This is a genomic window from Poseidonocella sp. HB161398, assembly GCF_005870025.1.
GTDB lineage: Bacteria > Pseudomonadota > Alphaproteobacteria > Rhodobacterales > Rhodobacteraceae > Mangrovicoccus.
Genome location: NZ_VATA01000011.1, coordinates 56,710 through 161,791 on the forward strand (window position 1 = coordinate 56,710; position 105,082 = coordinate 161,791).

Sequence of the window (105,082 nt, forward strand, 5' to 3'; positions counted from 1 at the left end):
CGGTCAGCGGCACCCGCCAGCGCGCGCCGGGCGGCTCGTTCATCTGGCCGTAGACCAGCACGGTGCGGCCGAGCACGCCGGCGCCGGTCATCTCCATCAGCAGCTCGTGCCCCTCGCGGGAACGCTCGCCGACGCCGGAGAAGACGGAAATGCCCTCGTAGCTGGCGACCATGGCGTGGATCAGCTCCATGACGAGGACGGTCTTGCCGACGCCCGCCCCGCCGAACATCGCCGCCTTGCTGCCCTGCGCGAGCGGCGTCAGCAGGTCGAAGGCCTTGATCCCGGTATGGAAGAGCTCGGCCGCGCCGTCGCGGGCGCGCAAGGGCGGCGGCGGGCGGTGGATCGGCCGCCGCGGCACGCCGGCGGGCAGGGGCTCTCCGCCATCGCCGATGCGCCCGGCGACATCCAGAAGCCGGCCCAGCACCGCCTCGCCGACCGGCACCTCTAGCGGACCGCCCGCCGGGTCGGCCCGCGCCCCCCGGCGCAGTCCGGTGGTGTCCTGCAGGGCGATCCCGCGCACCGTCGCGGCATCCAGATGCGCCTGCACCTCGACGGTCACATCGGTTCCGGCCTCGCGCCGGACCAGCACCGCCTCGCCGATGCCCGGCAGGGCGCCGACGGCAAAGCGCAGGTCCAGCACCGCGCCGCGGATTGCCGTCACCTGTCCGGACGGGCCGATGTCGCCAGCTCCCATGCCCCCTCTCCAGCAACGATCATCTTGCCGCAGCCTAGGGGGATTCGCGGGCCGCAACCTTGCGCAAAATCAAGGTCCGGCTCCGCGGAGGGCCATGCGCGCCGATCCTGAGGCTGCGATCCGGCCGCGCGCCAGGGCGCTGCCCGCGCGGCCCGGCGGCCCGGATGCTTCGGACCGGTGCCGGTGCAGACGCCGCTGGCAGGAGGCGATGCCCCTGCCTCTGGCGTGGTCCGAAACCTTGTTTGCCATTGGCCGTGCCGGGACCCAGAAGCGGTCCGTCGCGGATGCGAATGTCCGGGGCCCGGTGACTCGGGCGGCCCTCCGGCGACGGGTGCGAGGCGCGGCCTGTCTGCCTCGCGCCTGATCCGGGGCGGGCCGCTGCGCCCGGGCCGTCTGGCTGGCCGCGGGGAGCGGGCCGAATGCCGTTTCCGTCCGCGAGCGGCCCCGGGCCTTGCCGTTCGGGGGCCGGACACGGATCGTCGTCTGCGGTCTGCGGTCTGCGGTCTGCGGTCTGCAAAGCGTGGCGCCGTGCGGCAATGGCGTATCCTCCTTGCCTTCGCGAGGAGCGCCGTCTCCAGTCGCCGGCGTGGGGGCGGACCTGAAGACACCCTTGGCAATGCGCCGCAATGAAGTGGTCGCGCCGGAAATTGCGTGCAGCCGTCCCGGCTTGCCGGCTATCGGCGCGCGCCAGGCCAGCTGGGGCCCGCGCCGCCTGGCAGGGTGCTTTGAAAGTCCACTCCGGCACGGCTCTTGCTGGAAAAGCCGGGAAAATGCTTCTGAAGGCGGCAAGGCTTGCTCAAGTCCGGGCGCATCCGGGTCAAACCCGCGAACATGTCCTCTACGACGACGCTCTGGACCCCTCTTGCGGGTGTCCGGTCGGCGGAGCCGCAGCGGGCAGGCTCTGGGTCGCGGGCGCAGCTGCGTCGCCCGCCGGAGCCCCGGTGTCTCCGGGAAGCGGAGAGGTCCAGGGGAGCGCGGCCGGTTTCCGGGGCGGGGGCGGATGGCGTCCGCGAGGCAGGCGGGGGCGGGATGCCCGGCCTGCGCCGCGGATGCGCCGGAATTGCGAAGTTGTGGTATGCTACCCTAGGTTGTGGTCCGCGAGCGATGCGGACGCGACGAAAGGGGAGGAGACTGTCATGACGATACGGCTTTCCGTTCACCGAGCTGCCGTTGCCTGCGCGCTGGCGGCGGTACTTGCGCTGCCCGCGACGGGCGATGACATGCCCGCCGATGTCGAGGCGCTCTCGGCCGCCTGGGATGCGGCCTTCAACCAGGGCGACGCCGATGCGGTCGCGGCGATGTATGCCGAGGACGCCCGCGTGGTCGCCGGCGACGGCACGGTCAGGGACGGGCGCGCGGAGATCAGGGCGCTGTTCCAGGGCTTCATGGATAGCGGCTTCGGCCAGCACGCCATCGCCGTGTCGCAGGTCAAGGGCACGGACGACCTGGTCTTCATGACCGGGGACTGGTCCGGGGTCGGCGGCGACGGCAACGCCTATGGCGGCAAGATCGTGACGATCCACCAGCGTCAGGCCGACGGCTCCTGGGCGACAGTGCTGCATATGTGGAACTGAGCCCGCCTGCGGCGCGGCGGGGACGGACTGCCGCGCCGGAGGTTGCCGGGCGATGGGGCGCCGCAGGGGAAGTGGCTGAAATTTCGCGTCCTGCGGCGGGCGTGCGCCCTGGCCGTGCAAGGCTGCTGCGCCGACGGAGCAAGGGGCGCGGAGATGCGTTTGCGGGCCGGGTCGCGGCTCCGCGCGCGGCAGGAGGCCTCCGGTGCGACCGGGCCGACGCGCTGCGCTGGCGGCCCGCAGCGGACTGGGCGCGAGATTCGGGAATGAAGGACAGAATTTGCGGGCGCGTCCGTCTGAGGTGCGCTGATGCCACCAGGTCAAGCCGCTGGGGGTGGTATCCGGGCGGATCGGGACCGGAACTCTGTCCACCCGGGATGGCGCTGCCGCGCCGGGGTCGAAGCGGGCCTTCCCCCGGGTCGACACCGGTCTTCCGGGTCGACACCGGTCTTTGCCGCGCTCGGCTGCGGAGACGCGTGGGGCTTCTCGGGAATGCTGTCCCGGGCCGGCGGCGGCGCGCGGGAAGATGTCGGGACATTGCGGGAGGGCGCCTGGACGGGCGGCTGATGCAGTCGACGGCCGCCCCGGCGGAGCGGAGGCAGGCCAGTGCCAATGCCAGTGCCTGGGGACGGGATCGGGAAAGCCGGGCGGCCGGCGGGGCCGCCCGCGGAGGTCACTCGGCGGCGTTCAGGCAGTCCTTCTCCAGCGCGGCGGCGGCCGGGGCGGGGACGAGGAAGCGGAAGTCGCAGCCCGCCTCGGCCTGCAGGATCTCCTGGTGGTAGAGCCGGTCATAGCCGCGGCGCTCCACCTGGGGGGCGGGGGGCCGGGCGGCGCGGCGGCTGGCTAGCTCCTCCTCGGAGACGAGAAGCTCCAGCCGCCGCTCTGCCACGCTCATGCGGATGCGGTCGCCGTCGCGCACCAGCCCGATCGCGCCGCCCGAGGCCGCGTCCGGCGAGACATGCAGCACGATCGTGCCATAGGCGGTGCCCGACATGCGCGCATCCGACATGCGGATCATGTCGGTCACGCCGGCCTGGGCCAGCTTCTTCGGGATCGGCAGGTAGCCCGCCTCGGGCATCGAGGCCTCGCTGGCCGGCCCGGCATTCTGCAGCACCAGGATGTCGTCCGCGGTCACGTCGAGATCGGGATCGTCGATCCGCTCGGCCAGATCGGCGAGCGAGCTGAAGACCACCGCGCGGGCCTCGGACTCGAAGAGGGTTTCATCCGCCGCCGAGCGCTTCAGGATCGCGCCGTTGGGCGCGAGATTGCCGTAGAGCGCGACCAGCCCGCCATTGGCGCGCACCGGCGCCCTGCCCTCGTGGATGACGTTTCGGTCGACCCAGGGGTCGGCCGCCTCGATCCGGTCGCCGACGGTCTCGCCGGTGATCGTCACCGCGTCGAGATGCAGAAGGTCGCGCAGCTCGCGCATCACCGCCGGGATGCCGCCCGCGTAATGCAGGTCCTCCATGTAGAAGCTGCCCGTCGGCTTCAGGTCCACCAGGACCGGCGTGCGGTCGGAGATCTCGTTCAGCCGGTGCAGATCCAGCGACAGCCCCGCCCGCCCGGCGATGGCGGCGAGATGCAGCACCGCATTCGTGGAGCCGCCGAGCGCCAGAAGGACGGTGACGGCATTCTCCAGCGCCTCGCGGGTCAGGATCGCCTTGGGCGTGCGGTCCGAGCCGATGAGGTCGACCGCCAGCTTGCCGGTCGCCTCGGCCATGCGCAGCCGGTCGGCGCTGACTGCCGGGATGGCGGCGCCCATGGCGGGCATCATGCCCATCGCCTCGGTCAGGCTGGCCATGGTCGAGGCCGTGCCCATCACCGCGCAGGTCCCGGCGGTGGAGGCGAGCTTCTGCTCGATGGTGTCGATTTCCTGGTCGTCGATCCTGCCGGCGCGGTACTGCTGCCAGAAGCGGCGGCAATCAGTGCAGGCGCCCAGGCGGTGCTCCTTGTGGCGCCCCGTCGACATCGGACCGGCGACCAGCTGCACGGCCGGCAGGTCCGCCGAAACCGCGCCCATCAGCTGCGCGGGAACGGTCTTGTCGCAGCCGCCCAGCAGCACGACCGAGTCCATCGGCTGGGCGCGGACCATCTCCTCGACATCCATCGACATCAGGTTGCGGAATTTCAGCGAGGTCGGCGACAGGAAGACCTCGCCGAGCGAGATCGTCGGGAACTCGATCGGCAGGGCGCCCGCGGCCAGCACGCCGCGCTTCACCGCCTCGATCAGCTCGGGGAAATGCCGGTGGCAGTTGTTGAAGCCCGAGGCCGAATGGGCGATGCCGACGATCGGCTTGTCCAGCATCTCGCGGCTGTAGCCCATGGACGAGGCGAAGCTGCGGCGCAGGTATTTCGAGAATTTCGCGTCGCCGTAATTGGTCAGGCCGCGGGCGATCCCCTGGGGCTTGTCTTTGGTCATTCTGGTCTCCTGCTCAGGCAAGCCGCTGCTTGACGTATTTGGGGTCGAGATAGTCGAGGATGCCGAGCTGTCCGCCCTCGCGTCCCGAACCGCTGTCCTTGATGCCGCCGAAGGGCGCCTCGGCGGTGGCCAGCAGCATGTCGTTGATGCCGATCATCCCGGCCTCGAGCGCGCTGGCGGCCCGGTCCGCGGTCGCCATCGAGCCGGTGAAGACATAGGCCGCCAGCCCGAAGGGCAGGGCATTGGCCCGCGCGATCGCCTCGTCGAACCCCGCGAAGGGCATGACCGGGGCGACCGGGCCGAAGGGCTCCTCGGACAGGATGCGGGCGTCTTCGGGGACATGGCCCAGCACAGTCGGCTCGACATAGAAGCCGCGGTTGCTTTCGGGCGGCACGCCGCCCCCGGCCAGAAGCTCGGCGCCGCGGCCGCGGGCATCCTCGATCAGCTCCAGCACGCGGTCGCGGCCGCGGGCATTGGCCATCGGGCCGAATTCGACGCCCTCGTCCAGCCCGCGGCCGATCTTCAGCGATTTCGCCGTGCGCGCCATCGCCTCGGCGAAGGGCTGGTAGATGTCCTCATGGACGTAGAACCGGCTGGGCGAGATGCAGACCTGGCCGGCATTGCGGAACTTGGTGCGGGCGCAGAGCGTGCCCGCGGCCTCCGGATCGGCATCGGGGAAGACCAGCACCGGGGCATGGCCGCCGAGCTCCATCGAGACCTTCTTCAGGTGGCGCCCCGCGAGTTCCGAGATCAGCCGCCCGACCGGGACGGAGCCGGTCAGCGAGACCTTGCGGATCACCGGGGAGGCGACGAGATGGGCGGAGATCTCCGCCGGATCGCCGGTCACGACGTTCAGCACGCCTGCCGGAAGCCCCGCGGCGGCGGCGCAGTCGGCGATGCGGAACATGGCCGAGGGCGCCTCCTCCGAGGGCTTGATCACCACCGGGCAGCCCGCCGCCAGCGCCGCGGCCACCTTGCGCGCAGGCAGGAGCGCCGGGAAGTTCCAGGCGGTGAAGGCGGCGACCGGGCCCACGGGCTCGTAGCGGACATCGAGGCGCAGCCCCGGCTCGCGGCCGGGCAGGCTGTGGCCCCAGATGCGCCGCGCCTCGTCGGCCATCCAGTCGAACTGGTCGCAGGCGGCCTGCCACTCGCCCTTCGCCTCGGCCAGCGGCTTGCCGGTCTCGGCGCTCATCTCGGTCGCCGCCTCCCCGGCGCAGGCCGCCATGGCGGCGGCGGTGGCGCGCAGGATGCGCGAGCGCTCCCAGCCGGAGGTTTCGCGCCATGGGGCCGCGGCGGCCGCGACGGCGGCCAGCGCGCGGTCCAGATCCGCCGGACCGGCGCGGGCGATGCGGCCGAGCCGGTCCTCGGTGGCCGGGTCGATCACGTCCAGCGCGGGCCCCGCGGCCACGGGCTGCCATGCGCCGCCGATGAAGAGGCCGAAACGGTCGTAATGGGTCATGTCCTGTCCTTTCCTGGGGCAGTGCGGCGGATCACAGATGTTCGGGCAGGGCGCGCTTCGAGAGGCCGCTGTGCTCGTCGCGCCCGGCCAGGCTGTCGCGCAGCTCGCGCAGGGCGCGGGTCAGCCCGGCAAGGCTGTAGACCGCCATCACCGCGCCCGCGAAGGGGATCGCGCCGTAGTAGAAGGCCATGTCGATCTGCATGAAGGCGGTGACCTCGCGGCTCATCAGCGTGAAGGCGAGCCCCACCTTGAGCAGCATGAAGGCGAAGGCGAGCATCAGGAGCTGCACCAGAAGCTCGGCCGGGCGGCCGAAGCCGGGGAAGGCCGCGGTGATGACATCGACGCGGTAGAGCGCCCCCTCGCGCCAGAGCGCGATCGCCCCCGAGATGGTCAGCCAGACGGTCGCCAGCTCGACGATCTCGTCATAGGCGGCGAAGGGAATGCCGGTGGTGCGTGCCGCGACGCGCGCCAGCAGCAGCAGGAACAGCACGGCGAGGCAGAGCACGACGCCCCAGCGCGACAGGCGGGCGACCAGGCGGTCGGCGCCGGAGAGAAGGGATTTGAGCGTTTCCATGGTCAGAACCCGAAGAGTGCGGGGACCCACATGACGAGGCCCGGGATGAAAGTGACGGCAAGCAGCACGACGACGAGGCCGACGAGGTAGATCCAGACCTCGCGGATGATCGACAGCAGGTCGATATTGGCCACTTGCGAGACGGTGTAGAGGCAGAGCCCCACCGGCGGGGTGATCAGCCCGATCATCAGGTTGAGGACGACGATCACGCCGAAATGCACCGGGTCGACGCCCAGCTGCTGGGTGACGGGCAAGAGCATCGGCATGCAGATCACCATGACCGCGATGCCCTCGATGAACATGCCGAGGATCAAGAGGATCGCGTTGATCATCAGGAGCACGGCCCAGGGCTCGTGGCTGACGGAAAGCAGCGCCTCGACCACCGCATTCGGCACCTGCTGCTGCACCAGCACCCAGGAAAACGGCGCGGCCAGCGCCATGATGAACAGCACCTGCGCCGCCTGCCGGCCCGAGGTCCAGAGCACGTCGGGCAGGTCCGAGACCTTCAGCTCGCCATAGACGACGATGCCGATGAAGGCGGCATAGGCGGCGGCCAGCACGGCGGCCTCGGTCGGCGTCACCCAGCCCAGCAGCAGCCCGCCGACGACGAAGAGCGGCATGGCGAGCGCGGGCAGCGCCTCGGCGATGGTCGCCAGGCTCTCGCGCAGGCCCGGGCGCTCGGCGAGCTTCGGCAGGCCCTTGGCGCGGGCGGTCAGCGCGATCACCGCCATCATCGACAGGCCCATCAGCAGCCCCGGCATGATGCCCGCCAGGAACAGCGCGCCGACCGAGACATTGGCCAGGCTGCCGTAGATCACGAAGGGGATCGAGGGCGGCACCACCGGGCCGATGGTGGAGGAGGCCGCGGTGATCGCGGCGGCATAGGCCGGATCGTAGCCCGCGTCCCTCATCGCCTTGACCTCGACCACGCCGAGCCCGGCGCTGTCGGCCACGGCCGAGCCCGACATGCCGGAGAACAGCATCGAGCCGACCACGTTGACATGGCCGAGCCCGCCGCGGACGCGGCCGACGAAGACCTGCGCGGTGTGGAAGATCCGGTGGGTCATGCCGCCGGTATTCATCAGGTTCCCCGCCAGGATGAAGAACGGGATGGCCAGCAGCGAGAAGGAGGTCATCCCGGTGTAGAAGCGCTGGATGAAGATCACCAGCAGGTCGGGCCCGGCGGCCCAGACCATGGTTCCCGCGGCCATGGCGCCAAGCGCCACCGCGATGGGCAGCCCGAAGACGATCAGGGCCACGAGGCTTGACATGATGACGAAGACGCTCATCGGTCTCGAACTTTCTCTCTGGCCCGCCGGTCCGCCCGGTGCCGCGGCCGGAATGGCCGCGGCAGGGTGGCAGGCAATTGCGTCAGGCGGTGCGGGCGGCCTCGACGAAGCCCATCCACGTGTCCCAGGTCTCCTTGCCGATGCGCTCGCGCATGACGTCCCAGGCGGGCTCCATCATCGCGCGGAAGGGCGCCGGGTCGGGCCGGGTGATCTGCACCCCGTCATCGTCCATCGCCGAGAGCATCTCCTCCTCGCCGTCCATCGTCGCCTGCTGCGCCCAGGTGCCGGCCTTGACCGCCTCCTCGGAGATCACCGCCTGCACGTCCGGCGAGAGCCGCTTCCAGGTCGCGGGCGAGCCGACCAGCATGAAGGAGGTGTAGATGTGCCGCGTGGTGGCGATGTGCTTCTGCACCTCGTAGAACTTGTTGGCGTAATCGACCGAGATCGGGTTGTCCTGGCCGTCGACCACGCCGCTGGACAGCGCGAGGTAGAGCTCGTCGAAGGCGATGGTCTGGGTGACGGCGCCGAGCGCGTCGAAGGTCGCCTTGATCGACAGTTCCGGCGGCACGCGCAGCTTCAGGCCCTTGACGTCCTCGGGGGTGTTGACCGGCCGCTTGCTGTTCGACAGCGCGCGGAAGCCGTATTCGAAATTCGCGATCCAGGTCAGCTTGTTGCGGTCGAAGAATTCCATCAGCCAGGGCTTGGCCGTGCCGCCCAGCACGCGGTGGGCATGCTCGTAGCCGTCGAACTGGTAGGGGATCTGGATGACGTTGGCGGTGCGGTCCTGGCTCTCGATATTCGGCGGGTTGAACATCACCAGGTCGAGCGCGCCGAGCTGGGCCTGCTTGACCATGTCGGGCGGCGAGCCGAGCGAGGCATTGGGAAAGACGTTGATCTCCACCTCGCCACTGGTGCGCTCGGCGATGGCCGCGGCCATCTTCTCCACCGCCTGGTAGGAGGGGTGCGTCGCGCCGAGCTGGTGGCCGAGCCGCAGGCTGACGCCCGCGCGGGCCCGTCCGGGCCGCAGTCCCATCCCCGAGGCGAGCGCGCCCGCGCCCGCTGCCTGCAGGAGCTTCCGCCGGCTGATGATCATTCTGGTCATGTCTTTCCTCCCTGTTTTCCCCGGGACGCGCAGCTGCGCGCCCCTTGTCTTCCGCGGACCGGCCGGGCGGGCTCCTCAACCCCTCCCGCCGGTCCCGCGCCGCGCCCGTCAGGCCGCGGAAAGTTCCTCTGCCTCCGAGAGCAGCCGGCGGATGTCGCGCAGGCAGTCGTCGAGCACCTGCGCCGCGCCGCGGCTGTCGGCGGCGAACCAGTGGCTCTCGTGCTCGATCGAGACGGGCCCGCGGTAGCCGCCCGCGATCAGCGCTTGCAGCATCGCTGCCAGGTCGATCTCGCCCTGGCCGATCGGCACGAAGCGGAAGGTCTCCGGCGTGCCGGTCACGTCCTTGAGATGCATGTGCACGACATGCGGCGCCAGCTTGCGCGCGGCCTCGGTCACGTCGTCGCCCATCGGTTTCAGGTGCGAGGCGTCGAAATTGATCTTCAGTCCCGGCGCCGCGGCGATGGCGCCGAGCGCGCCCTCCGCCGTGCCGATCTGGCGCCCGACGATCGGCTCGAGCGCCAGCTCCAGCCCGCGCGCCTCTGCCGCCTCCACGGCCGCCCGCAGCGAATGGTGCAGCGACGGCAGCGAGGTGTCCTCGCCGGGGATCACATGCACTACGCGGATGCCCAGATCGGGGGCGCGCTCCATCATCGCGGCGGTCCAGGCCAGCGCGGCGTCGCGGCGGTCGTCGTCCTTCGAGCCGAAATCGCGGTGGTGCAGGCAGAGCGCCGAATAGGGCCCGAGCCGCGCCAGCTCGGCCAGCACATGGCCGGGCGTGCCGATGCCCAGATGCGCAGGGCCCCAGGGCAGGATCTCGGCATTCAGCTCGGCCATGTCGTAGCCGTGGCCGCGGATGGTCCGGACCGCCTCCGCCACGGGCAGGCCGGCCAGGAAGCCGGTATGGAATGAGGTGGGCAGCATCATGGTCCTGTCCTCTCGCTGGTTGCGGCGGGCGCGCCGGGCGCCCGCCCTTGGAGCGGGCTCAGCCGAAGAGCTTCAGCGCCTCGGTGCCGATATCGGTATCGCCGGTCCAGTGGCCGCCCGAGCAGCCGATGGCGCCCGCGACCTGGCCGTCGATCACGATCGGCTGGCCGCCGCCGAAGACCACCAGGCGGTGGACGCCCGAGGGCGCGCCGATCCGCAGCGGCTCGTCCGACTGCATGATCTCCTGCCACTTGTGGGTGGCGATATGCGAGACCGCGGCGGTATAGGCCTTGTCGATGGCGATCTGCGCCGAGGCCGGGTTGGCGGTGTCCATCCGCGCGAAGGCCATCAGGAAGCCGCCATCATCGACCACCGCGACCGAGACGTTCTTGCCGATCTTCTCGGCATGCTCCATCGCGCGGGCGACCAGTGCCTCGGCCGCGGCCCGGGTGACGACCGGCTTCGAGCGGGTCAGGCTCATCGGGCTCATGTCCTCGGCCATCTCAGGCGCTCCTTTTCGCGAGTTCGGGCCCGGGCGCGTAGGTATCGGCGGAATAGTCGATCCGCTCCTGCATCGCGGCCTTCATGATCTGGCTGGAAAGCGCGGTCAGCGGCAGCTCGATGCCCTTGTCGCGGGCGACCAGAACCGAGTTGAAGAGGTCCTTGTCGAACATGCGGAACAGATCCTCGGTCCCGGCCAGCGGGTGGGTGTGCAGCAGCCGGTCGTAATTGCCCCACATCTGCGCGACCCAGCTGTCGGCGGTGGTGTCGGTGGCGAATTTCGCCAGGGTCTGCTCGTCGAGGCCGAGCGAGCGGGCCAGCCGCATCGACTCGATCGCCGCCATCCAGTTGCCGAAGGTCATCATCTGGATCGACAGCTTCGCCCCGGCGCCCGCGCCGCGCGGCCCCATGTGCTGGGTGATGCGCGAGATCGCGTCGAAATAGTCGCGGTTGGCCTCGATATCCGCCGGGTCGCCGCCGCACATGATGGCCAGGTCGCCCTCGCGCGCCCTCAGGTCGCCGCCCGAGACCTGCGCGTCGACCAGCTTCAGCCCGCGCTTGTCGGTCTCCTCGCCGAGGGCCAGGATGGTCTCCGGCAGGACGGTCGAATGGACGATCAGCGTCGTGCCGGGGCGGCAGACATCGAGAAGCCCGCCCTCGGAGCGGAAGAGCCCGTTGAGCTGCTTGTCGTTGACGACCGCGACGCCGATCCGGGTGCATTCCGCGGCGAGCTGCTCGTTCGTCTCGGCAAAGCGCGCGCCTGCCGCGAGGCATTCCGCCGCCTGGTCCCGGCGCAGGTCGCGCACCAGGACGTCGAGCCCCTCGCGCCGCATCGACAGCACCATCGGCGTCCCGATATTCCCGACGCCCACATAGCCTATGGTCGTGCCTGTCATTGGTCTTTCCTCCAAGTGTCGCGGTGCCTCCCCGGCCCGCCGTGTTCCTGATCCGATGCGCGTCAGAGCGACTGGCGCATCCAGCGGCCCTGGACGTCCTCGACCCAGTTGCCGACATTCCACGATCCCCAGCTGCCCATGCCGCCGCGGGGGTCCTCGCCCGAATAGACCGGGACATGCAGGACGCTGAGCCCGTCATGGGCATGGCCTTCGGCCAGCGCGGCCCGCAGGTCCTCCGCCGTGCCCGCGACGCGGCGGGCGAAGACGCCGGCCACCGATCCGGCCATGGCCGCGTAATCCACCGGCACGCCGTCATTGGTGCGGAAATCGGTGCCGTACTGCGCCATCTGCAGGCTGCTGATAGCCGCCATCCGGCGGTTGTCGAAGATCGCCACCATGCCCTTCAGCCCGTGCTCGACCGCGTCGATCAGCACCTGCGGGTTCATCATGAAGGACCCGTCGCCGGTGAAGGCGATGACGTAGTCCGGGCGGTCCGCCAGCGCCGAGGCGAGGATGCCCGAAGAGGCGAAGCCCATGTAGCTGGCCCCGGTCTCGGTATAGGTCTGGCCGGAGCGGTCGTCGGCGACGATCTGGAAGCCGTTGGCCTGCACGTCGCCCGCATCGAAGTACTTCACCGCGCCGTGTTCGCGGGCGAAGGCGTCGACGATGCCGATGGCGGCGGGCTGGGCCAGCACCTCGGTGCCCCAGACCGCGTCGCGGACCGGCGGCAGGGTCAGCCGCTCGGCGCGGAACCCGGCCCAGGCGCGCTTCTTCGCGGCACAGGCGGCCAGCCAGTCCGCCTTGCCCGGCGCGGCCTCGCAGCTTTCCAGCGCCGCGGCCAGCCGCTTCGCCACTGCGCCCAGATCGCCCAGCAGCGACAGCGTGCGGTTGTAGTGCAGCGCATCCGCCCAGTCGGCATTGAGGTTCACCACATGGCGCACCTTGGGATAGCCGGTGCCCGAGCAATCCGCCTGGCAGACCGCGCGGGAACCCGCGACGATCAGCAGCTCGGCCTCCTCCATCGCGAAATTGCCGCTGAGCGAGCCCTTCGAGCCGCCGACATGCATGTTCTGCGGATCGGCATCGGCCATCACGCCCGTGGAGCCGGGCGAGAGCACCACCGCCGCGCCCGCTGCGCGGGCCAGGGCCCGGATCTCGGTGTCGAAGCCGCGCGTGCCGCCCCCGGCCTTGAGGACCACCCGGCCGGTCTGCGCGATCAGCCGCGCCGCCGCCTCGATGCTGTCATTGGTCTCGGGCGACAGCGGCTCGGCCGCGGGCCGCTCGGGCAGGGCGTCGAGATTGAACAGCGCCCGCGCCGGCTGGGTGTTGATCGGCAGGTGCAGGTAGAAGGGACCGGCCTTGACCGGGTCATGCACCCGGCGCGAGCCGCGCCGCATCGCCTCGCGCAGCGCTTCGGGCGTGTGCAGCATGTAGCTCTGCCCCATCAGCGCGCTCATCCTGGCATAGAGCTCCTGCTCGGGCTTCGGGATCTGCTGCATGTTGTAGCCTTCGCCGAAGGTCGTCTCGTCGCCGTAGATGTGCCAGACGCCCACCCCGTTCGAGGCCGCTGCCAGCGAGCCCGCCATCGCCTGCAGCGCGCCCGGGCCGATCGAGGTGATCAGCGCCGGCGTCTCGCCGTACTGCCAGGCCAGCGCCGTGGCGGCATGGGCCATCTCGACCTCGTTGCGGAAGTTGAAGGTCCGCGTCACCCCGGCGCCGTCGTAGATCCGCAGCACCTCGCCCAGATCGGTGGAGCCGTGGCCGAAGATCGCCAGGTACTTCCGCGTCCCCTGCTTCAGCAGCGCCAGTACCAGCGCCTCGGAGAGCGTCAGTTCCAGCAATTCCGGCAGCAGCCCCCGCGCGCGGGCCGCGGCGAGCCCCCCGGCCTCGGCAATTGCGCGGGCGCGGGCGGCCATGCCCTGCGGGCCCCTCTGGCGCACGGGCGCCGCGGTGTCTTGAACATTCATGAGCTGGGTACCTCGGACATGTCGAGAGAGGTCAGGGAAAGCTTGCGCCCCGCGGCCATCACCTCGCGCCGGACAAGGCCGAGATGCGCCTCGGTCGCGCGGTTGATCGGGGTGGAGACGCTGAGCGAGGCGATGATGCGCCCCGCCGGATCGCGCACGGCGGCGCCGGTGCAGACGACATAGAGCTGGAATTCCTCGCGGTCCTCGGAGAAGCCGCGGGCGCGGTCCTGCTCCAGCTCCGCCAGCAGCGCCTCGGGATCGGTGCAGGTGTTGACGGTGAAGCGCGCCATGCCGTGCAGCGTGCAGAGGCGGCGGACCTCCTCCTCGGACATGCCCGAGAGCAGCACCTTGCCGGTCGCCGTGGCATGCATCGCCCGCGACTTGCCGATCGAGCCGCTATCGACCTTCAGCGCGTGGCGCGCCTCGCGCTTGACCAGGGTGATCATCTCGTCGCGGTCGAAGACGGCGAGGTGCACGGCCTCCTCGGTGACGCGGTTCAGCTCGTCCATCACCGGCTTGGCGCGGCCGGGCAGCTCCGCCTTGACGTTGACCGCCTCGGCCAGCATGACGATCTGCGATCCCAGCATGTAGCGGCCGCGCGCCGTGCCGGGACGGACATAGTTGCGCGCCATCAGCGTGCGCAGGATGTGGTGGCAGGTGGAGGCGTTCAGCTCCAGATCCTCGCAGATCTGCTGGAGCGTCACCTCGCCCCGCCGCCGGGCGATGGTCTCGAGCACGCTGAGCGCGCGGTCGACGGACTGGATCGTCCTGTCCGCCTGGGGCGGACTGGCCTCTGCTTCGATCTGTGTCATGGGCTCCTCCTGCCCAGGACTCTGCCGCCAGTGACCTCTCGTTATCCATTAATTTTTCACATTGTCGGACCGATTTCATGATGTGAAATCCGCGCTGCGCTGCAGAAAGCCCTGTCCTGCCTAGGTGAGTCTCATTGTATATATAAATCAATGCGGTGCCGGAAAATTCCGGGAGCTGCGCCGATCGGCGCGAGAGACGCTGTATCTGCGGAGGATGATTCGCGCTGCGGTAGAGTTCCCGGCGCGGGGGGCTGTTCTGCGGCGGCGGGCCCGGGGGCCCGTCGCGGGGACAGGCCTCAGGCCGGGGCGGGCACGGATCTGGCCTCGACCGCGCGGGCGAATTCGGCATAGGAGCCGAAGCCGAATTCCGCGCCCAGCGTCTCCTGCCAGCGTGCCTCGAAGGCTGCGCGCAGCGCTTCGGGGAGCTCCGCCGTACCCGGGCCGCGCCCGCCGGCGGCCACCTTGGTGGCAGTGCCGCCCGCTGGCACGCCGCAGGCCGCGTCGCGGCGGGCGCGCAGCAGGTGGTCGTCGAACTGCCGCTCGTGGCGCTTCATGAAGTCGAAGCTCGCCTGCCGCGCCGCGATCTCCCGCGCCTCCGGGCCGATCTCGGGGTCGATGAAGTCTGCCACTCGGTCGACGGCGCCCGGCAGGTCGGCCTTCATCCCGCCGAAGGTCAGCAGAAGCACGTCCGCCCGGTCGCGCTGCCGCCACCAGGAGGCGGCATGGCCCCACCAGCCCGGACCCTGCGCCAGCACGGCAGCGGCATACTCGGCCAGCGGGATGCTGCCCGGCTCGAAGAGCCAGCCCTCGAGGAAGCGGTGCATCGAGGCGACGGCCTCCAGCGGGTCGCGGAACACCACGATATAGCGCCCGCCCTTCGGCACCATGTCCCAGGGCAGATGGGTCTTGAAGGCGCGGGGCGCGAAGGGCTGCGGCGCCTCGAGATCCAGCGACATGTCATGGGCCAGCTCGATCCAGGGCACGACCTCGAGGATCTCGCCGAACTCCATCGAGCCGCCGCTGCGCAGCCCATGCACGATCTGCTGCATCCAGGTGGTGCCGCATTTCACGTAGGGCGCGACGATGATGTCGGTGGCGCCGGGCTGGAAGGCGAGGCCGCGCTTGAAGCCCTCCTGGCTGCAAAGCCGGCCGAAGACCGCCTTCAGCTCGTCCATGCTGCGCGGCCGCGCTGCGGCCTCCGTGGCGGTCTGTCGTGTCTCGGTCATGCAGGATGATCCTCCGTTCGGGATGGAAGGGGGACGGGCGCGGCGGTCACTCCGCCGCGGCGCGCGCAGGGTGCCGCCCGCGGGGCACCATCATCGGCGTGCCGGTCACCGGATCGGGAACGATCAGGCAGGGCAGGCCGAAGACCTGGTCCACCAGCTCCGCCGTCAGGACCCGCGCGGGCGGACCTTCGGCGACGATCCGGCCCTCGGCCATCACCACCAGCCGGTCGGCATAGCGGCAGGCGAGGTTGAGATCGTGGAGCACGGCGACGATGCTGACCCCGCGCTCGCGGTTCAGCGCGGCGAAGAGGTCGAGCAGGTCGATCTGGTGGGCGATATCTAGATAGGTGGTCGGCTCGTCGAGCAGCAGCCAGCCGGTATCCTGCGCCAGCGCCATGGCCACCCAGACCCGCTGCCGCTGCCCGCCCGAGAGCGTGTCGACCGCGCTTTCGGCCATCTCCGCGACCCCGGTCGCATCCAGCGCATGGGCGACGGCCTCGGCATCGGCGGCGCTCCAGCCGCCGAAGGCGCGGCGGTGCGGGTGACGCCCGCGGGCGACCAGGTCGGCGACGGTGATGCCCGGGGGCGCGGTGCTCGACTGCGGCAGCATCGCCAGGCGCTGCGCCAGCAGGCGGGTCGGCATGCGGTGGATGTCCTCGCCCTCGAGCCGCACCTCGCCGGCGGCCGGGGCGATCAGGCGGCAGAGCCCGCGCAGCAGCGTGGACTTGCCGCAGCCATTCGGCCCGACGATCACGGTCACCTCGCCCTTCGGCAGCGCCAGGTCGAGATCGCGGCAGATGGTCCGGCCCTCGTATCCCAGGGTCAGGCCCCGGGCGGTCAGCCCGTCGCGCATGGCGGTTTCTCCTTGGACAGGCCGCGCGCCGGGGGCGGGCGGCGATGGGAAGACGGCCGGGCTCATCGCGGCCGCGTGGCCAGCAGGCCGAGCAGGTAGAGCCCGCCGAGAATGCCGGCGATCTGGCCGATCGGCAGGTTGACGGCGGGCGCCGCCGCCTGGGTGACGAGATCGCCGCCGAGGACCAGCGCCGCGCCGGTCAGCCCCGCGCCCAGCACCGGCACCTGGCCCGACCCGCCCAGCCGCCGCGCGATCTGGGGCGCGGCCAGCGCGATGAAGGGGATCGGCCCCGCCGCGCCGGTGGCGATCGCCGCCAGCGCCACAGCGGCGGCGGCCATCGCCACGCGCGTCGCCTCCACCCGGATGCCGAGCGCGCGGGCGGTGTCGTCGCCCATCTCGATCAGGCTCAGCGACCGCGCGCCCCAGAGCAGCGGCGGCGCCAGGCAGAGCACGCCGATCGCCACCGGCGCGGCATGCATCCAGCTCCGCGCTGCCAGCGACCCGGCCAGCCAGAGCGCCGCGCTCATTGCCTCGTCGAGCGCGCCCTGCACCAGCATCAGCCCGTTGAGCGCCGCCAGCACCGCGCCGGTGCCGACCCCGGCCAGGACCAGGCGCGCGCTGCCCACCACCCCGTCGCGCCGTGCCAGCAGGTAGACGAGGCCGGCCGTGGCCAGCCCGCCGCCGATCGCGGCCAGCGAGGTGCCGAGGGCGCTTGGCCCCTGCAGCAGGATCTGCACGAGCGCGCCGGTCGCGGCGCCGGTGGTCAGGCCGACGATATCGGGCGAGCCCAGCGGGTTGCGCGCCACCGACTGGATCACCGCGCCCGAGATGCCGAGCGCCGCGCCGGCCGCCGCCGCCGTGACCATGCGCGGCAGGCGGATGCCGCCGAGGACCCGCGCCTGCGGCGTGTTCTCGCCCGCGATCAGCGCCAGCAGGTCGGCGGGGCCGATTTCCATCCGTCCGAGGCTCAGCGCCCAGAGCGCCAGCGCCAGGCACAGCAGCGCCAGCGCGGCATTCGCCAGCGCCACCCGTCCGGGCAGGCGCGGCGGCAGGGAGAAGGCGGCCGTGTTCATAGCGCCAGGATCCGGCGGCGGCGCACCAGCGCCACGAAGACCGGCCCGCCGATCAGCGCGGCCATCACCCCGACCGGCACCTGCGCGGGCCAGATCACCAGCCGGCCGGCGACATCCGCGGCCATGACCAGCGCCGCCGCCAGGAAGGCGGTCGCGGGGATCAGCGCGGCATGGTTCGGCCCGACCGCGGCCCGCGCCAGATGCGGCGCGACGAGGCCGACGAAGGCGACCGGACCGGCTGCTGCCGTGGCTGCGCCCGAGAGGCAGACGATGACCGCCGCGCCGCCGAGCCAGACCCGCTCCGGCGCGGCGCCGAGCGACCGGCCGATCTCGGCGCCGAGGGCCATCGCGTCGAGCCCGCGCGCCAGCGCCGCGGCCCCGGCCAGCCCGGCGAAGGTCAGCGCCGCCACCGGCTGCACCACATCCGCGCCGCGCCCCTGCAGCGACCCCACCGCCCAGTGGCGGAAGCGGTCGAAGACGGCCATGTCGCTGTTGACGATCACCACATGGGTCAGCGACAGCAGCATCACCGAGAGCGCGGCGCCCGCCAGCACCGCGCGCACCGGCTCGCGGCCGGTCGCCATGCCGCCCAGCACGAAGACCGCCGCGCTGCCCGCCGCGGCGCCGAGGAGGCCGAACCACATGTAGCCCGTCGGGCTCTCGATCCCGAAGGCGGCGATGGCCGCGACGATGGCGAAGGTCGCGCCGGCATTCACCCCGAGGATCCCCGGATCGGCCAGCGGATTGCGCGACAGCGCCTGCATCACCACGCCGGAGACGCCGAGCCCGGCGCCGACCAGCGCCGCCAGCAGGGTCCGCGGCAGCCTCAGCTCGCGCAGGATCAGCTGCTCGGTCGAGGCCGGGTCGAAGGCGAAGAGCGCGTCGTAGAGATCGCGCGGCGCGATCATGTGCGTGCCGACCGACAGGCTGGCCAGGGCCAGCGCCGCCAGCAGCAGCCCCGCCGCGAGCGGCCGCCTCACCGGTCCCGCCCGTAGGCGTCGCGCACCACCGCCAGCACGTCGCGCGCGCTGTAGGGGTCGATGCGGAAGGAGGTCGGGCCGAGCCCGGTCACCCGTCCCGCCTTGACCGAGGGCAGCGCCGCCAGCAGCGGGTCGCCGAGAAATTCCGCGGCGCGCTCCGGCCCGGCGGCGAGGAGGAAGGTCGTGCCCGCCTGCAGCCCGGTCAGATGCTCGTATTCGGCGCGGACGTAATGCCCGATCATGCCGCCCGGGCCCGCCCAGGCCGGATCCGGCGCCTCGATCTCGAAGCCGAGCGCGGCGAGAAGCTGCGCCTGCGGGCTGTCCGGGGTGGAGATCGGATTGGGCGCGCCGCGGCCGTTGTAGCTGACGATATTGGCGCCGCCCGGCGGAACCTCGATGGCGTCGCGGGTCGCGGCCAGCTCTTCGGCGAAGCTCTGCAGGGTGGCCTCCGCGCCGGCCTCGGTGCCGGTCGCGACGCCGAGCTTCCGCGTCACCTCCTGCCAGGGCTGGTCGCTGTAGTCGAGCACGACGACCGGGGCCACCGCCTCGAGCTGCGCCCGCTGTGCCAGCGCCGAATCCGCGCCGCTCGAGGCGATGACGATCAGGTCGGGCGCGATCGCCCAGGCGGCCTCCAGATCGACCGCACCGGCGGGCCAGAGCGGCTCCACCCCGCGCGCGGCCGCCACCTCCTGCCATTGCGAGAAATAGCCGCCATGCGGGGTGGCGCCGCTGGCCACGACCGGCGCGCCGATCGCCAGCAGCGTGCCGGTCAGCGTCACCGAGCCCGACAGGATCCGCTCGGGCGGGGCGGCGATCTCGGTGCTGGTGCCGTCGTCATTGGCGAAGACCCGCGGCCAGCCCTCGGCGGCCGGGACCGGAAGCGGGGCGGCGGCAAGAGAGGCCGTCATCAGGAAAAGCACGTCGCGTCTCAGCATCGCATCCTCGGAGAATTGGTCTGAGGCTGGCAGGATGCTGGCGGAAGTCGGCGCGACCATAGACCAGATGTTCCGCCGAGGCCAGCGGCGGCGGCGCGATGGCAGGCTGCTTGCAGGAGCTTCGCTTCGATCCGCCGCGGACGCGCGCGGCTGGTCCGGACGGTGCGATGCCCGACGGCTGGTCTGCCCCCTGAAAGCCGGCCCTCCCTGAAGCAGGCGTCCGCGCCAGATGGAGGATTGGAGCAAGGGACAGATCGCAGCCGGTTGGGGATTGATCCGGCGGAGGGCGCAAGCCCGGGGAGATCGTCGCGTCGCTCCGTCAGGCGGAGGTGGGCGTGCCGCAGGGCCGGTCGGCGGCCGAGGCGGGGCGTTCCGCAGTTCGCTTAGGGCCGGTGGCGCAGGGAACGGGCCATTGAGCGCCAGCGGTCCCGGCGACGGCTGGCGATGCCTGTGGGGCCGCCAGGGGCGTTGCCGATGGCAGGCAGCCCTGCATCGCGCCCCGCATGTGGCGAAGACAGCGCGGTTCCGTGCGATCGGCGGGCGGGCCGCCCGGAACGCGGGCCATGCTCTGTCACAGCGGCACCGCATCGAGGCGCTATCCTGCCGGTCCAGGACGGTCGGGCGGGCGGCACAGACGGTCCATTCCGGCGTCGCGCGGGTGCGATCCCGCTTCGCCCTCCCATCCTTCGCCCTCCCATCGGCGGCGGCAGATCCCGCCCGCTTGCCGCGGCTGCTGGAGGATTGAGGGCGGAGACCGCTGTCCAGGATGCCTGGTGCCGGGAAAAGCCGGATCGTTGCAGCGCACTGGCCCCGACGGAGGAAAATGGCCCCGACGGAGGAAGACGTTCCGCCCAATCGGCTATTCCAGCACCCTGGCAGCCCGCCGCGCCGGCGCGGGCGGCCAGGCCGCGGCATCTGAGGAAATCCCCTCAGAATCGCGCTGCGTTTTCCGTGCCGGCGCGGCTAGGCTCTTCGGTGGAGGAGTTCCGGCTCGGAGAGACGGCAGGGAGGAGACTATTCCGGCATCTGCCGGGCCGCATCCGCAGGAGACCCGATTGCCCCGCCGCCGCATTCCGCGGAGGATGGCGGCTGCGCCCTGGCTGCCTGGCGGCCGTTTCCGCTCTTCCGCGCGTTCCGCCTGCCCGTCCGGTCCCGTGCCGCGGGGGAGGCGCTGTCACGAGGCCAGAAACGGAAGACACGGCATGCTGCAGACGACGATGACCACCGACACCCTTGCGCCGCAGGAGGAGGGCGACCACGTCCGGCGCCTGAACCTGATCACCGTGATCGCCTGCCTCGGCGGGCTGCTCTTCGGCTATGACACCGGCGTCATCAACGGCGCGCTGGAGCCGATGGCCGCCGATCTGGGGCTGACGCCGGCGATCGAGGGGCTGGTCGTCTCGATCCTGATCTTCGCCGCCGCGATCGGCGCGGTTCTGGGCGGCAAGCTGGCCGATCTGCATGGCCGCCGCCACAACATCATCCTGCTCTCGGTGCTCTTCGGCGCGGGCACGCTGGGCTGCGTGCTGGCACCCTCCTGGCAGGTGCTGGCGGCCTTCCGCGCGGTGCTGGGCCTGGCGGTCGGCGGCGCCTCGGCGATCGTGCCGATCTACCTGGCCGAGGTCTCCCCGCACGAGCGCCGCGGCAGCCTCGTGACCCGCAACGAGGTGATGATCGTCAGCGGCCAGTTCGCCGCCTTCGTCATCAATGCGGCGATCTACGCGCTCTGGGGCGAGAACGAGGTGGTCTGGCGCTACATGCTGGCCGTCGCCATCCTGCCCGCGGTGGCGCTGCTGATCGGCATGCTGCGGATGCCCGAGAGCCCGCGCTGGCTGTCGATGCAGAACCGCGACGACGAGGCGCTCGAGGTGCTGCGCCAGGTCCGCAGCCCCGAGCGCGCGCTGCAGGAAATGGAGGAGGTCCGCCGCATGGCCGAGGCCGACCGCCAGGAGCAGACCGCGCTGATGGCCGATCTGGGCGTGCCCTGGATCAAGCGGCTGATCTGGATCGGCATCGGGCTGGGCATCTTCATGCAGCTCACCGGCATCAACTCGATCATGTACTACGGCACCCAGCTCCTGCAGAGCGCGGGCTTCTCCTCCAAGGGCGCGGTGATCGCCAACACGCTCTACGGCCTGGCGAGCCTCACCGGCATCTGGGCGGGGATCATGCTGATCAACCGGCTCGACCGGCGCACGATGCTGATGGGCGGCTTCGCGCTGACCACGCTCTTTCACCTGCTGGTCGGGCTCTCGGCCTTCTTCGTCCCGGATATCGGCATCAAGCCCTGGCTGATCCTCGGCTTCACCGTGGCCTTCGTCTTCTCCATGCAGGGCACGATCGGGCCGCTGGTCTGGCTGCTCCTGGCCGAGATGTTCCCGCTGCGGGTCCGCAGCTTCGCCATGGGGATCAGCGTCTTCATGCTGTGGATCGCCAATGCCGCGGTGGCCTTCGCCTTCCCGCCGCTGGTGGCCGCCGTGGGGATCGGCGCGACCTTCTTCTTCTTCGCGCTGGTCGGGCTCGCGGCGCTGGTCTTCATCTACAGGGCCGTGCCCGAGACCCGCGGCAAGACCCTCGAAGCGCTCGAGGCGGAGATGCAGCGGCGCTTCGCCTGACCGTCCCTGCCGCTTGAGTTGCCCCCACGGCAATGCTAGCAGGCTGCGGCAGGGGCGCTCCGGCGTCCCGTCGCGGGGGAGGGCGCGATGGCGAGGAAACCCAATGCCAGGGATGTGGCCCGCGAGGCCGGCGTCTCGGTCTCGACCGTGGACCGGGTGCTGAACAGCCGCGGCGGCGTCACCGAGGACAAGGAGCGCCGCGTCCTGGAGGCGGCGCGGCGGCTCCGGCTCGACCGGATGCTCGACCAGCGCCCGGCGCGCACGATCCGCGTGGCGGTGATGCTGCAGCCCCCGGCCAATCCCTTCCATGCCGAGCTGCAGGCGGCCTTCCACGCGGTGCGCCATACCCATGCCGCGCTGAACATGGAGTTCCGCGTCCATCACCTGGTGCCGACCGATCCGGCGCGGGTGGCGGCGCAGATCGGCAGCCTCGGTGCGACCCATGACGGCTTCGTGGTCTGCGCGCTGAACGATCCCTGCATCGCCGCCGCGCTCGACCGGCAGATCGCGCTCGGCAAGCCGGTGCTGACGCTCGGCACGGATATCAGCACCGAGGGGCCGCATATCTATGTCGGCTCCGACAACCTGCGCTCGGGCCGGGTGGCGGGCGACCTGATGGCGCGCTTTCTCGGCCCCGGCGGCGGCGACGTGATGGTGGTGGCGGGGCTCTTGCGCATGACCGGCCACGGCCAGCGCGAGCAGGGCTTCCGCGCGGTGCTGGCCGAGCGCCATCCCGCCTGCCGCCTGGCGGCGGTGGTGGAGAGCCAGGAGGAGGCCAGCCGCGCGGGCGAGCTGGTCTTCCGCGCGCTGATGGACAATCCCCGGCTGCGCGGCATCTACAACGCCTCCGCCGGGGCGCAGGCGATCGCCGACGCGATCCGCGCGGCCGGGCGCGCGGGCGAGGTGGTCGTCATCACCCACGAGCTGACCCCGAACCGGCGGCGGCTCTTGCGCGAGGGACGCATCGACGTGGTGATCGACCAGGACCCGGTGCGCGAGGTCCGCACAGCGGTCGAGGCGCTGGCCTGCCGCTTCGGCCGCCTGCCCGAGGGGCCGGAGACGACCCTGACCCCGGTTCAGCTCCACACGATCGAGACCTGCTGATGGTCCCGACCCGGACACGGCGCCTGCCGGTGGCGCAGATGCGCGCGGATCTCCGCGCCGCCCGGGCAGGGGGGCGGGGTTCCGGACCCATGGCCAAGGGATGACGGTGGCCGAGAGAGCTATCGTCGGCAGAAGGACGGGCGGGCACCGGCCGTGCCGGGAGGCGGCCGGACGCCAGTGCCGGAGACGGCCGGGCATGCATCCGATCCGGTCACGGCGCCTGCACCGTCTCCTGTCATGGGGGATCACGACCTTCCGGCGCTTCCGGCACGGGAGGCGCGCCCGGATATCTCGCATAGTCAGCAGGTTGCGGATCCAGTCGGCGTTCGTCATTTCGCTTGGACCGATGGCGCGGCCCGGCTCACGACCCGCGGCCGGCAATCCGCCGCTCGGCCTTCGGCAGCGAGGCCGGCCGGAATGCCGCCCCCTTGTCGCCGCTCGCCCGCTGCCCGGCAGGGCGTGGCAATGTCCCGGGAGGGTGGCCGGCAGGCGGACGCTGATAGGGCGCCCCAGGCGGCTGGTGACGGCATGCAGTTCCGAGGTCCTGCCGCCCGTCTCCCGGGCGCCCCCCGGCTCGTTTCCCGATCCTCGAACCTGGCCCGATCAGCCGCCCGCGCCCCCGTTCGCCAGGAAATCGATCCACAGCAGCGATTGCCATTCCGCCTCATTCAGGCGGAGGCTGGACGCCGCCCGGTGGCGTCGAGAAAGGTCGCATCGATCATGACGGTCTGCGTGTCCCGGCCTGGGGAGGCTGAACCGTCCGTCATCCGGGCAATCACCCCCGTTCGGCTCCAGCGGAGCCAACGGGTAAGGAGCGCCTTGCAGTGCCCCTTCTCGGCCGGCGCCTCCCTACATCGCAGGCCGTTGCGATTGATGAAGATACTGCCAATGAGCACGCGGCGGCCATCGACTCCCGGCCGTCCATGGGGCTTCGGGACGCTGGAGGATCGGAAAACAGCCCGGGTGATGGTTTGCCCGACAGGCGGACGGTCCCGGTCCATCTGGTTCGGCGGGCATTTGTTCCTCCGGATCAAATGCCGATCCGCCTCTCTCAGCCAGCCGGAACAGGTCTGTCATCATGCCCCACCAGAGGAGGATCCGGACCACGCGTCTCCACAGGGAACACGGGCTCCCGGCCCGAGCGGGCCGCTGAAAACGGAGTCCAGGGCGGGGTCGCGGAGGACGTCCTTCCGGAGCGGGTCGGACCTGCCCCCTGAATCGAGCAAGTCTAACCGCCCTCGGGACCATTTCCCGGGCTTGCCCCCAAGCCCCGCGGCCGAACTCACATTCCCGGCAGCCTGCCAGGGCCAGCGGGTGCGGGTCCCTCCGCAGGGCGGTTATGCGTCATGCTGCGGCATGCCCTTGCCCCGTTCCCTGTCGGCGATCGCCGTCCGGCGACGGGCACTGCTGCAGCCCGTGCAGCCGCTGCCCGCCGCGAGGCCTCAGGGCGCTGTCATGTCCCGGCCTGCGCATCGCTCGCGGGTGCGCGCAGCTGTCGCTGGCACGGGCATCGCCAGGGTGGCGCCGGGATGCAGGTCCGGACCGCGTCGTTCCGGGCATCGCCAGCCTTCCGCGCACCCTGCCGGACCGCCGTGGCCGCGCGCCTCCCTGCGGCGTCAAGAGGCGGCGGATGGCCGCCCGGGCCGGGGAGGGGTTGAACCGGGGCATCCGGGCAGGTATTTCCCTTGCAGGCGGGCGGAAACCGTGGCCCGCCGGATCCCTTGTTCAGATCGATGCGCCCGGGACGGACCGGCGCCAGACTGGCGGGCCCTCGCGGCCCGGGAGCCCGGAATGCTTGTCCTAGAGCCGCGCCTGCGGCGCCTCGTCTATGTCCTCGCCTTCGAAACGCTGGCGATCCTTCTCTCCACGCTGCTGCTCTCTGCGCTCAGCGGCGGCCCGGCGGGCGAGTCCCTGCCGCTGGCCGGGGCGGCCTGCGGCATCGCGGTGCTGTGGAACTACCTCTTCAACACGCTCTTCGAAGCCGCCGAGCGCACTTTCCGCCTGCGCCGCGGCCTCGGGCTGCGGATGCTGCATGCGGCCGGGTTCGAGACCGGGCTCGTGCTGGCGATGGTGCCGCTCTACATGGCCTGGTACGGCGTCGGGCTGGTGACGGCGGCGATGATGGAGGCGGCGCTTCTCGGCTTCTTCCTCGTCTACACTTTCGCCTTCACCTGGGCCTTCGACGCGGTGGTCGCGCTGCCCCGGCCCGCTGCCGGGCCGCGCTGAGGCCGCGGAGGCGCCGCCCGATCAGGCAGGTGCCACGGCCGGTCCGATCGCGCAGAACCGTCTTGCGTCGAGATGGCCTGCCGCCCGTGCCGTTCGGGGACGGGCGCCGCATCTGCGGTCCTGTCCCGGGCGCGGCCCGGGCGGCGGCCGCCTCTGCCCGGAGCCGTGACGGCCAGCCAAGGGCGGCGATCCCGGTTTCCCGCGGGTGCATGCTCGGCGACCGGAGGTCCGCAGCAGGGCCCGCCGCTCCGGGGAGGGCCGAAGGAACTGCCGTCCCCGGCATCCAAGGGCGGACCGGCGCGGCTCAGGCCGCGATCCGCGCGGCGGGCCGGAGCCGTTCGCCATCCTCGCCGAAGAGATGCGCCGCCTCCGGCCGGGGGGCCAGCGCGATCCGCTGTCCGGTGGCCAGCGGCAGCGTGCCGGGCAGCTTGGCGACCAGGGGAGCGGCGCCGTCCGCGGCCTCCAGATAGGCGAGCTGCACCTCGCCGAGCTGCTCGATCAGCGAGATGCGGCCCGTGACGGCCGCCGCCTCGCCGGGCGCGGCGGGGCGCAGATCCTCGGGGCGGATGCCGTATTGCAGCGCTGTGCCGGGGGCGATCTCGAAGGGCGCCTCGGCCAGGCCGCCGTCCGGAAGCCGCAGCCGCGTGCCGCCCTGCGCCTCGGCCGCGAGCACGTTCATCGCCGGCGAGCCGATGAAGCGGGCGACGAAGAGGTTCGCGGGCCGGCGGTAGAGCTCCACCGGGCTGCCCACCTGCTCGATCCGGCCGTCGCGCAGCACCACGATCCGGTCGGCGAGGGTCATCGCCTCGGTCTGGTCATGGGTGACGTAGATCATCGTCGTGCCGGGCATGGCCTGCTTCAGCCGGGCGATCTCGATCCGCGTCGCCACCCGCAGCGCGGCGTCGAGATTCGACAGCGGCTCGTCGAAGAGGAAGACCCTGGGATTGCGCACGATGGCGCGGCCGATGGCGACGCGCTGGCGCTGCCCGCCCGACAGCGCCTTGGGGAAGCGGTCGAGATAGGGGGAGAGCTGCAGGCTCTCGGCGGCCCGCTCGATCCGCGCGCGGATCTCGCGCCGCGGCAGCCCGGCGATCTTCAGCCCGAAGGCCATGTTGTCGTAGACCGTCATGTGCGGGTAGAGCGCGTAGCTCTGGAACACCATGGCGATGCCGCGCTGCGCCGGTGCCACCCGGTTCATCAGCGCGCCGTCGAGGCGGAATTCGCCCGAGGAGATCTCCTCCAGCCCGGCGATGGTGCGCAGCAGGGTGGATTTCCCGCAGCCGGAGGGGCCGACGAAGACCACGAACTCGCCCGAGGGGATGTCGAGATCGATGCCGTGCAGCACCTCCATGTAGCCATAGGTCTTCCTGACGTCGCGCAGCGTGAGATGTGCCATTCGCGGTCGCTCCTTCTGCTCACTGGCCGGGTTTCAGCTCGGAGATCGCGCGCACCAGCCGCGAGGGGCGGCGGTTGGCGATCTCCAGGTCGTTGCGGCGGCGGATCGCGCCGCGCACCAGCCGCGCGCCGAGATAGCGCAGCGGTTCGGGCGGCAGCTTGGCGCGCCCTGCGAGGCCGACAAGGCCGCTGCGGCTCCAGCGGTCGTCGCGGCCGAGGACCAGGCTTGCGAGGATGCGCGCCCCCACCGGGGTCTGGGCGATGCCGGTGCCGTTGAAGCCCGTGCCGTAGAAGAGCCCGGGGATCTGCGCGCTCTCGCCGAAGACCGGCAGGTGGGCGGCGGTGCAGTCGATCGGGCCGGACCAGTCATGCGTGACCTCGAGCCCGGCGAGCGGCGGATAGACCCGGGCCAGCTCGCGCCGGTTGTCGCGGCCGCGCTCCGGGTTCCGGTTGAAGCTGGCGCCGATGCGGTTGGCATAGGCGACATGGCCGCTGCCGCGTCCGAAGATCACCCGCCCGTCCCGGCTGCGCTGGTAGTAGAGCACATTGGCCTGGGCGTCGCAGATCGACTTGCCGTCGGTCCAGCCGAGCGCGTCCAGGGCGTCGCCCGCGGGCGCAGTGGCGATCACCTGGCTTTCGACGACATACATGTAGGGGGCGAGCTCGGGCAGGGTGGCGGCCCAGGCATTGGTGGCCAGCACGACCTTCGGCGCCGTCATGCTGCCCGCGGCGGTCTTCACCGTCAGCGGCGCGCCGGGGGCGATGGCGGTGACCGGGCTCGCCTCGTGGATCGCGATCCCGCGGGAGAGGGCGAGATCGCGCAGCCCCAGCGCCAGCCGCCCGGGATGGACCGTGCCGGCCCGGGTCTCGGCGATCCCCTGATAGGAGACGTCCGAGCCGGTTTCGCGCGCGATCCGCGCCGCGTCGAGCGTCTCGAAGGGCATCAGGCCGGCCTTGCGGCAGCCGTCCATCGCGGCGTCCCACGCGCCTTCCTGCGCGGTCGAGCTTGCCGTCCAGTACCAGCCGTCGAGCCGCAGATGCATGTCGATCGCGCCCGAGGATTGCAGCGCCTCCAGCTCGCCGATCGCCTCGGCAGTGGCCTGGCAGAGGGCCAGCGCCTCTTCGGCGCCGACCAGGCGCTCCAGCAGGTCGATCTCGGCGAACCAGCTATGGACCTGGCCGCCATTGCGCCCCGAGGCGCCCGCGCCGCAATGGCCGGCCTCGATCACGGCGATGCGCAGCGCGGGATCGGCCTCGCGCAGGCGCAGCGCGGTCCAGAGCCCGCAGAAGCCGCCGCCGATGATGGCGACATCGGCCTCGGCCGCGCCGGAGAGCGGCGGGGTGGCCGGCGCGGCCCCGGCCTCTTCGAGCCAGTAGGACCGGGTGCCGGGGGCGGCGGGAACGGGGAGTTGCAGTCGAAGTTCGGTCATGCGGGATCTGCCGTGGGAATATGGTCGGAATACTTGCGGAGCAGCCAGTCCGGAACCGGGTGGAGCGGCTGCGGGAAGCCGCCGGGATGCAGGCAGGTGGCCGCGGCTGCCTGCGTGGCGCGGGCCAGTGCCGCGCCGGGGGCGGCGCCGCCGAGGACCCGCGCGGCCAGGAAGGCGGCGATGAAGCTGTCGCCCGCCCCGCAGGTGTCGACCACCTCGATCCGCTCGGCCGGGGCATGGTGCAGCGCCTCTCCGTCATGGAACCAGGCGCCACCGGCGCCGCAGGTCACGACCGCCTGGCGCGCGCCCTTCGCGAGGAGCCGGGCGATCTGGTCCGCGGGCGGTGCGCTGCTGCCCGATCCGGCGGCAAAGGCCAGCGCGGCGCCCGCCAGGTCCTGCTCGTCATGGCGGGTGGAGAGATCGACGCTGAACGGGATGCCGCGCTCGGCCAGCAGGGCCAGAAGCGCGGGGCTGCTATTGGTGCCCAGATGCACCCAGGCGGCGGCGCCGAGCCGGGCGAGCCGGGCCGCGTCGGGGACATAGCCGAGCCCCGCGCCCAGATCCTCGAGCAGGAACTCGCGGTCGCCCGCGCTCTCGAGCAGGAGCGTCACCGCGGTGGCGCCCGTGCCGGTTTCCAGATCGGCGGGGTCGAGCCCGTTGCGGGCCAGCTCGGCGGCGATCATCTCGGCCTCGCCATCCCGGCCGACCCGGCCGAAATAGCAGGCCGGCAGCCCGGCGCGGCGCCATTGCACGGCGACGTTCAGCGCGTTGCCGCCCACCGCCATATGGCCGTGCGAGAGGAAGACATCGAGGCAGTTGTCGCCGACCGCGATCAGCGGGGAGGGGGGATGGTCCGCCGTCATGCGGGCTCCTTTGCGGTATCGGTCCAGGGCGCGAACCCCGCGAGGTTCTGCGCCCAGGCGGCTACGGGGTCGCTTGCGTAGCGCCCGTCGCCGAAGGGTTCGAAGGCGAAGCTGCCGGCATAGCCGGCCGCCGCCAGCGCGCCGAGATGGCGCCCGAGGGGCAGCGTGCCGTCGCCCCAGGCGAGATGGCCCGCGGGCGTGCCGTCGGCGATATGGACATGGGCGAGGCGCGGGCCGAAGTGCGCGGTGTAATCCGCCACCGTGTCGCCGGCCGCTTCCATGGCGACGAGGTCGAGCACGGCGTCGATGCCGGGATGGCCGATCGCGGCGAGCATCGCGCCAAGCTCCGCGGCGGTGTTGACGATATTGCTCTCGCGCCGCTGCAGCGGTTCCAAGAGGAGGCGCAGCCCCAGCCCGTCGGCGTGCCCGGCAAGATCGCGGAGCTCTGCGGCGGCGCGGGCGGCGGCCTCTTCCGGGGGCGCGGTCTCGTCGCCGCGCCCGCAGGTGGCGAAGAGGTTGCGCGCGCCCAGATCGGCGGCGATCCGGGCCGCCTTGCGGAAATGCGCCCGGCTGGCGGCGCGCAGATCCGGGTCGGGCGAGGCAGGATTGACCGGATAGGCGACCTGTTCGGGCGTCAGGCAGTGGAGCGACAGCCCCGCCGCCTCCAGCTCGCGGGCCAGCCGGGCGATCCGGGCGGGGCCCGCCCGCTCGATATCCAGATGCGGCGCGATCCCCCAGAGCTCGATCCGCGCGATGCCGCTTGCCGCCATCGTGTCGAGGAAGAGCCCGAAGGGCACGTGCTGGAAGCCGAAATTCGACCCCAGCAGCCGGTCCGGCGCGAAGCCGGTCATTTGCCGATCCCCTCGGTCAGGCCGCGGATGAAGTAGCGCTGGGTCAGGAAGAACACGATCACGATGGGCAGGGCCGAGATCGTCATCGCGGCGAAGACCTGGGCGAAATCCGTGCCGTGCTTCGACATCAGCGAGGTCAGCCCCACGGGCAGAGTCCGGGTCTCGGGCGAGTTGGTGAAGATCATCGCGAAGAGGTACTCGTTCCACGCGAAGAGCACGTGCAGGATCACGCAGGAGACCAGGATCGGCCGGCAGAGCGGAAGGATGATCTTGCGGAAGATCTGCCCCTCGCTGGCGCCGTCCATCCGTGCCGCCTCGTCGAGATCGCGCGGCAGATCCAGCATGTAGGCGCGGATCAGGAAGGTCGTGAAGGGCACGCGGAAGGCGGTGTAGAGCAGGATCAGCGCCCAATGCGTGTTGTAGAGGCCGAAGTCCTGCATCATCCGCACCAGCGGCACCAGCGCCACGGTCGGGCTGAGCATCATGCCGCCCAGGATGAAGCCGACGACTAGCGGCTGGCCGGGGATCGTGGTGCGGGTCAGCCCGTAGGCCGCCCAGGCGCTGATGAAGACCGTGGTGACGATCGAGACGCCGGTGACGACCAGGCTCGAGAGCACGAACTGGCTGACGCCGTTCTGCCAGGCGGCGGCATAGGCGGCGAAGGACCAGTGCGCGGGCAGGGCGAAGGGGCTGTTGAAGATCTCGGCATTGCTGCGGAACCCGTTCATCGCCATCCAGATCAGCGGATAGAGCACCAGCGCCGCGATCGCGACGAGGAGCGCCTGAAGCATGGCCCGGCCGAGCAGCGCCCAGGGCGCGCGCGCGGGCACTGCGTCATCGGCGGCGGCCGGCATGTGGGAGATATCGGTCATGCGGCGACCCTCCGGCGGCGGGTGTACCAGAGCTGCGCCAGCCCGCAGGCCATGGTCACGGCGAAGATCAGCGAGCCGATGGCGGCGGCATAGCCCATCTCGTTCTGGCTGAAGCCCATCTGGTAGAGCCAGGTGCCCAGCACCTGCGAGGAATTGTTCGGCCCGCCCGCGGTCATCACCATGACCTCGTTGAAGACCTGGAAGGCGCCGGTGATGGTGACGATGATCATCATCCCGGTCATCTCGCGGGTCATCGGCAGGGTGATCGACCACAGCTGGCGCAGCGGCCCCGCCCCGTCCATCCGCGCCGCGTCGTAGAGATCGCGCGGGATCTTCTGGATCGCGATGGTGAAGAGCAGCGTGGAATAGCCGAAGCCCTGCCACTGGCTCATGGCGATGATGGCGTAGATCGCGGTGGAGGCGTCGCCCAGCCAGGCGCGCGACCAGTGGCCGAGCCCGAGCGCCGTCAGCAGCCCGTCGAGGATGCCGATATCGGGCTGGTAGATGAAGTAGAAGAGCAGGCCGGTGACCGTGGTCGAGATCGCCGAGGGGATGAAGTAGACCGCCCGCCAGATGTTGCGCATCCGCCGCGTGGCGATGTCCTCGATGATCGAGGCCAGCACGAAGGCGCCGAAGACCTGGAAGACGATGGACAGCACCGCATAGGCGAGGTTGTTCGCCAGCGCGCCCAGCACCACCGGATCCTCCGCCAGGCGGCGGTAGTTCTCCAGCCCGACATTGCGCACCTCGCCGGTGAAGATGTCGCTCGAGGTCATGCTGACGCGGAAATTGTCGAAGATCGGGTAGTAGACGAACCACCCGACAATCAGGACGGCGAGGGCCACCCACCGCCAGGCAAGGAAGCGCCGGGCCGCCGGGGACAGCCGGAGCCCGGAGAGGACGGAGCCGTTGCCGGCGGCTCCGTCGATCGGCAGGGAGAGCGTCCGTGCCATGCGGGTCAGTTCGAGACCGACATGGCGGCCTTGCGGACGGCGGCCATCACCTCCTCGGCCGAGGAGGTCCCGCCGGCGAAGCCCTGGAATTCCGACAGCCAGGCGGCGGCGACGCGCGGATGGTTCACCGTGTCGAGCCAGGGCACCAGGTAGGAGGCCTCGGCGATGGCGTCGAGCCCGGCGACCACGGAGGGGTTCATGCTCTCGGGATCGCTGCCGCCGATCACCGCGCTCGGCTGGCCGTAGGGCGGCGCCGAGAGGGTGCGGCCATTGGCCTGGCTGGTGGCGAATTTCATGAAGTCGACGGCCAGGGGGATGTTCTTCGAGGCCGAGGAGATCATGTAGCCCTCGGGCGCGCCCTCGAGCGCCATCGGATCGCCCGCGGCGCCCTCCGGGGCGGGCAGCGGGAAGAAGCCGAACTCCTCCGGCGTCAGCGCGGTATCGGGCCGCGCGGCGCTGTCGAATTCGATGATCTCCTGGTAGTACATCGCCGATTTGCCGTCGCTGAGCTGCTGGATCGCGGTCTGGTAGGAGATGCCGTTGACATCCGGCCCGGCGGTGCAGTGCTCTTCGAATTCGGCGAACTGCCCCAGCGCGGCCAGGTAGCCCGGGTTGTCGTAGCTGGCGGTGGCGGGATCGAAATCCGCCTCCAGCACGTCGCGGGGGACGTTGTAGGCCAGGAGCTGGCCGAGATAGTGCAGCCCCGCCCAGGGCTCCTTGTTGCCGAAGGAGACCGGCAGGTAGCCCGCCGCGCGGATCGCGTCGCAGGCCGAGAGCAGCGCGCCGAAGGTCTCGGGCACCTCGACCCCGGCCTCGGCGAAGACCGGCTTCGAATAGCCCATGAACTTGGCGTCGAGATAGAGCGGGATGCCGTAGTACTTGCCGTCATAGACGAAGGCGTCGACCGCGGCCGGGGCGAAGGTCTTCCCCCAGTCGGTACCGGGGCCGATGATGTCGGTGAGGTCCGCGGCGCGCTTGCCGCGGACGAAGTTCCCGCCCCAGGTCCCGGTCCAGGAGAAGAAGATGTCGGGGATCGCATTCGACGCCACCAGCGTGCTGGTCTTGCCCTTGATGCTGTCGTCATCCTCCTGGATCAGCTCGATCGTCACATCGGGATGCATCGCCTCGTATTCCGCCGCGAGATCGGTGAAATAGGGCTGCAGCCGCTGCATGCCGAACTTGGTGAGGATGCTCAGCGTGCCGGAATAGTCGACCTCCTGCGCCGGGGCGGTGCAGGGCGCCAGGGCCGTTCCAGCTGCGAGAAGGGCCGCTATCGTCGTGATCCTAGTCATCTTCTGTCTCCTGTTGGGAAAGGGCGCGGTCTTGTCGGTTTTTTCTCAGTATTCGACGCGCTTGTAGTACCGGCGGGTGGTCAGCGGATGGTCGCGCAGCACCTCCAGATGGGCGCTGAGCCGCTCCAGCAACGTCGCCAGGACGACCGGCGAGACCAGGGCGCGGACCTCGTCGGAAATCCCGGGCAGCGCAACATCGGCGCTGTCGAGGACGCGCAGCTTGTCGGTATAGCGCCGGGCGAAGGCCTCGACCCGGTCGCCGAGCGGGCGGCAGGCATCCTCGCCCTTGAAGAGGAAGACGCTGACCCCGGGCTCGACCAGCTCCAGCGTGCCGTGGAAGAAATCGGCGGCATGCACGGGGCGGGTGCGGATCCACTGCATCTCCTCGAGGATGCACATCCCGTAGTAATGCGCCTCCGGCCAGACCGCGCCCGCACCGGTGAAAATGTGGTAGTCCTCGTCCTTGATCTCGGCGGCCAGCCGCGCGGCCTCGGGCTCGTAGGCGGCCTTGGCGGCGACCAGCAGTGCCGGCAGCGTCGCCAGCTCGGCCGTGATCGCGTCGTAGTTCGAGATCGCGCCGGTCTCCTGCAGCAGCGCCAGCATCAGGATCGCGGTCTGCAGGTAGAAGCTCTCCGACGAGGTGTCGTCCTCGGCGAAATTGGTGAAGGTCTCGTCGGCATCCTGCCCCAGCGGGGTGTCGGCATGGCCGGTCAGGCTGAGCGTCTTGACGCCGCGCGCCTTGAGGAACGCGAGCAGCGCGACGCTTTCCTTCGTGGTGCCCGAGAGCGAGGGCAGGATGGCCAGCGCCTTGCCGTCGAGCCCGGCGGGCGGGGCCAGCACGGCCTGGGCGGGGAAGCAGGCGGAGACCGGGAAGGCGGAGTGGCGCTGCGCCAGCTCGATCGCGGGCAGGGTCAGGAGCTGCACGCCGCCGGTGCCCATGAAGAAGATGCGCTCCACCCCGGCCTCGAGGAAGCCGCGGATCATCGGGCGGGCGGTCGCGGCCAGCGCCACCGCGCCGCTCTGGATCCGGACGAAGCGCTCCTCGTCGAAATTCAGCATGTTGTCGTCCAGCATCGGGACAGGTCCTTGTTCTTGGCATGCAGGCTCCGGCACCCGTGCCGGAAGGGCACGTGCGGAGGCCGCAAACGCTGTCGGTTCGTCAGTCTGAGACCGGTCTCACATCGGGCCGGAAGAAACGGCGCAAGCGCCGCTCCGGCTCGGACTGAGACCGGTCTCACATGCAGTCTAAGGCAGAGAGCCCGCGATCTGGCAAGCGCTTTCTTCGGGGGGCGGGGCGGCCGGGATCAGCTGCCGCGGGGCCGCGAAACCGAGCCGCGGATGGTCAGCTGGGTGGGGAACTGGACATGCCGGGCCGGCGCGCGGCTGCCCTGGATGCGGGCCATCACCATCTCGACAGCCAGCGGTCCGATCTTCTTAATCGGCTGGGAAACAACGGTAATCTGCGGATCCGAGAAGGTCGCCATGTCGAAGTCGTCGAAGCCCGCCAGCGACACGTCATGCGGCATGGAGAGCCCCAGAGAGCGGAAGGCCAGCATCGCCCCCTGGGTGATCAGGCTGTCGACGGTGAAAAGCGCGGTCGGCGGGTTCTGCCTGCGAAACAGCCGTATCGTGGCGTCGATCGCATGCGACACGGTCGAGGGTGATTCGATGATCAGCGACTCGTCGGCCGGCAGTCCGTGCGCCTCCAGCGCCTCGCGGTAGCCGGCCAGCCGGTCGCGGGCGGTGCCGATGCGGCTGTCGTCATGGATCAGCGCGATGCGGCGGTGGCCCTGGCGGATCAGGTACTCCACCGCGCCGCGGGCGCCCTTGCGGTTGTCGACGGTGATCTGGTCGCAGTCGAGCCCCTCGGGGACGCGGTCGATCAGCACCATCGGATAGCCCTCGCGGTGCATCTCCTCGAGCTGCGGATTGCGGTCGGAGGAGGCCGGGGCGATGATCAGCCCGCGCACCGCCAGCGCGCGCAGGCTGTCGATTACCTGCCGCTCCTGCGCCGGATCCTCCTGGCTGGCCGCGATCAGCAGGTTGTGGCGGCTGCCGCGCAGCGCCATGTCGAGGTCATGGGCGATCTGCGAGAAGAACGGGTTGAGGATGTCGCCGGGGATGAAGCCGACCAGCGGCAGCTCGCCCTGGCGCAGCGCCTGGGCGATGCGGTTGCCGCGATAGCCCAGCTCGCGCGCAACGCGGCGCACCCGCTCGGCCGCCTCGCCGCCGACATAGCCATAGCCGTTCAGCGCCCGCGCCGCCGTCGCCCGCGAGACATTCGCCGCTGCCGCGACATCCTTGATCGTGACCGCCTTGGGCTTCATCGGTTGCGCGGGCCCGGAGTTGCTGCCTGGTCCCGACCTCCTAGCCCATGCCGGGGGAGGCCGCAAAGTGTTCCGCGCGGCGGCGGCGTCCCGGCCCGTGTTTATCCGGTATGGCGTATATTTTCTGATTATACGCTCTAGCGGATATTGCCATTTTATGCGGCCTGGCGTATATCATCACCCATGTCGGACCTCGCCCGCACCCCCCGCCAGATCGGCACCCTCATCCAGCGCGCCCGCAAGCAGCGCGGCTGGAGCCAGGGCGTCCTGGCCGAGCGCGCCGGGCTGCGCCAGGCGACGATCTCGGCGATCGAGGCCGGGGAGCGTCCGGCGCGGCTCGACTCGCTGCTATCCGTGCTTGCCGCGCTCGACCTGGAATTCCGCATCGGCGCCCGCACAAGGGCGGAGCCCGGCGATATCGAGGATCTGTTCTGATGGGGCGCCGTCCGGCGCATCCGCCGCTGCGGGTCTACCTGAACAACCGCCGGGTGGGCACGCTGACGCGCGATGCCGGGGGGGCGGTCGCCTTCGCCTACCATCCCGACTGGCTCGGCTGGGCGCCGGCGCTGCCGGTCTCGCTGTCGATGCCGCTGCGCGAGACGCCCTATCGCGGCGCTCCGGTGCTGGCCGTGCTGGAGAACCTGCTGCCCGATTCCGACCCGCTGCGCCGCCGCGTGGCGGAGCGGGTGGGCGCGCCGGGCACCGATGCCTACAGCCTGCTCTCCGTGATCGGCCATGACTGCGTCGGCGCGCTGCAATTCGTGGCGGGCGAGGCGCCGGCGCCCGACAGCACCGCGCGGCTCGAGGGCGAACGGGTGGACGAGGCGGGGATCGAGGCGCTGCTGACCGGGCTCGGCCAGGCGCCGCTTGGCCTGCGCGGCGAGGATGCCTTCCGCATCTCGGTGGCTGGGGCGCAGGAGAAGACCGCGCTGCTCTTCCACGAAGGCGGCTGGATCCGCCCGCATGGCGCCACCCCCACCACCCATATCCTGAAGACCCGGATCGGCCGTTTGCCCGGCGGGCTCGACCTGTCGGACAGCGTCGAGAACGAGTTCCTCTGCCTGGCGCTGGCCGCGGCCTTCGGGCTGGAGACCGCCCGCGCCCGCATGCTGCGCTTCGGGGACACGGCGGCGCTGGCGGTGGAGCGCTTCGACCGGCGCTGGACCCGCGACGGGCGGCTCCTGCGGCTGCCGCAGGAGGATTGCTGCCAGGCGCTCGCCGTGCCGCCGACGCTGAAATACCAGAGCGACGGCGGGCCGGGCATGGCCGATCTGCTGCGCCTTCTCGAGGGCAGCGACCGCCCCGCCGAGGACCGCGCGGCCTTCCTCAAGGCGCAGGCGGTGTTCTGGCTCCTCGGGGCGACCGACGGGCATGCCAAGAATTTCAGCCTCTTCCTCGGCCCTGGCGGCAGCTACCGGCTGACGCCTCTCTATGACATCCTGACCGCGCAGCCCGCGCTGGAGTCGCGCGGGATCGAGCGCAAGCAGATGCGGCTGGCCATGTCCGCGGGCGAGCGCGGGCATTACCGCATCGACAAGCTCCATGGCCGCCATTTCGTCCAGACGGCGCAGAAGGCCGGCATGTCGCGCCGCGGCGCCGCCGCGCTGGTCGAGGAGCTGGCCGAGGCGGTGCCGGGCGCGGTGGAGGCCGCCCTCGACGGGCTTCCGGCGGGCTTCCCGGAGGCGCTGGCCGCGACGGTCGCGCGCGGGATCGCGGCGCGCCGCGACGGGCTGCGCCTAGGGGGAACGGGCGGGATCTGAGGCGGCGCGCCGCCGCCAGGTTCCGTTAACTTCTTGTTGAATGTGTAGAATATTCTCCGCTTTCGGGCGGCGTTCGCCGTGCAATCCGCTGGCCGTGGCAAAGGTGGATTAACTTCGCGGGTCTAGACCGGGGCGAGTCCCGCCGGTCTGCGCAAGTGAGGAGGGTTGCCGTTGGACGATGCCGTTCTGTCAGGATCCGCCGATATCCGGTCCTGCGCCGCCTGGCGCGATCAGCTCTGCGCTGCACTGGAGCAGCGGGCCGAAGAGGTCGCGATCGATGCCGCGGCCGCGCCCGACATGGCGGCGCTTCAGCTCGTGGTCTCGGCCGTGGCCGCGGCCCGCGCCGAGGGCCGCACGCTGCGCATCGCCATGGAGGAGGGATCGCCCGCCGCGCTGCTCTGGGCGCGGCTGGCCTTCGACGCCCTGCCCGAAACCTGCCTCCGCCCACCCGCCGCCCGTCCCGCAACTCCGGCCCTGGCCGGTCCCTGAGCAGGAGCCTGAATGCAAAAGACAATCCTCGTCGTCGACGACTCGCCCTCCGTGCGCCGCATGGTCTCCATGACGCTCAAGGGCGCGGGCTTCGCCGTGGTGGAGGCCGATGACGGCCGCGCCGCGCTGGCCGCAGCCGAGCGCAGCCTCCCCGACATCATCATCACCGACCAGAACATGCCCAATCTCGACGGGATCGGCTTCATCAAGGCTTTCCGCGCCCTGCCGCAGAGCGCGGGCGTGCCGGTCATCTTCCTGTCGACCGAGACCGAGGACGCGATCAAGGCGCAGGCCCGCGCGGTGGGCGCGATCGGCTGGATGACCAAGCCCTTCAATGACGAGAAGCTGCTCTCGGTGGTCAAGCGGGTGGCCGGATGATCGACGATCCCGAAGGCCAGGCGCTGTTCGAGGCCGAGGCGCGGCAACTGACCGAGAGCCTGGAGGCCGGGCTGCTGGCATTGCGCTCCGCCACCGGCGACCGGGCTCTGATCGACGGCGTGTTCCGCGACCTGCACACGCTCAAGGGCACCGGCGGGATGTTCGGCCATGCCGCGCTGGCCGCCTTCCTGCATGATTTCGAGACCGCCTTCGAGGCGGTGCGAGACGGCTCGCTGGAGGTCTCCGGCCCGCTGATCGAGCTGTCGCTGAAGGCGCATGACCATGTGCTGTCGCTGCTCGCCGGGGGCAGTCCCGAACCGGGCGAGCAGCTGCTGGCCGATCTCGGCGCGCTGCGCCGGGCGGGGACGGCCGCGGCGGAGGGAGCCGCGCCGCGGCGCATCCGCATCCGCTTCGCGCCCGACACGCTGTCGCTGGGCGGGGTGCCGGGGATCGTGCTGGACGGGCTGCGGGAGCTCGGCGCCACCGCGATCCGGCCGCTGATCGGCGACCTGCCGCCGCCTGCGGCGCTCGATCCGGCGGAGCTGCATATCGCCTGGGAGGCGGAGCTGCCCGCCGGGATCGGCGATGCCGAGCTGGCCGAGGTGTTCCTGTTCCACGAGGAGGCGCTCGAGATCCTCGCCGATCCCGCGCCCGGGGCCGCACAGCCGCCGGCGGAGGAGACCGGGGCCGCCCCGCCATCCGCGGCCGAGGCGGCGGCCGGTCCGCCGCGGCCGCGCGACGGCGCGATGATGCGGGTCTCCGCGGAGCGGCTCGACGAGATGATGGACCGGGTGGGCGAGCTGGTCATCGCCGAGGCGCGGCTGGCCGATCTGGCGGCGCGCTCCGGCGATCCGCAGCTCGTCGCCGTGGCAGAGGAGATCCAGCGCCTGGCGACGGGCATGCGCGACACCACCATGTCGATCCGCATGACGCCGATCGCCTCGATCATCGGCCGGTTCCGGCGGCTGGTCCACGATCTCAGCCAGGCGCTCGGCAAGGAGATCGAGCTGCGCGTCGAGGGCGAGGAGACCGAGCTCGACAAGACGGTGATCGAGATGCTCGCCGACCCGATCATGCACCTGATGCGCAACGCTGCCGATCACGGGCTGGAATCCGCGGAGGAGCGGCGCGCCATGGGCAAGCCCGGCACCGGCACGATCACGGTGCGCGCGCAGTATTCCGGCGCCGAGGTGCTGATCTCGCTGATCGATGACGGCCGCGGGCTCGACGCCGCGCGGATCCGCGCCCGCGGGATCGAGCGCGGGCTGATCGGCCCGGAGGAGGAGCTGGCCCAGGGCGACCTGCTGAAGCTGATCCTGGAGCCCGGATTCTCCACCGCCGCCCAGGTCACGGAGCTGTCCGGCCGCGGCGTCGGCATGGATGTCGTCAAGCGCACGATCGAGCAGCTGCGCGGCAGCATCGAGATTTCCAGCGAGCCCGGCCATGGCGCGGCGATCCATCTGCGCCTGCCGCTGACGCTGGCGATCATCGACGGCCTGCTGGTCGAAGTGGCCGGAGAGCGCTACACGATCCCGCTGGCGGCGGTCGAGCATATCATCGAGCTGCCCGCCGAGAAGGCCGAAGCCGGGGCGGCGCCGCAGCTTCTCAACATCCGCGGCAAGCTGGTGCCCTTCCTGCGGCTGCGCCAGCTCTTCCGCTCGGACGGGGCGGCGGGGCCGCACCAGAAGGTCGTGGTGGTGATGTCGGGCGAGCTGCGCGTCGGGCTGACCGTCGACCAGATCATCGGCTCCAGCCAGACCGTCATCAAGCAGCTCTCGCCGCTCCATGCCACGCAGAAGACCTTCTCGGGGGCGACCATCCTCGGCGACGGCACCGTGGCGCTGATCCTCGACGTGCCGCAGCTCGTCGCCTTCGGCCAGGCGCGCGAGGAAAGGGAGGCGGCATGACCGGACTCTCCTCCTCGGCCCGGCCGACCGCAGATGCGGCAGGCGGCCGGGACATGGTCACCTTCCGCCTCGGCGGCGAGCTCCTGGCCCTCCCGACCGGCATCCTGCGCGAGATCCTCGAGCCCGTGCGCACCACGCGGGTGCCGAACGCGCCCGATTTCGCCCCGGGGCTGATCAATGTCCGCGGCGCGGTGGTGCCGCTCGCCGATCTGCGCGTGCCGCTGCGCATGCCGCGGCCCCCGGCGGACGAGCACACCCGGATCATGGTGGTCGAGCTGGTGCTGAACGAGATCCCCTCGGTCGTCGGCATCCTCGCGGAGCGGGTGCACGAGGTCACCTCGATCGACGATGCCGCGCTCGAGGACCTGCCCGGCGTCGGCACCACCTGGCCGCCGCAATTCGTCATCGGCATCGGGAGGTGGCAGGACAGCTTCGTCATGCTGCCGGATCTCGACGCCATCTTCTCTGCCCATCTCGCCGGTGAGTCCGGTGCCCAGCCGACTTCCGGAAAGGACTGCCTGCCATGAGACTGACCCTGAAACTGAAGCTCATCGTCACGCTTGCGCTGCTGATCGGGGCGTCGAGCCTCGCCAGTTTCATGGCGCTCGACAGGCTTGCGGGCATGCAGCAGCGGATGGAGGACGTGGTCCATGTGCAGGCGGAGCGCGTGCGCCTGACCGAGGAGCTGGGCAAGGAGCAGCTGCGCGTGCAGCGCGATGTGCGCGAATACATCCTGGCGGAAGCCGCGGCCACCCGGGCCGAGGTGCGCAGTTCCATGGCCGCCTCGAATACCTATCACGACGAGACTTTCAGCCAGCTGCGCGCCATTGCCAGCGAAGCGGGGCGCGCGGAGATGGAGCGCTACCAGCAGGTTCTCGACGAGATCCGCAGCACGAATGACCGCGCGATGACGATGGCGGACCGGAACGACGCCCTCGGCGCCTTCCGCTTGGTCAATGGCGAGGGCAAGAGCCACTGGCAGGACATGGAAAGCGGCCTCGATGCCATTCTGGCGCGCAATGTCGAGATGCTCTCGGCGGCGGCGGAAAGCGCCGCCCGGAGCTACGCCTCGTCCCGCAATCTGACGATTGCCATCATGATCGGCATCGCCGCGGTCGGCGCCTGCGCCGGGCTCTGGATCGTCATGACGATTTCAAGCGGGCTCAGCCGCGGCATCCAGCTGGCGCGCAAGGTCTCCGGGGGAGATCTGACGGAGACGGTCGATGTGCGCTCCAATGACGAGGTTGCCGATCTGCTGCGCGCGCTCAACGAGATGGTGACGCAGCTGCGCCGCGTGGTCGGCGAGGTGGCCGGCGGCTCGGCCCAGGTCGCCTCCGGGTCGGGCGAGATGGCCGCGACGGCCGAACAGCTCAGCCAGGGCGCGACCGAGCAGGCCTCCTCGACCGAGGAGGCGTCGAGCTCGATGGAGCAGATGGCCGCCAATATCAAGCAGACCGCCGACAATGCCGCCGAGACCGAGACGATGGCGGCGAAATCGGCGCAGGACGCGCGCGACAGCGGCGTCGCCGTGGCCGAGGCGGTGCGGGCGATGAAGACCATTTCCGAGCGGATCCTCGTCGTCCAGGAGATCGCCCGCCAGACCGACCTGCTGGCGCTGAACGCCGCGGTGGAGGCCGCCCGCGCGGGCGAGCATGGCCGCGGCTTCGCGGTCGTCGCCTCCGAGGTGCGCAAGCTCGCGGAGCGCAGCCAGACCGCCGCGGGCGAGATCAGCGGCCTGTCGGGCACCACGGTCCAGGCGGCCGAGGATGCCGGCAAGATGCTGGAGAGCCTGGTGCCCGATATCGAGCAGACCGCGGGGCTGGTCGCGCAGATCTCCTCGGCCAGCCAGGAGCTGGCCACCGGGGCGGGCCAGGTCAACCTGGCGATCCAGCAGCTCGACAAGGTCACGCAGGAGAACACCTCGGCCTCCGAGCAGCTCTCCTCCACCGCCGAGGAGCTGTCTGCCCAGGCCGAGGGGCTGCGCAACGCGATGTCCTTCTTCCGCCTCGACGACCGGCCGCGCAATGCCGCGGGCCAGCCGCCCGAGCGGCGCAAGGCGGCGCGGCCGAATGCCGGTCCGGCCCGCGGCCGCGAGCTGCAGGGCGGCGGCTTCGATTTCGACCTCGGCACCGGCGAGGACGCGCTTGACGCCGCCTTCACCCGCCATGCCGAGGGACGCCGCCAGAGCCCGGCCGCGTGAGTGCCATGCAGCGGGCCGAGACCGTCGTCACCTTCGCGCTGGAGCGGACCATTTTCGCCATCGAGGTGCGCAACGTTCAGGAGATCCTGTCGCATGTGCCCGCGACCCGCCTGCCGCGGGCGCCCGCGCATCTGCTCGGGCTGATCGACGTGCGGGGCCGCTCGGTGCCGCTTGTCGACCTGCGGCTGCTCCTTGGCGAGACGCCGCGCGAAGAGGATGACCAGACCCGGGTGATCCTGCTCTGGGTCGGCCAGGGCGGGAGCCGCTACCTGGTGGCGCTGCGTGTCGACCGGGTGATCGAGGTGGCGCTGCTCGACGAGGACGGCCGGGTCTCGGCGCTGGAGGAAAGCGCGCTCTTCGACTGGGACGAGCGCATGGTGGAGGGAATCGGCCGCCGCGACGGGCAGTTCGTCATCCTGCTCAGGCTGGCGGCGATGTTCGATCCGGCGGTGGCGGCAGCGGCGAAGGCCAATGCGCCGCCCTCGGCGGCATGAGCCTTGCCATGGCGGAACCTGCTCTCAGGCGGCGGCTGCGCGACATGCTCCTGGAGACGACCGGGATCAAGATCCCGGACAGCAAGACGCCGATGATGGAATCGCGCCTGCGCCGGCGCATCACCCATTGCGGCGCCTCCGGGCTGGACGACTACCTGGCCTATGTCTTCCAGGGCGGCGGGCTCAGCGAGGAATGGCCGCATGTGGTGGACGCGATGACCACCAACAAGACCGATTTCTTCCGCGAGCCCGCGCATTTCGACATGATGGCGCATCGCGTCCTGCCCGAGGCGCTGGCCGGGACGCGGCCCGGCACGCACCGCCGTTTCCGGCTGTGGAGCGCGGCCGCCTCGACCGGGGCGGAGGCCTATTCGCTGGCGATGCTGCTGGCCGAGGCCGCGCTGGCTGCGCCGCAGCTCGACTGGGCGATCCTGGGCACCGACATCTCGCCCTCGGTCCTGGCCAAGGCGCGCCGCGCGATCTATCCGGTGGCCGAGCTGGCCCCGGTCTCGCCGCCGCGCCGCGCCCGCTTCGTGATGAGCGGCACCTGCCCCGACGGCCAGGCCTCCGGACGGATCGTGCCAGAGCTGCGCCGCCGGGTCCGCTTCGCCGAGCTTAACCTCATGGAGATGCCCTACCCGGTAGACACGGAGCTGGACGCGATCTTCCTGAGGAATGTCCTCATCTACTTCACACCGGACACCCAGGCCGCGGTGATTGCGGCGCTGGTGCCGCATCTCAGACAAGGAGGCTACCTGTTTGTCGGACATGCCGAATCCATGGTGGTCGATCACCCCGAGCTGGTCCAGCTCGCGCCCGCGGCCTTCGTCAAGCGGCGCCGGAACTGAACGGGGAGCGCGGGCATGCCGACCGTGAATGTCCTGATCGTCGATGACAGCGCCGCCGCGCGGGCGGGGCTGAAACGGCTCCTGGACGCCGATCCCGGCATTTCCGTGATCGGCATGGCGGGCGACGCCTTCGACGCGGCGCAGCAGATGCGCCGCCGCCTGCCGGACGTGATGATCCTCGATCTGGCGCTGCCGAAGATGGACGGGCTGACTTTCCTGGGAAAGATCATGGCGCAGCATCCGATGCCCGTGCTGATCTGCTCGAGCCATGCAGGCTCGGGTTCCGACCAGGCCTTCCGCGCGCTGGAGCTGGGCGCGGCCGGGGTGATCGCCAAGCCGCGGATCGCCAGCCAGCAGGACCGGGACGAGGCGCAGGTCGCGCTCTGCGACGCGGTGCGCGCCGCGGCGGCCACGGCGTCAGGCCGGACCGCGCGCGCGCGGCCGGCCCCGCCCGCCGCGGCGCGGCCCGGGCCGAAGCTGACCGCCGATGCCGTGCTGCCGCCTGCGCGGCCGGTCGCGGGCCATGCGGTGCGCGGCGGCCCGCTCGTGGCGATTGGCGCCTCGACCGGCGGGACCGAGGCGCTGCTCGCGCTCCTGCGCGCGCTGCCGCCCGCCGCGCCGCCGATCGCCATCGTCCAGCACATGCCGGAGAATTTTACCGCCGCCTTCGCCCGCCGTCTCGACGGGCTCTGCGCGATCGAGGTGCGCGAGGCGCAGACCGGCGACCATGTGGCGCCCGGCCAGGCCCTGATCGCCCCGGGCAACCGGCACATGGCGCTCCTGCGCCAGGGCACCGGCTACCGGGTCAACATCCTCGAGGGCCCCTATGTCGCGCGCCACCGCCCCTCGGTCGACGTGCTCTTCCGCTCGGCGGCGCAGCAGGCCGGGCAGGGCGCGCTCGGCGTGCTGATGACCGGGATGGGCGATGACGGCGCGCGCGGGCTGCGCGAGATGCGCGATTTCGGCGCCCAGACTTTCGTCCAGGACGAGGCGAGCTGCGTGGTCTTCGGCATGCCGAAGGAGGCGCTGGCGATGGGCGGTGCCGCCCGGTCGGTGCCGCTCCAGCGGATCGCGGGCGAGATCATGCGCTGGTCCGGGGGGCAGGTCGTGGCATGACGGCAGGATCCCGCGGAACCGGCGGCGCGGCGCCCTGGCGCGAGGCGGAGGAGCTCCGCCGCCGCATCGAGCCGGTCTTCGACCAGGCGCTGGAGCAGATCTTCGACCTCTTCGGGCGGCTCGATACCGGCCGCGACATGCTCTCGGCCCTGGCCGAGAAGGTCGGCGGCGAAACCATGGGCGAGGTTGCCGAGATCTCGCGCCTGCTCGACGGTGCGGTCCGCCAGCTCCACGAGGAGGCGGTGTCGCGCCGCGCCGCGACCGAACGGGTCTCGCCGCTGGTGCGCCGCATCCGCGGTCACCTCGACGCGCTGCGGCGCAAGGCGCGGATGGCCTCTATGGTGGCGATGAACGCGCAGGTGGCCAGCGCCTCGGTCGGCCGCGACGAGGGCTCGCTCGACATTTTCGCGACCGAGATGCGCAGCCTGCTTGGCGGGCTCGACGGCACGATCGGCAAGATCGACGCGGCGATCTCGAAGAGCCTCGACCAGATCATGGCGGAGCGCGAGGCCGCGGCCGCGACCGAGCGGCAGACGCTGCGCGCCGTGCTGCCCGCCATCCGCCGGATTTCCGCGCGCGCCACGGACCTGTCGCAGGATGCGCGGCTGGGCCAGGCGGCCGGGCTGCTCGGGACCCAGGTCGCGGGGTTCCGCCGCACGCTCGGCACGATCATGAACGACCTGCAATGCGGCGACGAGCTGCGCCAGCGGCTGGAGCATGTCGCCGCCATCCTCGGCGACGGCCGCGGCCTGCCGCGCGCGACCGCAGAGCTACTTGCGCTGCGGCTGCTGGAGGCGGCGGTCGCGGATTGCGGCGCGCGCCTCGCCGCCGCGCTGGCGGCGCTGCGCGGTCTGGGCGCGGACGGCTCGGCCGAGACAGGCCGCGAGATCCGCGCCATCGGCGACAGCCTGGAGGAGATCGACGGGCTGGCGGGCCAGGCCGCCGAGCTGCAGCAGCTTCTCTCGGCCCTGCGCGAGCGCATCCCCCAGCCCGGGCGCGGCGGCGGTGCGGCGACCTTCCAGGTGCTCGATGCCGCGGCCGAAAGCATCGCCGATGTCGGCGAGCTCGACAAGCGCCTGACTGTCGTCGGGATCAACGCCATCCTGGTGTCGGCGCGGCTCGGCGACCGCGGCAGGGCGATGAGCGCCATCGCGGTGCAGCTCAACCAGATCACCGCCGAGATCACCACCGAGATGGCGGAACTGCGCCGGACCGTGGCGGAGCTGCGCGGACTCGGCCGCGACTCCAGCCGGCTCGGCTCCTCCATCGTCGAGGTGGCAGAGGGGGCGGTGGCGACGCTGCAGGCGCGGACGTCGGATCTGGCGGCGGGCATGAACGGCAGCAGCGCGGCGCTGGCCTCGCTTGATGCCGGTGGGATGGCGCCGATGGCCGGACGGCTTGCCGCGCTGGCGGGCGATCTGCAGCGTCTGGGAGCGCTGGCAGCCGCGGCGGCCGTTCCGGCGCCGGTCCCGCCGGGCGATCCGGACAGCTGGGCGGCGCTGCGCGCGATCTACACGATGGCGCCCGAGCGGGCGGTGCATGACGCCATCCAGGCGGCCCTGACCCCGGCGCCGAGGGAGGAGTCCCTGGCCGGCTAGCCCCCTGAGCCGGGGGCGGGTCGGCCACGCAGGCAGCGCGGTAAGGCGGCCGGAAGTTGTGCCGTGCCGTGCCTCGCCCACAGGGGGGGTTCGGAGCGCAACCGGCAGCACGCCGTGTCTGCATGCTGCCGAGATCCGGAGTGCCGGGTGACAACCGTCCGGGCCAGTCCGGCGCGGTGATTGCCTTGGGCGATGAACTCCAGCGGGCTGCAAAGGGTGCGCGGGCAAGGCGATCAACGCGGCCGAGCCGGAGCTTCAGACGATGGGAATTCTTGCCATGCTTGCGGCCAATGTCGGTGTCCTTAACCGGCGGGCAACCGGAATGGAGACGCGGCGGCCGACTGAAAGCGCGCCGGCTGCCTGTGGAGAGGCCGGCCGGACCGGGAGCCGGCGTGCGGCGTATGTCCTGCCTGCGAACCTGCGAAGACCCTGTTTCACGGGGCGGCCGGGTTTCCTTGCCGTGGCACGGGGCTGCCCATGGCGTCCCTGGAGCGAGTGCCGGGTGCCGCGCGACCGCTCGATTTGCGGCGCGAACCTGAAGATCGAAGCCCCCTGTTTTCCAAAGCGGCGGGGCGTCCTTCCCGCCGTCCGTCTTCGTTCATGGCGTCGCGTGAATGGGTGCCGCGGAACCGCGAATGACGGTGGCGCCGGGTCCTGCGGCCCTGGTCCGGCGGCTCCATCCTGAGCAGCCAGTCGCTGGAGGAAAGCCGCCCCGGACCCTCTCCTGAACCGTATCGCGGCCCGGCCGCGGGCGTGGTCGCGGCGCCAATTCCGCAGGTTCCTCCGGCGGGTGGATGCGAAGGTCCGGGACCGTTGCACCGGATCGCGCCTGTCCCGCCTCTCGGGCGGTTTCGAGGGGCGGGAGGGCTATCGCCGCGTGTCCATAGCGCGTCCAGCGGGCGCTATCGGCGGAGTAGCTGCCGGTCTTCTGATCCGGTGCGAGCTGGCCGAGCCGTTCCGGGGGCATGGACGCATCGCCAATGTCGCGGCCGGGGAACTCCGACGCCCGGGGGCTGGTGCGCTTTCGTCATTGCCGGGCTGGACCTGGCGCCGGACCCGGCCTCAGGAGCCGCCACGCTCGACCGCTTTCCGCGCGCCGGCGCCCTCGATGCCGACTTCCAGCAGATGCGGTAGCCGCTCCGGCCCGCGAAAGGGATGGCTGCGGGGGACCTCCTGCGTGCGGGACCGCGTGCCGGCCGTCGGCGCAGATCTGTGCGGGCTGTTCAGGCGCAGGAGGCTCCGGAAGTTCCCTGCCGCCTGCCGGACCGCCAGGCCGCGACGCACTTCGGCCGTCGGGCAGTCCGGTTTGCGGTGCCGCTTTCGCCGGTCTGCGGGGCGCGGCCTGTCCGGCCGTCGATGCCCTTTCGGGGACCGCGCCAGAGCGTCCGCGCGCCGAGCCGGTCCGCCCGGGCCCGTCGGCGATCACGCCGGGACCTCGCGGTGCCACCCTTTTCCGCGTCTGCGCGGCAGGGCTGCCGGGACGGCGGCGGGCTTGCCTTCTGCCGGATCCTGCAGTTATAGGGGTGTTATAGTATAACATTAATCAGGAGCGCCGCCCAGCCATGCCCCTCTTCGCCCCCCGCCTTTCCGTCGCCCAGGTCGAGGAAGGTACCGACCTCGCCCCGAAATTCGACGCCGAGGGCCTGATCCCGGTGGTTGCGACCGATGCCGGAAGCGGCGAGGTGCTGATGATGGGCGTGATGACGGCCGAGGCGCTGCGCCTGAGCATCGAGACCGGCGAGGCGCATTACTGGAGCCGGTCGCGGGGCTGCCTCTGGCGCAAGGGGGCAACCAGCGGGCTGGTGCAGAAGATCGCCGAGCTGCGCATCGACGACGACCAGGACGCGGTCTGGCTCCGGGTCCGTATCGCGGGCGGGGCGAGCTGCCATGTCGGCTACCGCTCCTGCTTCTACCGCAGCGTGCCGCTGGGCCGTGCGGCGCGGCCGGAGCTGGCCTTTGCCGAGGCGGAGAAGGTCTTCGACCCGGAGGCGGTCTATGGCGATGCGCCCAATCCCACCCGGCTCTGATCCGGACGGCGCCTGGATGGCGCGGGCGCTGGAGCGGGCGGCGGCGGTGCGGGGGCGGGTCTGGCCGAACCCGCCGGTCGGCTGCGTGATCGTCGGGCAGGGCGCCGGGATCGCGGCCGGGGCCACCTGCCCGGGCGGGCGGCCCCATGCCGAGCGCGTGGCGCTGGAGCGGGCGGGGCCGCGGGCGCGGGGCGCGACGCTCTACGTGACGCTGGAGCCCTGCTGCCACTGGGGGCGCACGCCGCCCTGCGCCGATGCGATCATCGCGGCCGGCGTGGCGCGGGTGGTCGCGGCGATGCAGGATCCCGATCCGCGGGTCGATGGCGGCGGCTTCGCGCGGCTGCGCGCCGCGGGGATCGCAGTCACGGTGGGGCCGGGCCGGGCGCGTGCGGAAGAGATCATGGCTGGCTTCCTCTGGCGGCTGCGCACCGGCCGGCCGCTTCTTGTCGCGCCCGGAACGCCGGGGGCCGATGCCGCGCTCCGCTGGGAGGCGGCGGGGCCGGTGCTGGCTTTCGCCGACGGAAGCCGCGAGCGGGCCGGGGTGCTCGGGGCGAGGTTTCTCGACGGGCTCGGGCGCCGCGGGCTGACCAGCCTCGCCCTCGATGCCGCCGATCCGCGCCTTGCGGCCCTGAGGGCGAGTTGACAGCGCCCGGCCGCGCTGCACAGTAGCCGCCATGATCGGCTTCCGCGACATCGAGATCATCCGCGAGGTGGTCCGCCAGGGCAGCTTCCGCGGCGCGGCCGAGAGCCTCGGCATCGCGCAATCGGCCATTTCCAAGCGGATCCGCCATCTCGAGGACCGGCTGAAGATCACCATTTTCGAACGGGTCGGCCGCGGCGTGCGGCTGAGCGCGGTGGGGCGCAGGCTCTACGAGGAGGCCGAGATCCTCGCCGCGCAGCGCGACCGGATCATCGGCGAGCTGACCCATGACGTGATCGCCGGGACGGTGCGGCTGGGCGTGGCCGAGACGATGACCCACAGCTTCCTGACCGGGCTGCTGACGCCGCTGCATGCCGCGCATCCGCAGCTGCGCTTCGAGATCTCGATCGACACCTCGGACCGGATGGCGCAGGCGCTGGCCGAGGACCAGCTCGATTTCATCGTCGTGCTGCGCGACCAGGCGCCGCCCGGGATGCAGGCGGTGCCGCTGATGGCGGTGCATCTGGGCTGGTACGTCTCGCCCGCGCATTTCCGCCTGCCCGACCCGGCCGGGATCGCCGACCTGGCGCCGCATCCGGTGGTCTCCTTCTCGAAGACGACCATGCCCCACCGGCGGGTGCTGGAGATGCTCGCGCTGCAGCGCCAGCGCGCGGTGCCGGTGCATGGCTCGGCCTCGCTGGCGACGATGATGCATCTCGTGTCCCAGGGCTTCGGCCTCGGCACGCTGCCCAGGATGCTGGTGGCGCACTGGCCGCAATTCGGGCTGGAGGAAATCGCGGTCGCCGAAGAGGCGCGTCTGCCCGACCTGCAATTCGTCCTGTGCTATGACGCGGAAAAGAATGCGAAAATCGGCCGGGAGCTCAGCCGGTTCGCGCGGGCGGCGGCGGATGAAATGATCACTTCAGGTGATCGGTTTTGCAGTAAAATGAACTATTGATCGATCGGTTTCTTGCGGGGAATAAATCTTCCCCATAACTGCAAGGACACCGATCGTGACCAGCCCGCTTCTCGATGACCCACGGCACCTGCGCGCGGAAATCCGCGCCGGGCGCTTCGACCGCTCGACCACCGGCGTCGGCGGCAATGCGCTCCAGGCCAATCTCGCCATCCTGCCCGAGGCGGAGGCGGCGGAGTTCCTGCGCTTCTGCCAGAAGAACCCGCAGCCCTGCCCGCTGATCGCCGTGGGCGAGCCGGGCGACCCGTCGCTGCCGACGCTGGGCGAGGGGATCGACCTGCGCTTCGACGTGCCCCGCTACCACATCTGGCAGGACGGGGTGATGGTGGGCGAGGTCGCCGATCTCGCCGACCACTGGCGCGACGACCTCGTCTCCTTCGCCATCGGCTGCTCCTTCAGCTTCGAGGCCGCGCTGGCCGAGGCGGGCATTCCGCTGCGCCACCAGGAGAACGGCACCGTCGTGCCGATGTACCGCTCGGGGCTGCAGACCCGTCCCGCCGGGCGCTTCCACGGCCCCGTCGTGGTCTCGATGCGGCCGATGCCGGTGCGCGACGCGATCGAGGCGGTGAAGATCTGCGACCGCTTCCCGCTGGCCCATGGCGCGCCGGTCCATATCGGCGATCCGGCGGAGATCGGCATCGCCGACGTGATGCGCCCAGATTACGGCGACGCCCCCGAGATCCGCGCGGGCGAGGTGCCGGTCTTCTGGGCCTGCGGCGTCACCCCCCAGGCGGCCATCGCCCAGGCGAAGCCCGGCTTCGCGATTTCCCATGCGCCCGGCCACATGCTGGTGACCGACATTCCCGCCCCGCAGGCGGAACGGCGCATCGCGGCCGTCTGACCGGCCGCCGCACGCCTCCCCAACAAGAAAACACCCCGACAGGAGACACAGAATGACCGCAATGACCCTCCGCCTCTCGCTGCTGCTCGGCGCCTCGGCGCTGGCCATGCCCGCCCAGGCCGAAGAGCACCTGACCGCCATCGGCACTTGGAGCAGCGTCTACATCTACCAGGACTTCGAGAAGCCCTTCTGGGAGGGCACGCTCTCCGAGCTGACGGACGGCGCGTTCTCCGGCGAGATCAGCAGCCTCGACCAGATGGGCGTGGCGGGACCGGATGTCTACCGGATGCTGGGCGACGGCGTCTTCGACATCGGCACCACGATTGCAGACTACGCCGTGGGCGACGCGCCCGAGCTGGAGGGGCTCGACGTGCCGCTCCTGGCGATGACCCCGTCCGAGGCGCATGCGATGGTCGATGCCGCGCGGCCGATGGTGGCGGACATCTTCGCCGAGCGCTTCTATTCCCACGCGCTCGGCATGCTGCCCCACGCGCCGCAGGTGATGTTCTGCCGCGACGAGGTGGCCTCGCTCGACGACCTGCAGGGCAAGAAGGTCCGCGGCTCGGGCCGGATGACCACCAAGTTCCTCGAGGCGCTCGGCGCCGAGGGCGTCAATATCGCCTTCTCCGAAGTGCCCGGCGCGCTGGAGCGCGGCGTGATCGACTGCGCCATCACCGGCGCGGGCTCGGGGCTGTCCGCGGGCTGGTGGGAAGTCACGGACTACCTGGTGACGCTGCCGCTCGGCGGCTGGGACACGGCCGTCGTGGCGATCAACCAGGACCGCTGGGACGGGCTTTCCCCGGAGCAGCAGGAGGCGCTGCAGGCGGCGGTGACCACCGGGCTCGAGGACAGGGTCTGGGCCGCCGCCGATGGCGGGCTGGAGCAGGACCTGGCCTGCCTCTCGGGCGCGGAGGCCTGCGAGGACCCGGTCGGCGCGGAGATGGCGCTGGTCGATTTCTCCGAGGCCGATCTGGAGAAGGTGCGCAGTGTCCTGACCGGCACGGTGCTGCCCGACTGGGCAGAGCGCGCCGGGGCGGACTGGGTCGCGCGCTGGAACGGCAGCGTCGGCAAGGTCACCGGCGTCGCGATCGCGCAATGACCGGCGGGCGGGGACTGACACCCATGTGGGACGCAGTTCACGGCGCGCTCCGGCGCGCCAACCGCCTCGTCGCGCTGCTCCTCGGGGCGGCGCTGATGGCGGTCACCGTCTTCATCCTCTTCGAAGTGGCGGCCCGGAAGCTCGGCACCGGCACGATCGGCGGCTCCGAGGAGATCTCCGCCTACGTGATGGCGGCGCTCTCCAGCTGGGGCCTGGCCTGCGCGCTGGCCGAGCGCGCCCATGTGCGGATCGACTACATCCGCCAGAAGCTGGCCGAGCCGGGCCGCGTGCTGATGGACCTCTTCGCGATGGTCGTCACCAACGCCACCGTGATCCTGATCGCGGTGAAATGCTGGCCGGTGCTGGAGAAGACGCTGAAGCGCGGCTCTACCGCCAATACCGTGCTGGAGACGCCGATGTGGATCCCGCAGGGCATCTGGTTCGCCGGCTGGATCTGGTTCGCGGCGACCGCGACGCTGGTCACGCTGGCCGGGATCGCCTTCTTCCTCGACGGACGCCGCGACGCGCTGGACCGCGCGATCGGCATGGGATCGGAGCTTGACCAATGATCTGGACCATCGGAGCCGCGCTCCTGGGGCTGATGGCCCTGTCGATCCCGGTGGGGATCGTGCTCTTCCTCCTCGGCATCGGCGCCGGGCAGGTCTTCTCCTCCTTCCCGCTCCTTCGGGCGCTCGGGCAGATGGTCTGGTCCTCCTCGGCCAGCTCGACGCTGATCGCGATCCCGCTCTTCGTGCTGCTGGGCGAGATCCTGGTGCGCGGCGGGGTGGCGGCGCGGACCTATGCCGCGCTCGACCGCTGGATGAGCTGGCTGCCCGGCGGGCTGGTGCATGCCAATATCGCCACCGCGACGATGTTCTCGGCGACCTCCGGCTCCTCGGTCGCGACCGCCGCAACCGTGGCCACCGTCGCCATGCCCCAGGGCGAGAAGCTGGGCTACGACCCGCGGCTGTTCTCCGGGGCGATCGCGGCGGGCGGCACGCTCGGCATCCTGATCCCGCCCTCGATCAACCTGATCGTCTACGGCTTCCTGACCGAGACCTCGATCCCCTCGCTCTTCGTCGCGGGGCTGGTGCCGGGGGTGCTGATGGCGCTCGGCTTCATCCTGGTGACGCTTGTGCTCTGCCGCGCGCGGCCGTCGCTGGGCGGGCCCTCGATCCGCTACAGCCGGGCCGAGCGGCTCGCGAGCCTGTGGAACCTGGTGCCGATCCTGGCGCTCTTCGCGGTGGTCATCGGCTCGATCTACGCGGGCTGGGCGACGCCGACGGAATCCGCGGCGATCGGCGTGGCCATGGCGGCGGTCATCGCGGCCTGCGGCGACGGGCTGAAGCTGTCCGCGCTGGCCGATGCGCTGATCGGGACGGTGAAGATCTCGGCGATGATCATGCTGGTCATCACCGGCGCCTTCTTCCTGAACTTCGCGATGAATGCCGGCGGCATGGGGCGGCAGATCGGCGAGATGATCGAGGGCGCGGGGCTGACCCCGTTCTCGACGCTGCTCCTCGTGATCGCGCTCTATATCGTGCTGGGCTTCTTCATCGAGACGCTGTCGCTGATGGTCGCGACGATCCCGATCATCGTGCCGATCATGGCCGGGATGGGCTTCGACAAGATCTGGTTCGGCGTGCTCCTGATCATCCTGATCGAGATGGCGCTGATCACCCCGCCGGTGGGGCTGAACCTCTTCGTCGTGCAGGCGGCGCGGCGGACCGGCTCGATGAACCAGGTGATGGCCGGGGCGCTGCCCTATGTCGGCGTCATGCTGGCGATGCTGGTCCTGCTGATCGGCCTGCCGGGGATGGCGCTGTGGCTGCCCTCGATCCTGTGACCTGACCACTGGCAGGCGGCCGCGGCCCATGGGCGCGGCCGCTTCCCGGCCCTTTCCCTCTCTGCTAGACGTGACCGACATGATCTCCGTTTCCGACCTGACCCCCGAAGCGCTGCCCGCAGGGGCCGACGGCGTTCTCCTGCGCTTCGCGCTGAAGCCCGGCCCGGCCGCGATGGCCGCGATGCAGAGCCTGGCCGCAGAGCTGGCCGAGACCCCGCCCGCGGGCATGGCGGAGATCAGCCCGGCGCTGGTCTCGGTGCTGGTGCGCTATGACCGCGCCGCCACCAGCCGCGAGGCGCTGGCCGCCGACCTGATGGCCCGCGCCGAGCGGATCGCGGCCGAGCGCCGTCCGGCGCCGGCGCCCGCGCGGCTCTGGCGCATCCCGGTCGCCTTCGGCGGCGACCACGGCCCGCAGCTGGCCGAGGTCGCCGGGCTGATGGACCTTTCCGAGGAAGCGGCCGTGGCCGGGATCTGCGCCGCCGAGCTCAGGGTGCTGGCGATCGGCTTCGCCCCCGGCCAGCCCTATATCGGCCTCCTGCCCGAGAGCTGGAACTTCCCGCGCATGTCGGCGCTGAACCCGGCCGTGCCGCAGGGCGCGGTGACGGTCGCGGTGCGCCAGATCGTGATGTTCACCGCCGACGGCACCACCGGCTGGCGCCAGGTCGGGCGCAGCGGGCTGCGGAACTTCCTGCCCGGGCGCGAGCCGCCCATCGCCTTCCGTCCCGGCGACGCGGTCCGCTACGAGCCCGTCCCGGCGGTGGAATTCGACGCGCTGCGCGACGCGGCCGACGGCTATGGCGGCGCGAAGCTGGAGCTGCGGGCATGACCGGGCTCGCGATCCGCCGCGCCGACGGGCTCATGACCGTGCAGGATGCCGGGCGTCCGGGCCACATGGCCGAGGGGCTGTCGCGGGGCGGCGCCATGGACCTGCTGGCGCTCTGCGAGGCGGCCGCGCTTCTCGGGCTGCGCCAGGTGCCTGCCGGGATCGAGATGGCCGGGGCGGGCGGCAGCTTCGCGGTGACCAAGCCCACCCGGCTGGCGCTGACCGGCGCGCCGATGGCCGCCACGCTCGACGGTGCGCCCCTGCGCTGGAACTGCGCCCATCTGGTCGAGCCGGGGCAGGAGCTGCGCATCGCCGGCACCCAGGCGGGGCTCTACGGCTATCTCGTGCCCGCGGGCGGCATCGCGACCGAGCCCTGGCTCGGCAGCCGCGCGGCGCATCTGGGCATCGGCATCGGCTGGCTCCTGCAATCGGGCACCGAGCTGCCCTGCGGCGCGGATCCCGACCCGCTGCGCCCGGCCCGCACGATCCGCGCCGACGAGCGCTTCGAGGGCGGCCGGGTGCGGGTCATGGACGGGCCGCAGACCGGGCTCTTCGAACCCGAGGTGCTGGACGCTTTCTTTGCCACGGAATTCACGCGCGCCCCGCGGGGCAACCGCCAGGGGGTGCAGCTCGACGCGCCCGCGCGCTTCACCTCGGAGCATGCCGCCGGGCTGGCCTCGGACGTGATCATGCCGGGCGACCTGCAGATGACCGGCGAGGGGCTGCCCTATGTGCTGATGGCCGAATGCCAGACCATGGGCGGCTATCCGCGGATCGGCACGGTGGTCCCGGCCGACCTGCCGCGGATCGCCCAGGCGGCGCCCGGCGCGTCCATCCGCTTCGAGCGGGTCGCGCTGGAGGAGGCCGACCGGCTCTGGCGCGATGCCGGGCTCTGGATCGCCGAAGCCGCGGCGCGCTGTTCTGCGCTGGTGCGCGATCCGGCGACGATCCCCGACCTTCTGTCCTACCAGCTGATCAGCGGCGTGACCGCCGGCGACGACCTGGACCTGACCGCCTGAGCCCCGAAGGAGACCACGGATGGCGAAGACCCTCGATCTGAACTGCGACATGGGCGAGAGCTTCGGCGCCTGGACGATGGGCGAGGACGCGGCGATGCTCGATCTCGCCAGCACGGCCAATGTCGCCTGCGGCTTCCATGCAGGCGACCCGTCGGTGATGCGCCGCACGATCGCGATGGCAAAGGCGAAGGGGGTGCGGGTCGGCGCGCATCCGGGCTTCGCCGATCTCTACGGCTTCGGCCGCCGCCGCATCTCGGGCGAGCGCCCGGAGGACCTGGAGGCGCAGCTGATCTACCAGATCGTCGCGATGCAGGGCATGTGCGCGGTCGAGGGCCATGCCATGACCCATGTGAAATTCCACGGCGCGCTGTCGAACATGGCCTCCGAGGATGCCGGTCTGGCGGCGCTCTGCGCCCGCGCGATCAAGGCGGTCGACCCGCAGCTGATCTTCGTCACCATGCCCTATTCCGAGCTGGAGCGCGCCGCAGAGGCGGCCGGGCTGCCGCAGGTCTCGGAGGTCTTCGCCGACCGCAGCTACACGCCCCAGGGGCGGCTGACGCCGCGCAGCCAGCCGGGCGCGGTGATCCACGCCCCCGAGGTCTCGGCGGGGCAGGTGCTGGAAATGGCGGTGGGCGGGCGCATCCCCTGCACCGATGGCAGCTTCCTGCCGGTGCAGGCCGACACGCTGTGCATCCATGGCGACACCAGGGGCGCGGTCGAGATCGCCCGCACGCTGCGCAGCCGGCTCGAGGCCGAAGGCGTCGCTATCGCCGCCTTCGCCTGAGCATCGCGGACAGGCCCGGGTTCGCGCCCGGGCCGTGCGCTCAATGGGCGAAGAGCCCTTCGAAATCGGCGAAGCCCTTGATCTCGATCGGGTTGCCCGAGGGATCGAAGAAGAACATCGTGCGCTGTTCGCCCGGCTCGCCCTCGAAGCGGATGACCGGCGGAATGTCGAAGGCGATGCCCGCGGCCTGCAGCCGGTCCGACAGCGCCATCCAGTCCGGCAGCGCCAGGACCGCGCCCATATGGGGCATCATCACCATGTGATCGCCGACCTTGCCGGTGCGCGTGACCGGGAAGGGCTCGCCCAGATGGCAGGACAGCTGGTGGCCGAAGAAGTCGAAATCCACCCAGGTCTCGGTGGAGCGGCCTTCCTCGCAGCCCAGAACGTCGCGGTAGAAGACCCGCGTCGCCTCGAGGTCGGTGACATGGAGGGCCAGATGGAAAAGCGATTTCATAGGGGTCTCCTTGATCCTGTTGCGCCCCTGCTAGCGGAAAGCTAGGAAAAGGAAAAACATGTTATTCTGGCGCTGAGAGAAAGAAAAGCCGATGGACATCCGCTTCCTCGACAGCCTGCTCTCGGTGGTGGCCGAGGGCTCCATCGTCGCCGCGGCGCGGGCGCAGGGGCTGACCCCGGCCGCGGTCAGCCAGCGCATCCAGGCGCTGGAGCGCGAGCTGGGCGTCGCGCTGCTCGACCGCGGCGCCAACCGGGCGGAGCCGACGCGGGTCTGCCGCGACCTGATGGAGGACATGGACCGGATCGTGGCGCTGTCGCGCGCGCTGAAGGCGCGGGCGGCGCCCGGCGAGGCGGCGGGGAAGATGCGGCTGGGGGCGATCTCGACCATGCTGACCGGTCTGGTGCCGCCGCTCCTGCGGGCGCTCGGGGAAAGCGCGCCGGGCATCACGCTGCAGATCGAGCCGGGCAGCTCCGCCCAGCTCTGCGAGGCGCTGCTTGAGGGGCGGCTCGACGCGGCGCTGATCGTGGCGCCGCCGGGCGAGGCGCCGGAGCGGCTGGAGCTGCATCCGCTGCGCAGAGAACCGCTGATGCTGCTGGCGCCGCCGGGCTCGGGGACGATGCCGCTCGAGGCGCTGTTCCGGCGCTATCCGCTGATCGCCTATGACCCGGCCTCCTGGGGCGGGCGGATCGCGGCACGTTATCTCGCCGAGCGGGGACTGGCGCCGCGGCTGCTCTGCGCGCTCGACGGGCTCGAGGCGATCTCGGCATTGGTCAAGGGCGGGGCGGGGGTGTCGCTGGTGCCGCGCTGGCCGGGGCTCGAAGGCGCGCGGCCGCTGCCCGGGGGCGATCTCTATTCGCGGCGGATCGTGGCGGCGCTGCCGCGCGCGCCCGAGCGTCCGGCCTGCCAGCAGGCGCTGGTGGCGGCGCTGAGGCAGGCGGCGGGGTGACCCGCCGCCCGGTTTCGGGGATCAGACCGCGAAGAGCTGGCCCAGGTCGCGGAACGCCTTCAGCTCGACCGCATTGCCCGCCGGATCGGCGAAGAACATGGTCGCCTGCTCGCCCGGCTCGCCCTTGAAGCGGACATAGGGAGCGATGATGAACTCGACCCCGGCCGCGGTCAGGCGGTCGGCGGTCTCCTGCCAGGTCTCCATGTCCATCACCAAGCCGAAATGGCGGCAGGGCACGCCATGGCCGTCGACCGCGTTGGTCTTCGCCTCGCCCAGCTCCTCGGGCGCGAGATGGGCGACGATCTGGTGGCCGTGGAAGTCGAAATCGACCCATTTCTCCGAGGAGCGGCCCTCGCCGCAGCCAAGCAGGCCCTTGTAGAAGCCGCGCGCCGCTTCGAGGTCGTCGACCGGGAAGGCCAGGTGGAACGGGCGGATGGATTGGTCGGTCATCTGTCTCTCCATGAGGTTTCCCTCCGGATACGGATTTCCAATCGCGATGGAAAACGGTAAATAATCGCGCTGAGCAACGCGGAATCTGATGAATGCTGACGGAGCTGAAGACCTTCCTGGCGGTGGCGCGCCATGGCACTTTCGCGGCGGCGGGCGACCGGGTCGGGCTGACCCAGTCGGCGGTCAGCGGCCAGATGCGGCGGCTGGAAGAGAAGCTGGGCAAGCCGCTCTTCGCCCGTACCGGGCGCAGCGCCGAGCTCAATGCCGACGGGCGGCTGCTGCTGTCGCGGGCCGGGGCGCTGCTGGAGATGGCAGAGGGGCTGCTGGCGCCCGGGGAGCCGGGCAGCCAGACCGGCAGCCTGGCGGTCGGGGCGATCGCCTCGGTGCATCTGGCGCTCTTGCGGCAGGTGCTGCCGGGCTTCCTGGCGGAGTTCCCGGCGATGCGGGTGCGGGCGGTTCCGGGCACCTCGATGGAGCTGCTCGACCGGCTCGACGGCGGCGAACTAGACCTGGCGCTGGTGATCCGGCCGGGCTTCGGCCTGCCGCCGGGGCTGGGCTGGCGCCCGCTCCTGCGCGAGCGCTTCGTGCTGGTCTCGCCGCCCGGCTGGCCGCCGGAAAGCCAGGCGGAGATGCTCGCCGCGCGGCCCTTCCTGCGCTACAACCGCATGTCCTTCGGCGGGCGGCAGGTGGAGCGCTTCCTCGAGGCCGGGCGGATCGCGGTGCGCGACTGGGCGGAGCTCGACGACATCCCGACGATCCTGGCGCTGGTCGCCGACGGGCGCGGCGTGTCGATCGTGCCCGAGGCGGCTGCCTACCGCGCCGAGCTGGCGCAGGTGCGGGTGACGGCGCTGGCGCCGCCCGCGCCGGTGCGCGAGATCGGCATCATCCATCCCGCGCTGCCGCCCGGCGCCGGGGCCGCGCCGGACGGGCGCTTCATGGCCCTCTGTGCGGCGGCGGCGGCGGAACTGCCGGGCGGCGGGCTCAGCAGCGGGTGATGCCGCGGGGCAGGGAGGAGAGCACGTCGATGCCGGTTTCGGTGACGATCACCGTTTCCGAGGCGCCGACCGTGAAGGCGCCGTAGCGGCGCAGCGTGGCAGGCAGGTGGAAGACCATGCCGGGCTCCAGCGGGCGCGCCACCCCGGTGAAGAGCGACAGGATCGCGCCCTCGCCCCAGTCCGGCGCGAAGGCCGCGCCCATGGAATAGCCGATCCGCTTGCGGAAGGCCGCCGTGTGCCCGGCCGCGTCGATCACCGCCTGCGCGGCGTCATGCGCAGCCGAACAGGGCCGGCCCGGCGCCATCGCGGCCAGCGCGGCATCGAGCGCGCGCTCGGCGCAGTCCTGCATCTGCTGCACATCGGCGGGCACCTCGCCGACCCAGGCGGCGCGCATCAGCGCGGCGTGATAGCGGTCATGGCTGCCCGCAAGTTCCAGGAAGACGCCGTCCCCCTCGGCCAGCACCCGGCGGCGCCAGGTGGCATGCGGGATGCCGCAGCGCGGACCCGAGGAGACCAGCGGCTCCATCGCCATCGCCTCGGAGCCCGAGCGGATCGCGGCGGCCATCATCGCGGCGGTGATCTCGTTCTCGTCGGCGCCCGCGCGGCAGGTGGCGAGCGCGGCGCGGATCCCGGCCTCGGCATGGCCGGCGGCCAGGCGGATGCGGTCGAGCTCGGCCGGGGACTTCACCGCCCGCAGCCCCTCGGCCAGGCCCGAGCCGTCGACCAGCGCCACGCCGCCCAAGGCGGTTTCCAGCCGGGCGGACATCTCGGGGCTGACGAACCAGCCCTGGCGTTCCACTGCCAGCGTCTTCAGGCCGAGCCGGCCGACCAGCGCGGCCAGCGCCGCGGCCGGATCCTCGCCGTCCTGGTAGGCATGGATGTTCTCCAGCCAGGTATTCGCCGCCGCGCCGGTGGTCTCCAGCTGGCGGACCAGAAGATGCGGCGCGCCCGAGGCGGGGACGAGCAGCGCCTGGAAGGCGAAATAGCCGGCGGTCTGGCGGCCGGTGGCCCAGAAGATGTTCTCGGGTCCGGTCAGCAGCAGCGCATCGGCGCCCGCGGGCAGGGCGCGGCAGAGCGCGGCGATCCGGGTCTCGAATTCGGCGGCGGGGAACACCGCCTCGGCGCCGCGGAGCCCGGGGACTGCGGAGGTGGGGGTCAGGTCTTGCATCGGATCGTCCTTCCGCCCGGGTCTAGCGCCCGAGCCAGCCCAGGAAACGGGCACGTACATTGTCGAAATGCGCTGCCATGGCAGCGGCGGCGGCGGCGCTGTCGCCCGCGCGGATCGCGTCGATCACAGCGAGATGCTCGCATGCCTGCTCGGCGAACCGGTCATGGGTGCGGGTGATGGTGCAGCGCCGGGCGATGACGCGCTGCTCGGCGAGGATCTCGGGCAAGAGCTCCAGCCCGGCGGCGCGCGCGACCGCATCGTGGAACCGGTCGTCGACCTCCCAGAACCGGTCGAAGGCGGTGCTGGCGCCTTCGGCATAGGGGCGGGTCTCGGCCTCGGAGGCGTCGAGCTCGGGCGAGGGGCCGCGCCCGGCCGCGCGGGCGGCGGCGGCGCTTTCCAGCGCCCGGCGCAGCGCGACGATCTCCAGCAGGTGCTCGACCGAGACCGGCCGCACCACCAGCGCGCCATTGGCCATCCGCCCGATCACCCCCTCGCGTTCCAGCCGCGACAGCGCGGAGCGCAGCGGCGTGCGCGACACGCCGGTCTGCTCGGCCAGCTGGCGTTCGCTCAGCACGTCCTCGGGCGCGATCCGCGCCTCGAGGATCGCCTGCTTGATCTCGCGATAGGCCCGCTGGGCCAGGGTCTCTCCTCCCGTTGCCGTGCTCATGGCGCGTCCGCCTCCGCGGGCTGCGGCGCCGGGGCGGGGCCCGACAGCACGGCGGCCTTCAGCGTCTCCACCGCGCGGACGAGATCGGCGGGGTCCATGCCCTCCTCGGGGCAGTGGCTGCCATCCCAGTTGCGCACGAAGATCATCACCGACTCCCAGCCCGCCGCGGCGAAGGCCGCCGCGTCATGGCCGCCGCCCGAGAGCATCCGGCGCGGCGCGGCGCCGAGGCTGGCGGCGCCGGCTTCCAGCCAGTCGCCCAGCCGCGGCGAGAGCCGCATCGGCTGCGAACGGCTCTGCGCGCCGAGCTCGAAGCGGATGCCGGGCCGGGCGGCCTCGATCGCCGCGATGCGCGATTTCAGCATGGCATCCATCCGGTCGAGCACGGCGTTGTCCTCGGAGCGCAGGTCGAGGCAGAATTCCAGCTCTCCGGGCACCTTGGCCATGGCATGGAGCGGTCCGGCGGCATCGACGCGGCCGAAGGTGACGGCCAGATCCTCGCCGCCGTCGAGCAGCTCGGCCCAGTCGGCATCGAGCGCCTGCACCAGATCGGCGAAGGCGAAGACCGCATCGGCGCGGCTGTCGCGCGGGGCGCCGCCCGAATGCGCCCAGACGCCGTGGATCTGCGCGTTGCGGTAGCGCAGCCCGCCGCGCACGCCCGAGACGATGGCATGGCTCTCGCCCGCCTCGTCGAGCACCGGCCCCTGCTCGATATGGACTTCGACGAAGGTGGCGGGGGCGCGGGGCGGCGCCTGCAGCGCGGCCTCGGGGTCAAGCCCCTGGGCGGCCATATGCGCGGCCAGCGTCTCGCCGGTATCGCTGCGGCGGACCTCAAGATCGGCGCGGGTCAGCCGGCCGGTGGCGCCGCGAGAGCCCAGGTAGGAGGCGGGAAACCAGACGCTTTCCTCGGCGCGGGTGACGGTGACGACGATATCGGTCTGCGGCGTGGCACCCTCTTCGCGCAGCCCGGCGACAAGCGCCAGCCCGGCGGCGACGCCCGCCTGGCCGTCATAGGCGCCGCCCTGGCCCACGGTGTCGAGATGCGAGCCGACATGGAGCGCGGGCGCGCTGCGGTCGGCACCGGGCATCCGGGCGAAGAGGTTCCCCGCCGCATCCGTGGTGATCTCCAGCCCGAGCGCGGCCGCCTCGTCGCGGATCACGTCATGGGCGCGGCTTTCGAGATCGGAATAGGACGGCCGGGTCCAGCCGGGCCCGTCCTGGCCGAGGGCGTTGACGCGGGCCAGCACCCGATCGACGGTGTCGCGGATCGCGCTCATGCCCCGGCTGCCTTCGCGCCCAGCTGGTCCGCATTCACGCAGGTCGCGGGCAGCCCGCCCTTCAGCGCGGTGACGACATTGGCGGCCGCGCCGCGGGCGACGCGGATCAGCGCCTCTTCTGTGGTGGCGCCCAGATGCGGGGTGAAGATCACCTGCGGGAAGGCGGCGAGCGGCCCCTCGGGCGCGCCATGCTCGTAGACGTCGAGCCCGGCCGCCGCGACCTGCCCCGAGGCCAGCGCACCGGCCAGCGCCGCCTCGTCGAGGATGCCCTGGCGCGCGGTGTTGACGAGGATCGCCCCGGGCTTCATGGCGGCGAAGCGGGCGGCATTCATCATGTGGCGGGTCTCGGGGCGCATCGGCGTGTGCAGCGAAACCAGATCGGCGCGGCCGAGCCCCTCTTCCAGCGTGGCGACGCGCTCGTAGCCGCCGGTTTCGGCCGCGCGGGGCGAATAGACCAGCACGGTCATGCCGAAGGCCAGATCCAGCATCGCGGCAAGCTGGCGGCCGATATTGCCCCAGCCGGCGATCAGCGCGGTCTTGCCCTGCAGCTCGATGAAGGAGGCGCTTTCGCGGAAGCCCTTCTGCCCTGCGCGCTCGGCGCGGTCGCCCCCGGCAATGCCGCGCGCCGCGGCCAGCGCCAGGCCGAGCGCCAGTTCGGCCACGGAGCGGGAATTGGCGCCGGGCATGTTGCAGACCGGGATGCCGCGGGCCGAGGCCGCGTCCTTGTCGACCGCGTCATGGCCGCTGCCATGGACCGAGATCACCCGCAGGCAGCCCGCGGCGGCGATCGCCTCGGGCGAGAGCCCGGCATCGCGGGTGATGACGGCGTCGCAATCGCCGATCAGCCCGGCGACGGTCGCCATGTCGGCGGCGGGGCAGCGGACCGGCTCGATCCCCTCGGCGCGCAGCAGCGCATGGCCTTCCTCGTGGATCGGCTGGATGATGAGACATTTCATGGGCGGCGGGCCTTCTGGTCTTCGAGCGCGTCGAGCCGTCCCAGGACGGCATCGCGGGCATGGGTCAAATGGTCGGTCATCAGCCGGGCGGCAGTGTCGCCGTCGCCCCGGCCGAGAGCGTCGAGGATGTCGAGATGCTCCTCGAAGCCCCTGAGATAGCGGTCGGGCACCTGCGAGCGGTCGAACATGCAGGTGCGGCGGCGCAGCCCGGCGACGACGCCGATCACCGCGCGGTTGGCCTGCGCGTCGAGCATCATCGCGTGGAACGCGTCGTCGAGCTGCCACTGGCCGATGCTGGCATCCCCGGCGATGAAGGCGCGGGTGCGCGCGGCCATCTCCTCGATCCGCGCGGGTGCAAGGGCCGTGGCAGCGGCGCGGGTGGCCTCGGGCTCGAGCTGCAGGCGGAGGAAGAAGATCTCCTCGATCTCGGCGCGCGGCAGGCGGCGGACCTTGAGGAAGCGGCCCTCCTGCACGGCGAGCCCCTCGCTCTCGATTCGCTTGATCGCCTCGCGCACCGGCGTGCGGGACATGCCCAGCTCCTGGCCGAGCGCGGCCTCCTGCAGCCGGGCGCCCGCGGGCAGGCGGCCCTCGAGGATCATGCCGATGATCCGGCGATGGGCCTCGGCGGCAAGCCCCTGTCCGGAGGCGGTCAGCTCTGCCATACGACCTCCTCGGGCGGCCAGATGCCGCCGACCAGGTCGCAGGACAGCAGGTAGGCGGAGCTGAGCGCGCCCTCGGGCTTCGGCCGCAGCGCCTCGAGCCGGGCGCGCAGGCGGCGGCGGCTGTCGATCCAGATCTCCTCGGCCGCGTCGCGGTCGACGGGGACGAAGCGGAACCGGCTGCCGGTCGGCAGCTGCGCCAGGCGGGGCAGGTCGGCGCCGATCACGGTGGCGATCTTGGGATAGCCGCCGGTGGTCTGCGCCTCGGCCATCAGGACCAGCGGCCGGCCCGAGCCCGGCACCTGGATGGAGCCCGGCACCGTCCCGTCGGAGACGATGTCATGTCCGCCCTCGGCCGCCAGGACCGGGCCGTCGAGCACCATCGCCATGCGGTCGCGCTGCGGCGTGACGGTGAACTCCTCCGCGGCGAAGCGCGCGAGGGTCGCGGCGGAGAAGCGGTCGTCCTGCGGGCCCGGAACGACGCGGATCTCGGCCGGGCCGTCCCTGTCCTCGGGCGCGGAGACCGCCGGGGCGAGGCAGGGATCGAACGGGTCGAACGCGCCGAGCGGCAGCACGTCGCCGGCCTGCAGCGCCCGGCCGTCGAGGCCGCCGAGCCCGCTGCGCAGATGGGTCGCGCGCGATCCCAGCGCCGGGGCGATGGCGATGCCGCCCGAGACGGCGAGATAGCCCCAGGTCGCGCCGCCGACGGCGCCGATCCGGACCTCTTCGCCCGCGCGCAGCCGGTAGGCCTGGCCCGCGACGCCCTTCTGCCCGGGCAGGGCGAGGTCGATCCGCCCGCCGGTGACGGCGATGCGGCAGTCGGTCTCGGCGCGGAAGCTGCCGCCGAACCCGGCGAATTCGATCGCCGCCGCGGCCGGGTCGTTCCCGGCCAGCGCATTGGCCAGCATCATCGCGGGGGCGTCCATCGGCCCGGCGGCCGAGACGCCCTGGTGGCGCAGCCCGCCGCGCCCGGCATCCTGCACGGTGGCCAGGGGGCCGGGGGAAAGAACGGTCAGGCTCATGCGGCCTCCTCCGGCGCGATCAGGGCGGAGCCGGCCTCGGCCTCGGCGGAGAGCCGGGCGAAGGCGGCGGCGTCGACGGGCTCGAAGCGGACGCGGTCGCCGGCCTCCAGCAGGAAGGGATCGGCGCGGCGCGGGTCGAAGAGCCGGACCGGCGTCGCCCCGAGGAAGCGCCAGCCCGAGGGGCCCGCCACCGAGTTGATGTTGCCCTGCTTGCCGCCGATGCCGATGGCCCCCGCGGGGACCAGCTGCCGCGGCTGCGGCAGGCGCGGGGCGTGCAGGATCCCGGGCAGGCCGCCGAGATAGGCGAAGCCCGGGGCGAAGCCGATCATGTAGACGCGGTACTCGGCCCCCGAATGCAGCGCGACCAGCTCGTCGGGGGTCATGCCCTTCTCTGCGGCGAGGCTCTCGAGATCGAGCGCGGCCGGGCCGCCGTAATGCACCGGCACGCGCCAGAGCCGCCCGGTCTCCGCCCTGGCCTCGAGCCCGGCATGGAGCGCCAGCAGCGCCTCGCCGAGGGCCGCGCCGCGGATCCGTTCGGGGTCGTAGCGCACCAGCAGCGAGCGGTAGGTCGGCACGCGCTCGGTCACGCCCGCGATCTCTCCGGCGGCGATGGCGCGGTCGAGCGCCGCGGCCAGCGCGATGATGCGGCGGTTGGCGCCCTCGTCCACGGCCTCGGAGATCTGGAAGGTCAGCGCCTGCTCGCCCGAGGGCAGCAGGCGCGGGGTGTAGTCCTCGCCCTGCATCAGCGGTTCGCCATCATGTTCGGCACCACGTCGACAATGCCCGGCGCCACGGCGATCAGCACGACGAAGCCCGCGAGGATCAGGAAGAACGGCAGGGTCGCGCGGGTGATCTTGCCGATCGAGTCGCCGGTGATCCGCTGGATCACGGTCAGGTTGAAGCCCACGGGCGGGGAAATCTGCGCCATCTCGATCACGACCACCAGGAAAATGCCGAACCAGACCTTGGAATAGCCGGCTGCTTCGATGAGCGGCAGGGTGATCGGCAGCGTCATCACGATGCAGCCCAGACCCTCCATCACCGTGCCGAGGATCACGTAGAAGACCAGCAGCATCAGGATCAGCGCCAGCGGCGACAGGCCCCAGCCCTCGATCGTGCCGGCGATGTAGCGCGGCAGGCCGAGATAGCCGATGGCGGTGGAGAGGAACATCGCGCCGATCATGATCAGCCCGATCATCGCGCAGCTGTCGGCGGCGGCGCGGCAGGAGGCCAGGAGCCCGCGCAGGTTCAGCGTCCGCTGGGCGATGCCGATGGCGATGGCGCCGAAGACGCCGACGGCGGCGGCCTCGGTCGGCGAGGCGAAGCCGGCATACATCGAGCCGATGACGATGAAGATCAGCACCATGAGCGGCCCCAGATCCTTCAGCGCGCGCAGCTTCTCGACGAAGCTCGTGGGCGCGGGCGGGGTGCCGACGAGGGACGGGTTCATCACCGCGCGCAGGCCCAGATAGCCCATGTAGGCGGCGGCGATCATCAGCCCCGGCAGGATGCCCGCGATGAAGAGGCGCAGGACGGATTCCTCGGCCATCACGCCGTAGATGATCATGATGGTCGAGGGCGGGATCAGGAAGCCCAGCGTGCCTGCGCCCGCGAGCGAGCCGGTGACCAGCCCGCGGTCGTAGCCGCGGTCGAGAAGCTGCTTGGCGGTGATCCGGCCCACGGTCGCGGTGGTGGCGGCCGACGAGCCGCAGACCGAGGCGAACATGGTGCAGCCCAGCACGGTCAGGTGGCTCAGCCGCCCCGGAACGCGGCGCAGCCAGGGCGAAAGCCCGGTGAAGAGCGCCTCGGAGATCTTCGTGCGGAAGAGCAGTTCCGCCATCAGGATGAAGAGCGGCAGCGCCAGCAGTTCGGCCGACGAGAGCACGTTGAAGGCCTGCTGCGCGATCAGCTTGGCGACCGGCATGTTCGGCTTGAAGATCGCGAGCATGCCCGCGCCGCTGCCGATCAGGCCGAGGCCGATCCAGACGCCGGAGCCGAGCAGCAGGACGAGGAGCCCGAGGAGGGTGAAGGAAATCTTGGCCATGGGATCACTCCAGTCCGGTGCCGGCGGGAAGGCCTTCGCCGCGGATCAGCCGCAGGAGCTGGGCGACGAGCTGAAGGCAGAGCAGGATGGCGCCGAAGGCCAGCACCGATTGCGGCCAGACCAGCGGGATGCGCACCACCGAGGCCGAGGTCGAGCCGCGCTGGAAGCTGAGCCAGGCCATCTGGCCGATCGCCCAGGCCAGCAGCGCGGCGGCGAAGAGCCCGGCGAGGCAGGCGAAGATGTCGAGCGCGCGGGCGGCGCGCGGCGGCAGGATCTCGGCCAGGCCGGTGACGCGCACATGGCTGCCCGATTTCAGCGCGCTGGCGCAGGAGAGCATGAAGCAGGACCCCATGAGGTAGGCGGCGACATCCCAGGAGAAGGAGATCGAGGTATTGGCGAGGTTGCGCGCCAGCACTTCGGCGCCGACCAGCCCGAAGATGGCCAGCAGGCACAGCGCGGCGGCGATATTGGCCAGATCGGCCAGCCGGTCGGCGGGCGCGATGATCCGGGCGAAGCGGCCGGAGGCGGGGGCTGGGGGCTGCGAGGTCTGCATGCGGTCTCCGTGGCTAGGAGGGGGAAAAGGGGCGCTGCCCCCCGGGAGGAGGGAGCAGGGGGCAGCGCTGCCCGGCCGGGAGGGGCATCCGGCCGGGCCGGACCGCCGCAGGGAGAAACGGCGGCCGGGATCAGGCGCGGCGGGTCAGTCGCGCGCGGCCAGGTAGGCGTCGATCACCGGCGCGGCATCCGGCACGCGCTCCTTGAAGGCGTCCCACAGCGGCAGCGCCTTCTCCAGCAGCTCCGCCTTCAGCTCGGCCGAGGGGGCGGTGACGGTCATGCCGTGCTCTTCGAGCGTGGCGATCTTGCTGGCATCCTCGGCGCGGGAATTCAGCCAGAACTGGCCCTCGAGCCCGGCCGCCGCCGCTTCGATCGCCTTCTGGTCCTCGTCCGACAGGTCGTTCCACGCGTCGAGATTGACGGTCACGATGTTGGAGGAGGCCTGCCAGTTGAAGGTGCTCATGTTGTCCATGAACTCCCAGAAGGCGCCGTCGACGCCCGAGGAGGAGGAGGTCGTCACGCCTTCGATCGTGCCGGCGGCCAGCGACGGGATCACTTCGCCCCAGGGCATCTGCACCGGCGCGGCGCCGAGCGCCTCGAAGAAGTCATGGCCATTCGCGTCGACGACGCGGATCTTCAGGCCCGACAGGTCGGCCAGCGTGTTGATCGGCTCGGGCGAATAGACCGCCTGGCCCGGCCAGGGGGTCATGTAGAGCAGCTTCTGGTTCATCTCGCCGGCGATCTTCTCGATCAGCGGGCGGTAGAACTTGTGCAGCAGCGCCAGGTCCTGGCTGGTCGGCGCCAGGAAGGGCAGTGTCTCGACGCCGAGCGCCGGGTTCTCGCCGACCTGCTGGCTCATCAGGATGTCGGCGATCGGCACGATGCCGTCGCGCACGGCCGCCATGCCCTCGGGACCCTTGATGCCGAGCGCGCCGCCGGAATGGACGGTGATGTTCACCTCGCCGCCGGTGACCTCTTTCACCTTTTCGGCGAAGGTCATCGCATTCTGGGTGTGGAAGTTGCCTTCCGGCCAGACCACGGACATGTCCCAGTCGGTCTCGGCCAGGGCCGGAGCTGCGGCAGCCATCGCCACGAGCGCGGCAAATGCCACGTTAAGTCCCTGTTTCATAGTATTTTTCCTTGTTCAGTAAGGCGTCGGTCCAGCCATTCGAGGCTTGCCATTTCAGTATACCAGCAGTATTCCCGAAGGAACGCCCGCGGCGTGTTACACTGGATCGGCACCTAGATGTGCATAAACTTTGTGCATAGAAATCCAGTCACGCCGCTAAAACATGCAACACAGGGATGACAATGACCCGGACCATCGATCTCAACTGCGACATGGGCGAGAGCTTCGGCGCCTGGACCATCGGCGATGACGCCGCCATGCTCGACCTTGTTTCCACAGCGAATATTGCCTGCGGCTTCCATGCCGGCGACCCGGTGGTGATGCGCCGGACGATTCGCCTGGCCAGGGAGAAGGGCGTGGCCGTCGGCGCGCATCCCTCTTTCGCCGATCTCTACGGATTCGGCCGCCGCCGCATCTCGGGCGAGCGCCCCGAGGATCTCGAGGCGCAGCTGATCTACCAGATCGCCGCGATGAAGGGCATGGCCGAGATCGAGGGCCATCCGATGACCCATGTGAAGACCCATGGCGCGCTCGGCAACATGGCGGCCGTCGATGCCGATCTCGCCGCGCTCTGCGTGCGCGCGGTCAAGACCGTCGATCCGTCGCTGACCTATGTCTCGCTGCCCTATTCGGAAACCTATGCCGCCGCCGAGAAGGCCGGGCTGACGGTCGCCTGCGAGATCTATGCCGACCGCAGCTATACCGACCAGGGCGAGCTGACCCCGCGCAGCCAGCCCGGCGCCGTGATCCACGACCCGCAGGAAAGCCTCGAGCAGGTGCTCGAGATGGTGGTGAACGGCCATATCCCGACCACCGGCGGCAAGCGCCTGCCGGTCGAGCCGGCCACGCTCTGCGTCCATGGCGACACGCCCGGCGCCGTGGAAATGGCCCGCACCCTGCGCGCGGCGCTGGCCGAGAACGGCATCGGCATCGCGCCCTTCGCCCGCCCCTGATCCCCCGACACCCTCCTCCCTCAGACTGACCCGAGACCTCCCCATGACCCGTATCGTCTATCTCAACGGCGCCTGGCTGCCCGAAACCGAAGCCAAGGTGTCGATCTTCGACCGCGGCTTCACCATGGCCGACGCCATCTACGAAGTGACCTGCGTGCTGGACGGCATGCTGATCGACTACGCCCCCCATGCCGCGCGGCTGAAGCGCTCGGCCGCAGCACTCGGCATTCCCGTGCCGCTCTCCGACGAGGATCTGCTCGAGGCGCATCGCCAGATCGTCGCGATGAACAAGCTGGAGCAGGGCATGGTCTACCTGCAGCTCACCCGCGGCGAGCAGGACCGCGACTTCGTCTATCCGCCCGAGGACACGCCCCCGACCCTGGTGATGTTCACCCAGGCGAAGAACGCGCTGAAGAACCCCGCGGCCGAGCGCGGCATCAAGGTGGCCACCGTGCCCGACCTGCGCTGGGGCCGCCGCGACATCAAGACGGTGCAGCTGCTCTATCCCTCCATGGCGAAGATGGAAGCCAAGGCGCGCGGCTGCGACGATGCCTGGCTGGTCGAGGACGGCGTCGTGACCGAGGCGTCCTCGGCGACCGCGCATATCGTCACCGGCGGCAAGCTGGTCACGCGCGAGCTGTCCCACGCGCTGCTGCCGGGCGTCACCCGCGCGGGCGTGCTGGAGCTGGCCCGCCGCCACGGGCTGGAGATCGAGGAGCGCGCCTTCTCCGTCGCCGAGGCCCGTGCCGCCGACGAGGCCTTCATCACCTCCGCGACCAATTTCGTCCTGCCGGTGGTCTCGATCGACGGCGGCGCGATCGGCAGCGGCCGGCCCGGCCCGGTCGCCCGCGACCTGCGCCAGCTCTATATCGACACCCGCCGCGAAGCCGCGATCTGAGGCGCGCCATGACCCGACTGATCGACCGCCGGACCTCCGGCGTCTACATCATCGCCGCCACCCCCTTCGCCGCGGATGGCAGCGTCGACTATGCCAGCATCGACACGCTGGTCGAATTCTACCGCAGCCACGGCGTCACCGGCATGACCGTGCTCGGCATGATGGGCGAGGCCGACAAGCTGACCCAGGAGGAGCGGCGCGCCGTGCTCGACCGCTTCCTCTACCGCGCGGGCGACATGCCCGTGGTGGTCGGCGTCTCGGATGCCGGGCTGGGCAATCTCGCCGATCTGGGCCGCTACGCGATGGAGAAGGGTGCCGCGGGTGTCATGGTCGCGCCGAACCGCGGCCCCGCGCGCGAGGACCGGGTGGAGGGCTATTTCCACGCGGTCGCCGACGCGCTGGGGCCGGAAGTCCCGCTCTGCTTCCAGGACTTCCCGCTCTCGACCGGCGTGCCGGTCTCGGCGGCGCTGATCCGGCGGCTCTCCACCGAGCTGCCGCAGATGGTGATGCTGAAGCACGAGGACTGGCCGGGCCTGACCAAGATCACCGCACTGCGCGGCCACGAGGCCGATGCCGGCGTGCCGCGGCTCTCGATCCTCTGCGGCAATGGCGGGCTCTACCTGCCGCAGGAGCTTGCCCGCGGTGCCGATGGCGCGATGACCGGCTTCGCCTATCCCGAGGCGCTGGTGAAATGCGTCGACCTTTTCCGGGCGGGAAAGGCCGACGAGGCCGAGGATCTTTTCGACGCCTATATCCCGATCCTGCGCCACGAGCAGCAGCCGGGCTGGGGCCTGGCGCTGCGCAAGCATGTGCTGATGAAGCGCGGTGCCATCGCCCATTCCGCGACCCGGGCGCCGGGGCCGAAACTGACCGCAACCGATATTGCCGAACTTGAACGGCTGATGCAGCGCACGGCGCGCCGGCTGGAAGGAGACTGACCGATGGATCTTGGACTGGACGGAAAACGCGCGCTGGTGCTGTCCTCTTCGCGCGGGCTGGGGCTGGGCGTCGCCCGGGCGCTGGCGGCCGAAGGGGCGAAGGTCCTGCTGACCGGCCGGGACGCGGCCGCGCTCGAAGCGGCGGCGGCGGAGATCGGCGCTGACTGGGTCGCGGCGGATCTCGCCGATCCGGATTTCGCGCGGAAGCTGGCGGCGGCTGCGGCCGAGCGGCTGGGCGGCGTCGATATCCTGGTCAACAATACCGGCGGACCCAAGCCCGGCACCTCGGCGGAGATGAGTGCCGACGCGATGATCGACGCGGCGCGCATGATGGTCGCGCCGGTGATCGCGCTGACCACGGCGCTCCTGCCCGCGATGCGGGCGGCGGGCTGGGGCCGGGTGCTGACGCTTGCCTCCTCCGGCGTCGAGCAGCCGATCCCCAATCTGGCGCTGTCGAACACGCTGCGCGCCGCTTTGGCGGGCTGGTCGAAGACGCTCGCGACCGAGGTCGCCGCGGATGGCGTGACCTGCAACCTGCTGCTGCCGGGGCGGATCCATACCGACCGGGTCGACCAGCTCGACGCCGCCGCGGCAGTTCGCCAGGGCAAGGAGATCGACGCGGTCCGCGCGGCCTCCCGCGCGACGATCCCCGCGGGCCGCTATGGCCGGGTCGAGGAATTCGCCGCCGTGGCGGCCTTCCTCTGCTCGGCACCGGCCTCCTATGTCACCGGCAGCATGCTGCGCTGCGACGGCGGCATGATCCGCGGGCTCTGATCCCTTTCCTCCGGGCCCGTTCCGCGGGCCCGGGGTCATCCCCCGTGGGCGAAGGTGAAGCTGTCGGCATAGATGTGGTTCGCCGAGGCCCCCGCCGCGAGGAAGAGCCGCCGCGCCTGGGCCACCATATTGGCGTTGCCGCAGAGATAGAGCGCATGCTCGGCGAGATCGGGCAGATCCTCCAGCACCGCCTGCTGGACATGGCCGTGCCGTCCCTGCCAGTCCGGCCCCGGCCGAGACAGCACCGGCACCAGCTCGAACCCGTCGATCCCGGCCCCGAGCGCGGCAAGCTCCTCGAGCAGGTAGAGTTCGCCCTCCTCGCGCATTCCCCAGTAGACCGAGACCGGCGGCGCCTCCTCGGGTTCCTGCGCCAGCTCGGCCAGCAATGCGGCGACCGGGGCGATGCCGGTGCCGGTGGCGGCGAAGACGACCGGGCGGAAGTCCTCCGGGTGGAGATGGAAGATCCCCTGCGGCATCTCCAGCGACAGGCGGTCACCGGGGACGAGCGCGGGCAGGCGCCCCTCGGTGAAGCGCCCGCCGGGAATGCCGCGGATCTGCAGCTCGATCTCGTTCCGTCCGGGCAGCGTGGCGATGGAGAAGGGCCGTTTCGCGCCATCCTCCATCAGGATGTTCACGTACTGACCGGGGCGGAACGCCGCCGCGCCGGGCAGCGACAGCCAGAGCCGGGTCAGTCCGGGTGCCGGCGTCTCGCGGCGCAGCACGACGGCCTCGCAGATCGCGGGCTCCGGCAGGTCGAAGGGCAGCAGCTCCGCCTCGATCGACAGCCGCGTCAGCGCCCGCGCCTGGCAGCCGAGCGCGAAGCCGCAGAGCCGCTCCTCCTCCGCCAGCCCGGGCAGATCCTCGGGATGGAAGACCTCGCCCTCGACCACGCGCAGCCGGCAGGCGCCGCAGAAGCCGGACTTGCAGTCGGCCGGCAGCCGCAGTCCCGCGCGCAGGGCCGCGGCCAGCAGCGTCTCGCCCGGCTCGACCTCGAAGCCCTGGCCGGTCTCGACCACCGAGACATGGGTGAAGCCCGGCGCGTCGCTGCGCGGTTCCAACCGGTGAATGGCGCGGATCGCGGTCATGGCCTACCTCTTGATATCGGCGGCGACCAGCACCTCGTGGCCGGTGCCGGAAAGATGGTCGGCCAGCGCCTGCAGCGCGGCGACGCCCGCGGCGGTGTCCTGCTCGCCATTGCCGCCCGACAGTCCGACGCCGCCGACCACCTCGCCATTGACCACGATCGGGAAGCCGCCGACGAAGACGGCGAAGCGCCCCTCGAAGCTCAGCTGGATGCCGAAGGCCTCGTTGCCGGGCAGGGCGGGTCCGTTCGGCGCCTTGTTGAAGAGATGGGTGGAACGCTTGTGCGTGGCGGCGGTGAAGGCCTTGTTCCAGGAGATCTGCGGCCCGGTCACCCGCGCGCCCTCCATCCGCTCGATGACCAAGGGGAAGCCGCCCTCGTCTGCTATACAGACGGTTTCGAGGACGCCGATCTCCTTCGACTTGGCAATGGCGGCATCCACCATCAGGCGGGCTTCTTCCGGCTGGAGCTTGAGAGCGGTCTTCATGCGCTTTCCCTGTCGCGATATGTTTCCTGTATGGCCGGTATGTATACCATGATGGCGTTCCGCAACCTGAAACCATGAATTCTGTCTAAAATAGTATACCAAAAATCCGTGCTGCCGGAAATTTCAGCGCGCTGCCGCAGCACGTGCTGCGGCTAGGCACGCGAGGCCGCGCTGTGGCGGCCGGACCGCAAGGGGCCTGTTGCCCCTAGGCAAGCTCTTGCAAGATGGTATACAATAGGCGTATGCGGCCAGCGATGCCGCAGGATCGGAGCAAGCAGGATGAACAAGGCCCTCGGAGCGACCCATGCGCCGCTGACCAAGGTGGTGAAGGACGCGCTGCGCGAGCAGATCCTGGGCGGGCAGTACGCCTCGGGCGCGCGCCTGGTGGAGAAGCGGATCTCCGAGGAGCTCGGCGTGTCGCGGATGCCGGTGCGCGAGGCGCTGCGCGAGCTGGCGGCCGAGGGGCTGGTCAAGATCGAGCCGCGGCGCGGCGCGTCGGTGTCGCTGCTGTCGGACGAGCAGAAGCAGGAGCTGATCGAGGTGCGCGCGACGCTCGAGGCGCTCAACGCCAAGCTCGCCGCCCGCCGCCAGGATCCCGAGCAGCTCGCCGAGCTGCGCGCGGTGCTGGAATCGGGCGAGAAGATGATCGAGCAGGGCGACATGGAGGCGGTGTTCCACCGCAATGACGCCTTCCACGAAGCGCTGGCGCGGGCGGGCGGCAATTCGGTGCTGCAGGAGATCATGCAGTCGCTGCGCGACAAGACCTCGATGCTTTTCGCGGGCAACGACATCGAGGCGGTGCGCCGGTCCTGGCAGGAGCATGCCGAGATCCTGCGCGCGGTGATCGCCGGGGATGGCGAGCTGGCGGCGCTTTTGGCCTCCCGCCATGTCCATAACGCCGGCAGCGGCCTGCCGGGCAGCTAGCGCGACGCCGCCGGGAATGGCCAGGCGCCGAACTCCCCGAGGCCCGTTGGCGCAGGGCTGCCCCTACGACATTCTGGCCTTCCAGACCGCCGCCGCGGTGGCGATGTCGAGAAGGCCTATCCCCACCGATTTGAAAATTGCCAGGTCTTCGGGGGTCTCGCGTCCGGGGACGGTGCCCGCGACGATGTCCTTCAGGTCGGCCATTCTCGGATGGGCGAGCGCCCCGGGATCGGCCAGCACCACGTCGCCCGCCTCGCGGCTGGTTTGCGGGATCCAGTCAAGCGCCAGCACCGCCGCGCGGCGCAGCACCTCGTCGTCGAGCTCGCGGGTATGGGGCAGGCTAGATCCGATCGCCGCAATGAACTGGCCAGTGCCCAGATCGCGCCCGGAAAGCACCGGCTCCGCGCTGCGGGTGGCGGTGACGATCATGTCCGCCTCCGCGGCCGCCTCGGCGGCGGTGGCGCAGCGCACCGCGATCCCGGTCTCCTCCGCCAGCTGCTCCGCCAGCGCGGGATCGGGACGGCGGGAGACGATCATCGCCTCCTCGAGCGCAAAGGCGCGGGCGAGGTGGCGCAGATGCGACAGGCCCTGCACGCCGGTGCCGAAGACGGCCAGGCGGCGGCTGCCGGGACGCGCCAGGTGGCGCGCGGCCAGCGCAGTGCAGGCGGGCGAGCGGATCGCGGTGATCGCATTCGCCTCCATCGTCGCCAGCGGCGCGCCGGTCGCGGCGCTGAACAGCAGGATCACGAAGCTGAACTGCCCGGCGATGGTGGTATAGACCTTGGCGCCCACGACCCCGGCCGAGGGCAGCACCGCCCCCATGGTCGAAAGCTTCACGTCCGCCGCCTCGGTACGCACCCGCGGCTGCACCGCGGCGCGGTCCTCGCCGAAGGCGCGGTAGGCCTCCGCAAGGCAGGCTTCGGCCTCGGCCGGGGAGAGCGTCCCGGCAATGTCGTTATCGGTGAAATGCAGCATGTCGGTCACAGGAGGGCGCGCAGCAGCAGCCCGGCAGCGCTGAGGCCGGAAAGGCCCAGCAAAAGATGGCGGATGGCGCCGCGCGGCACATGGCGCGCCAGCGGCGTGGAGACGCGGAAACCCAGATAGAGCGCGGGGAAGAGCAGCAGGCCCAGCATCAGCTGCGGCAGGCCGAACCGCCCGATCCAGGCCAGCAGGATCAGCGAGGAGGTCGCGCCGAAGAGGAAGGCGGTGTTCAGCGTCGCGCGCATCACCGCGGGCGGCGCGTTCTGCATGACGATGGCATAGGGCGGCGCGCCCGAAGAGGTGATCGTCCCCATGATCCCCGACATCACGCCCGCAGCCCCGAGATTGCGCCAGTTCGCCTCGACCCGCCAGCCGCTATAGCTGAGCCCGACACCGATCAGGATCATCACGCCGAAGAGCACGTTGAACATCGCCGCGCTGAGCGAAGCGAGGAGCGCCACGGCGGCGAAATTGCCAAGGAGCCGCCCCGAGATCATCGAGCCGACCGAGCGGAAGTCGATCGAGGAGCGCTCGCGCAGGAGCACCATGGTCGAGACGCAGCCGCCCAGAACCAGGAGCACCCCCGGCGCCAGTTCCGGGAAGAACAGCGCCGAGAGCGGGGCGGAGAACATCGCGAAGCCGAGCCCGCCGACGCCCTGCAGGATGGCGGCGACGAAGACCATTGCCGCCATCGCCAGGACGCGCGGATCGTGCACCGTGCCCGCCAGTGTGGAGATCGCGTCCATTCAGGCCCCGAGATAGACCGTCTTGATGCGGCTGTAGAAATCCATGACGTTCGCGCCGCCCTGTTCCTTGGCGCTCTGGTTCGAGGAATGCTTGAAGCCGCCGAAGGGCGCGTTCAGCGCCACGCCGGTCGTGGGCGAGTTGACCTTGACGATGCCGTGCTGGGTCTCGGCCGCGATCTTCATCACCGAGGGCAGGTGGTCGGAGACGACCGAGATTGCCAGCCCGTATTCGGTGTCGTCGGCGATGGCGAGGGCCTCTTCGAGCGTGTCGAAGGGGCAGAGCGCCACGATCGGGGCGAAGATCTCGTCGCGCAGGAGCGGGCTTCCCGGCTGCACGCCGGCGATCACCGTCGGGCGGATCCAGTGGCCCTCGGGCAGGTCGGCGGTGTCGGGCAGGCCGCCTGTGACGATCTCGGCGCCTTCGCGGCGGGCGATCTCCAGATAGGCGGTGGCCTTCTCCAGCTGTGCTGCGGTGGCCAAGGGCCCCATCGTCACGCCGTCGCCATCCCCCGGGCCGATCACGACGGTCTCTGCCGCGCGGACCAGTTCGGCCAGCAGTGCGTCATGCAGCTTCCGGGCCACCAGCACGCGGCTGGTGCCGGTGCAGGCCTGGCCGGTCAGGCCGAAGGCGCCGCGCTTGATGATCGCTGCCGCCTTGGCGATATCGGCATCCTCCAGCACGACGGTGGCGTTCTTGCCGCCCATCTCCAGCTGGCAGCGCGTGTCGGTGCCCAGGCTCGCCTGGATCTGCGCGCCCACCGCATAGGAGCCGGTGAAGGTCAGCGCGTCGATGCCCGGCGCGGAGGTCAGCGCCTTGCCGACCGTCGGGCCCTTGCCGTGGACCAGCGCGATCAGCCCGGCCGGAAGCCCGGCATCGAGCAGCACCTCGACCAGGCGCTGGCCCATCAGCGGCGCCATTTCCGAGGGCTTGAAGACGACGGCATTGCCCGCGGCCAGGGCCGGGGCGATCTTGCGCGCGGCCATCGACAGCGGGAAGTTCCAGGGCGTGATCACAGCAACCGTGCCGACCGGCTGGCGCAGGCTCATCGCCATCTGGCCGCCGGGCACCGGGTAGGTCTCGCCCTTCAGCCGCAGCGCCTCGCCGGCATAGAAGCGGAAATTGGCGGCGATGCGGCTGGTCTCGCCGGTCGCCTCGGCCAGGGTCTTGCCCTCTTCGCGGGTCAGCTCCGCGGCGATCTCCGCGGTCCGGCCCGAGATGATCTCGGCCGCGCGGTAGAGCATGTCGGCGCGTGTCTCGGGGCTTGCCGCGGCCCAGGCGGCCTGCGCGGCGGAGACGCCGGCCACGGCCGCGGCCACGTCCTCGGCGCCGGAATCGGGGAAAAGGCCGATCAGGTCGGAGAGATCGGCCGGGTTGCGGTTCTCGAAGCAGCCGCCCTGCGCGGCCGCCTGCCAGGCGCCGCCGATGAAATTCCGGTACTGCGGCGCGGGGCCGCTTTCGGTGCCAGGCGCCTCGGGCGCCAGCTCGGTTGCAACAGTCATGTCAGGTCTTTCGTTCTCAGTCGCCCCAGGTGACTTTCACATCGCCGGTCACGAAGGTCTGGCAGGCCATGCGGTAGCCCTGGCCGAATTCCTCCTCCGAGAGATGCTTGCGTTCCTTGGGCTTGATCTTGTCGGTATTCTCGACGCCTTCGGAGATCCGGCAGCGGCAAGTGCCGCAGAGCCCGCCGCCGCACTTGAAGGGAATGCCCCCCTTCTCGCGAATCGACATGCGCAGGAGGTTGCTGTCCCTCGGCGCCGTCACGGCCTTGTTTCCGTTGGTGACGAAGGTGATCGTCAGCGTGCTGTCCGCGCCATCCATCCCGGCTCTCCCTTACGACGCTGCGCGCAGCTCGATTTCCATGCTGCCGTAATGGGTCAGCGTGTTCAGCTCGGCGCGCGCCTCTTCGAGCGTGCCGAAGGACTCGAAGAGCTTCGAGGGCACCTTGTTGACGATCTGCGGCGGGGCATCCTCGACGATCGTGATGCGCGGCGTGCCGTCGATCTTTGCGATGGTGAAATTCGCGCGTTTGCGGCCGTAGAAGATGTAGTCCCAGGACTCCACCTGAGTGACCCCTTCGGTCATCTCGGTGCGGAACTCTCCGGGCTTGGTGGTCAGAATGACGTACATTGGCGGTCCTCGTGGCGGTTCGCTCGGCCGGGCTCAGGCGTCCTGGGCCAGCTCGATATCCTCGTTGATCCAGAGCTGGCAGGCGAGGCGGTAGCCCTCCTCCAGCTTGTCGCCGAGCTGGCGCTTCTCCTTCCAGTTCGGCGCCTCCAGATGCTCGGCGCCGGCCAGGATGCGGCAGCTGCAGGTCGCGCATTTGCCCATCCCGCACTTGTAGGCGAGGTTGGGATAGGGAAACTTGCGGATGCCCGCGCGCACGACGAGGTTGGTATTGGGGTCGACCTCGTCCTCGTAGATCGCGCCGGCCTTGTGCAGAATGACCTTTGGCATGGCCTCTCCTTCGCTTGGGCGGGCAGGGCGCCCGCCCGGGTCGCGGCTCAGGCGGCGAGGCCCAGCTCTTCCAGCGGCACTTCTGCGCCGACATAGTCGTTGTAGAGCGCGGTGGTGTAGAGCAGCCGCATCTGGGCGCCGATCTCGCAGATCTTCAGGCATTTCTGCTGCATCTCGACGGTGCGGGCATGCTCCAGCACGATCTGGTAGCCGCGCTCGCCGTGGATCTCGTCCGAGACGATATGCAGGTCGAAGAACTCGACTTCCTCGTCGGTGAAGCCGTACTTGTCGCGCAGCGTTGGCGTCTGCTTGCGGTAGATCGAGGGCACCTGGCTTTCCAGGCCGACGACGAGCCCGGCAATGGCGACGATCGGATCCTCGCGCATGGCGACGGCATAGCACCAGCTCTGCAGCGCGCGGGTGGTCGGGCTCATGTTGTCGGGGTCGGTGACGCGCTCGCGGGTGGTGCCGCAGGCCTCGGCGAAGCGGATCAGCAGGTCGGTATGCCGGTCGCCGCCGATTTCCTCTTCGTACATGTTCTGCAGCATGAAGTCCTTCGCCTCGACATAGTGCTCGGGCAGGCGGGCGTAGACATAGGCCAGGTAGTCGGCGAAGGGCCCGACATAGTGGTAGTGGTTCTCGGCCCAGCGGGACAGGTGATCGCGGCTCAGCTTGCCGCTGGCCCAGGCGAGGCTGAAGGGCGAGGCATTGGCGCTTTTCCCCTTGATGGCCTGTTCCAGGGCGGTGCGCAGTTCGTCGGGATTCATGAGCTCGGTCACAGTCGCGTTCCTTTCGTGAAGAGACCTGTCCGGGGCTGTCCGTGTCGGACGCTGCCGGGCTTGCGATTCACCATATTGTATACCGTCAGACCTGTCCAATGGAAATGCAGGCGGAGATGCATGAAAAAATAGGCTTTATAATAACGGTAATGGCGTGGATCGCGGGGTGGCGGAATGCTTTGCAACCGCAGAATAGTATGGAGTATACAGATAATCGCGACTCAGGAAATGCGGTCAGCCAGAGGGGACCCCGCCATGCACCATGCAGCCATCGGCACGCTTGCCGCCCGCGAGATGGCGGTCGCCGCCGGCCATCCTGCCGCGACCCGGGCGGCGATGGAGGCGCTCGGACGCGGCGGCTCGGCGATCGACGCCGCGATTGCCGCCGATGCCGTGATGGGGGTGGTCGAGCCGATGGCGACCGGGCTCGGCGGCGATCTCTCGGCGATGCTGCTGCCGCCCGGGGAGGCGCCGCTGACCTATAACGGCACCGGCCGGGCGCCCGCGGCGCTCAGCGAGGCGATGGTCGCAGCGCTGCCCGGCGGCCGCATCCCCGAGCGCCATCCGCTCTCGGTCACCGTGCCGGGCGCGGTCCGCGGCTGGCTCGACCTCCATGCCCGTTTCGGCCGGCTCGACTTCGCCGGACTCCTCGCCCCGGCAATCCGGATCGCGCGCGAGGGCTTCGCGGTCGGGCCGGTCTGCGCGCGGGAATGGGCGCTCTTCGCCGATGTGGTCCGCGGCGATCCCGGCTCGCGCGCGATCTACCGCGGCGACGCCATCCCGCAGGCGGGGACGCAGTTCTCCAATCCCGCCCTGGCCGATCTGCTGGAGCGGATCGCGGCCGAGGGGGCGGAGGCCTTCTATCGCGGCACGGCGGCCGCGGCGATTGCCCGGGCGGCGGCACGGGCCGGGGCGCTGCTTTGCGAGGGCGATCTGGCCGCGCATGAGGGCAATTACGACATCCCGCTGCGCCAGGGCTTCCACGGGCTCGAGATCCTCGAATGCCCGCCGAATACCCACGGCATGGGGGTGCTCGACGCGCTGCGGCGGCTGGAGGGCGAGGTGCTGCCGATGGAGGACCCGGAGACGACGGTGAAGATCGTCGAGGCGACCCGCGACGGCATGAAAGAGGCGCGCCGCGTCGTCGCCGATCCCTCGGGCAACACCGTCTGCACCGCGATCATCGACCGCGACGGCTTTGCCGTGACGATGATGTCGAGCATCTTCAAGCGCTTCGGCTCCGGCATCGGCGTGCCCGAGCTGGGCATCTGCCTGCAGAACCGCGGCTTCGGCTTCTCGGAGCCCGGCCATGTCAACGGCCCCGCGCCGGGCAAGCGGCCCTATCACACGGTGATCCCCGCGGCGGCGCTGAAGGACGGGCGGACGCATGCGGTCTTCGGCGTGGTCGGCGGGCTGATGCAGCCGCAGGGCCATGTGCAGCTGGTCACGCGGATCGCCGCCTGGGGCCAGGGCGTGCAGGAGGCGATCGACGCGCCGCGCTGGCGGCTGGAGCGGGATGACGCGGTCGCGCTGGAAGAGGGCGCCGCGCCGGGGGTGGCCGAGGCGCTGGCCCGCGCCGGGTTCCGCGACGGGGCCGGGGCGGGGGACATGGCGGGCCGGAACGATTTCGGCGGCGCCCAGATGGTGATGCGCGGCCCCGATGGCGGCCTTCTGGCGGGCAGCGACCGGCGCAAGGACGGCGAGGCGCGCGGGCGCTAGGCGCCCGCCCGGGGCGCCGGCAGTCCCGCGCGCCCGGGTCATGCTTCCCAGCAGGCGACCCAGCGGTCGCGGCCGCGCCGCGACATGACCGGGGCCTCGGCACGGCAGCGTTCGGTCGCCTTCGCGCAGCCCTTGGAGTAGCGGCAGGCGCCGCCCTCCATCACCAGCTCGCCGATCCGCGGCGCGGGCGGCGGCGCGGTGGGCGTGCCGCGGCGATGGCGCGGATCGGGCTCCGGCACGGCCTTTAGGAGCGTCGCGGTATAGGGATGCGCCGGGCGGTCGTAGATCGCGTCGCAGCCGGCCATCTCCACCATGCGCCCGCGATGCAGGATCGCGATCCGGTCCGAGATATGCCGCACGATGCTGAGGTCATGGGCGACGAAGAGATAGCTGATCCCCAGCTCCGCCTGCAGATCCTGCATCAGGTTCACCACCTGCGCGCGCACCGAGACATCGAGCGCCGAGACCGGCTCGTCGGCGATGATCAGCTTCGGGCGCAGCGCCAGCGCCCGGGCAATGCCGATCCGCTGCCGCTGCCCGCCCGAGAAGCCGTGCGGGAAGCGGTCGATATTCTCCACCGGCAGGTTCACCAGCCGCAGGAGCTCGGCGACGCGGTCGCGCGCCTCCTCGGCGCTCTCGACGATGCCGTGGACGATCAGCGGCTCGGCGATCAGGTCCAGCACCTTCATCCGTGGATTGAGGCTGGTATAGGGGTCCTGGAACACCATCTGGATGTCGCGCGACAGCGCCCGGCGGCCGGCCAGCGGCAGATGGGTGATGTCCTTGCCGTCGAAGACGATGCGCCCGTCGGCGATCGGCAGCCGCCGCAGCACCGCGCGGCCAAGGGTCGACTTGCCCGAGCCGCTTTCGCCGACCAGGCCCAGCGTCTCGCCGCGGGCGAGGTCGAAGGAGATGTCCTCCAGCACGCGGATCTTCGAGGGCGGACCCCAGATCTTCTTCCGCGGGCCGTCGAAATCCACCGCGAGCCCGCGCACGGAGAGGAGCGGCGCCGCGCCGGAGGCGGGGGTGCCGGCAGAGAGGGGGCCGGGGAAATGGGTCATGCGAAGCTCGCTTTCGGGCCGGGGGCGGCCTCCGGCCAGGCGGAGGGAGTGCTGTTCCAGCAGGCGAAGGCGCCCTGGCGTCCCGGCTCCGCGGCAAGGGCGGGGCGGGCGCGGCAGCGCTCGGAGGATTGCGGGCAGCGCGGCTCGAAGGCGCAGCCCGCAGGCGGATGCAAGAGCCCCGGCGGCGCGCCGTCGATCGAGACCAGCCGCTCGGACCGGTCGGTCAGCCGCGGGGTGGAGCGGATCAGCCCCTGGGTATAGGGATGGCGCGCCCGGTCGAAGATGTCGTCGGCGGCGCCGGTCTCGACGATCTCGCCGGCATACATCACCGCCACCTGCTCGCAGAGCCCGGCCACCACGCCGAGATCATGGGTGATGAGCAGGATCGACAGGCCCATGTCGCGCTGCAGGTCCGACAGCAGGTCCAGGACCTGCGCCTGGATGGTGACGTCGAGCGCGGTGGTCGGCTCGTCGGCGATCAAGAGCTCCGGCTCGCAGGCGATGGCCAGTGCGATCATCACCCGCTGGCGCATCCCGCCCGACAGCTCGTGCGGGAACTGTCCCATCCGCCGATGGGGCTCGGTGATGCCGACCGCGTCGAGCAGCTCGGCGCCGCGGGCGGCGGCCGCGCGGCGCGACAGGCCCATGTGGCGGCGCTGCACCTCGACCAGATGGCTGCCGATCGACATCAGCGGGTTGAGCGAGGTCATCGGGTCCTGGAAGACCATCGACATCTCGCGCCCGCGCAGGCGGCGGGCGCGGCGCTCTCCGGCGCGGCCGAGCAGGCTTTGGCCCTTCCACAGGATCTCGCCGCCGGTCACGGCGCCGGGCAGCTGGATCAGCCCCATGATCGCCGAGGCGGTGACGCTCTTGCCCGAGCCGCTCTCGCCGACCAGGGCCAGGGTCTCGCCGCGGCGGATGGCGAAGCTGACGCCGCGCAGCCCGTGGACCGTGCCGGCGCGGGTGTCGAACTCGACCTCCAGGTTGCGGAGCTCGAGGATCGGGGCGGTGTCGTCTGCGGTCATTGCGGGGTCATCCATTGGCGGCCGCCTTCCGGCGCAGCAGCCGCAGCCGCCCGCGCGCATGGCGCTTCTCGCGCTCGGCCGGGTCGGTGGTGACGCGCAGCCAGTTGGCGAAGAGGTTGATGGAAAGCACGGTCAGCGCGATGGCGAGGCCGGGGAAGGTGATCGGCCACCAGGCGAGCAGCATGTAGTTCTTGCCATTGGCGATATCGAGCCCCCAGCTGGTGCCGGGCGGCTGCACCCCGAGCCCGAGGAAGCTCAGCGCCGCCTCGGCCAGCAGGATGTTGGTGAATTCCAGGATGGCCAGGGTCAGCAGCGGCGGCACCAGGTTCGGCAGGACATGGACCTGCAGGATCCGCCGCGGACCGCAGCCCAGCACCTCGGCCGCCTCGATGAAGGGGGTGGTGCGCATCGACATGACGATGCCGCGCACGAGCCGCGTGTAGATCATCCAGTTGGAGAAGGCGAGAACGACGATCATCGTCGGTGTCGAGGGGCCGATCATCGCCACGAGGAGCAGCGTCAAAAGGAGCCCCGGGAAGGCGACGAAGACATCGACGACGCGCATGATGACAGTGTCCGTGCGCCCGCCGCGATAGCCCGAGACGAGGCCGAGAAGCACCCCGAAGGAGCCCGCGAGCAGCACGACGGAGGTGCCGACAAGGAGCGAGGCGCGCGCCCCGTAGAGCAGCCGCGAGAGCACGTCGCGGCCCAGCATGTCGGTGCCGAGCAGATGCTCGGCGCTGCCGCGCGCGGTCCAGGCCGGCGGCTTCAGCCGGGCCAGCACCGATTGCGCGGCGGGATCGTGCGGCGCGAGGAGCGGCGCGAAGACGGCTGCGAGGACGACGAGGACGAGGAAGAGGAAGCCCGCGAAGGCGGCCTTGTCCTTCGACAGCTCCGCGAGGAAGCCGCCGGCGGCGCGGAAGACGGCGGGCCGGGGGCGTTGGGCGGGAATGGTGGCGAGATGTGTGGCGGTCATGGGATCAGGCGAGGTCGATGCGCGGGTCGATGAGCTTGTAGAGGGCGTCGAGCAGGATGCTGACGAGGACGATGCCGACGGCGACGACGAAGACGATCGCTTGCAGCAGGAACATGTCGGAATGGTTGATCGCGTTCATCGCGGTCATGCCGAGCCCGGGCCAGGCGAAGACCGTCTCGACCACCACCGTGTAGCCGGCCCAGGCGCTGATGACCTCCCAGCCGGTCAGGGTCAGGACCGGCACCAGGATGTTGCGCATGGTGTGGCCGAAGAGGATGCGCCGGAAGGGCAGGCCGCGGGCGCGGGCGGTGCGGACATACTGCTGGTTCAGCTCGGCGATCACCGAGGAGCGGGTCAGCATCATGATCCGCGCCATCGACGGGATCCCGAGCGTGACCGCGGGCAGGACGATATGCGCCAGGCTGCCGCTGCCGGAGGTGGGGAAGAGCCCCAGATTGACCGCGAAGACCATGACCAGGATCAGCCCCAGCCAGAATTGCGGCACCGAGAGGCCGATCAGGCTGACGCTGACGATGATCCGGTCGAGAAGCCCGTCGGGGCGCACAGCGGCGAGCGCGCCGAGCGGAATGCCGAAGGCGACCGCGAAGCCGAAGCCCGCCGCGATCAGCTGCAGCGTCTTCGGCAGCTTGGCCAGCACGATATCCAGCGCCGGGCGGCGCTGCCACAGGCTGTCGCCGAAATCGAAGCGCAGCAGGTCGGCGGCGAAGCTCAGGAACTGGGTGCCGATCGGCTGGTCCAGCCCCAGCTCCTGCGAGAAGGCGGCGCGCTGCTCGGCCGAGGCCGAGAGCGGCAGCATCATCTGCACCGGATCGCCGACCAGTCGGGTTGCCACGAAGACCACCAGCGTCACGCCGAGGATGACGAGCATCCCCTGGACGAGGCGGTTCACCAGGAATTTTGCCATGCGGCCGGGTCCTCTATCTGTCGGGGTTCCGGAGCCGCGGGCGCGGCTCCGGACCTGGATGCGTCGGTTCGGGCTCCGCTCACTCGGAGACGGACATTTCCTTGACCAGGAGCTTGGCGTCGATCCTGGGCGTCCAGCTCAGGCGGTCGCTCATCGCGTAGATGTCCTCCTGGTTCAGCAGCGGCACCAGGTAGGAGAGGTCGTGCCCCTTGCGGGTGATCTCGGCATAGAGCGCCTTGCGCGCCTCGACATCGGTCTCGGCCCGGGCGGCCTGGATCTGGGCGGCCATCTCCTCGTCGGCATTCGAGGCATAGGAGGCGCCGTATTCCATCGCGGCGGTCAGCGGACGGTCGGCGTCGAGCAGCTCGTCGGAGTTCACCACGAAGATCGAGTCCGGACGGTGGTCCTTGTCGAAGAGCTGGTTCAGGTACTCGCCGAATTCCTCGATATGGATCTCGACATTCAGCCCGGCCTCCTGCCAGTAGGCGCCCACCGCCTCGATCAGCTCGCGGTCCTTCAGCCAGCGCCCGGCCTCGCCGACCAGGGTGACGGTCTTGCCGGTCGCGCCCGCTTCCTCGATCAGCGCCTTGGCGCGGTCGGGATCGTAGTCATAGGCGCGGATCTCGGGGTTGAAGCCGAAGGATTTCGGGTTGACCAGCTGGCCATGGGCGGGCTCCGCCAGCCCGGCGAACAGCGCCTCGGCCAGGGCCTCGCGGTCGATGGCGATGTTCATCGCCTCGCGCACTTTCGGATCGGAGACGACCGGGTTCTCGGTCGAGAGCACGATGACCGAGGTCTCGAGCCCGGGAACGGCGGTCGAGTTCGGCACCGCGCCGAGGAATTCCGGGTAGAGGTTGCGGATCAGGTCGAGCTCGCCGGCCATCAGACCGGCCACGCGCGTCCCGCCCTCGGCGATGAAGCGGTAGCTGACGCCCTCGATCTGCGGCGCGTCGCCCCAGTAGTCCGGATAGGCGGCCAGCTCGATATCCTCGCCATGGTTCCAGGCGGCCATCTGGTAGGGGCCGGTGCCGACCGGCGCCTGGGCGAAGGCGGGGTCGGAGGAATAGGCGGCCGGGACCATCTTCATCCAGTACATCCGCGCGGGCAGCACCGGATCGGGCGCCTTGGTGGTGATCCGCACGGTCAGGTCGTCGACCTTCTCGGCGCCCGCGATGGTCGCCAGATAGGCCATCTGCTCGGAGGCATAGGCGGGATCGATGATCCGCTCGACCGAGGTGACGACGGAATCGGCGTTGAAGGGCTCGCCATTGTGGAAGGTCACGCCCTCGCGCAGCTTGAACTCCCAGGTCAGGTCGTCGATCTGCTCGGGCATGGCCGCGGCCAGGCCCGGCACCAGCGTCCCGTCCGGCTGGCGCGCCAGCAGCGTCTCGAAGATGTTGTCGGTCACCGCGCGTTCGGCGCCGTCATCGCGCTGCTGCGGGTCGAGCGTCGAGGGCTCGGACCCGATGGCGATGGTGATATTGGCGGCGAGCACTGGAGAGGCGACCGCAATGGCCGCGCCGAGAAGCGCTGCCTTGAGCATGGTATCTGGTTTCATCATCCGTCCCGTTGGCTGGGTGGCGCCGTCGCGGCGCTTCTGAAGACGGACGTCCGCATTCCCTGCCCGGAATCTGGGGAGCAGCGGCCGGTCCTGTCAACGCGCGGACGGGGCGGAGCGGGCGGATTGGCAATGGGATATCCAAGATGCCTGTTTTTCGACCGCGAAACCTCTGCAATCGGAAGGCGATGCCGCATTTGAGGGCAACGCCTGCGCTCCGGCATGCGCCCGGGAACGTCCAGATTGTATGCAATGATCCGTTTTCGCCGACCCTGCCCGACCCCGCTGCGGGCGTGATTCATCTCGGCCTGGAGCGCGGGCATTGTCCGGTCTTGCGAAAATCACGCAGGCGCGAAAAGATAGTGTAAGAAGGGCAGGGCTGCGGATTCGGACCGTTTCGGGCTTGCGTTTGGGCCGTCGTAGGCGGAAAATCGGCGCAGAAGCCTCTTGCCCGAGAAAAAAGTATACCGTATACCGATCAGCGGACGGATGCATTCCCGAGCTTCCTTCTGACTGCCTGCATTGCGGGGCGGCGCCCCGGCCCTGCCTCCGGCAAAACCGAAAGACCCGAATGACCAATTCTCCTTCGCGCAGCGTGCTGATCACGGGGGCGGCCAGCGGCATTGGCGCGGCCCTCGCGCGCAAGATCGCCGCTCCCGGCGTGTCGCTGCTCCTGCATACCGGCCGCAATGCCGAGGCGCTCGCGGCGGTGGCGGACGAGTGCCGCGCCCTCGGCGCCGCGGCCGAAACCGAAACCGGCGACCTGGCCCTCGAGGACACCTGCACCCGGCTTGTCGCTTCCGCCCGCAGCCATTTCGGCCGCATCGACCAGATCGTCGCCAATGCCGGCAAGGCGCGGAAATCCTCCTTCGGCGCGTTCAGCTATGACGACCTGATGGCGGATTTCGCGATCATGCCCGGGGCGCTGGTGCGCATCGTCACCGAAGCGCTGCCCGATCTGCAGGGCTCGGACTGGGGCCGGGTCGTGGCGGTCTCCTCCTTCGTGGCGCATGTCCATGGCAAGGCGGGGCATTCCTTCCCGACCACCTCCGCCGCCAAGGCGGCGATCGAGGCGCTGATGGACGCGCTGGCGCTGGAGCTGGCCCCGCATGGCGCCACCGCCAACTGCGTCGTGCCGGGCTTTACCCGCAAGCAGGGCGGCGGCCATGCGGCGATCGGCGGGGACACCCATGACGCGGTGCGCGCCGCAGTGCCCACCGGACGGATGACCGAGCCCGGGGAGGTCGCCACGGCGATCGCTTTCCTGCTCGGCCGCGAGGCGGGGCAGATCACCGGCTCGCGCCTGCAGGTGGACGGCGGCCTGCGCCTCTGGTGACGGCGGGGCTGGCCTGGCGCGTGCTTGGCCGGACCGGGATATGGCGGATCGCAGATGGCCACTTTGATACTATCTAGTATCAAAACGGGACATCCTGTACGGATCATGCCAGTCCTTCCCGATTCCGGTCCGAACCAAGCGAGATCACCATGCCCATTCCTCCCAAGGCGGCCGCTGCGGCTGCCACGATCCTGTGGGGCTTCACCTACATCCTCACCACCACCATGCTGCCGCATAACCCCTGGTTCATTGCGGCGGTGCGCGCGCTCGGGGGCGGTCTGCCGCTCCTGCTCTTCGCGTGCGACCTGCCGCCGACGGCCTGGTGGGGCAGGCTGGTCGTGCTCGGCACGCTGAATAACGGCCTGTTCTTCGGCCTGCTCTTCGTCGCCGCGATCCGCCTGCCCGGCGGGGTGGCGGCCACCTTCCAGGCGCTCGGCCCGCTCTTCATGGTGCTGCTGGCGCTGCCGCTTCTCGGCGCGGTGCCCTCGAAGGGCAAGCTCGCGGCGGTGGCCGCAGGCGCTGTCGGCGTCGCGATGGTGGTGCTCAAGGGCGGCGCCGCGCTCGACCTGATCGGCGTGCTGGCAGCGCTCGGCGCGGCGTTCTCGGTCGCGCTCGGCGGCACGCTCATCCACAAATGGGGGCGGCCCTCCTCGGTGATCAGCCTGACCGCCTGGCAGATGATCCTAGCCGGGATCGAGCTTGCCGCCGTCGCGGCCGTGCTGGGCGATGTGCCGCCCGCGCTCGATGCGACGAACATCCTCGGCCTTGCCATCCTCGCCATCCTGATCACCGCCGTGCCCTTCGTGCTGTGGTTCACCGGCATCCAGGCGGCGGGTCCGGCCGCGGTGGCGCCCTTCCTGCTGCTGACGCCGGTCACCGCCTTCGTGCTCGACGCGCTCTTCCGCGGCATGGTGCCGACACCGGTGCAGGCGGCCGGGGTCGCAGTGGTGATCGGCTCGCTCTTGTACGGGCAGCATGTCGACCGTAAGGCTTTCCGTGTCGCCCATCACCACGCCCCCGCCCCGGGGCAGGCCAATGCAAGAAAGGCGCCATGACCGGACAGCGCAGCCTGACATCCCGCGGCCGGGCCCGCCAGCAGGCGCTGGTCGCCGCGGCCGCCGACCTCTTCCTGGCAAAGGGCTTCGCCGCCGTCACCGTGGACGAGATCGTCGCCGCGGCGGGCGGGTCGAAGACCAATGTCTACCGCCAGTTCGGCGGCAAGGAGGGGCTCTTCATCGAGGTGGTCGAGGTGCTCAGCGCCGAATTCCTCTCGCCGCTGGTGCAGCTCGATCTCGGCCGCACCGGCCGCGCGGCGGGGCTCGAGATCCTCGGCCGCACGCTGCTGCGCCAGCTGCTCGAGCCGCGCCATATCGCCTTCCAGCGGATGATCCTGGCCAGTTCCGACCTTTTCCCCGGGCTGATGGCGCGCTGGCTGGAGACCGGCCCGCGCCAGAGCCAGGCGATCATCTCCCGCTTCCTCGGGCCCGGCGCCGAGAGCGGGCGGCTGGCCCTGTTCTTCCACGACATGATCGTCACCGATCCGGTGCTGCGCGCCATGATGGGCGAGACGCCCCCCTGGGACGAGATCGAGGCGCAGATCGATGCCGCCGCGGCGATGGTGGCGCGGCTTCTGCCGCAGGACTAGCCCGGCCGGTTAATTGCGAACGATACGAAGACAATTATTCGCCAAAATCTTCATTTCATGGACGCGCCGCGGGGCGTAGATCCGGGTCCAGACACGCCGCGGCAGTCGCGGCAGGACAAGGACGAGACCCATGAAAATCGCAGTTATCGGCAAGGGCAATATCGGTTCGGGGCTGGAGCAGGCGCTGAAAGCGGCCGGGCACGCGGCAGAGGCCTTCGGCCGCGATGCCGATCTGGGCGCCGCCGTCGCAGCGGCAGAGGCCGTGATCCTCGCCACCCCCTATGGCGCCGCCGCCGAGATCGCCCGCGCCGCGGATTTCTCCGGCAAGCTGGTCATCGACCTGTCGAACCCGGTGAGCGCGGACTTCTCCGGCCTGGCGGTCAGCGGCGACAGCTCTGCCGCCGAGGAGATCGCCAAGCTGATGCCGGGCGCCACCGTCGCCAAGGCCTTCAACACCATCTTCGCCCAGCATTACGCATCGGGGCTGAAGATCGGCGGTGCGCCGATCCAGACCTTCGTCGCCGCCGATGACGAGGGCGCCCGCGCAACGGTCAAGGCGCTGGCGGAGAGCCTCGGGCTCGAGCCGGTCGATGCCGGTCCGCTGAAGAACGCCCGCTACCTGGAGGCGATGGGCTTCCTCAACATCCAGTTCGGCTACATGCTGGGCCTGGGGCTGGACATCGCGCCGCGCTGGCAGGCCGCCTGACATCTGCGCGCCGCCCCCCGCCGGGCGGCGCCCCTGACACGGGAGAGAGACCATGATGACCGAAACCAGCCTTGCCGCGCTGCGCGACCGCCTTGCCCCCTCCGAGCGGATGCCGCTTGTCTTCCTGGGCCATGGCAGCCCGATGAACGCGATCGAGGACACCGCCTATAGCCGCGCCTGGACCGAACTCGGCCGCGCGCTGCCACGGCCCGCGGCGATCCTGGTCGTCTCGGCCCACTGGATGACCCGCGGCACGACGCTGGTCGATGTCTCGGCCATGCCGAAGACCATCCACGACTTCTACGGCTTCCCCGAGGCGCTCTATGCCCAGCAATACCCGGCCAAGGGCGATCCCGCGCTGGCGCGCCAGGTCGTGTCGCTCCTGGCCAGCCATCATGCGGCGGAGGACGACACCTGGGGGCTCGACCATGGCGCCTGGAGCGTGCTGAAATTCCTCTATCCGGAGGCCGATCTGCCGGTCTTCCAGGTCTCGGTCGACATGGGCCGCGGGCTGGCCCACCAGCTGGAGATCGGCCGCCTGCTCTCCGAGCTGCGCGACCGCGGCGTGCTGATCCTGGGCTCCGGCAATGTCGTGCACAACCTGCGCGCCATGCGACCCGGCGGCCGTCCGCAGGATTTCGCGCTGGAATTCGACCAGCTCTTCGCCGAGCGGCTGGAGGCGCGGGACTTCGCGTCGCTGGCCGACCGCGAGGGGCTGGGGAGCCTCCTGCAGATGGCGCATCCCTCGGTCGACCACTACCTGCCGGCGCTGACCGTGGCCGGGGCCTCCGACGGCCGCGACACGCTGAGCTTCATGACCGACGCGATCGACCTGGGCTCGGTCTCGATGCGCTCCTTCGTGTTCCACGCCTGAGGCGGCGCGGCGCGGGGGCTCAGCCGAAGACCGACCAGCCGGTCTCCCGCGCCAGCCGTTCGGCGGCATAGCTGCCCATCTGGGAATTGCCGTAGCCATTGAGCCCGGGCGACCAGATCGCCACAGAGGCGCGCCCGGGCGCCACCAGCAGGATGCCGCCGCCCACCCCCGATTTCGCCGGCAGTCCCACGCGGAAGGCGAAATCGCCCGAGCCGTCGTAATGGCCGCACATCATCATCAGCGCGTTGATCCGCCGTGCCTTCAGCGGCGTCAGCATCTGCGGCGCGCAGCTGAGCCCGGCGATCACCCGCCCGGCGCGGGCAAGCTGGACGCAGCTCATCTCGATCGCGCATTGGTGGAAATAGGTGCCCAGGGTGATCTCCGGGGCGTTGCGCAGGTTGCCGAAGGATTTCAGGTAGTTCGCCAGCGCGACATTGCGGTATCCGGTCTCCGTCTCCGAGCGGGCCACGGCGCGGTCGATATGGATCTCCTCGTCCTCGGCGGCGATGCGCAGGAAGGCGAGGATCTCGGCTAGCGCCTCCTTCGGCGCGCGCCCGGTGACCAGCTCGTCGGTGGTGACAAGCGCGCCGGCATTGATGAAGGGATTGCGCGGCCGCCCGCCATCCTCCTCCAGCGACAGGATCGAGTCGAAGCGCCGCCCCGAGGGCTCGCGCCCGACCCGGGTCCAGATCTGCTCGCCGATGCGGCCGAGCACGCAGGCCAGCGAGAACACCTTGGAGACCGACTGGATCGAGAACCGCTTCTCCGCCTGGCCCGCGGTGACGATGCGGTTGCCGGGCAGGGCGACGGCGATGCCGAATTGCGCCGGGTCGATGCGGGCAAGTTCGGGGATGTAGTCGGCGACCTGGCCCCAGTCCTGCCGGTCGCGGATCTCTGCATCGAGGTCGCGGAGGAACCGCGCGAGCGTGTCTGGCACCCGGATCTCCCTTTGCCGCCCCCGCCGATCCATACCCGGCAGCGGCGCGCAGTCAACGGGCAGTGTTCCGCTCAGCCCTGCGGGCCGCCGCCGCCGATATCCGAGGGCGCGACCGAGACGGTCTTCAGGATCGCGTGCACCTCCGTCCCCGGCGCCAGTTCCAGCGCCGCGGCCGAGCGGCGGGTGATCCGCGCCAGCAGTCGCCCCGCCCGGGTTTCCAGCGCGACGATGGTGCCGGGCCCGTCGCCTGGGCGCAGCTCGCGCACCGTGCCGGGCAGGATGTTCAGCGCCGAGAGCCCCTCGGGCCGGGCACGCGACAGGATCACGTCGTGGGCGGCGATGCGGATGCGCAGACGGCTGCCCGGCGCCTGGCCCACCCGCGGCAGGAAAAGCGGCAGCCCGCTGGCGTCGATCTCGGTCAGCCCGTCCTCGTGGTGCCGCGCGATCACCGCAGAGATCACCGCCCCCGCCTCCCGTGCGCCGGTCGGCAGCACCGCCGGATCGCCCAGCACCTCGGCCGCCGGGCCCTGCGCCACCACCCGCCCGGCATCGAGCGCGACGACCGTCGTCGCCAGCCGCGCCACCTCCGAGGCGGAATGGCTGACGAAGAGGATGGGGATGTTCACCTCGTCGCGCAGCCGTTCGAAATAGGGCAGGATCTCGGCCTTGCGGGCCTCGTCGAGCGCGGCGAGCGGCTCGTCGGCCAGGATCAGCCGCGGCGCGGAAAGCAGCGCCCGGCCGATCGCCACCCGCTGCTTCTCGCCGCCCGAGAGCGCGCCGGGGCGGCGCTCGAGCAGGGGACCGATACCCAAGAGCTCCACGATCCGGCCGAATTCGCCGCGGGGCGCGTCCTTCGGCGCGAACCAGCCGCCGTAATTCAGGTTCTGCCGGACGGTCAGATGCGGAAACAGCCGTCCCTCCTGGAAGATGTAGCCCAGCCGCCGCCGGTGCGGGCGCAGCCGCAGCCCCGCGGCGGTGTCGAGCAGCACCCAGCCATCCGAGGCGATCCGCCCTTCGTCCGGCATCAGGAGCCCGGCGACGGCATTGACGATCGTCGTCTTGCCGGAGCCCGAGCGGCCGAACAGCACCGTCACCCCCGGCGGCGCCGAGAATTGCGCGTCGAGGGCGAAGCCGGGAAAGTTGTGGCGGATCGCGATCTCCAGCATCACCTGCCTCCGACCCGGGCGGCCACGCGCCGCGCGGCGTATTCCGACAGGAGGAGCGCGCCCATCGCCACCGCGACGGAGACGAGGACCAGCTTCATCGCCGAGCCCTCGCCGCCGGGCACCTGCAGGAAGGCGTAGATCGCCGAGGGGATGGTGCGGGTCTGGCCGGGGATGTTCGACACGAAGGTGATCGTGGCGCCGAATTCGCCCATCGCCTTGGCGAAGGCCAGGATCGCGCCCGCGATGATGCCCGGCAGCGCCATCGGCAGCGTCACGGTCAGGAAGACCCAGGGCGGCGGCGCGCCAAGCGTCGCGCTGGCCTCCTCCAGCTTGGGGTCGACCGCCTCGATCGACAGCCGGATCGCGCGGACCATCAGCGGAAAGGCCATGACCCCCGCCGCCAGTGCCGCGCCGGTCCAGCGGAAGGCGAATACGATGCCGATCTCGGCGAGCAGGCTGCCGACCGGGCCTTTCGTGCCCATGGTCAGGAGCAGCAGGTAGCCGGTCACGACCGGCGGCAGGATCAGCGGCAGATGCACCAGCCCGTTGAGGATCTGCTTGCCCGGGAAGTCCTTCCGGGCGAGCAGGTAGGCGGTCAGGATGCCCAGCGGAAGGCTGGCCAGCGTCGCCCAGAGCGAGACCTGCAGCGACAGCGCGACCGCCTGCCATTCCTCCGGTCCGAGCCAGCCCATGCGGCCGCCTCAGCCGCCGGTGACGACGAAGCCCTGGCGCTCGAAGGCGGCGCGGGCTTCGGGGCCGCGGAGATAGTCGAGGAACTCCGCTGCTGCGGGGCTGTCGCTGGCGGCGATTTGCGCGGCCGGGTAGACGATGGGCGGATGGCTGCCTGCCGGGAAGGTGCCGGTCACGGTGACGCCGTCCTCGGCCACCGCGTCGGTGGCGTAGACGATGCCGTAGGGGGCTTCGCCGGTCGCCACCAGCGCCAGCGCAGCGCGGACATTGTCCGCCTGCGCGACGCTGGCCGCAACCCCTTCCCAGAGCCCGAGGCTTTCCAGAGAGGCCTTGCCGTAGATGCCCGCCGGCACGGAATCGACCAGCGCCATGGCCAGCCGCCCGCCATCGAGCAGCGCGGCCAGATCCATGTCCGGGCCGATCGCCACCGGTGCCGCGCCGCTGCCATGGGCGATCAGCACGATGGAATTCTCGAGCAGGTCGAAGCGCGTGTCCGGCGCGAGCAGCCCGTCCTTCTCCAGCGTGTCCATCCAGCCGGGATTGGCCGAGATGAAGACATCCGCCGGGGCGCCCTGCTGGATCTGGCGCGCCAGCGCCGATGATCCCGCCAGCGAGACCGACAGCTCGTGCCCGGTCTCCGCCTCGAACTTGTCCTCGATCTCGGCCATCGCGTTGGTCATGCTGGCCGCGGCAAAGACGGTGATCTGGTCGGCCGCCGCCAGGGCGGGGGCCAAGAGCACGGCGACGGCGGCAAGGGCGGCAGAGCGGAAACGGACGGAAACGGGCACGGCGCAATCCTGGGTTTGATATGTTTCTTCGGACATATCGCAAGCCCTCCCCTGCTGATCAAGCGTTATTTTTCCCCGGGAATATCCCGCAGCATGGACTGGATCGCGCTGATCCGCGCGGCGCCTGCCTCGGCCATGATCTCCTCGAGCTTGCGGTAATGCGCCAGGACCGCCGCGCCGGTCTCGGTCAGGCTGGCGCCGCCGCCCTTCGCGCCGCCGCGCGCGGATTCGACCAGCGGCTCCTTGAAGGCCTTGTTCATGGTCTCCACCAGCATCCAGGCGCGCTTGTAGCTCATCGACATCGCGCGCCCCGCAGCGGAAATCGAGCCGGTCTCGCGGATATGCTCCAGCAGGTCGGCCTTGCCGGGGCCGATCATCGCGGCGTCGCCGAAGACGATCCGGATGCGCAGGCTGGGGCTCTCGGCGGTGTCGGGAAAAGGGTCGCTCATGCTCTGGCTTATGCCAAAGCGGCGGCGGCGCGCGCAAGATCTATCACCGGTTGCACGCGGCCGCCGCGGCAAGGGCTTGAGCCGCGGCGCAGCGGATGGGATATTTCCGTACGAATATATCGAATCGCCCCGGACCGGGCGGCAGCAGCGGAGAACGGCACGTATGGACGGGGCAGAGGGACAGGAGGGCGGCCGCGCGGCGGCGCCCTGGAACCGGATGCGCGCAGGCGAGACCGCCGGGCCGGTGCCGCCGCAAAGCGATGCCGGGATCTGGTTCATCGGGCGGCTGCGCACGCCCTGGAGCGACCCGTGCGCCTGTCCGCGGCGCGGCGATGCCGCGGCGGGCCCCCTCTGCCGGATCGAGCTCGACCCGCTCTGGGCCGAGGCGCTCGACGGGCTCCGGCCCGGCCCGGTGCAGCTGCTCTACTGGATGCATCTCGGCCGCCGCGACCTGCGCCGCCAGTCGCCGAAGGATGACGGGACCACGCGCGGCACCTTCGCGCTGCGCTCGCCGATGCGGCCCAACCCGATCGCCTCCTCCGAGGTCGCGTTCCTCGGGCTCGACGGCGCCGACCTGCTGGTGCGCGGGCTCGACTGCACCGACGGCACGCCGCTGCTCGACATCAAGCCGGTCCATGGGAGCCTGAAATGACCCGTCTGCCGATGCCCCGCCGCCTGGCCGCCGCCGCGATCCTCCTCTGGGCGGCGCTTGCCGCGGCCGCCGCTGCGCGCGAGATCACCGATGCCACCGGCCGCAGCGTCACCGTGCCCGACAGCCCGGCGCGGGTCTTCGCCGCCGGGCCGCCCGCCGCGGTGCTGCTCTACGTCCTGAAGCCCGAGGCGATGCTGGGCTGGACCCGGGCGCCGAAGCCCGCCGATCTGCCCTATCTGCTGCCCGCGACCCGCGGCCTGCCGGCGCTGGGGCGGCTGACCGGGCGGGGCGACACGCTGAACCTGGAGGTGCTGCTTTCCGCCGGGCCGGATCTGATCGTCGATTTCGGCACGGTCAACGACACCTATCTGAGCCTCGCGGAGCGGATCGAGGCCCAGACCGGCGTGCCCTATGTGCTGATCGACGGAAGTTTCGCCAACACCCCGCGGGCCCTGCGCGAGCTCGGCGCGCTGCTCGGCGTGCCCGAGCGCGGCGAGCGGCTGGCGCGCTATGCCGAAGAGACCTTCGCTGCCGTCGATGCGCAGCTCGCGGAGCTGCCTGCCGCGGACCGGCCCGGGGTCTATCTGGCGCGCGGCCCCGAGGGGCTGGAGACGGCCGGGCCGAACTCGATCAATGCAGAGATCATCGCGCGGGCAGGCGGGCGCAACGTGGTCGAGGCGGAGAATGACGGGCTGGCGGCGATCTCGCCAGAGAACGTGCTGGCCTGGGCGCCCGGGGCGATCGTCACCATCGACAAGGGATTCGCCGCCGGGGTGGCCGCGGATCCGGCCTGGGCGGCGGTCCCGGCCGTGGCAGAGGGCCGCGTCTATCTCGCCCCGGCCGCGCCCTTCGGCTTCATCGACAGCCCGCCCTCGGTCAACCGGCTGATCGGGCTGCGCTGGCTGGCCGCGATGCTCCATGGCGGCAGCGCGCCCGGCGCGCTCCGCGAGGAGATCCGCGACTTCTACACGCTCTTCTACCAGGTGACGCCGGATGATGCCGCTCTCGACGCGCTTCTCGGCGGGTGAGCGCCGCGCCGTGCCGCCGGTCCTCTGGGCCGGGCTCCTCCTGGCCGCAGCGCTGGTCGCGGCCGTTCTGACCGGGCCCTTCGCGCTCTCCCCGGGCCGGATCCTGGAGCTCGCCGCCGCCCGGATCGCGGGACAGGAGACCCCGGGCGCGGAGGCGGCGGTGCTGTTCGGCATCCGCCTGCCGCGGGTGGCGGCGGCCGCGCTGGCCGGGGCGGCGCTGGCCACGGCGGGGGCGGCCTACCAGGTGACCTTCCGCAATCCGCTGGTCTCGCCCGACATCCTCGGCGTCTCGGCGGGGGCCGGGCTCGGCGCGGTGCTGGGCATCTTCCTCGGCCTGCCGGTCCTCGCCATCCAGGGGCTGAGCTTCGGTTTCGGCCTCGCCACCGTGGCGCTGGTGATGGCGGTGGCGGCGGCGATGGGCGGGCGCGGCGAGACGCTGACCCTGGTGCTCTGCGGCATGGCGATCGGCGCGCTCGCGGGGGCGGGGATCGCGCTGATGAAGGCGCTGGCCGATCCCGACGACCAGCTGCCGGCGATGACCTTCTGGCTTCTGGGCAGCCTCGCGGGGATCCGCCCGGGCGATGTCCTGCTGGCGCTGCCGCCGATGCTGGCGGGGCTGGTGCCGCTGGTGCTGCTGCGCTGGCGGACCGGGCTTCTAGCGATGGGCGAGGACGAGGCCCGCGCGCTGGGGATCGAGACCGGGCGGCTGCGCTGGATGGTGATCGCCTCGGCGACGCTCATTACGGCGGCGGCAGTGGCGGCGGCGGGCACCATCGGCTGGATCGGGCTGATGGTGCCGCATATGGCGCGGCTGCTGGCCGGGTCGCGCTTCGACCGGGTGCTGCCGGTGGCGCTGCTTCTGGGCGCGGCGCTGATGGTGGCGATCGACACCGCGGCGCGCTCGCTGGCGGCGACCGAGCTGCCGCTGGGCGTGCTGACCGCGGCGATCGGCGCGCCGGTCTTCCTGGTCCTTCTGGCCCGGCGGGGGCGAGGATGGAGCTGATCCGCGCCGAGGCGCTTTCGGTCGGGGCGGGGCGCAGGCCGGTGGCAGAGGGCATCGGCTTCGCGCTTGCGCCCGGCGGCATCCTTGCGGTGCTGGGGCCGAACGGCGCGGGCAAGACGACGCTTTTCCGCACGCTGCTGGGCCTGCTGGCGCCCCATGGCGGCGCGGTGCATCTCGGCGGCCAGCCGCTCGGCGGGCTTTCCCGCGCGCGGATCGCCCGGCACCTGGCCTATGTGCCGCAGGCGATGGACGTGCCCTTTCCCTACACGGTCGCCGATTACGTGCTGGCCGGGCGCAGCGCGCGGCTCGGCCCCTTCGCCGCGCCCGGCCGCCGCGATGCCGCGCGGGCCGCGGCGGCCCTGGAGGAGCTCGGCATCGCGTCCCTGGCCCGCCACCCGGTGACGCGGCTGTCGGGCGGGGAGCGGCAGCTTGCCATGATCGCCCGGGCGCTGGCGCAGGACGCGCCCGCGCTGATCCTCGACGAGCCGGCCTCTGCGCTTGATTTCGGCAATCGCGAGCGGCTGGCCGAACTGCTCTCCGGGCTGGCGGCCCGGGGCTACGGGCTGGTCTTCTCCAGCCATGATCCGGCTTTCGCCGTGCGGCTGGCGGACCGGATCCTGGCCATCGGCCGCGACGGGCGCGCTGCGGCGGGTCCGGCGCGCGACATGACGACCGATGCGCGGCTGGGCGCGCTCTACGGCCTGTCCGCAGGGGCGGTGCGCCGCGCGCGCGGCGGCTGAACACGGGAAGTTTGCGTTGGCAAGCCCGCCCGGCGCGCGCTAGGGGGAAAGCGTCCGAGTGTTCCGAGGCCGTGCCATGCTCTCCCCCCTTTCCATCGTCCTTCCGATCTTCGCGCTGATCTTCGCCGGCTGGCTGGCCCGCCGCGGCGGGGCGCTGGGGCCGGGCGCCACGCGCGAGCTGAACCGCTTCGTCGTCTACCTGGCCCTGCCGGCGCTGCTGTTCGGCATCATGGCGCGGGCGGAGCCGCGCGAGGTCTGGCATCCGGGCTTCATCGCCGCCTTCACGGCGGGCTGTGCGCTGGCCTTCGGGCTGACGCTGTGGCTGAGCATGCGCCAGGGGCGGCCGCTGGCCGATGCGGCGCTCGACGGGCTGAATGCGAGCTATGCCAATACCGGCTTCCTCGGCTTCCCGCTGATCCTGGCGGTGCTGGGCGAGACCGGGCTGGGGCTGACGCTGGTGGCGACGATCGTGACGGTGGCGGTACTTTTCGCGGTGGCGATCCTTCTGGTGGAGTTCAGCCTGCAGAGCGGCCGCCGCGGCCGCGAGATCGCGCTGAAGACGCTGGGCGGGCTGGCGCGCAACCCGCTCCTGATCGCGCCGGCCGCCGGGGCGGCGGTGATGGCCTCGGGGCACCACCTGCCCGAGCAGGCCGACCGTTTCCTGACGCTGCTGGGCAGCGCCGCGGCGCCCTGCGCACTGGTGACGCTGGGCTGCTTCCTGGCGGAGACGCCGCGCCGCCCGGCCGCCGGGGGCGAGCGCGCGAACCTCGCCGCGCTCGTGTCGCTGAAGCTTGCCGTGCAGCCGCTGGCGACCTGGATCGTCGCGGTGCCGGTGCTGCAGCTGCCGGGCAGCGTGGCGCAGGCGGCGGTGCTGCTTGCCGCGCTGCCCACCGGGACCGGGCCCTTCATGCTGGCCGAGTTCTACGGCCGCGACGCGCTGATGACCGGCCGGGTCATCCTGGCGACCACTGTGCTGTCGGTGGCGACCCTGACCGGCTATCTGGCCCTGGCGGCCTGAGCCTCAGATATTCTCCGGCGTGACGATCTCGAAGGGGATCGTCCGCTGCAGCGTCGCCTGCGGCCCGTCCTGGCGCAGCACGTCGATCATGGTGCGCACCAGGAGCTCCGAGGTCGCCTCCATCGGATGGCAGAGCGCGGCGGTGATCAGCCCCTCGGTCAGGCCCTTGCGCGTCGCCGGGCCGATGTCGCGGCAGATCAGCCGGATGCGGCGGCGCTTCTCCTCGGGGGCCTCGCGCAGCGCGCGCAGCACGCCCGAGATGCCGCCGCCGAGGATCAGGATGCCGGTCACGTCGTCGCTGCGCTCCAGCAGCTCCGAAACCATGGCATGGGCCTGGGCCGCTTCCTCATGGGTGGGGCGGCTGTCCTCCAGCAGGAGCTGCGGGGCGTTCTCGCGCATGTAGGAGCGGAAGCTCGCCTCGGCGATGTCCTGGCACAGATAGCGGTGATTGCCGATGAAGACGGCGATCCGTCCCGGGCCCGGTGCCATCGAGGAGATCAGGAAGGCGGCGGTGCGGCCGAGCTTCCAGTTGTCGGTGCCGACGAAGGCTGCCTTCTCGGGGCTCGACTGGTCGGTGATGTAGGTGACGACGGGCTTGCCCTGCTCGCGCAGCGCGCGGATCGCCTGGCCGATCACCGGATGGTCGGCGGCGATCATCGCCACGGCGTCGCATTCCTTGCCGAGCGCGGTCAGCCGCGCGGCGATGTTGTCGGGGGTCAGCAGGTCGACGAAATCCACCAGCGGGTCGACCACCTCGTCGCGGCGGTCGCGGCAGGCGGCGACGATCTTGCGGCCGAAATGCTGGTAGAGGTCGCGGCTCGACTGCTGCAGCAGGAAGCCCAGCCGGTAGTGCGGGGTCTCCTTGCGCATCCGGTCCTCGATCGTGCCGAGCCCGTAGAAGCCGATCTGCTCGGCCGCGCCCTGCACCCGCTGGATCGTCGTCGCCTTGACCGAGCCGCGGCCGGACAGGATCCGGTTCACGGTGGAGACCGATACCCCTGCCGCCTCGGCCAGATCCGCAATCGTCGGACGTTCCATCCGCTCCTCCCTCGACTCGCGATGTTTCAAACTGAATGACACGTTATGGCACAATCATGCCAAAAGATCTTATTAGACGTTCCGTAAGTTTCAAGCCTTCTGTAGAAAAGCTCCTGCAAGTGTCCTGCTCGGGAGGCGGGACAAGGGAGGAAGACATCATGAGAAGTTTCAGCCGTTTCGCGGCCACTGTGTCCTGTGCCGCCATTGCAGCCTGCGCCGCCGGCGCCGTGGCCGCGGCCAACATCTTCGTGGTCGGCGGCAAGCCGGACGATCCCTTCTGGTCGATCGTCAAGCGCGGCGCCGAGGATGCAGGCCAGGTGGCCGAGGCGCAGGGCGGGTCGGTGACCTGGCTCGGGCCGCAGAACTACGACAACCTGGGCGTCGATGCAGCCGAGCTCATCCGCCAGGCGATCAGCCAGGGCGCCGACGCCATCGTCGGCCCGGACTGGGTGCCCGAGGCGATGGATCCGGCCTTCCAGGCCGTGACCGAGGCGGGCATTCCGCTGATCATCTACAATGCGGGCGGCCTCGAGGCGGCGGACCGTCTGGGCGCGATGAACTACATCGGCTCGGACGACTACGAGAACGGCAAGGCCGCGGGCGAGTACTTTGCCGAGCACGGCATCATGAAGCTCGTCTGCATCAACACCCTGCCGGGCGCCTCCAATATCGAGGACAACTGCGCGGGCATGAATGACGGCATCGCAGGCGCGGGCGGCGAGGGCGAGACCCTGCCGCTGCCGGCCACCTCCTTCGGCAACGCCACCGCGGTCGCCCAGGCGGTCAAGGCCTACCTGCTGAAGAACCCCGATGTCGGCGGCATCTACACGATCGGCAATGTCGACGCGAATGCCTCGATCAACGGCGTGATGCAGGCCGGCAAGATCGGCCGCGTGCAGGTCGGCGGGCTGAACATGGACGAGACCATCCTGGCCAATATCAAGGACGGCAAGCAGATGTTCGCCATCGACCAGCAGGGCTACATGCAGGGCTACATGGCCGTCTCGATCCTCAACGCCCATGTCAATTTCGGCCTGTCGATCCCGACCCGCGAGATCCTGACGGGGCCGGGCATCGTCGATGCCGGGAATGTCGACGCGACGCTGGAAGGCGTCAAGCAGGGTGCCCGCTGAGCGGCATCCCCCCGACTTGAAAATCACGCTGCCCGGACCGGGTCCGGGCGGCACCGACGGGAACGGGCAGGGGGCATGGCCTCCGGCCCGGCGGGAGAGCTGCGCGCGCAAGCGCCGCGGCCCCGCCAAGAGAGGGAGTTCATCATGGCATCAGCCAGCCAGACACTCGCCGCCGGGCCGGGAGGGCGCCGCGCGGGCAGCGCCCTGGGCCAGCTCGCGCGGCGCCCCGAGGCCGGGTCCTTCCTGGGCATGGTCGCGGTCTTCGCCTTCTTCGCGGTCTTCGCGGGACAGGTCTTCCTGTCGCCGGCGGGCTTCGCCAGCTGGCTGAACGTCGCTGCCGAGATCGGCATCGTCGCGCTGCCGGTCGGGCTCTTGATGATCGCGGGCGAGCTCGACCTCTCGGTCGGCGCGGTGATCCCCGCGGCCTCCCTGACAGTGGCCGTCATCTCCGGCCATTACGGCCTGCCCGAGAGCGTCGGCATCCTCGCCGCGCTCGGCGTCGGGATGGCGGTCGGCGCGGCCAACGGCTTTCTCGTAACCCGCACCGAGGTGCCCTCGCTGATCGTCTCCATCGGCATGATGTTCGCCGTGATGGGGCTGACGCTGGGCTTCTCGGTGCTGCTGACCGGTTCCACCTCGACGGGCATCGTGCCCTCGGAGACCTCCAAATTCCTGCTGGGCCAGTTCATCGGCGGCATGTTCCAGGTGACCATCTTCTGGTGGATCCTGATCGCCGCGGTCTTCGCCTACGTGCTGCATGTCTCGCCCTTCGGCAACTGGATCTACGCGCTCGGCGGCGACCGGGTCTCGGCGCGCAACGCCGGCATCCCGACCGAGCGGCTGACCATCCAGCTCTTCATGATGTCGGGCTTCTGCGCCGCCTTCGTCGGCGTCAGCCAGGCGATGGTCTACCAGAGCGCGCAGGTCGCGGGCGGGCAGTCCTTCATCTTCAACTCGATCATGTGCACCGTCATCGGCGGCGTGCTGCTGACCGGGGGCTTCGGCTCGATCGTCGGCGTGGTCTTCGGCACGATCACCTTCGCGGTCGTCAACCAGGGCATCTACTTCACCAGCTTCGACCCGAACCTGGGCTCGGTCATCATCGGCGCGCTGCTCCTGCTGGCCGTGATCATGAACGACACCTTCCGGCAGCTGGCGCTGTCCTACACCAAGAAGAAGGGCTGAGACCATGACCGCTCTTTCCGACTTCATGCGCCGCCCCGAGGCCGGGTCCGTCCTCAGCCTGATTGCCGTCATCGCCTTCTTCGTGATCTTCGGCGGGGCCAATATCGGCAACTTCCTCGGCGCCGCGAGCTGGGTGAACCTGGCCGCCAACCTGGGCATCGTCGCCATCCCGATGGGCATGCTGATGATCGCCGGCGAGCTCGACATCTCGATCGGGGCGATGATCCCGGCGGGCTCCATGACCGTGGCGATCCTCTCGGGCTACTACGAGCTGCCGATCCTCGTCGGCATGGCCGGCGCGCTGGGGCTGGGCGTCGTCGTCGGGCTGGTCAACGGCATCCTGACGGTGCGCACCTCGGTGCCCTCGCTGATCATCACCCTCGGCACGCTCGTCGCCATGCAGGGGATCGTGCTCTCGGCCTCGGTGCTGCTGACGGGCAATGCCTCGGTCGCGCTGACCGCCCCGGTCTGGACCAAGGCGATCTTCGGCCAGCTGATCGGCGGCTCCTACCAGATCATCATACTGTGGTGGCTGGCGATGACCGTGGTCTTCGTGGTGATCATGCACCATACCCGCTACGGCAACTGGATCTTCGCGATGGGCGGGGACAAGGTCTCGGCGCGCAACGCCGGCATCCCGACCGACCGGATGACGATCTTCCTCTTCGTGCTCTCCGCGGTGGCCGCGAGCTTCGTGGGCATGTGCGGCGCGATCCTCTTCAACTCGGCCCAGGTCTCGGGCGGCATGAACTACATCTTCAACGCCGTGGTCTCGGTGGTGGTGGGGGGCGTGCTCCTGACCGGCGGCTTCGGCTCCGTCTGGGGGATCTTCTTCGGCACGCTCACCTTCGCCGTGGTCAACCAGGGGATCTACTTCACCCAGCTCGACCGCAACTGGTCCAGCCTGATCATCGGCGTGATGCTCCTGGCCGCCGTGCTCGTGAACAACCGGTTCCGCGCCTTCGCGCTGACCGCGTCGCGCAAGAAACCTGCCTGAGGACACCGACATGACCCAACCTGTTCTTGAACTGCGGAACGTCAACAAGTCCTTCGGACCGATCGACGTGCTCCATGACATCAACCTGACGGTGAAGGCGGGCGAGGTGCTGTGCCTGCTCGGGGACAACGGCGCCGGCAAGTCCACCCTGATCAAGACCCTGGCGGGCGTGCACAAGCCCACCACCGGCGAGATCTGGATGGATGGCGAGCAGGTCTCCTTCGAGAAGCCCAAGGACGCCGCCGACCGCGGCATCGCCACGGTCCACCAGTTCGGCGGCACCTTCCCGCTGATGTCGATCGGGCGCAGCTTCTTCGTCGGCGTCGAGCCGGTCAAGAAGATCGGGCCCTTCAAGATCTTCGACCGCAAGACCGCCAACGAGACTGCCGTGAAGGCCGTGCAGGAATTCGGCATCACCCGGATCGACGACGGCGACCGGCTGATCGGCGGCCTCTCGGGCGGCGAGCGGCAGTCGCTGGCGATCGCCCGCGCGGTCCATTTCGGCGCCCGCGTGCTGATCCTCGACGAACCGACTGCCGCGCTCGGCGTCAAGCAGTCGAGCCACGTGCTGCGCATCATCCTGGAGGCGCGCAAGCGCGGCCTGGCAGTGATCTTCATCACCCACCAGGTGACCCATGCGATGGCGGTGGGCGACCATTTCGCGGTGCTGATCCGCGGCGCGGTGGCGGCGAACTTCATGCGCGGCGAGAAGACCCGCGAGGAGATCACCGACCTGATGGCCGGCGGCGAGGCCCTGGCCAGCCTCGATACCGAGCTCGAAGGCTACATGGAAACCCATGAGGGCCACCCGCCGCAGCCGGTCGCCTGAGCGCGGCACCCCAACCGGAACAAGGCCGGTCCGCCGCCAGGGCGGGCCGCAACGAGACAAAGTCCATAGGTCTGACCATGAAACACACGCTCGACCCGCACATGATCCGGCACCTGTCGCTGGAGGACACCATCCGCAAGGTCGCCGAACTCGGCTACGACCATGTCGAGATGTCCCCGCGCCCGGATTTCTTCTCCTGGTGGACGCGGCCGAAGCTCTATCCC

Annotated in this window: 104 protein-coding genes (1 of these 104 cut by a window edge); 47 read left to right on the forward strand and 57 right to left on the reverse strand. The window is 70.9% G+C overall.

Features of this window, described 5'->3' with window-relative positions; all coding sequences use genetic code 11:
• A protein-coding gene (atpD, locus tag FGX59_RS10990; RefSeq protein ID WP_138466585.1) for a F0F1 ATP synthase subunit beta crosses the window boundary here: on the reverse strand, positions 1-694 show its 5' end (the start). The gene continues 728 nt to the left of window position 1, outside the view; only the first 694 of its 1,422 coding nucleotides appear in the window; its start codon is at positions 692-694; its stop codon lies beyond the left edge, outside the window.
• Positions 695-1,830: 1,136 nt separating this feature from the next.
• Here atpD and FGX59_RS37540 point away from each other — a divergent pair.
• Positions 1,831-2,268, forward strand: coding sequence for an SgcJ/EcaC family oxidoreductase (locus FGX59_RS37540; RefSeq protein ID WP_171060607.1), 438 nt, complete (start codon positions 1,831-1,833; stop codon positions 2,266-2,268).
• 670 nt (positions 2,269-2,938) lie between these two features.
• Here the strand turns inward: FGX59_RS37540 and FGX59_RS11000 are convergent.
• The 15 genes from FGX59_RS11000 to fepB form a co-directional block, all read right to left on the reverse strand.
• Entirely contained in the window at positions 2,939-4,684 is a 1,746-nt protein-coding gene (locus FGX59_RS11000; RefSeq protein ID WP_138466587.1) for a dihydroxy-acid dehydratase, read from the reverse strand.
• A gap of 13 nt (positions 4,685-4,697) precedes the next feature.
• A complete protein-coding gene (locus tag FGX59_RS11005) occupies positions 4,698-6,143 on the reverse strand; it encodes an NAD-dependent succinate-semialdehyde dehydrogenase (RefSeq protein ID WP_138466588.1) in 1,446 nt (481 codons plus the stop codon).
• A gap of 31 nt (positions 6,144-6,174) precedes the next feature.
• Complete coding sequence (locus tag FGX59_RS11010) at positions 6,175-6,717, reverse strand: TRAP transporter small permease (RefSeq protein ID WP_138466589.1); 543 nt, start codon at positions 6,715-6,717, stop codon at positions 6,175-6,177.
• Positions 6,718-6,719: 2 nt separating this feature from the next.
• A complete protein-coding gene (locus FGX59_RS11015) occupies positions 6,720-8,006 on the reverse strand; it encodes a TRAP transporter large permease (protein WP_138466590.1) in 1,287 nt (428 codons plus the stop codon).
• Between the two features lie 82 nt (positions 8,007-8,088).
• Positions 8,089-9,108, reverse strand: coding sequence for a TRAP transporter substrate-binding protein (locus FGX59_RS11020; RefSeq protein ID WP_138466591.1), 1,020 nt, complete (start codon positions 9,106-9,108; stop codon positions 8,089-8,091).
• A 108-nt stretch (positions 9,109-9,216) separates the two neighbouring features.
• A complete protein-coding gene (locus tag FGX59_RS11025; protein ID WP_138466592.1) occupies positions 9,217-10,032 on the reverse strand; it encodes a sugar phosphate isomerase/epimerase in 816 nt (271 codons plus the stop codon).
• A 58-nt stretch (positions 10,033-10,090) separates the two neighbouring features.
• Positions 10,091-10,534, reverse strand: coding sequence for a heme-binding protein (locus FGX59_RS11030; RefSeq protein ID WP_206078336.1), 444 nt, complete (start codon positions 10,532-10,534; stop codon positions 10,091-10,093).
• Position 10,535: 1 nt separating this feature from the next.
• Positions 10,536-11,429 (reverse strand): NAD(P)-dependent oxidoreductase, encoded by an 894-nt coding sequence (locus FGX59_RS11035; RefSeq protein WP_138466593.1) that lies wholly within the window; start codon positions 11,427-11,429, stop codon positions 10,536-10,538.
• A gap of 62 nt (positions 11,430-11,491) precedes the next feature.
• The gene (locus FGX59_RS11040) at positions 11,492-13,396 is read right to left on the reverse strand and encodes a thiamine pyrophosphate-dependent enzyme (protein ID WP_240722385.1); all 1,905 of its coding nucleotides are present in this window, start codon (positions 13,394-13,396) and stop codon (positions 11,492-11,494) included.
• Complete coding sequence (locus FGX59_RS11045) at positions 13,393-14,208, reverse strand: IclR family transcriptional regulator (protein ID WP_138466594.1); 816 nt, start codon at positions 14,206-14,208, stop codon at positions 13,393-13,395. The genes FGX59_RS11040 and FGX59_RS11045 overlap by 4 nt, the downstream gene beginning before the upstream one ends.
• Before the next feature lie 296 nt (positions 14,209-14,504).
• The gene (locus FGX59_RS11050; RefSeq protein WP_138466595.1) at positions 14,505-15,434 is read right to left on the reverse strand and encodes a sulfotransferase domain-containing protein; all 930 of its coding nucleotides are present in this window, start codon (positions 15,432-15,434) and stop codon (positions 14,505-14,507) included.
• Positions 15,435-15,480: 46 nt separating this feature from the next.
• Positions 15,481-16,287, reverse strand: a complete 807-nt coding sequence (locus tag FGX59_RS11055) for an ABC transporter ATP-binding protein (protein ID WP_206078337.1) — start codon at positions 16,285-16,287, stop codon at positions 15,481-15,483.
• Positions 16,288-16,349: 62 nt separating this feature from the next.
• Complete coding sequence (locus FGX59_RS11060; RefSeq protein WP_138466597.1) at positions 16,350-17,360, reverse strand: iron chelate uptake ABC transporter family permease subunit; 1,011 nt, start codon at positions 17,358-17,360, stop codon at positions 16,350-16,352.
• Entirely contained in the window at positions 17,357-18,340 is a 984-nt protein-coding gene (locus tag FGX59_RS11065) for an iron ABC transporter permease (protein WP_240722387.1), read from the reverse strand. Before FGX59_RS11065 ends, FGX59_RS11060 begins: the two co-directional genes overlap by 4 nt.
• A complete protein-coding gene (fepB, locus tag FGX59_RS11070; RefSeq protein ID WP_138466598.1) occupies positions 18,337-19,275 on the reverse strand; it encodes a Fe2+-enterobactin ABC transporter substrate-binding protein in 939 nt (312 codons plus the stop codon). The genes FGX59_RS11065 and fepB overlap by 4 nt, the downstream gene beginning before the upstream one ends.
• Before the next feature lie 1,202 nt (positions 19,276-20,477).
• On the opposite strand from fepB, the gene FGX59_RS11075 reads away from it, so the two are divergent.
• The 3 genes from FGX59_RS11075 to FGX59_RS11090 all read left to right on the forward strand — a co-directional run bounded on the left by FGX59_RS11075 (position 20,478) and on the right by FGX59_RS11090 (position 25,220).
• Positions 20,478-21,890, forward strand: a complete 1,413-nt coding sequence (locus FGX59_RS11075) for a sugar porter family MFS transporter (protein WP_138466599.1) — start codon at positions 20,478-20,480, stop codon at positions 21,888-21,890.
• A gap of 87 nt (positions 21,891-21,977) precedes the next feature.
• Positions 21,978-22,994: a LacI family DNA-binding transcriptional regulator gene (locus FGX59_RS11080; protein ID WP_138466600.1), complete on the forward strand. Its 1,017-nt coding sequence runs from the start codon at positions 21,978-21,980 to the stop codon at positions 22,992-22,994.
• A 1,791-nt stretch (positions 22,995-24,785) separates the two neighbouring features.
• Positions 24,786-25,220: a PACE efflux transporter gene (locus tag FGX59_RS11090; RefSeq protein WP_138466601.1), complete on the forward strand. Its 435-nt coding sequence runs from the start codon at positions 24,786-24,788 to the stop codon at positions 25,218-25,220.
• Positions 25,221-25,524: 304 nt separating this feature from the next.
• Here FGX59_RS11090 and FGX59_RS11095 read toward each other — a convergent pair whose 3' ends face one another.
• From FGX59_RS11095 to FGX59_RS11135, 9 genes are all read right to left on the reverse strand, one after another.
• Positions 25,525-26,616: an ABC transporter ATP-binding protein gene (locus tag FGX59_RS11095; protein WP_138466602.1), complete on the reverse strand. Its 1,092-nt coding sequence runs from the start codon at positions 26,614-26,616 to the stop codon at positions 25,525-25,527.
• Between the two features lie 19 nt (positions 26,617-26,635).
• The gene (locus tag FGX59_RS11100) at positions 26,636-28,045 is read right to left on the reverse strand and encodes an FAD-binding oxidoreductase (protein ID WP_138466603.1); all 1,410 of its coding nucleotides are present in this window, start codon (positions 28,043-28,045) and stop codon (positions 26,636-26,638) included.
• A complete protein-coding gene (locus FGX59_RS11105; protein WP_138466604.1) occupies positions 28,042-28,908 on the reverse strand; it encodes a PfkB family carbohydrate kinase in 867 nt (288 codons plus the stop codon). The genes FGX59_RS11100 and FGX59_RS11105 overlap by 4 nt, the downstream gene beginning before the upstream one ends.
• Complete coding sequence (locus tag FGX59_RS11110) at positions 28,905-29,759, reverse strand: sugar phosphate isomerase/epimerase (RefSeq protein WP_138466605.1); 855 nt, start codon at positions 29,757-29,759, stop codon at positions 28,905-28,907. Before FGX59_RS11110 ends, FGX59_RS11105 begins: the two co-directional genes overlap by 4 nt.
• The gene (locus FGX59_RS11115) at positions 29,756-30,631 is read right to left on the reverse strand and encodes a carbohydrate ABC transporter permease (protein WP_240722389.1); all 876 of its coding nucleotides are present in this window, start codon (positions 30,629-30,631) and stop codon (positions 29,756-29,758) included. The genes FGX59_RS11110 and FGX59_RS11115 overlap by 4 nt, the downstream gene beginning before the upstream one ends.
• A complete protein-coding gene (locus tag FGX59_RS11120) occupies positions 30,628-31,584 on the reverse strand; it encodes a carbohydrate ABC transporter permease (RefSeq protein WP_138466606.1) in 957 nt (318 codons plus the stop codon). Before FGX59_RS11120 ends, FGX59_RS11115 begins: the two co-directional genes overlap by 4 nt.
• Positions 31,585-31,589: 5 nt before the next feature.
• Positions 31,590-32,876, reverse strand: a complete 1,287-nt coding sequence (locus FGX59_RS11125) for an ABC transporter substrate-binding protein (protein ID WP_138466607.1) — start codon at positions 32,874-32,876, stop codon at positions 31,590-31,592.
• A gap of 45 nt (positions 32,877-32,921) precedes the next feature.
• Positions 32,922-33,950, reverse strand: coding sequence for an SIS domain-containing protein (locus FGX59_RS11130; RefSeq protein ID WP_240722390.1), 1,029 nt, complete (start codon positions 33,948-33,950; stop codon positions 32,922-32,924).
• A gap of 230 nt (positions 33,951-34,180) precedes the next feature.
• Positions 34,181-35,203, reverse strand: coding sequence for a LacI family DNA-binding transcriptional regulator (locus FGX59_RS11135; RefSeq protein ID WP_138466608.1), 1,023 nt, complete (start codon positions 35,201-35,203; stop codon positions 34,181-34,183).
• Between the two features lie 183 nt (positions 35,204-35,386).
• Between FGX59_RS11135 and FGX59_RS11140 the strand changes: the two genes are divergently transcribed.
• The 21 genes from FGX59_RS11140 to FGX59_RS11240 all read left to right on the forward strand — a co-directional run bounded on the left by FGX59_RS11140 (position 35,387) and on the right by FGX59_RS11240 (position 56,048).
• Entirely contained in the window at positions 35,387-35,638 is a 252-nt protein-coding gene (locus FGX59_RS11140) for a helix-turn-helix domain-containing protein (RefSeq protein ID WP_138466609.1), read from the forward strand.
• On the forward strand, positions 35,638-36,963 hold the full coding sequence (locus FGX59_RS11145; RefSeq protein ID WP_138466610.1) for a type II toxin-antitoxin system HipA family toxin: 1,326 nt from the start codon (positions 35,638-35,640) through the stop codon (positions 36,961-36,963). The genes FGX59_RS11140 and FGX59_RS11145 overlap by 1 nt, the downstream gene beginning before the upstream one ends.
• A 171-nt stretch (positions 36,964-37,134) precedes the next feature.
• Positions 37,135-37,452 (forward strand): STAS domain-containing protein, encoded by a 318-nt coding sequence (locus FGX59_RS11150; RefSeq protein WP_171060608.1) that lies wholly within the window; start codon positions 37,135-37,137, stop codon positions 37,450-37,452.
• Positions 37,453-37,464: 12 nt separating this feature from the next.
• A complete protein-coding gene (locus FGX59_RS11155; protein WP_138466612.1) occupies positions 37,465-37,830 on the forward strand; it encodes a response regulator in 366 nt (121 codons plus the stop codon).
• A complete protein-coding gene (locus FGX59_RS11160; protein WP_138466613.1) occupies positions 37,827-39,737 on the forward strand; it encodes a chemotaxis protein CheA in 1,911 nt (636 codons plus the stop codon). The genes FGX59_RS11155 and FGX59_RS11160 overlap by 4 nt, the downstream gene beginning before the upstream one ends.
• Positions 39,734-40,264, forward strand: a complete 531-nt coding sequence (locus FGX59_RS11165; RefSeq protein WP_138466614.1) for a chemotaxis protein CheW — start codon at positions 39,734-39,736, stop codon at positions 40,262-40,264. The genes FGX59_RS11160 and FGX59_RS11165 overlap by 4 nt, the downstream gene beginning before the upstream one ends.
• The gene (locus FGX59_RS11170) at positions 40,261-41,937 is read left to right on the forward strand and encodes a methyl-accepting chemotaxis protein (RefSeq protein WP_138466615.1); all 1,677 of its coding nucleotides are present in this window, start codon (positions 40,261-40,263) and stop codon (positions 41,935-41,937) included. The genes FGX59_RS11165 and FGX59_RS11170 overlap by 4 nt, the downstream gene beginning before the upstream one ends.
• A 5-nt stretch (positions 41,938-41,942) precedes the next feature.
• A complete protein-coding gene (locus FGX59_RS11175) occupies positions 41,943-42,431 on the forward strand; it encodes a chemotaxis protein CheW (RefSeq protein ID WP_240722403.1) in 489 nt (162 codons plus the stop codon).
• Between the two features lie 8 nt (positions 42,432-42,439).
• Positions 42,440-43,279, forward strand: coding sequence for a protein-glutamate O-methyltransferase CheR (locus FGX59_RS11180; protein WP_240722392.1), 840 nt, complete (start codon positions 42,440-42,442; stop codon positions 43,277-43,279).
• Positions 43,280-43,294: 15 nt separating this feature from the next.
• On the forward strand, positions 43,295-44,395 hold the full coding sequence (cheB, locus tag FGX59_RS11185) for a chemotaxis-specific protein-glutamate methyltransferase CheB (RefSeq protein ID WP_138466618.1): 1,101 nt from the start codon (positions 43,295-43,297) through the stop codon (positions 44,393-44,395).
• On the forward strand, positions 44,392-45,993 hold the full coding sequence (locus FGX59_RS11190) for a hypothetical protein (RefSeq protein ID WP_138466619.1): 1,602 nt from the start codon (positions 44,392-44,394) through the stop codon (positions 45,991-45,993). Before cheB ends, FGX59_RS11190 begins: the two co-directional genes overlap by 4 nt.
• A 1,562-nt stretch (positions 45,994-47,555) precedes the next feature.
• Positions 47,556-48,020: a phosphoribosyl-AMP cyclohydrolase gene (gene hisI / locus FGX59_RS11195; RefSeq protein WP_138466620.1), complete on the forward strand. Its 465-nt coding sequence runs from the start codon at positions 47,556-47,558 to the stop codon at positions 48,018-48,020.
• Entirely contained in the window at positions 47,995-48,663 is a 669-nt protein-coding gene (ribD, locus tag FGX59_RS39645) for a bifunctional diaminohydroxyphosphoribosylaminopyrimidine deaminase/5-amino-6-(5-phosphoribosylamino)uracil reductase RibD (protein ID WP_370295942.1), read from the forward strand. Before hisI ends, ribD begins: the two co-directional genes overlap by 26 nt.
• Positions 48,664-48,694: 31 nt before the next feature.
• The gene (locus tag FGX59_RS11205; protein ID WP_138466622.1) at positions 48,695-49,618 is read left to right on the forward strand and encodes a LysR family transcriptional regulator; all 924 of its coding nucleotides are present in this window, start codon (positions 48,695-48,697) and stop codon (positions 49,616-49,618) included.
• Positions 49,619-49,673: 55 nt separating this feature from the next.
• Positions 49,674-50,477 (forward strand): putative hydro-lyase, encoded by an 804-nt coding sequence (locus FGX59_RS11210; protein WP_206078338.1) that lies wholly within the window; start codon positions 49,674-49,676, stop codon positions 50,475-50,477.
• 52 nt (positions 50,478-50,529) lie between these two features.
• Positions 50,530-51,576 (forward strand): TRAP transporter substrate-binding protein, encoded by a 1,047-nt coding sequence (locus tag FGX59_RS11215; protein ID WP_370295945.1) that lies wholly within the window; start codon positions 50,530-50,532, stop codon positions 51,574-51,576.
• Between the two features lie 23 nt (positions 51,577-51,599).
• Positions 51,600-52,145, forward strand: coding sequence for a TRAP transporter small permease subunit (locus FGX59_RS11220; protein WP_138466624.1), 546 nt, complete (start codon positions 51,600-51,602; stop codon positions 52,143-52,145).
• Positions 52,142-53,422: a TRAP transporter large permease gene (locus FGX59_RS11225; RefSeq protein WP_138466625.1), complete on the forward strand. Its 1,281-nt coding sequence runs from the start codon at positions 52,142-52,144 to the stop codon at positions 53,420-53,422. Before FGX59_RS11220 ends, FGX59_RS11225 begins: the two co-directional genes overlap by 4 nt.
• A gap of 79 nt (positions 53,423-53,501) precedes the next feature.
• On the forward strand, positions 53,502-54,248 hold the full coding sequence (locus tag FGX59_RS11230) for an allophanate hydrolase subunit 1 (protein WP_171060609.1): 747 nt from the start codon (positions 53,502-53,504) through the stop codon (positions 54,246-54,248).
• Positions 54,245-55,264 carry a biotin-dependent carboxyltransferase family protein gene (locus tag FGX59_RS11235; RefSeq protein WP_138466627.1) on the forward strand — a complete coding sequence of 340 codons (1,020 nt, stop codon included), beginning with the start codon at positions 54,245-54,247 and terminating at the stop codon, positions 55,262-55,264. The genes FGX59_RS11230 and FGX59_RS11235 overlap by 4 nt, the downstream gene beginning before the upstream one ends.
• A 19-nt stretch (positions 55,265-55,283) precedes the next feature.
• Positions 55,284-56,048, forward strand: coding sequence for a LamB/YcsF family protein (locus tag FGX59_RS11240; protein WP_138466628.1), 765 nt, complete (start codon positions 55,284-55,286; stop codon positions 56,046-56,048).
• A gap of 40 nt (positions 56,049-56,088) precedes the next feature.
• On the opposite strand, the gene FGX59_RS11245 is transcribed toward FGX59_RS11240, so the two are convergent.
• Entirely contained in the window at positions 56,089-56,502 is a 414-nt protein-coding gene (locus FGX59_RS11245; protein WP_138466629.1) for a VOC family protein, read from the reverse strand.
• A gap of 91 nt (positions 56,503-56,593) precedes the next feature.
• Between FGX59_RS11245 and FGX59_RS11250 the strand changes: the two genes are divergently transcribed.
• Positions 56,594-57,448, forward strand: a complete 855-nt coding sequence (locus FGX59_RS11250) for a LysR family transcriptional regulator (RefSeq protein ID WP_138466630.1) — start codon at positions 56,594-56,596, stop codon at positions 57,446-57,448.
• Positions 57,449-57,469: 21 nt separating this feature from the next.
• On the opposite strand, the gene FGX59_RS11255 is transcribed toward FGX59_RS11250, so the two are convergent.
• Positions 57,470-57,898, reverse strand: coding sequence for a VOC family protein (locus FGX59_RS11255; protein WP_138466631.1), 429 nt, complete (start codon positions 57,896-57,898; stop codon positions 57,470-57,472).
• 92 nt (positions 57,899-57,990) lie between these two features.
• Here FGX59_RS11255 and FGX59_RS11260 point away from each other — a divergent pair, with 92 nt between their 5' ends.
• A complete protein-coding gene (locus tag FGX59_RS11260; protein WP_138466632.1) occupies positions 57,991-58,893 on the forward strand; it encodes a LysR family transcriptional regulator in 903 nt (300 codons plus the stop codon).
• Here the strand turns inward: FGX59_RS11260 and FGX59_RS11265 are convergent.
• The 10 genes from FGX59_RS11265 to FGX59_RS11310 all read right to left on the reverse strand — a co-directional run bounded on the left by FGX59_RS11265 (position 58,880) and on the right by FGX59_RS11310 (position 68,364).
• Positions 58,880-60,061 (reverse strand): Xaa-Pro peptidase family protein, encoded by a 1,182-nt coding sequence (locus FGX59_RS11265; RefSeq protein WP_138466633.1) that lies wholly within the window; start codon positions 60,059-60,061, stop codon positions 58,880-58,882. The two genes, FGX59_RS11260 and FGX59_RS11265, sit on opposite strands and share 14 nt — an antisense overlap.
• Before the next feature lie 22 nt (positions 60,062-60,083).
• A complete protein-coding gene (locus FGX59_RS11270) occupies positions 60,084-60,728 on the reverse strand; it encodes a GntR family transcriptional regulator (protein WP_138466634.1) in 645 nt (214 codons plus the stop codon).
• Positions 60,725-62,002, reverse strand: coding sequence for a hydantoinase/carbamoylase family amidase (locus FGX59_RS11275; RefSeq protein ID WP_138466635.1), 1,278 nt, complete (start codon positions 62,000-62,002; stop codon positions 60,725-60,727). The genes FGX59_RS11270 and FGX59_RS11275 overlap by 4 nt, the downstream gene beginning before the upstream one ends.
• The gene (locus tag FGX59_RS11280) at positions 61,999-62,958 is read right to left on the reverse strand and encodes an NAD(P)-dependent oxidoreductase (protein WP_138466636.1); all 960 of its coding nucleotides are present in this window, start codon (positions 62,956-62,958) and stop codon (positions 61,999-62,001) included. The genes FGX59_RS11275 and FGX59_RS11280 overlap by 4 nt, the downstream gene beginning before the upstream one ends.
• Positions 62,955-63,620, reverse strand: a complete 666-nt coding sequence (locus tag FGX59_RS11285) for a GntR family transcriptional regulator (RefSeq protein ID WP_138466637.1) — start codon at positions 63,618-63,620, stop codon at positions 62,955-62,957. Before FGX59_RS11285 ends, FGX59_RS11280 begins: the two co-directional genes overlap by 4 nt.
• On the reverse strand, positions 63,608-64,639 hold the full coding sequence (locus FGX59_RS11290; protein WP_138466638.1) for a biotin-dependent carboxyltransferase family protein: 1,032 nt from the start codon (positions 64,637-64,639) through the stop codon (positions 63,608-63,610). The genes FGX59_RS11285 and FGX59_RS11290 overlap by 13 nt, the downstream gene beginning before the upstream one ends.
• Positions 64,636-65,382: a 5-oxoprolinase subunit PxpB gene (gene pxpB, locus FGX59_RS11295; RefSeq protein WP_138466639.1), complete on the reverse strand. Its 747-nt coding sequence runs from the start codon at positions 65,380-65,382 to the stop codon at positions 64,636-64,638. Before pxpB ends, FGX59_RS11290 begins: the two co-directional genes overlap by 4 nt.
• A complete protein-coding gene (locus FGX59_RS11300; RefSeq protein WP_138466640.1) occupies positions 65,382-66,683 on the reverse strand; it encodes a TRAP transporter large permease in 1,302 nt (433 codons plus the stop codon). Before FGX59_RS11300 ends, pxpB begins: the two co-directional genes overlap by 1 nt.
• Positions 66,684-66,687: 4 nt before the next feature.
• Positions 66,688-67,236: a TRAP transporter small permease subunit gene (locus tag FGX59_RS11305; RefSeq protein WP_138466641.1), complete on the reverse strand. Its 549-nt coding sequence runs from the start codon at positions 67,234-67,236 to the stop codon at positions 66,688-66,690.
• A 144-nt stretch (positions 67,237-67,380) separates the two neighbouring features.
• Positions 67,381-68,364, reverse strand: coding sequence for a TRAP transporter substrate-binding protein (locus FGX59_RS11310; RefSeq protein ID WP_138466642.1), 984 nt, complete (start codon positions 68,362-68,364; stop codon positions 67,381-67,383).
• Positions 68,365-68,546: 182 nt separating this feature from the next.
• Between FGX59_RS11310 and FGX59_RS11315 the strand changes: the two genes are divergently transcribed.
• From FGX59_RS11315 to FGX59_RS11330, 4 genes are read left to right on the forward strand one after another with little or no spacing between them, the layout of a single operon-like run.
• Positions 68,547-69,317 (forward strand): LamB/YcsF family protein, encoded by a 771-nt coding sequence (locus FGX59_RS11315; protein WP_138466643.1) that lies wholly within the window; start codon positions 68,547-68,549, stop codon positions 69,315-69,317.
• Between the two features lie 43 nt (positions 69,318-69,360).
• Complete coding sequence (locus FGX59_RS11320; RefSeq protein ID WP_138466644.1) at positions 69,361-70,215, forward strand: D-amino-acid transaminase; 855 nt, start codon at positions 69,361-69,363, stop codon at positions 70,213-70,215.
• 8 nt (positions 70,216-70,223) lie between these two features.
• Positions 70,224-71,153 (forward strand): dihydrodipicolinate synthase family protein, encoded by a 930-nt coding sequence (locus FGX59_RS11325; RefSeq protein ID WP_138466645.1) that lies wholly within the window; start codon positions 70,224-70,226, stop codon positions 71,151-71,153.
• Positions 71,154-71,156: 3 nt separating this feature from the next.
• Positions 71,157-71,927 carry an SDR family oxidoreductase gene (locus FGX59_RS11330; RefSeq protein WP_138466646.1) on the forward strand — a complete coding sequence of 257 codons (771 nt, stop codon included), beginning with the start codon at positions 71,157-71,159 and terminating at the stop codon, positions 71,925-71,927.
• A gap of 35 nt (positions 71,928-71,962) precedes the next feature.
• Here the strand turns inward: FGX59_RS11330 and FGX59_RS11335 are convergent, their stop codons facing one another.
• Together FGX59_RS11335 and FGX59_RS11340 are read right to left on the reverse strand one after the other, a co-directional pair.
• On the reverse strand, positions 71,963-73,012 hold the full coding sequence (locus FGX59_RS11335) for a 2Fe-2S iron-sulfur cluster-binding protein (RefSeq protein ID WP_138466647.1): 1,050 nt from the start codon (positions 73,010-73,012) through the stop codon (positions 71,963-71,965).
• Between the two features lie 3 nt (positions 73,013-73,015).
• Positions 73,016-73,495: a heme-binding protein gene (locus FGX59_RS11340; RefSeq protein WP_138466648.1), complete on the reverse strand. Its 480-nt coding sequence runs from the start codon at positions 73,493-73,495 to the stop codon at positions 73,016-73,018.
• A 279-nt stretch (positions 73,496-73,774) separates the two neighbouring features.
• On the opposite strand from FGX59_RS11340, the gene FGX59_RS11345 reads away from it, so the two are divergent.
• The gene (locus FGX59_RS11345; protein ID WP_138466649.1) at positions 73,775-74,419 is read left to right on the forward strand and encodes a GntR family transcriptional regulator; all 645 of its coding nucleotides are present in this window, start codon (positions 73,775-73,777) and stop codon (positions 74,417-74,419) included.
• A 63-nt stretch (positions 74,420-74,482) separates the two neighbouring features.
• Here the strand turns inward: FGX59_RS11345 and FGX59_RS11350 are convergent, their stop codons facing one another.
• From FGX59_RS11350 to FGX59_RS11380, 7 genes are read right to left on the reverse strand one after another with little or no spacing between them, the layout of a single operon-like run.
• A complete protein-coding gene (locus FGX59_RS11350) occupies positions 74,483-75,394 on the reverse strand; it encodes an ornithine cyclodeaminase family protein (RefSeq protein WP_138466650.1) in 912 nt (303 codons plus the stop codon).
• Between the two features lie 5 nt (positions 75,395-75,399).
• Entirely contained in the window at positions 75,400-76,146 is a 747-nt protein-coding gene (locus FGX59_RS11355; protein WP_138466651.1) for a sulfite exporter TauE/SafE family protein, read from the reverse strand.
• On the reverse strand, positions 76,147-77,646 hold the full coding sequence (locus tag FGX59_RS11360; protein ID WP_138466652.1) for an aldehyde dehydrogenase: 1,500 nt from the start codon (positions 77,644-77,646) through the stop codon (positions 76,147-76,149).
• Positions 77,647-77,662: 16 nt separating this feature from the next.
• Positions 77,663-77,965 (reverse strand): 2Fe-2S iron-sulfur cluster-binding protein, encoded by a 303-nt coding sequence (locus tag FGX59_RS11365; protein ID WP_138466653.1) that lies wholly within the window; start codon positions 77,963-77,965, stop codon positions 77,663-77,665.
• 12 nt (positions 77,966-77,977) lie between these two features.
• On the reverse strand, positions 77,978-78,274 hold the full coding sequence (locus FGX59_RS11370; protein ID WP_138466654.1) for a ferredoxin: 297 nt from the start codon (positions 78,272-78,274) through the stop codon (positions 77,978-77,980).
• A 33-nt stretch (positions 78,275-78,307) separates the two neighbouring features.
• Complete coding sequence (locus tag FGX59_RS11375; RefSeq protein ID WP_138466655.1) at positions 78,308-78,601, reverse strand: 2Fe-2S iron-sulfur cluster-binding protein; 294 nt, start codon at positions 78,599-78,601, stop codon at positions 78,308-78,310.
• Positions 78,602-78,648: 47 nt separating this feature from the next.
• Complete coding sequence (locus tag FGX59_RS11380) at positions 78,649-79,380, reverse strand: TenA family transcriptional regulator (protein WP_138466656.1); 732 nt, start codon at positions 79,378-79,380, stop codon at positions 78,649-78,651.
• Between the two features lie 255 nt (positions 79,381-79,635).
• Between FGX59_RS11380 and FGX59_RS11385 the strand changes: the two genes are divergently transcribed.
• Positions 79,636-81,099: a gamma-glutamyltransferase family protein gene (locus FGX59_RS11385; protein WP_138466657.1), complete on the forward strand. Its 1,464-nt coding sequence runs from the start codon at positions 79,636-79,638 to the stop codon at positions 81,097-81,099.
• 38 nt (positions 81,100-81,137) lie between these two features.
• On the opposite strand, the gene FGX59_RS11390 is transcribed toward FGX59_RS11385, so the two are convergent.
• The 5 genes from FGX59_RS11390 to FGX59_RS11410 all read right to left on the reverse strand — a co-directional run bounded on the left by FGX59_RS11390 (position 81,138) and on the right by FGX59_RS11410 (position 86,644).
• Positions 81,138-82,160, reverse strand: a complete 1,023-nt coding sequence (locus tag FGX59_RS11390; RefSeq protein ID WP_138466658.1) for an ABC transporter ATP-binding protein — start codon at positions 82,158-82,160, stop codon at positions 81,138-81,140.
• Positions 82,157-83,185, reverse strand: coding sequence for an ABC transporter ATP-binding protein (locus tag FGX59_RS11395; protein ID WP_138466659.1), 1,029 nt, complete (start codon positions 83,183-83,185; stop codon positions 82,157-82,159). Before FGX59_RS11395 ends, FGX59_RS11390 begins: the two co-directional genes overlap by 4 nt.
• Before the next feature lie 7 nt (positions 83,186-83,192).
• The gene (locus FGX59_RS11400) at positions 83,193-84,161 is read right to left on the reverse strand and encodes an ABC transporter permease (RefSeq protein WP_138466660.1); all 969 of its coding nucleotides are present in this window, start codon (positions 84,159-84,161) and stop codon (positions 83,193-83,195) included.
• 4 nt (positions 84,162-84,165) lie between these two features.
• Positions 84,166-85,086 carry an ABC transporter permease gene (locus tag FGX59_RS11405; protein ID WP_138466661.1) on the reverse strand — a complete coding sequence of 307 codons (921 nt, stop codon included), beginning with the start codon at positions 85,084-85,086 and terminating at the stop codon, positions 84,166-84,168.
• Positions 85,087-85,165: 79 nt separating this feature from the next.
• Positions 85,166-86,644, reverse strand: a complete 1,479-nt coding sequence (locus FGX59_RS11410) for an ABC transporter substrate-binding protein (RefSeq protein WP_240722395.1) — start codon at positions 86,642-86,644, stop codon at positions 85,166-85,168.
• 571 nt (positions 86,645-87,215) lie between these two features.
• Between FGX59_RS11410 and FGX59_RS11415 the strand changes: the two genes are divergently transcribed.
• The 5 genes from FGX59_RS11415 (at position 87,216) to ygiD (ending at position 91,205) form a co-directional block, all read left to right on the forward strand.
• Positions 87,216-87,980, forward strand: a complete 765-nt coding sequence (locus tag FGX59_RS11415) for an SDR family NAD(P)-dependent oxidoreductase (protein ID WP_138466663.1) — start codon at positions 87,216-87,218, stop codon at positions 87,978-87,980.
• Between the two features lie 149 nt (positions 87,981-88,129).
• Positions 88,130-89,035: a DMT family transporter gene (locus FGX59_RS11420; RefSeq protein ID WP_138466664.1), complete on the forward strand. Its 906-nt coding sequence runs from the start codon at positions 88,130-88,132 to the stop codon at positions 89,033-89,035.
• Entirely contained in the window at positions 89,032-89,625 is a 594-nt protein-coding gene (locus FGX59_RS11425) for a TetR/AcrR family transcriptional regulator (protein WP_138466665.1), read from the forward strand. The genes FGX59_RS11420 and FGX59_RS11425 overlap by 4 nt, the downstream gene beginning before the upstream one ends.
• A 130-nt stretch (positions 89,626-89,755) precedes the next feature.
• Positions 89,756-90,331, forward strand: coding sequence for an NADPH-dependent F420 reductase (locus FGX59_RS11430; RefSeq protein WP_138466666.1), 576 nt, complete (start codon positions 89,756-89,758; stop codon positions 90,329-90,331).
• A 55-nt stretch (positions 90,332-90,386) separates the two neighbouring features.
• Complete coding sequence (ygiD, locus tag FGX59_RS11435) at positions 90,387-91,205, forward strand: 4,5-DOPA dioxygenase extradiol (protein ID WP_370295955.1); 819 nt, start codon at positions 90,387-90,389, stop codon at positions 91,203-91,205.
• Positions 91,206-91,224: 19 nt separating this feature from the next.
• Here ygiD and FGX59_RS11440 read toward each other — a convergent pair whose 3' ends face one another.
• From FGX59_RS11440 to FGX59_RS11460, 5 genes are all read right to left on the reverse strand, one after another.
• The gene (locus FGX59_RS11440; protein ID WP_240722397.1) at positions 91,225-92,142 is read right to left on the reverse strand and encodes a glutaminase; all 918 of its coding nucleotides are present in this window, start codon (positions 92,140-92,142) and stop codon (positions 91,225-91,227) included.
• Between the two features lie 71 nt (positions 92,143-92,213).
• Positions 92,214-93,308 (reverse strand): molybdenum ABC transporter ATP-binding protein, encoded by a 1,095-nt coding sequence (gene modC, locus FGX59_RS11445; protein WP_138466669.1) that lies wholly within the window; start codon positions 93,306-93,308, stop codon positions 92,214-92,216.
• On the reverse strand, positions 93,308-94,000 hold the full coding sequence (modB, locus tag FGX59_RS11450) for a molybdate ABC transporter permease subunit (RefSeq protein WP_138466670.1): 693 nt from the start codon (positions 93,998-94,000) through the stop codon (positions 93,308-93,310). Before modB ends, modC begins: the two co-directional genes overlap by 1 nt.
• Positions 94,001-94,009: 9 nt before the next feature.
• Positions 94,010-94,786 (reverse strand): molybdate ABC transporter substrate-binding protein, encoded by a 777-nt coding sequence (gene modA, locus FGX59_RS11455; protein WP_240722399.1) that lies wholly within the window; start codon positions 94,784-94,786, stop codon positions 94,010-94,012.
• Between the two features lie 65 nt (positions 94,787-94,851).
• Entirely contained in the window at positions 94,852-95,235 is a 384-nt protein-coding gene (locus FGX59_RS11460) for a winged helix-turn-helix domain-containing protein (protein ID WP_138466672.1), read from the reverse strand.
• A 163-nt stretch (positions 95,236-95,398) separates the two neighbouring features.
• Between FGX59_RS11460 and FGX59_RS11465 the strand changes: the two genes are divergently transcribed.
• The 5 genes from FGX59_RS11465 (at position 95,399) to FGX59_RS11485 (ending at position 99,676) form a co-directional block, all read left to right on the forward strand.
• Positions 95,399-95,887 (forward strand): SAM-dependent methyltransferase, encoded by a 489-nt coding sequence (locus FGX59_RS11465; RefSeq protein WP_138466673.1) that lies wholly within the window; start codon positions 95,399-95,401, stop codon positions 95,885-95,887.
• Positions 95,884-96,915, forward strand: coding sequence for an ABC transporter substrate-binding protein (locus FGX59_RS11470; protein WP_138466674.1), 1,032 nt, complete (start codon positions 95,884-95,886; stop codon positions 96,913-96,915). Before FGX59_RS11465 ends, FGX59_RS11470 begins: the two co-directional genes overlap by 4 nt.
• A complete protein-coding gene (locus tag FGX59_RS11475) occupies positions 96,881-97,918 on the forward strand; it encodes a FecCD family ABC transporter permease (RefSeq protein WP_370295952.1) in 1,038 nt (345 codons plus the stop codon). Before FGX59_RS11470 ends, FGX59_RS11475 begins: the two co-directional genes overlap by 35 nt.
• Positions 97,909-98,658, forward strand: coding sequence for an ABC transporter ATP-binding protein (locus tag FGX59_RS11480; protein WP_138466675.1), 750 nt, complete (start codon positions 97,909-97,911; stop codon positions 98,656-98,658). Before FGX59_RS11475 ends, FGX59_RS11480 begins: the two co-directional genes overlap by 10 nt.
• 76 nt (positions 98,659-98,734) lie before the next feature.
• Positions 98,735-99,676: an AEC family transporter gene (locus FGX59_RS11485; protein ID WP_138466676.1), complete on the forward strand. Its 942-nt coding sequence runs from the start codon at positions 98,735-98,737 to the stop codon at positions 99,674-99,676.
• A 3-nt stretch (positions 99,677-99,679) separates the two neighbouring features.
• Here FGX59_RS11485 and FGX59_RS11490 read toward each other — a convergent pair whose 3' ends face one another.
• Complete coding sequence (locus FGX59_RS11490) at positions 99,680-100,714, reverse strand: substrate-binding domain-containing protein (protein WP_138466677.1); 1,035 nt, start codon at positions 100,712-100,714, stop codon at positions 99,680-99,682.
• 158 nt (positions 100,715-100,872) lie between these two features.
• On the opposite strand from FGX59_RS11490, the gene FGX59_RS11495 reads away from it, so the two are divergent.
• From FGX59_RS11495 to FGX59_RS11510, 4 genes are all read left to right on the forward strand, one after another.
• Positions 100,873-101,847 carry a sugar ABC transporter substrate-binding protein gene (locus FGX59_RS11495; RefSeq protein ID WP_138466678.1) on the forward strand — a complete coding sequence of 325 codons (975 nt, stop codon included), beginning with the start codon at positions 100,873-100,875 and terminating at the stop codon, positions 101,845-101,847.
• Positions 101,848-101,991: 144 nt separating this feature from the next.
• The gene (locus FGX59_RS11500; protein WP_138466679.1) at positions 101,992-103,032 is read left to right on the forward strand and encodes an ABC transporter permease; all 1,041 of its coding nucleotides are present in this window, start codon (positions 101,992-101,994) and stop codon (positions 103,030-103,032) included.
• Between the two features lie 4 nt (positions 103,033-103,036).
• Positions 103,037-104,029, forward strand: a complete 993-nt coding sequence (locus FGX59_RS11505) for an ABC transporter permease (RefSeq protein WP_138466680.1) — start codon at positions 103,037-103,039, stop codon at positions 104,027-104,029.
• A gap of 10 nt (positions 104,030-104,039) precedes the next feature.
• A complete protein-coding gene (locus tag FGX59_RS11510; RefSeq protein WP_138466681.1) occupies positions 104,040-104,858 on the forward strand; it encodes an ATP-binding cassette domain-containing protein in 819 nt (272 codons plus the stop codon).
• Positions 104,859-105,082: the final 224 nt, after the last annotated feature.

What these genes read in the sequence shown, in the direction of transcription:
- FGX59_RS11135 (WP_138466608.1), bottom strand. Translation starts at nt 35,203, where the DNA reads ATGAAGCCCAAGGCGGTCACGATCAAGGATGTCGCGGCAGCGGCGAAT.
- FGX59_RS11025 (WP_138466592.1), bottom strand. Translation starts at nt 10,032, where the DNA reads ATGATGCTGCCCACCTCATTCCATACCGGCTTCCTGGCCGGCCTGCCC.
- fepB (WP_138466598.1), bottom strand. Translation starts at nt 19,275, where the DNA reads ATGCTGAGACGCGACGTGCTTTTCCTGATGACGGCCTCTCTTGCCGCC.
- cheB (WP_138466618.1), top strand. Translation starts at nt 43,295, where the DNA reads ATGCCGACCGTGAATGTCCTGATCGTCGATGACAGCGCCGCCGCGCGG.
- FGX59_RS11265 (WP_138466633.1), bottom strand. Translation starts at nt 60,061, where the DNA reads ATGCAAGACCTGACCCCCACCTCCGCAGTCCCCGGGCTCCGCGGCGCC.
- FGX59_RS11360 (WP_138466652.1), bottom strand. Translation starts at nt 77,646, where the DNA reads ATGACTGTTGCAACCGAGCTGGCGCCCGAGGCGCCTGGCACCGAAAGC.
- FGX59_RS11045 (WP_138466594.1), bottom strand. Translation starts at nt 14,208, where the DNA reads ATGACACAGATCGAAGCAGAGGCCAGTCCGCCCCAGGCGGACAGGACG.
- FGX59_RS11340 (WP_138466648.1), bottom strand. Translation starts at nt 73,495, where the DNA reads ATGAAGACCGCTCTCAAGCTCCAGCCGGAAGAAGCCCGCCTGATGGTG.
- FGX59_RS11285 (WP_138466637.1), bottom strand. Translation starts at nt 63,620, where the DNA reads ATGGCAGAGCTGACCGCCTCCGGACAGGGGCTTGCCGCCGAGGCCCAT.
- FGX59_RS11105 (WP_138466604.1), bottom strand. Translation starts at nt 28,908, where the DNA reads ATGACGGCGGACCATCCCCCCTCCCCGCTGATCGCGGTCGGCGACAAC.
- FGX59_RS11100 (WP_138466603.1), bottom strand. Translation starts at nt 28,045, where the DNA reads ATGACCGAACTTCGACTGCAACTCCCCGTTCCCGCCGCCCCCGGCACC.
- FGX59_RS11415 (WP_138466663.1), top strand. Translation starts at nt 87,216, where the DNA reads ATGACCAATTCTCCTTCGCGCAGCGTGCTGATCACGGGGGCGGCCAGC.
- FGX59_RS11390 (WP_138466658.1), bottom strand. Translation starts at nt 82,160, where the DNA reads ATGACCCATTTCCCCGGCCCCCTCTCTGCCGGCACCCCCGCCTCCGGC.
- FGX59_RS11090 (WP_138466601.1), top strand. Translation starts at nt 24,786, where the DNA reads ATGCTTGTCCTAGAGCCGCGCCTGCGGCGCCTCGTCTATGTCCTCGCC.
- FGX59_RS11035 (WP_138466593.1), bottom strand. Translation starts at nt 11,429, where the DNA reads ATGACAGGCACGACCATAGGCTATGTGGGCGTCGGGAATATCGGGACG.
- FGX59_RS11490 (WP_138466677.1), bottom strand. Translation starts at nt 100,714, where the DNA reads ATGGAACGTCCGACGATTGCGGATCTGGCCGAGGCGGCAGGGGTATCG.
- FGX59_RS11365 (WP_138466653.1), bottom strand. Translation starts at nt 77,965, where the DNA reads ATGGATGGCGCGGACAGCACGCTGACGATCACCTTCGTCACCAACGGA.
- FGX59_RS11250 (WP_138466630.1), top strand. Translation starts at nt 56,594, where the DNA reads ATGGACATCCGCTTCCTCGACAGCCTGCTCTCGGTGGTGGCCGAGGGC.
- FGX59_RS11350 (WP_138466650.1), bottom strand. Translation starts at nt 75,394, where the DNA reads ATGCTGCATTTCACCGATAACGACATTGCCGGGACGCTCTCCCCGGCC.
- FGX59_RS11480 (WP_138466675.1), top strand. Translation starts at nt 97,909, where the DNA reads ATGGAGCTGATCCGCGCCGAGGCGCTTTCGGTCGGGGCGGGGCGCAGG.
- FGX59_RS11315 (WP_138466643.1), top strand. Translation starts at nt 68,547, where the DNA reads ATGACCCGGACCATCGATCTCAACTGCGACATGGGCGAGAGCTTCGGC.
- FGX59_RS11040 (WP_240722385.1), bottom strand. Translation starts at nt 13,396, where the DNA reads ATGAATGTTCAAGACACCGCGGCGCCCGTGCGCCAGAGGGGCCCGCAG.
- modB (WP_138466670.1), bottom strand. Translation starts at nt 94,000, where the DNA reads ATGGGCTGGCTCGGACCGGAGGAATGGCAGGCGGTCGCGCTGTCGCTG.
- FGX59_RS11345 (WP_138466649.1), top strand. Translation starts at nt 73,775, where the DNA reads ATGAACAAGGCCCTCGGAGCGACCCATGCGCCGCTGACCAAGGTGGTG.
- FGX59_RS11395 (WP_138466659.1), bottom strand. Translation starts at nt 83,185, where the DNA reads ATGACCGCAGACGACACCGCCCCGATCCTCGAGCTCCGCAACCTGGAG.
- FGX59_RS11255 (WP_138466631.1), bottom strand. Translation starts at nt 57,898, where the DNA reads ATGACCGACCAATCCATCCGCCCGTTCCACCTGGCCTTCCCGGTCGAC.
- FGX59_RS11370 (WP_138466654.1), bottom strand. Translation starts at nt 78,274, where the DNA reads ATGTACGTCATTCTGACCACCAAGCCCGGAGAGTTCCGCACCGAGATG.
- FGX59_RS11475 (WP_370295952.1), top strand. Translation starts at nt 96,881, where the DNA reads ATGATGCCGCTCTCGACGCGCTTCTCGGCGGGTGAGCGCCGCGCCGTG.
- FGX59_RS11060 (WP_138466597.1), bottom strand. Translation starts at nt 17,360, where the DNA reads ATGAACACGGCCGCCTTCTCCCTGCCGCCGCGCCTGCCCGGACGGGTG.
- FGX59_RS11330 (WP_138466646.1), top strand. Translation starts at nt 71,157, where the DNA reads ATGGATCTTGGACTGGACGGAAAACGCGCGCTGGTGCTGTCCTCTTCG.
- FGX59_RS11000 (WP_138466587.1), bottom strand. Translation starts at nt 4,684, where the DNA reads ATGACCAAAGACAAGCCCCAGGGGATCGCCCGCGGCCTGACCAATTAC.
- FGX59_RS37540 (WP_171060607.1), top strand. Translation starts at nt 1,831, where the DNA reads ATGACGATACGGCTTTCCGTTCACCGAGCTGCCGTTGCCTGCGCGCTG.
- FGX59_RS11290 (WP_138466638.1), bottom strand. Translation starts at nt 64,639, where the DNA reads ATGAGCCTGACCGTTCTTTCCCCCGGCCCCCTGGCCACCGTGCAGGAT.
- FGX59_RS11405 (WP_138466661.1), bottom strand. Translation starts at nt 85,086, where the DNA reads ATGGCAAAATTCCTGGTGAACCGCCTCGTCCAGGGGATGCTCGTCATC.
- FGX59_RS11470 (WP_138466674.1), top strand. Translation starts at nt 95,884, where the DNA reads ATGACCCGTCTGCCGATGCCCCGCCGCCTGGCCGCCGCCGCGATCCTC.
- FGX59_RS11270 (WP_138466634.1), bottom strand. Translation starts at nt 60,728, where the DNA reads ATGAGCACGGCAACGGGAGGAGAGACCCTGGCCCAGCGGGCCTATCGC.
- FGX59_RS11030 (WP_206078336.1), bottom strand. Translation starts at nt 10,534, where the DNA reads ATGGCCGAGGACATGAGCCCGATGAGCCTGACCCGCTCGAAGCCGGTC.
- FGX59_RS11425 (WP_138466665.1), top strand. Translation starts at nt 89,032, where the DNA reads ATGACCGGACAGCGCAGCCTGACATCCCGCGGCCGGGCCCGCCAGCAG.
- FGX59_RS11010 (WP_138466589.1), bottom strand. Translation starts at nt 6,717, where the DNA reads ATGGAAACGCTCAAATCCCTTCTCTCCGGCGCCGACCGCCTGGTCGCC.
- FGX59_RS11500 (WP_138466679.1), top strand. Translation starts at nt 101,992, where the DNA reads ATGGCATCAGCCAGCCAGACACTCGCCGCCGGGCCGGGAGGGCGCCGC.
- FGX59_RS11165 (WP_138466614.1), top strand. Translation starts at nt 39,734, where the DNA reads ATGACCGGACTCTCCTCCTCGGCCCGGCCGACCGCAGATGCGGCAGGC.
- FGX59_RS11335 (WP_138466647.1), bottom strand. Translation starts at nt 73,012, where the DNA reads ATGACCGCGATCCGCGCCATTCACCGGTTGGAACCGCGCAGCGACGCG.
- FGX59_RS11180 (WP_240722392.1), top strand. Translation starts at nt 42,440, where the DNA reads ATGGCGGAACCTGCTCTCAGGCGGCGGCTGCGCGACATGCTCCTGGAG.
- FGX59_RS11260 (WP_138466632.1), top strand. Translation starts at nt 57,991, where the DNA reads ATGCTGACGGAGCTGAAGACCTTCCTGGCGGTGGCGCGCCATGGCACT.
- FGX59_RS11400 (WP_138466660.1), bottom strand. Translation starts at nt 84,161, where the DNA reads ATGACCGCCACACATCTCGCCACCATTCCCGCCCAACGCCCCCGGCCC.
- FGX59_RS11305 (WP_138466641.1), bottom strand. Translation starts at nt 67,236, where the DNA reads ATGCAGACCTCGCAGCCCCCAGCCCCCGCCTCCGGCCGCTTCGCCCGG.
- FGX59_RS11080 (WP_138466600.1), top strand. Translation starts at nt 21,978, where the DNA reads ATGGCGAGGAAACCCAATGCCAGGGATGTGGCCCGCGAGGCCGGCGTC.
- FGX59_RS11495 (WP_138466678.1), top strand. Translation starts at nt 100,873, where the DNA reads ATGAGAAGTTTCAGCCGTTTCGCGGCCACTGTGTCCTGTGCCGCCATT.
- FGX59_RS11115 (WP_240722389.1), bottom strand. Translation starts at nt 30,631, where the DNA reads ATGACCGATATCTCCCACATGCCGGCCGCCGCCGATGACGCAGTGCCC.
- FGX59_RS11230 (WP_171060609.1), top strand. Translation starts at nt 53,502, where the DNA reads ATGATCTCCGTTTCCGACCTGACCCCCGAAGCGCTGCCCGCAGGGGCC.
- FGX59_RS11015 (WP_138466590.1), bottom strand. Translation starts at nt 8,006, where the DNA reads ATGAGCGTCTTCGTCATCATGTCAAGCCTCGTGGCCCTGATCGTCTTC.
- FGX59_RS11190 (WP_138466619.1), top strand. Translation starts at nt 44,392, where the DNA reads ATGACGGCAGGATCCCGCGGAACCGGCGGCGCGGCGCCCTGGCGCGAG.
- FGX59_RS11055 (WP_206078337.1), bottom strand. Translation starts at nt 16,287, where the DNA reads ATGCGCGACGGGCTGACCGCCCGGGGCCTGACCCTGGGATACGAGGGC.
- FGX59_RS11460 (WP_138466672.1), bottom strand. Translation starts at nt 95,235, where the DNA reads ATGAGCGACCCTTTTCCCGACACCGCCGAGAGCCCCAGCCTGCGCATC.
- ygiD (WP_370295955.1), top strand. Translation starts at nt 90,387, where the DNA reads ATGACCGAAACCAGCCTTGCCGCGCTGCGCGACCGCCTTGCCCCCTCC.
- FGX59_RS11130 (WP_240722390.1), bottom strand. Translation starts at nt 33,950, where the DNA reads ATGCTGGACGACAACATGCTGAATTTCGACGAGGAGCGCTTCGTCCGG.
- FGX59_RS11320 (WP_138466644.1), top strand. Translation starts at nt 69,361, where the DNA reads ATGACCCGTATCGTCTATCTCAACGGCGCCTGGCTGCCCGAAACCGAA.
- FGX59_RS11355 (WP_138466651.1), bottom strand. Translation starts at nt 76,146, where the DNA reads ATGGACGCGATCTCCACACTGGCGGGCACGGTGCACGATCCGCGCGTC.
- FGX59_RS11485 (WP_138466676.1), top strand. Translation starts at nt 98,735, where the DNA reads ATGCTCTCCCCCCTTTCCATCGTCCTTCCGATCTTCGCGCTGATCTTC.
- FGX59_RS11245 (WP_138466629.1), bottom strand. Translation starts at nt 56,502, where the DNA reads ATGAAATCGCTTTTCCATCTGGCCCTCCATGTCACCGACCTCGAGGCG.
- FGX59_RS11235 (WP_138466627.1), top strand. Translation starts at nt 54,245, where the DNA reads ATGACCGGGCTCGCGATCCGCCGCGCCGACGGGCTCATGACCGTGCAG.
- FGX59_RS11325 (WP_138466645.1), top strand. Translation starts at nt 70,224, where the DNA reads ATGACCCGACTGATCGACCGCCGGACCTCCGGCGTCTACATCATCGCC.
- FGX59_RS11155 (WP_138466612.1), top strand. Translation starts at nt 37,465, where the DNA reads ATGCAAAAGACAATCCTCGTCGTCGACGACTCGCCCTCCGTGCGCCGC.
- FGX59_RS11220 (WP_138466624.1), top strand. Translation starts at nt 51,600, where the DNA reads ATGTGGGACGCAGTTCACGGCGCGCTCCGGCGCGCCAACCGCCTCGTC.
- modC (WP_138466669.1), bottom strand. Translation starts at nt 93,308, where the DNA reads ATGCTGGAGATCGCGATCCGCCACAACTTTCCCGGCTTCGCCCTCGAC.
- FGX59_RS11505 (WP_138466680.1), top strand. Translation starts at nt 103,037, where the DNA reads ATGACCGCTCTTTCCGACTTCATGCGCCGCCCCGAGGCCGGGTCCGTC.
- FGX59_RS11175 (WP_240722403.1), top strand. Translation starts at nt 41,943, where the DNA reads ATGCAGCGGGCCGAGACCGTCGTCACCTTCGCGCTGGAGCGGACCATT.
- FGX59_RS11120 (WP_138466606.1), bottom strand. Translation starts at nt 31,584, where the DNA reads ATGGCACGGACGCTCTCCCTGCCGATCGACGGAGCCGCCGGCAACGGC.
- pxpB (WP_138466639.1), bottom strand. Translation starts at nt 65,382, where the DNA reads ATGCAGGGCGAGGACTACACCCCGCGCCTGCTGCCCTCGGGCGAGCAG.
- FGX59_RS11140 (WP_138466609.1), top strand. Translation starts at nt 35,387, where the DNA reads ATGTCGGACCTCGCCCGCACCCCCCGCCAGATCGGCACCCTCATCCAG.
- FGX59_RS11205 (WP_138466622.1), top strand. Translation starts at nt 48,695, where the DNA reads ATGATCGGCTTCCGCGACATCGAGATCATCCGCGAGGTGGTCCGCCAG.
- FGX59_RS11300 (WP_138466640.1), bottom strand. Translation starts at nt 66,683, where the DNA reads ATGGCCAAGATTTCCTTCACCCTCCTCGGGCTCCTCGTCCTGCTGCTC.
- hisI (WP_138466620.1), top strand. Translation starts at nt 47,556, where the DNA reads ATGCCCCTCTTCGCCCCCCGCCTTTCCGTCGCCCAGGTCGAGGAAGGT.
- FGX59_RS11075 (WP_138466599.1), top strand. Translation starts at nt 20,478, where the DNA reads ATGCTGCAGACGACGATGACCACCGACACCCTTGCGCCGCAGGAGGAG.
- FGX59_RS11095 (WP_138466602.1), bottom strand. Translation starts at nt 26,616, where the DNA reads ATGGCACATCTCACGCTGCGCGACGTCAGGAAGACCTATGGCTACATG.
- FGX59_RS11225 (WP_138466625.1), top strand. Translation starts at nt 52,142, where the DNA reads ATGATCTGGACCATCGGAGCCGCGCTCCTGGGGCTGATGGCCCTGTCG.
- FGX59_RS11110 (WP_138466605.1), bottom strand. Translation starts at nt 29,759, where the DNA reads ATGACCGGCTTCGCGCCGGACCGGCTGCTGGGGTCGAATTTCGGCTTC.
- FGX59_RS11275 (WP_138466635.1), bottom strand. Translation starts at nt 62,002, where the DNA reads ATGAGCGCGATCCGCGACACCGTCGATCGGGTGCTGGCCCGCGTCAAC.
- FGX59_RS11465 (WP_138466673.1), top strand. Translation starts at nt 95,399, where the DNA reads ATGGACGGGGCAGAGGGACAGGAGGGCGGCCGCGCGGCGGCGCCCTGG.
- FGX59_RS11510 (WP_138466681.1), top strand. Translation starts at nt 104,040, where the DNA reads ATGACCCAACCTGTTCTTGAACTGCGGAACGTCAACAAGTCCTTCGGA.
- FGX59_RS11215 (WP_370295945.1), top strand. Translation starts at nt 50,530, where the DNA reads ATGACCGCAATGACCCTCCGCCTCTCGCTGCTGCTCGGCGCCTCGGCG.
- FGX59_RS11005 (WP_138466588.1), bottom strand. Translation starts at nt 6,143, where the DNA reads ATGACCCATTACGACCGTTTCGGCCTCTTCATCGGCGGCGCATGGCAG.
- FGX59_RS11430 (WP_138466666.1), top strand. Translation starts at nt 89,756, where the DNA reads ATGAAAATCGCAGTTATCGGCAAGGGCAATATCGGTTCGGGGCTGGAG.
- FGX59_RS11145 (WP_138466610.1), top strand. Translation starts at nt 35,638, where the DNA reads ATGGGGCGCCGTCCGGCGCATCCGCCGCTGCGGGTCTACCTGAACAAC.
- FGX59_RS11125 (WP_138466607.1), bottom strand. Translation starts at nt 32,876, where the DNA reads ATGACTAGGATCACGACGATAGCGGCCCTTCTCGCAGCTGGAACGGCC.
- FGX59_RS11160 (WP_138466613.1), top strand. Translation starts at nt 37,827, where the DNA reads ATGATCGACGATCCCGAAGGCCAGGCGCTGTTCGAGGCCGAGGCGCGG.
- FGX59_RS11310 (WP_138466642.1), bottom strand. Translation starts at nt 68,364, where the DNA reads ATGAAACAGGGACTTAACGTGGCATTTGCCGCGCTCGTGGCGATGGCT.
- FGX59_RS11240 (WP_138466628.1), top strand. Translation starts at nt 55,284, where the DNA reads ATGGCGAAGACCCTCGATCTGAACTGCGACATGGGCGAGAGCTTCGGC.
- ribD (WP_370295942.1), top strand. Translation starts at nt 47,995, where the DNA reads ATGCGCCCAATCCCACCCGGCTCTGATCCGGACGGCGCCTGGATGGCG.
- FGX59_RS11020 (WP_138466591.1), bottom strand. Translation starts at nt 9,108, where the DNA reads ATGACCAGAATGATCATCAGCCGGCGGAAGCTCCTGCAGGCAGCGGGC.
- FGX59_RS11375 (WP_138466655.1), bottom strand. Translation starts at nt 78,601, where the DNA reads ATGCCAAAGGTCATTCTGCACAAGGCCGGCGCGATCTACGAGGACGAG.
- FGX59_RS11420 (WP_138466664.1), top strand. Translation starts at nt 88,130, where the DNA reads ATGCCCATTCCTCCCAAGGCGGCCGCTGCGGCTGCCACGATCCTGTGG.
- FGX59_RS11050 (WP_138466595.1), bottom strand. Translation starts at nt 15,434, where the DNA reads ATGACCGAGACACGACAGACCGCCACGGAGGCCGCAGCGCGGCCGCGC.
- FGX59_RS11280 (WP_138466636.1), bottom strand. Translation starts at nt 62,958, where the DNA reads ATGAAATGTCTCATCATCCAGCCGATCCACGAGGAAGGCCATGCGCTG.
- FGX59_RS11385 (WP_138466657.1), top strand. Translation starts at nt 79,636, where the DNA reads ATGCACCATGCAGCCATCGGCACGCTTGCCGCCCGCGAGATGGCGGTC.
- FGX59_RS11410 (WP_240722395.1), bottom strand. Translation starts at nt 86,644, where the DNA reads ATGAAACCAGATACCATGCTCAAGGCAGCGCTTCTCGGCGCGGCCATT.
- FGX59_RS11170 (WP_138466615.1), top strand. Translation starts at nt 40,261, where the DNA reads ATGAGACTGACCCTGAAACTGAAGCTCATCGTCACGCTTGCGCTGCTG.